Consider the following 112,821-nt stretch of genomic DNA (forward strand, 5'->3'; position numbering starts at 1 on the left):
ACAGGCCGGTGCTCGAGGCGGCGACCGCGCCGAACCGGCCCCGCAGCTCGGCTTCGTCGACCTGGAAGAGGCGGGCGAGAACCGTCGTGTCCGGAACCGCCGACCGGGGACCCATCGCCTCGACGTCCCAGACCGACCGGCCGTGGCCCGGGCGGTCCAGCAGGTAGGTGGGGTGCCCGGCGCCGACGAACAGCTCCGCCCAGCCCGGCTGCCCGTCGACGGCCCACAGCCAGTCGGTCGACTGACCGCCGCCGCCGTGGACGAGGACGACGGGCGCGGTCCAGTCGCCTTCGTCGGCGGGCGCTTCCCACCGCACCCAGGCGGACCCGACGGGGCGGTGCAGCTTCGCGTCCCACTCGCCGTCCAGGAAGAAGCCTCCGCGGCGCCGTCGCGTCGGTTCCGCGCCGCGGTGTGGTGGCCGCCGGTGCGCCGGCTGCGCGCTCGTCATGACCGCGGGGCGGCGCGGCGCAGCCGGAGCGGGACGTGCTCGTGCCCGAACGCCTGGTAGTTGGTGGCCGTGCGGGGCTCCCCCGCGCTCTCCACGCTCTCGATCCGCTCGGCCATGCTCCGCAGCAACGTCGTGGCTTCGAGCCGGGCGACGAGGTTGCCCGCGCAGGTGTGCAGCCCGAACCCGAAGGACAGGTGCCCGTGGGGCATCTCGCGGTCGATGACGAACCGGTCGGGGTCGTCGAACTCGCGCGGATCGCGGGAGGCGCCCAGCCACATCATGAGGATCTTGGCGCCGGCGGGGATCCGGTGGCCGGCGACCGTGGCACCACCGGGTGCCCAGCGGCCCCCGAACCGGTTCGGGGGGTAGAACCGGATCGACTCCTCCCAGGCCGGCGCCACCAGATCGGGCCGTTCGCGCAGTTTGCGCCATTCGCCCGGGTGGTCGCCGAACGCGCGGAACATGGACGCGATCCCGGACGTCGAGGTGTCGAAGCCGGCGGCGAACACCGTCTTGACGAGGTCGCGGGCCTCCTGTTCGCTGATCCGGCCCTCGTCGGCCATCGCGTACAGCTGGGCGCCGAGACCGCCCTCGGCCAGCGATTCCCGGCCGATGTTCCGTTCGACCCAGGCGACGGCCTCCGCCCCCGCGGCGAGCTTGCGCTCGCGCAGTTCGCTCGGCGGCCCGAAGGCGTTCAAGCCCGCGCTGCCGAACTTGAGGAGCAGCTCCCGCCCGTCCTCGGGCATGCCGATGACGTCCGGGAAGACCTTGAGCACGTAGGCGACCGCGAGGTCCCGGTAGCCGTCGACGTCGACGACGTCCCCGTCGAGCACCCGGTCCAGGAGCGCGCCGGCCTCCTTGCGGAAGTACTCCTCCAGCCACGGGAGGTTCCGGGGCCCGAGCACGTCCATGATGGCCGACTTGGTGCGGGTGTGCGCCGGAGGCTCCTCGAACAGGACGATCCGCGGCCGGAACGCGGAGTCCTCGTAGAACGGGCGGTCGGTCGAGGAGAACGTCCGCCAGTCCCGGAGCCCCTTGCGGATCTCGGTGAAGCGGGTCACGGCGTAGTAGTCGTGCTCGGCGATGTGGACGACCGGGCCGAGCTCGCGGACCGCGCCGTCCGCGGCGAACGGGTCCTGCAGGCTCTCCAGTGCGAACGGATCGATGGCGGTGCTCGGGATCGGTCGGGTGGGCGGGGGAACGGAAGTCATCGGGTCTCTCTTCGGGTCGCGAATGGACGGAGTTCGGTCAGCTCCCGGCTACCCGGCTGCCCGGCACGACACCGTTCTCGACCCAGTCGAGCCGGCGGCGCAGCGCGGCCACCGCCCGGTCGTGGTGCGGCAGCACGAAGAACTCGCGGTCGCGGATCGCCCGGGACACCAGCAGGGCCACGTCCTCGGCGGGCAGGCCCTCGGCGCTCTGCCGGGCGCGGAAGTCCTCCATGAAGGCGCGTCGCTCGGCATCTTCGTCGATCGGCACGCCGGCGGGCGCGTTGCGCTCGGCGTCGATCATCCGCGACCGGACGGGTCCCGGTGCCAGCAGGTGGACGTGCACCGCGCTGCCGCAGGAGCGGAGCTCGATCTCGAGACACTCGGCGAGGCCGAGAACGGCCATCTTCGAGGCGCAGTACGGTGTCATGAACGGGGTTCCCGACGCGAAGCCGGCCAAGGACCCCGTGATGACCAGGTCTCCGCCGCCGAACCGCTCGAGCAGCGGAACCGCGACGCGGGCGGTGGTGAGGACGCCGAAGTAGTTCACCTCCATCACCCACCGCCACGCTTCCGTGGCGACGTCGAGGAACCGGCCGCCCGTCTCGACTCCCGCGTTCGCGCACACGACGTCCACGCGCCCGAAGGCGCGGACCGCTTCTTCGCACAGCGCAACGACATCGTCGTGGCGGGTCACGTCGGCGCGCACGCCGATGACGCCCGCGTCCTGGAACTGCCGGACGGCGATGTCGAGGGCCCCGCTTTCGACGTCGCCGATGACGACCTTCATCCCTTCGGACACGAACTGGCGCGCCATGGCCAGCCCGATACCGCTGGCGCCGCCGGTCACGACGGCGACCCGGTGCCCCTCTTCGTTCATCGCCCCTCCTGAGCCGCGAACGCCGGGGTTTCCAGCGACCGCGGGAACATGAGCCGGGCGCGGACCGCCTGCTCGTCGTCGGTGAGCTTCCGGACCCGGGCCCACGCCGCGGCTCCGTCCGGCGTCGCGGTGGAGCCGAAGATGAACTTCTTGTTCGCCGACGCAGTCGGCGACACCAGCTCTTTGAACACGCGACGACGTTCGTGGGCGTAGCGGTCGAGCACCCAGTCGTCCGAGCGCCCGTGGACGACCGAGCCCAGGGCGTCGACGAGGAGGTAGGTGTCGAACAGCCCGCTGGTCAGCCCGAGGCCCCCGGTGGGGTTGGTGGCGTGGGCCGCGTCGCCGGCGAGCAGGACCCGGTTCGACCGGAAGGCGGGAGCGCAGCGCTGGTGCATCTTGTACGTGCTGTACGCCTGCAGCTTCCGCCGGTCCTCTTTGGGCAGCAGCGTGTCGAAGAAGCAGCGCATCCGGTGTTCGACGCTCTCGGGTGACTCCGCGACCGGATCGCTGTAGGTGTAGCGCCAGAGCCCGGCGTCACCGGAATTGTCGATCTTGACGATGATCGCGCCGTACTGTTCGTCGACGACGAAGGTGGTCTGGTCGAATCCTTCTTCCTCAAACGGGTAGTGGACGTCGGTCGCCACGAAGCGCTCCGGCCACGTGAAGCCGTCGAAGGGCATGCCCAGCAGGTTCCGCACGCCGCTGCTCGCGCCGTCGGCGCCGATCACCCACGCGGCGGTGTGGCGTTCGGGCGAGCCGTCCGGGAGCAGCGCGGTCACCACCACCCGGTCGCCGGCGTCCCGCAGCCCGACGACGTTGCGGCTCCAGCGCACGTCCACGGGTAGTGAGTCCCGTTGGATGACATCGAGCACGACGTCGACGAGCCGGTCTTGGGCGAGGTGCAGGTTGTACGGGTGCGCGACCGTCCCTTCGAGGGTGGACAGCCCGTACCGGACGCGCTCGCCGGTGCTCCAGTTCAGGAAGCAATAGTCCTTCTTCTTGAAGCCGACTTCGACGGCGGGGGCGAGGATGCCGAGCCGGTCCAGCCCCTCGAGGGTGGCCCAGTGGTAGACCACCGCTCGCGGTGCCCGGGCCACGTCGGCGTTCCGTTCGAGCACAGTCACGGGAATGCCCTGCCGGGCGAGTCCGAGCGCGTTCAGCATCCCGACCGGACCACCGCCGACGATGACCACGGGCCGAATCTTGCCTGCGCTGTCGTGTTCCACGATGAGCTCCTGCCTCTGGCGTTCTCAGGCGTCGATGACCAGTCCCGCGCCGATTCCGCGCGAGCAGCAGATCATCATCGTTTCGGTGGCGGCTCGTTCGTCCTCGGTGAGGATCGAGTCGCGGTGGTCGACCGAGCCGGCGAGCACCGCGGTTTCGCAGGTGCCGCAAGTCCCCTCCCGGCACGAGGAGATGACGGGGATGCCGCGTTCTTCCATCACCTCGAGGATCGACTTGTCCGCCGGCACCTCCAGTTCGATCCCGGAGCGGTCCAGCGTGACCTGGAAGGCCTGTCTTTCGGCCGCGGACGCCTCGGTGGCGATCGGGGCGAAGCGCTCGACGTGCAGGACGCCGCGGGCACGGTCCCCCAGCCGTGCCGCCAAGGCGTCGAGCAGCCCGTGGGGACCGCAGGCGTAGACCAGTTCCCCGTCGGCCGGATCCGGCAGGACCGCGGCCAGGTCGGGCACGCCGAAGACGTCGTCGGGGCGCACCAGGACGCGGCCGGGGAAGCGCGCCGCGAGCTCGCCGGCCCAGGCCATCGAAGCGGCGGTGCGCCCGAAGTACGCGAGCGTCCACGGCACCGCGGCCTGCTCGGCGCTCTCGATCATCGGCACCAGCGGCGTGATCCCGATGCCACCCGCGACGAAGCGGTAGGCGGCCGCCGGGTGGAAGACGAAGTTGTTGCGCGGTCCGGTGCAGGTGAGGACATCACCGGCGCGCAGTTCGTCGTGGACGTAGGCCGATCCCCCGCGTCCGTCGGGTTCGCGCAGGACCGCGACGCGGTAGCAGCCGGTGTCGGCCGGGTCCGAGGTCAGCGAATACTGGCGCACCAGGCCGTTGGGCAGGTGGAAGTCCAGGTGGGCGCCCGGCTCCCACGGCCGCAGGGCTCCGCCGGCCGGGTCGACCAGCACGAGCTCGGCGACACCCGCGGCCGGCGTCCGGATCGAGCCGACCTCGACCTGGAACGACGACCCGTTCTTGCCGGTGTCAGGGGACATGACCCGCTCCCTCGAAATGGACGTCTTCGGTGGCTTCTCGCCGATCCGCGTGCACCTCAAGGAAGCTAGGCGGGCCGACGGGCACCGTGGTCCGACTCACGCGGGCCCGGATCGACCCATAGCTTTCGCGTATAGTCACTTGATGGAACTTCGGCAGATGCGATACTTCGTCGAGATCGTCCGGCACGGCTCGATCTCGGCGGCGGCGAAGACGCTGCACATGAGCCAGCCGCCGCTCAGCGCGACGCTCGCGTCTCTGGAGAACGAGCTCGGCGTCCGGCTGCTCGAACGCACCGGCCGCGGCGTCGTCGCCACCGAGGCCGGGCAGCTGCTCATGGAGCGCGGGGAGCAGATCGTCCGCGAATCCGATCAGCTGACCGCGGAACTCAAGAAGCACGGCGTCGGCGTGCTCGGCTCGCTGCGGCTCGTCGCGTACATGCCGTACGTCCAGACCCTGCTGCCGCGGATGCTGACCGCCTACCGCCAGGTGGCGCCCTCGGTCGACATCCAGATCCTCGACCTGCGCCCCGAGGAAGCGCTCGCGGGACTCGAACGCGGCACGGTCGACGTCGCGCTGATCACGACCAGCAACCGTGACCTCAGCGCGCACCTCAACCGGGCCGCGGTGAGCATGCAACCGCTGACCGAGATCGACCTGGTGGCGGTCCTGCCACCGCGCGGCACCTGGCCCCAGGCGATGACGTGGGCCGACCTGGCCCGGCACCCGGTGTTCGCACCGCCGATCTCGTCACGCTTCCCCGGCCTCGGGAACCTGGTGCTGTCCGAGCTCGCGCAGCATTCGGAGGTACGGCCCGACATCCGGACCGTCAACCAGCACCAGGCGGTGTGGGCGCAGGTGTCCGCAGGAATGGGCGTCGCGGTGAGTGTTCGCGCGCCGACCAGCATCACCGCCGGCTGTCCCGTGACGATCCGCCCGCTCGCGGAAGGACAGCGCACGCTGACCATGGAGCTCGTCTGGCCGAAACAGCGCCAGCTTCCCGAGTCCGTCTCCCGCTTCCTCACGGTGGCCCGGAACCTCCACGACCTCCGTACCGATCCGGAGCAAGGATGAGCGTCTACGACCAGGGTCACCGGGTGACCGACCATGCCCCGGAGCGGCACCCGCACGTTCACCTCACCCCGGCCGTTCTTGCGCGGCTCGCCGTGTGCCACCCCTGGACGAAGCCGGTGACGGTCGCCGGCGGATCTCCGCGACGTCGCGGTTCGCGCCGTCGATCACACGGGGACATCGTCCCGCCGCTCCCCGCAAACGGAAGTCTCCCGCTACTAGACGACCGGTCCAATAGAGTGTTACGGTGACGCCATGCCCGCTTCCAAGATGGACACTCGCCAGGTCATCCTGGACACCGCGCGGCGGATCGTGCTGGCCAAGGGGTACGCCGCGGTCGGCATCACCGAGGTGCTGAGTGCGGCCGGCGTGCCGAAGGGGTCGTTCTACCACTGGTTCGAGTCGAAGGACGCCTTCGGCGAGGCGATGATGAAGAGCTACTTCGACGACTACTTCGCAACCATGGACCGCATCGCCGCCCAAGCGGAGAAGAGCGCGGCCGAGCACGTGATGGAGTACTGGCAGTACTTCTACGACACGCAGGCCGCGGACCACTGCCAGGGCGGATGCCTGGTCGTCAAGCTGGGCGCCGAAATCGCGGACCTGTCGGACGCGATGCGGGCCACGACGAAGTCGGGGACCGCGGCGATCGTCGACCGGCTGGAGAAGATGATCGCCGACGGCGTCGCGGACGGGTCCCTCTCCGTCGACGACACCCCCCGCGCGACGGCCGAGGCCCTCTACGACATGTGGCTCGGCGCCAGCATGATCGCGAAGATCCACGGCCACCCGCGGCAGCTCGACCGCGCGATGGCGGTCACGCGCCGGACCCTGCACGTCTGACCACCACGCTCGCCCGCGACACACCGGGCTCAAGCACCGTACTAGTAGACCGGTCTAACGAGGAGAAGACACATGTCCACCGATTTCATCTGGTCCGACGCGACCGAACTCGCCGAATCGATCCGCACCGGGAAAGTGTCCTCGGTCGAGGTGGTGCAGGCGCACCTCGACCGGATCGACGCCACCAATCCGAAGATCAACGCCATCGTCACCCTGGCGGAAGGCGCCCTCGAAGCCGCGAAGGCGGCGGATGAGGTGCTCGCGTCGGGCGCGCGGGTGGGGCCCCTGCACGGCGTGCCCTTCACGGTCAAAGACTCGTTCGACACCGCCGGGGTGCTCACCCAGCGGGGTTCGCCGATCTTCGCGGGGCGCGTTCCGGACACGGACGCCACGGCGGTGGCGCGCCTGAAGCGCGCCGGCGGGGTTCTCCTGGCGAAGACCAACCTGCCGGAGTTCTCCTACGCCGTCGATTCGGACAACCTCCTGACGGGCGAAACGAACAACCCCTGGGATCTCGGCCGCACGGCCGGCGGCTCGAGCGGCGGGGAGTCCGGGGCGATCGCGGCCGGGATGTCGCCGCTCGGCCTCGGCAGCGACCTGGCCATCTCGGTGCGCGGACCGGCCGCCAACACCGGCATCGCGGCCCTCAAGCCGACGCACGGGCGCATCCCGATGACGGGCGCCTGGCCGCGCGAGCCGCGCCGCGACTGGCACGCCGGCCCGATGGCCCGCACCGTCCGCGACCTCGCGCTGGCCTACTCGTTCCTCGCCGGTCCGGACGGCGCCGACGGCTTCTCCTCCACCGTCCCGGCCGCGTTCGACGCCGGCCTGGGCGCGTCGCCGGCCCGGCCCGTCCGCGTCGGCTGGCTGGTCGACTCCGGCCTCGGCCCGGTCGACAGCGAGGTGGCAGCGACCGTCGCAGCGGCCGCCGAAGCACTGCAGGGTGCCGGAGTTCACGTGGAAGCCGTGCGCATCCCGGCGCTCGAGCGCGACAACCCGCTCGAGTTGTTCACCCTGCAGCACGTCATGGAGGTGAAGCCGTCCTACGCGGCGGCCACCGCGGGTCACGAGGACCAGATGTACGTGGCCTCGAAGTACATGCGCGACGCACCCGAAACGTCGATGACGGACTATGTGCGGGCTGAGCAGGGCATCGAGCGGCTCCGGGATGGTTTCGCGGCGTACTTCCGCCAGTACGACGCGCTGCTGCTGCCGGTGACCACAGTCCCCGCGCACGAGCACGGGACCACGGAGCTCACCCTCGAAGGCCGGACACTGAGCATCTTCCACGTGATGTCGGCGACCGTCCCGTTCAACCTGACCGGGCTCCCCGCCCTCTCCCTGCCGTTCGGGACGACCGCCACCGGCCTGCCGATCGGCGTGCAGCTGGCGGCCGGCTGGCACGCGGAGTCGACCATCCTGCACCTCGCCGCGCTGCTGGAGACACTCAGCCCGGTCCGCGACCGGCATCCCGTCCTCTGACGGCCAAGAGGGCACGGTGCGCGGAACCACAGGTTCGAGGTCTCGGCCGGGCTCGGCGGCCGTACCTCCGCCCCGCGCCTCAGCCGTTGTGCCAGCGCCCTCCCACTTCGCGGACCAGTGCTCCCACCACCGGTCTGTCCACAGTGGATCCAAAGAGAACTTCCATGACCGAGAACCCCGGCTTCACCACGTTCGGGGACGTGGAGATCGCTCGCGTCCCCGAATGGCAGGGCAACCTGTTCACCCGCGGCGACTTCCTGCCCGAGTCCGATCGGCAGGACCGGGAGGCGCAGCGAGCGTGGCTGAGACCTGACTTCTGGGCCCCGGAGCCGGAAGATGCCTGGCTGCTTCGCAAAGCTCCCTCATCCGCAGTGCCGGCCGGACGATCCTGCTCGACGCCGGCATCGGCAACCACAAGGCCGGACGCGGCGCGCCGCCGTTCAACGGGCTGGACACGACCTACCTGGACGACGAGCACTGGCGTCCCACTTTCCCGAAAGGCGACTAACCTGCTGTCCAAGGCCGACTTCACCCAGCTGGCCGACCTCGCGAAGACCGGCGCGCCGGACCCCTTCGGGTTCGCGACCGCGTTCCTGGACAGCATCGCCGCCGGCCCGGGGCACTCGCCTGGGGCCTGCGTTCTGACCCTCATGTCGCACGGTCAGAACGCGACCTGAGCGGCCGACAACGCCGCACCGGTGTTCGGGGCCCACTTCCCCGGCGCCCGCGTGGCCGGCAGCAGCATCGCCGGCAACGCGTTCCGCATCGGCTCCTGGACGACACTCTGACCCTTGCGCTCACGCCAGGGCCCCCTCACAGCACCCAGGGGCAGCACCGCGCCCATTTGACAGGTATGTCGTACGACATAGTATGAGGTGTGTCGGCCCGACCTGAATCGGCGCTCCGGCAGCGGTGCCCACTCAGGACCGTGGGCGGGACCGAGCCTCCCGCCCACGCAACCGTGGCCGGAAAGGCCGCCAGGCAATGACCGGGAAGCTCCTCAGCCCCCGGCCTCGTCACCAGCAAGGAGATTCGTCATGTCATCCGTGCTCATCACCGGCGCGTCCAAAGGCATCGGCCGCGCCATCGCCGTCGAACTGGCGGGGCGGGGCCACCGGGTCGTCGCGACCGCCCGGCAGCCGGAAATGCTGGCCGACCTGCCCGTCGACCAGCGGCTGCGGCTGGATGTGACCGACCAGGACAGCGTCGACCGAGCCCTGGGGGACGCCGGGGAGATCGATGTCTTGGTCAGCAACGCCGGCGCGACCGTGCGCGCGCCGCTCGAGAGCGTCCCGCTCGCCGAGATCGAAAGCCTCTTCCAGCTCAACACCCTCGGCGCGCTGCGAGTGGCGCAGGGCGTGCTCCCGCAAATGCGGGAACGGGGCGCGGGACGGCTGGTGTTCGTCTCCAGCGTCCAAGGCCGGGTGGTACTACCCATCATCGCCCCCTACGGAGCGAGCAAGTGGGCATTGGAAGCCATCGCCGAGGGGCTGGCCCTGGAGGTGGGCCACTTCGGCGTTCGGGTCAGCCTCGTCCAGCCCGGCGCGGTGGCCACCGACGGCGCCGCCGGGGCCAAGTCCTTCTTCGCCGACGACGACCCCTACCTTCCTTTGCTCCAGCAGCTCGGCGTCCTCCGCGGCGAGGTGATCACCCCGGAGGAGGTCGCCACCGCGGTGGCCGACACGATCGAGCGCCCCGATCCGCCGTTGCGCGTGCCCGTCGGCGCGCCGGCCGAGCAGCTGCTGAAGGCCCGCAAGGAAGCTCCCGAAGACGCGCCGTTCCTGCCGGCCGAACTCGACTGGTAACGGCATGGACACCACTGTTTCCCCCATTGCGCTCGTGCTGGGCGGCGGCGGCCCCGCCGGTGTCGCGTGGACGTCGGCCCTGCTGCACGGGCTGATCTCCCACGGACTGCCGGTGGCCGAATCCGATGAGGTGCTGGGCACCTCGGCCGGGTCGGTCGTCGGCGCCTGGCTCACGATGCGGCCCGACGACCTCCCGGCCCTGCCCCAGCGGATGCTCGACCGGGCCAGGTGGCACGCGCACAACGCCGAATCCGGTTACGGCGACCGGGATCTGCTGCGTCGCGTCGTGGCCGGATCCACTCGGGACACCGAGTCCGCCCGGAACATCGCCCAGGCGGCGATCGCGGCGATCCCGCCGATATCGGCGGAACGAGCTGAGACGCTGTGGCGCGCGACCCTGCCCGAGGGGCCATGGCCGGATCGGCTCAAAGTGACATCGGTGAACGCCGGAACCGGGGCGGCCAAGGCGTGGTCGGCGGCCGACGGCGTCTCGCTCGCCGCCGCGGTGGCGTGCTCCACCGCGGCGCCCGGCGCCGCGCCGCCGGTCACGCTGGCAAGCTCGGTCTGGGTCGACGGCGCCGTCCGGTCCGGCACGAATGCCGACCTGGTCCGCGGCATCGGCTCCGCCACCCGTGGCCGGGTGCTCGTGCTCGCTCCCCTGCCGAACGACCACCTCAGCCGCGAAGAGATCACCCTCGTCGAGTCCGGCCACCGCGTCACCGTGATCACCGCGGAGCCGTTCTACGAGACGATCGCGGACCTGATGAACCCCCGATTCGTCGACATCGCCGCAGCTGCCGGGGCGAAGCAGGCACGCGCTGTCGCGGCGGACCTCGGTAGGTGGTGGAGCGACTGATAGTATGTAAGTCGACATACATGTAATGGAGAGGTTCGGTAGCCATGGGTGCGCGCTCGGACGCCAAGTCGAAGATGGTGCAAGCGGCCAAGCAGCTCATGCGCGAACGCGGGTTGCACGCGACGGCGTTTTCCGACGTGCTCAAGCTCAGTGGTGCCCCCCGCGGCTCGGTCTACTTCCATTTTCCCGGCGGCAAGACCCAGCTGGCAACGGAAGCGGCCGAGGCCCACGCCCATGAGCAGGTCGAGATCATCGATCGCGCGGCCGCGCAGGCGAACTCGGCGGCCGAACTGGTCGAACGCTACGTCGACCTCGGCCGGGACGGCATGGTGGCCAGCGGGTACTCGCGGGGCTGCGCGATCGCACCCCTCGTGACCGAAGGCGCGACACAGGAGTCGGCGGAAATCGGCGAGACCGGCCGGCGGACGTTCTCGGAGATGATCGACCGGCTCGCGTTCCACTTCATCAGCTTCGGCGTCGAACACGCGGCAGCGCGCGCTCTCTCCGACGCGGTGGTCGCGGGCGTCGAGGGCGCGATGATCACCTCGCGGGCCCGCCGCAGCACCGCTCCTTACGACGCGCTCAAGGCCGCGCTGGTCAGCTACGCGGCGACTTCGTCACGCTCGCCTCGAGCCGCGCGATGACGGCCGGACGCCGTTTCGGGACCGCCGCCAACTGAGGGCGAAGTCCCGCAACGAATCCAGTTCAGCCGTCAGCTCGGGGCTCTCCGGGGCAGCGCGGGCGATGGTCAGAGTCCCCAGCACCGCAGCGGTCAGCACGTTGGCCGCCATCGACGGATCCGGCGCCGCTTCACCCAGCCCGCGGGCTCGTTCGGCGACAGCCAGGAAACCTTCCCTGAGCTGCTCTCGATACCGCCGGGTCGCCGCCACCACGTGCTCGTCGACGGGCGCGGTCATCGCGGTGGTGGCCATGCACCCGAATCGGCCCTGGTCGCTGTCCAGCACGGTCTTCAACCTCGCCAGCGTCTCCAGCACGTCCTCGTGCCCGCGGACGCCGTCGACGAGCGGATCCAGGACCGCAGCCATCCGGCGCAGGTAGTCGTCCATCGCCGCGCGGTAGATCTCCACCTTCGTGCCGAAGGTGTTGTACAGGCTGGAGGTCGACAGCCCGCTCGCCGCCGCCATCTGCTGCTGGGTGACCCGGTCGAACCCGGTTTGCCAGAACAGCTTCATCAACCGGGTGAGCGCCTCCGCCCGGTCGAAGCCGAGGGGCCGGCCGGATCGCGCGGTTTCGGTTTCCGAGGTCACCGGCTCAGTCTCGCCCTCGGCCGGGCCCGGGATCAACTCGGGCCGCGGCGGGAGTTCACGCGATGGCGCGGCGTGCATGTCGCAGCAGCGCCTCCAAGGCGCGATCGACGTCGTTCTCGTCGGTGGCCCAGTCGGACACGGAGATCCGCATGAGACGCTCGCCGCGGTAGGTGGTGCCGGTGAAGAAGGCCGTGCCTTCGGCGCGGACTCCGGCCATGACGGCGTCGGCCAGCCGGCCGTTGTCCCCGTCGGGACTCAGCCAGCGCACCAGCACCTGGTTCGACACGACGTCGTTGACGATCTCGGCGTATCCGCTTTTCCGCAGGCCGTCGGCGAAGCGGCGAGCCAGGCCGGTCGTGCGCTCGACGAGGTCGACGACGCCGTCGCGGCCGAGGGAGCGAAGGGTCGCGTAGACCTGGACGCCGCGGGCCCGCCGGGAGAAGTCCGGGCCCCAGTCCAGCGGGTCGCGGGCGCCGGTGTCCTGTTCGAGGTAGGCGGCCTGAACGCTCATCGCCGCCCGGTGGGCCGCGGCGTTCGCGCAGATCGCGATGCCGCAGTCGTAGGCGACGTTGAGCAGCTTGTGCCCGTCGGTGGACCAGGAGTCCAAGCGGTCGAGCCCGGCGACCTTCCCGGCCATCGCCGGCGTGGCAGCGGCCAGCAGCATCACGGCGCCGTCGACGTGGACCCAGGTCGGGTTGCCGGCCGCGCGGTGCGCCTCGGCAATGTCGGCTACCGCGGTGAAGTCGTCGAAGGAGCCGGTGTTCACGTTGCCGCATTCCACGACCACGATCGTGGGACCGTGGATGCCGGACAGCACGTCCTCGAGCAGGTCCGGTCGCATTCGGTCTTCGTCGTCGCAAGGCACGCTGACGAGTGCCTGCTCGCCGAGGCCGAGAAACCGCAACGCGCGCAGGACCGTGACGTGGACACCGGTCTTGACCACCACGGTCAGCGGCGGCGACCCGGCCAGACCGCGGGCCTCGACGTCCCAGCCGACCTGCCGCAGCAGTTCGTGGCGAGCCGCGGCCAGGCAGGTGAAGGTGGCCATCTGGCCGCCGGTGACGAATCCCACCGAGCACTGCGGCGGCAGGCCCGCCAAGTCGACGAACCAGCGCGCCGCGAGCTCCTCCGCAACCGCCACTCCCGGTGTCGCGGCGAACATCGGCGAGTTCTGGTCCCACGCCGAGACGAGGAGTTCCGCGCCGAGCGCGGCCGGGTGCAGACCGCCCACTACGAAGCCGAAGTAGCGGCCACCGGCCTGTGCGGTGACGTAGGGCCGCAGATCTCGCGCCAGGTCGTCGACGACGTGTGCCGGATCCACGCCGGCTGCTGCCGGCGGACAGTCGAGCGCGGCGAGGATCGCGCCGTGATCCGCTGCTTCGGGGAGTACCGGCCGTTCGGGGAGCGAGTTCAGATACTCCAACGCCGCTGTGGATGCCGTGTCCAGCACCGACTTCCACTCGATGTCCCGCATGCTGCTCTCCACTGTTCGCCGTGCGCCGCGACATGCCGGCTTGACGAACTGATTCTGAGTCGGTCAACTCAGAATGTCAACCACGTTCGACAAGGAGTCGGTCCGCCGACTCGAAGCCCGAACCGGCTCGATGCGTCTCCAGTACCGGAATGAGGCCGCCGCATTCCCGGCAGCCCCTCGTCGTCGAGCAAGCCGCCGTCACGGTCGTGACGCAGGGTGCGCTTCACTCCGCCCGGCGAGTAGTGCGCGTCACACCAGGCCATCATGGCGTGCACGATCGGCCCCAGCTCGACGCTCTTGCCCTCACCGACGACTTACAAAGGTGCGAGCCAGCGAGCAGTTGCGATCCGCGTAGGTACTGGAGGGCCACATCACGAGCCCAACCCGGTAGTTCAGTCATTGAACTCGATGGTGTACAGTCCAGTTCAGTGAACGAACTTCGCGGCGGGGCCGAATTGGCCATGAAGGGAACCCTGGTCGATGCCAGGGCCTTGACTTGAAATGACCTTGCAAAATCCGGCCGGACGGCCACGGAAGACGTTCCGACACGAGAGGCGACGCGATGGCTGAGGACGACCGGCTTTTCCTGGTCACGGGGGCGACAGGCCGGACTGGCGGCGGCACGGCCCGGCTGCTGCTGGAGCGCGGCCACCGGGTTCGCGCGCTCGTGCACCGCGACGACGAACGCTCCCGCCGGCTGGCTGCTGCCGGTGCCGAGATCGCCGTGGGTGACCTGCACGATCTCGACGCCGTGACCGCGGCCATGCGCGACGTCACCAGCGCCTACTTGTGCCACCCGATCTCGCCGGGCCTGGTGGAGGCGACCGTCTACTTCGCACAAGCAGCCGTCGAGGCGGGGGTCAGGTCGGCGGTGAACATGTCGCAGATCTCCGCTCGCCGCGACGCGGGCAGCCACGCCGCCCGGCAGCACTGGCTGTGCGAACGGCTGCTGGACCGCACCGGCCTGCTCACCGCGCACATCCGGCCGACCTTCTTCGCCGAATGGCTCACGCTGTGGTGGGAGCGCCGCGACGGCGAGGGGTACCTGCGGCTGCCATTCGGCGAGGGCCGCCACGCCCCGGTCGCCTCGGCCGACCAGTCCCGCGTGATCGCCGCCCTGCTGCTCGACCCCGAGCCACACGACCGCGCCGTCTACACGCTGCACGGCCCGGTCGAGCAGAACCACCACGACATCGCGCGGGCCATGTCCGGCACGTTGGGCATCCCGGTCCACTACGAGCCGATCACCGTCGAGCAGTTCGCCGCAGCCATGACCGCACGCGGCATGCCGGCCCACCGGGTGCAGCACCTGAGCAACGTCGCCGTGGACTACCAGCACGGTGTCTTCGCGGGCACGAACGACGTCATCGAGCGGATCGGCGGCCGTCCGCCGACGTCCGTCGAGCAGTTCGTGAGCCAGAACAAGGCCGCCTTCGACACCAGCGGGCCCAACTTCGTGCCCGTCGAGAACCACTGAAAGGACATCGATGACCACCGCCGCACCCATCCTCGTCACCGGCGCCACGGGCCGGCACGGCGGCACCGGCGCCTACCTCGTGCGCCGGCTGCGCGAGGAGGGCCATCACGTTCGGGTGCTCGCCCGCACCCACAGCGAGCGCACCACCGCCCTGACCGCGCTCGGCGCCGAGGTTGTCCTCGGCGATCTCCACGACCGGCGCACCATCGTGTCCGCTTTGGACGGTGTGAAGCAGGCGTACCTCACCTACCCGATCGACGCGGGCGTCATCCCCGCCGCGGCGAACTACGCCGCCGCGATCCGCGAAGCCGGCACCTCGCCGCGCACAGTCGTCATGTCCATGGGGCCCGCCCACCCCGGTCACCCCAGCGACCGGGGACAGGACCAGTGGCTCGCCGAGGAGCTGCTGCAGTGGGCAGGACTGGACCTGCTCGTCCTACGCGTCGCCGCCGCGTTCCACGAGAACATCCCGGCGCTGCACCGCCGGTCGATCGACGAGCACGGGGTGATCCGCAACTGCTTCGGCGACGCCGCGGTCGCCTGGATCAACGGCCGCGACGCCGGTGAACTCGCCGTCGCCGCGCTCCTGCACCCCGACCGGTTCACCGGCCCGATCTGCTACCCCACCGGCGCGGAGGAGCTCAGCCACACCGAGATCGCCGCCATCCTCACCGAGGAGCTGCGTCGTCTGGTTCGCTTCGAACCGATCTCGGCGGACCAATGGCGAAGGGAGATCGTCGAACTGTCCACAACGGACTCTGACGGGGTCGTCAACCCCGACATGGCCGGGCACATCGCCGCCGTCGCGCTGCAGGTGAGCCGGCACGGATCGAGCCGGCCGGCAGACGCCGACGCACTGGCCCACCTGATCGGCCGGTCACCGACCTCGTTCCGCGAATACGTCCGCAGCGGTTCCTACGCTCTCTGAAAGAGCCGGCGGCAAGAGCCACAGCGCGGCCGGTTCGAGCAGCCGGTGGGCCTTCTCATGCGTCGCCAGCCGCGTGAACTCTTCCGGTGCCTCCGGCTGTCCAGACAGCTGCAGCAGCACCGCGTACAGACAGACCTCAGCCCACGACATCACCGGCCCGGCGCCCGAAATCCGGGCCGCCCCCTGCGCGGCAGTGGCTGCGGGCGGGTGCGAACGCCACGGGTGGAAGCTGGCCCGCCGCTTGAACGGCGCCGCCGTCCGGAAATGGCGATGCTCGTCAGCGGCCGATCAACGCATCATGCAGATGGTCGTCGAGTCCGGCGACGAAGTCCTCGGCCCGCCAGGGTCGAAGTGCCCGCCGGACAAGTCGAACGCGCTGAGTCGCCACGCGGCCGCCCGTCGTCGATGCCACGTCGATGGCTTCGTGCAGGTCCGCGGCGCACGCCCTCGGGTCACCCAGCCTCAACCGCGCGAGCGCCAGGTCCGAGGTGACGATCCCCCGCTGCACGGCGTCGCGCGACTCCCTCAACGCGTCCAGCGACCGCTCCAGACTGCCGTGGGCGTGGTCGGCGTCGCCCGACAGCTCCTGGTGACCCGGCCGGGTGTGCGGTCCCGTCGGGTCGTTCCGATCGCGCTGCCGTGGCGCGACCAGTTCTAGGACTCGCCCCGCTTGGCGGGGTGGTCTGCGCAGCTGGCACCCACAGCGCGCGTCCGAGAAGTTCGTGGCTCAAGGCGGGAAGCGACCAGGCGCTCCTGCGGGGTCGTCCGGTGGAGTGAGGTAGGCGACGGCGGCGGACACGAGAACCGCACCCGGCGCTACACCTTCCTCATCGGCGAGACAGCGCTGCGCACTTGCCCCGCGTACGTCTACACCGATCAGGTCGAGTACCTGAGGACACTCGCCAACCGCCCGAACGTCACGATCCAGATCGTTCCCTCCGACGCCTGCCCACCCGGCTTCAGTTCGTTCACCGCCTACCAGCAGGACAAGATCACCCTCGCGGTCGCGGTGCGGCACCGCCACGCCACGAGCTACTTCTCCGCCCGCGACACGCTGGGCCGGTACCACCGCACGATGCGCTGGCTGAGCGGTCACGCTCTCGATATCGCCGACGCACTTTCCACCGGCAACCCGGCGACACACCCCGGTGCACACGGCGGGGCGAACGCGGGCGGCCCGCAGCACACGGTCGGATCAGGCTGATCCGACCGGCCCTGGCGGACGTCGCGGCTGCCCGAATCGGTCGTCTCGCCGCTCATGACGGTCCGGCGCCGCCGCGCGATCTCCGTCGAGCCCGCAACGTCCGCTCCTGCGCTGCTTCATCCGCTACGCTGCCCCACAGTGGCTACATTGAGGCTATCGTTGGTCGCCTTGAGTAGTTGACGCAAGCTTGTGCAGGTCGGGAGCGTGGGGAGGCGACACCGGCGTGGTGTTCAACGCGGAAAAAATGCGGCAGCAAGCTACCGCGCTGGACGATGAGCTCGGCCGAGCCCGGTTCACCCGGCAGTCCCGCGACGGCGCCGTGACGGCCGTCGTCAGCGGTCGCGGGCAGCTCGTGGACCTGAAGATCAGCGATCAGGCGATGCGGGGCGCCCACCCTCAGGTAGTGGGGCCCGACGTGGTCGAGGCCGTCACCGCGGCCCGGCGGCAGGCGGCCGCTATCGCGCTCACGAAGGCCCGGGCGGTGTTCGACAAGGACCAGGATTGGCAACCCGAGCCCCTGCCGGGATCCCCCGGGTTCGTCAGCCCGCCCGCGACGACGACGTCGACGAGAGAAGATGTCGAGGAAGAGGACTTCGCGGAGCTCGATTTCCTCACCGACGACGGCTACGAGGACGACGATCGGGGCTCCCGGTGAACTTCGAAGACGAGCTCTACCACCTGGCCCGGGAGATCGACGCCGCGACCGCCGCCGTCGCCACGACCGCGCGCGACGCCGAGCACAGCCCGTCGGAATGGCGTCTGCCGGGTGAGCTGGGAACCGTGACGGTGTCCGGGGCCGGCGAACTGACCGCGGTCACGCTCGACACCACCGAGATGCACCAGTATTCCGCCGCTGCCCTGTCACGAGCTCTGCTCCGGGGCATCCAGGAGGCCGAACACCACGCCGACCGGCGCCGCCGCGACGCGATCGCAGCTGTTGTCACCGACCGGGACCTGTCATGACATTCGACCCCTCCGACATCACGGGCAAGGGCTACCGGGTCTACCCCGAATCCCTGCGCAAAGCCGCCGACGACATCACCGACGCCGCCGGGCTCGTGGCCCACTTCGCGCAGCACGACCTGGCCGGCACTCTGCTCGGTGCCACCGACCTCGGCCTGCCCGGCACCGCCACGGTGCTGATGCCCGGCGTCATCGGAACCGGGACCGTCCAGCAGTACAACCAGGCCGTCGACACCATCCGGGCGATCTCGGCAAAAAACGCCGACACGCTGCAGAAACTGGCCCAAGCCCTGCAGACCGCGGCCAGCTACTACGAACAGCAAGAAGCCGCGGAGTACGAACGGCTCAAGAAGCTCGAAGGCGGCACCCGATGACAACTCCGCCACCCGGGCCACCCACCGACCCCGCCGCGCTGGCCTACCCCAACGACTCCGACGCCACCGTTCGCAAGGCCGCGAACTTCATCGGCGCCCACGGCATCGTCACCCTGCTCGACAAATTGCGGATCTTCGTCGCCGGCGACATCGGCAGGGTCATCCACCTCGCCGAAACCTTCGCCGTCCAGCGCTCCCTCCCCGACGCCGTCGCCCAGCTCAACCAAGCCCAGCTCGATCTGTCCACCGCGTGGCAGGGCGACGCCGCCGAGCAGTTCACCACCTACGTCGGCATGGCCAAACCAGTACTGACCCAGAACCAGACCTCGATGCAGAACCTGACCAAGACGATGTCGTCGATCGCTTCCTCGATCATCGACACCTACAAGAACCTGATCACGGCGATCGGCCGGTGCGCGATCAACATCAGCCAGCTCGGCGGCAAGATCGGCATCGCGATCGCGGAATCCACCGTCCTGCCGCCCCTCGCTCCGATCAAGATCTCTGACATCGCCGACGCCCTCAACACCGCCTTCGCCACCTTCTGGAACGACTGCCTCACACTGCTCACCGGCATGATGACCACCATCGCGAGGCTCGTCGAGAACCAGATCGACCTCAGATCCATCGAAGCCAACTTCACCTCCCTCCCCGACGTCGGGAGCAGCGCCGCCGTCATCGACGACCCCACTCGTTGGCGCGTCAAGCCAGGAGCCAGCCACCCATGACCCACTCCCCCGCCCGTCGCACCATCGTCCTCGCCGCGCTGGCCGCCGGCCTGGCCGCGGGATGCACACCGTCCGCGCCGGCGCAACCGGCCGACCCACCGGTGGACGTCCCGCTCATCCCCGGCGTCGGGCTGGCCGGCGCACCCCGCTTCGCGGCCGATTCGTGCGAGGCGGTCACCGTCGAACAGCTCAACGAGCTCGGCTTCAGCGGCGGCAAACGCAGCCGCGACGGGCAACGCTGCGTGACCGGGTTCGGTCCTGTCGCCACGGTCGAAACCAGCAACCGCGGCAACAGCCTCCGCACCCTCTACCTGGAGCACGCCCGAGGCCACGACACGGGCAACCACTGGGAAACGGTCACCATCAACGCCTATCCCGCGGTCACGGTCTCCATCGACGACAACGTCGCCGGCAAGGAAGACGAAGGCCCGCTCGGCTGCACCTTGGCCCTCGCCGCGGACAACAACACCCTCGTCTACATCACCGCGGCAACCTACGACAAGCCCGAAACCGGCCCGTGGCAACACGATCCTTGCGGCGCGACGAAGAAGATCGCCGAATACGTCATCCAGAACCTCCGAACCTGAGCTTGCGTCAAGGGTCCTCATTGCGGCAGGGCCGATAGCCGTTGCGTTCTTGTCCGGCGCACGCCCATGCTGGGACGGCAACCAGTTCCGGCTCCTGGGTCGAGGTCGCCATGCCTGCAGTGCATCGCACGATCCTCGTCGTCGACATCGAGCGGTACGGCTCGCCGGCGCGATCGGACTCGGACCGGGTCGCGATCCGGGCCGGGCTCTACCGAGCGCTGAAGGAAGCCTTCGCAGAGGCAGCGGTGCCGTGGGCCGAATGCGATCACGCGAACAGCGGCGACGGCGCACTTGTGGCCGTGCCACCCACGGTCCCGAAGAGCGTGTTCGTCGAGTCCCTGCCCCGCGCCGCATGGCGCTCCACGCCGGCGAGGTCCGCTACGACGACCACGGCGTGGTGGGGACCGCCGTCAACCACGTCTTCCGGTTGGTCGACTCACTTGCTTTCCGGTCGATGTTCGCGCGGACGGACGGTGAGCTGGGCCTGGTCGTCTCGTCGCGGTTCTTCGAGGACGTCTTGCAGGACAGTGACAGCGGACTGCCCGAGGCCTACCGGCCGTTGTACTCCGCCGTCGAAGAGACCGAGACGACCGGGTGGGTGCGGCTCTGGGCCGGCCGGGCGACACCCCAGCCGGTTGTCATGGCTCCACCGCGCCAGCTTCCGCCGTCCGGCCGGCATTTCGTGGGGCGGGCCGGAGAACTCCGAGCTTTGGCATCGCGCGGTCGTTTCCTGGTCGTGCCGCCCGTTGTCGCCAGGGGCGGCGCGGCTCTTCCGTCTCCTCGGCGTCCGCCGCGGCCAGGAGGCTGCGCGCGGTGTCGGCCAGCGTTTCCTCGACCGGCCGCGGCCGCCAGCCGAGCACGGTCCTCGCCTTCTCCGTGCGGATGACCGGCACCCGGCCGAGCCGTGCCGCCGCCTCCCGCATGGCCGGGTCGGTTTCCGCCGCGGCGCGCACCTGCTCGGCGGTCAGCTCCGCGGTCGGCAGGTCGTGCCCGTCGACGGTTTCGGCGAGGATGCGGGCCATTTCCAGGAAGCTGATCGACTGCCCGGCCGCGGCGAGGAACCGCTCCCCCGCGGCCCGGGGGTGGGTCATTGCCCGCACGTGCAGGTCGGCGACGTCGCGGACGTCGGCCACGCCGAAGTGCAGCGGTGGCACCACCGGCATCGCCCCGTCGAGCATCGCCCGGACCAGCGCGACCGACGATGACAAGCGCCCGCCCAGGACCGGGCCGAAGATGCCGGCCGGGTTGATCACCGCCAGCTCCGGGCCGCCCGCCGCCCGCACCTGTTCCCAGGCGGCACGTTCGGCGATGACCTTCGAGCGGATGTAGGCGCTGTTGGGGTCGGCGAGATCCGTCCAGTCGGCCTCGGTGTACTCCGCCCGCGGCGTGGCGCTGTAGCCGACCGCGGCGAACGACGACGTCAGCACGACCCGCCGGACACCGGCCTCGCGGGCCGCGGCCAGGACCCGCACGGCGCCGTCGCGGGCCGGGCGGATCACCTCGTCGTCGTTTTCCGGTGCGGCGGGCGGGAACGGGGAGGCGACGTGGAGGACGTAGTCCACGCCTTCGACCGCCGCGGCCCAGCCGTCGTCGGCGCCGAGGTCGGCGACCACCACCTCCGGTTCGCCGGCCGTGGCACGAACCTCGGCTGCGCGGCCGGCATCGCGCACGGTGGTGCGGACGCGGTGGCCGTCGGCCAGCAGCCGGGCGATGGTGTGGCCGCCGAGGTACCCGGTTCCCCCGGTGACCAGTACGAGCGCTCGTTCGTCGTTCATGTAAGTCCTTTGTGGATGGTCAGAATCGGTCTACCAGCGCCAGAAGCCGCGGGACGAGCCGCTGCGCCGCGCCGGTGTCGCCGCGGTCGCGGGCGTCCCAGAGCCGGGCCTTGAGCCGGAGGTACTCCAGCCGCAGCCGCAACCGTTCGATCTCGGCTTCCAGCCGGTCGGCGTGGTGGTCGAACAGGTCACGCTGCTCGGCGGCGGCCGCATCACCCCGGGCCAGCAGGTCGAGGTACTTCCGCAGGTCCTCGACCCGCAACCCGGCCGAACGCAGGCAGCCGAGCGAGTCCAGGACGTCCATCGTCGCCGCGTCGTACCGGCGGTGCCCGCTGCTCGGATCCCGCGGCACCGGGCCGACCAGCCCGATCTGCTCGTAGTAGCGCAACGTCGGCTCGCTGAGCCCGCTGCGCCGGGACGCCTCGAGGATCGTCAACCACACCTGCCCGACTCCGGTCGCCATGGGAGCAAGCATGCAGAACCTCAAGCACTTGAAGTCAACGCGAACGGCCGGTGGGCCGGATCACACCCGATCGTGGGCCGCCGCTCAGCGGCCGGTCAGGGTGCGGACCACCAGTTCCGCCGAGGCCCCGGCTCCCAGCGTCGTTCCGGCGTAGCGGACGTCGGCGGCCAGCGTGCCGGGCGGGGGGTCGTCGCGGACCGTGAGCCACACCGTCACCATCAGGAGCCAGCGGACCACCAGGTAGACGAACAGCAGCACGCCGACGAGCGTGCCGAACGCCGCGACCGCCGGCGAGCGGCCCAGCAGGTGCAGGTACAGCCCGCCCGCCTGCTGGAGCGCGGCCAGCCCGACGGCGGCGGCGCCGGCCGGGCGCAGCGTCGAACGCAGCGGCAGCGCACTGCGCGGCAGGCGGGCCAGGCACCAGGCGATGACCAGCCAGTTCGCCGCGAGGCCGAGCAGCAGTGAGCCCGCGACGAGGACGAACTTCGCGAACCCGCCGGTCAGCCCGGTCAGGCCGAGCAGCCACGTCCCGGCCGCGCCGGTGAGCGCCGCCAGCCCGAACGAGACGGCCATCGCGAGGCCGACCCCGATGAGTGCCAGGACGTCCGCGGCGATCCCGCGCAGCAGCGGCCGGGCGGTCCGCTCCTGCCCGAGCATCGCGGTGACGGCGTCGCGGACGTTGCTGATCCAGCTCCAGCCGGAGTAGGCGGCGACGGTCAGCGCGAGCAGCCCGATCCGCCCGCGTTCCCCGACGACGGTGTGCACGACGTCGTTGACCCGCCCGGCGATCTCGGGCGGCAGCGCGCCGTCGATGACGCGGTCGAGCTCGGTCGCCAGCAGCTGGTCGCCGGCCAGCACGAACCCGGCCACCGAGACGGCGACCATGACCAGCGGCACCAGCGCGAGCAGGCTGAAGAAGGTGACCGCGGCGGCGTAGTGGTCGCCGTCGCGTTCGCGGTACCGGGCGAGCGTCGCCCCGACCCGCCGCAGCGGTTTCCTCACGACGCCTTCGCCCACCGGCCGACCCTCTCATCCGCACGTGTCCCCCGCAGTCCGGACCCGGTGGGCGGGGGATCGTCACGCGTCAGCCCGGGACGACCGTGCCGCGCACCTCCCCGAAGCCGATCCGCGTGCCGCCCGGCCCCGGGGCCGTCGCGCTGATCGCGACCTCGTCGCCGTCCTCCAGGAACGTGCGGGTCCGACCGTCCGGGAGGTCGAGCGGTTCCCGGCCGCCCCAGGACAGTTCCAGGAACGAGCCGCGCTGGTCGCGGTCCGGGCCGGTGACGGTGCCGGAGGCGAACAGGTCGCCGGTGCGCAGGCCCGCGCCGTTGACGGTCAGGTGCGCGAGCTGCTGGGGCGCCGTCCAGTACTGCGTCGCGAACGGCGGGCTGGACACGAGGTGGCCGTTGAGCCGGACCTCGATCGCCAGGTCGAGGCCCCATTTTTCGGTGGTGCGCAGGTACTCGAGCGGCTCCGGGTCCTGCGGCGGGCCGTCGACGCGCGCGTGGTCGAGCGCGGCGAGGGGGACGATCCACGGCGACACCGACGTCGCGAACGACTTGCCGAGGAACGGGCCCAGCGGCTGGGACTCCCACGCCTGGATGTCGCGGGCCGACCAGTCGTTGACCAGGCAGACGCCGAAGACGTGGTCGGCGAAGTCCGCGGTGGACACCCGCGTGCCCGGGACGCCGACGACGAAACCGACTTCCGCCTCGATGTCCAGCCGTTGCGAGGGGCCGAAGGAGGGAGCGTCGGCGGTGCGCGGTTTGCGTTGCCCGTGCGGGCGGACGACGGGGGTGCCGGACGCGACGACCGTGCCCGCCCGGCCGTGGTAGGCGATGGGCAGGTGCTTCCAGTTCGGCGGCAGCTCGGCGGCGTCGGGCCGGAAGATCCGGCCGGCGTTGAGGGCGTGCTGTTCGCTGGAGTAGAAGTCGACGTAGTCGGCGACCTCGAAGGCGAGGTGCGTGGTGACTTCGGTCAGCGGGTGCAGGTGCGGGCGGAGCTGGTCGGCGTAGCGGGGTTCGGTGAGCCAGTTCCGGAGGGTTTCGCGGACCTCCCGCCAGGTGTCCGGCCCGGCGGCGAGGAGGGGGTTGAGGACCCCGGCGGTGAGCAGCGGGGCGAAGGGGGCGGCGGTTTCTTCGGCTGCGGCGGTCAGGTCCAGGACGTGGTCGCCGAGGGGAACGCCGATGCGCCGCTCGAGCGCGCCGGCGATGGAGAAGGCGCCGTAGGGCAGGTTTTCCAGGCCGAAGGGGGTGTCGTCGGCGAGGTCGAGCCAGGTCAAGGGAGCTCCTCGGGGTCGAATGTCCGCAATGGACGGTGGCCGGCCGGGTGCGGGCGGCGCCCGGGGTGGGGCGGCGCCGGTATGGGGCGGCGCCGGTGCGAGGCGGCACCAGTGCGGGGCGGCGCTGGTGAAGCCGCGCATTGCCGGCGGGCCGGGCGCCGCCCACGGGGCCGGGCGCCGCCCACGGAGCCGGGCGCCGCCCACGGGACCGGGCGCCGCCCACGGGACCGGGCGCCGCCCACGGAGCCGGGCGCCGCCCACGGGACCGGGCGCCGCCCACGGGACCGGGCGCCGCCCACGGGACCGGGCGCCGCCCGCAAGGCCGGCCGAGGCACCCGCGCCGCCGGCCGGCCAGGTCGCCGACCGGCCCCGGCGGCTGGGTGGAACCAGCTCCCCCGCCGCCGGGCCCGGCCGGCTTCACTTCGCGCGCGCCGCCACCCACTCGGACACCACGTCCGCCAGGACCGGGAGCGGGACCGTTCCGCTGCCCAGCACCGTGTCGTGGAACTCGCGGATGTCGAACCGATCGCCCAGCGCCCCCTCCGCCTCCGCGCGCAGCCGCTCGATCTCCAACCGGCCCACCATGTACCCGAGCGCCTGGCCCGGGTGGCCCGCGTACCGGTCGATCTCCGCCTCGATCTCGATGCGGGCCATCGGCGTGTTCTCGACCAGGTAGTCCACCGCCCGCTGCCGGCTCCAGCCCAGCGCGTGCAGGCCCGTGTCGACCACCAGCCGCGCCGCGCGCATCGAATCCTGCGTCAGCAAGCCGAAGCGGGACACGTCGTCCGAGTACAGCCCCATCTCGTCGGCCAGCCGCTCCGCGTACAGCCCCCAGCCCTCGGCGTACGCGTTGAACATGCCGATCCGGCGCAGCAGCGGGACTCCCGTCAGCTGCTGCGCCAGGCTGAGCTGGAAGTGGTGCCCCGGCACGGCTTCGTGGAACGCCACCGACTCCCCCAGCGTCCGCTGCCGCTGGTCGGCCTCGTGCGTGTTCGCGTAGTACGTGCCCGGGCGGGAACCGTCCAGCGACGCGTCGATGTAGTACGCGATCGAGCCGCTCTCCGCCTCGGCGGGCGGCACCGGCGCCACCTCGCACTTCTGCTCCGGAACGCGCAGGAACCACTGCGGGGCGACGGCTTCCGCGCGCGCGATCGTCGCCCGCGCCGCGTCCAGCAGCTCGTCGCCGTCGCGCCAGCGCAATGCCGGGTCCGTGCGGATCCGCTCGAAGATCTCCGCGAGGTCCGTGGTGCCGAACACCTTCGACCCCAGCTCGCGGTACTCCTCCGCCAGCTGCTCGATGATCGCCAGCCCGGTGTCGTGCAGGTCCTGGGCCGTGCGCTCGGTCGTCGTCTCCGCGCGGATCAGCGCCGCGTAGCGCTCCGGGCCGCCCGGCAGGTCGCCGATGCCCGGCGAGGTCTCCGGCCGCGAAACCGGGACGACCTCGTCGGCCAGGAAGTCGCGGTAGCGCGCGTACGCGGGCCGCACGACCTCGTCGAGCAACCGGTCGCGCTCGGCCTCGAGGCCGTGGACCGGCACCTTCAGCGGGTCGCCCTCCGGCGCCGCGAGGTACCGCTCGACGTAGCCGATGCCGATGCGCGCCAGGAACTCCGGCGGCGTCAGGCCTTCGCCGAGCGCAGCCCGCTGCCGCTCGATCAGCTGGTCCAGGTACGTGCCGACCGCGCCGAGCCGGCTCAGGTAGCCGCGGGCCTTGGTCTCGTCGTCGAGCACCGTCTGCGGCAGCATCATCAGCAGTTCCAGCGCCGGCGCGGCCAGCCCGTCGCTCACCGCGAGGTCCGCGCGGCCCGAGTCCAGCGTGTCGATCAGCGTGCGGGCCTGCCAGACCACGACATCCCGGGTGACACGCTCGGCCGGCGGCAGCTCGCCGAGCGCCTCGGCCCGCGCGATCAGCGCCGCGAACCCGGCGCGTTGCCGGGCGGCCGCCTCGGCGGACTGGTCGGCGAGCTTGTCGTGCGCGCCGGGCAGGCCGTAGAGCGACGGCAGCAGCGGCTGCGCCTCGAACATCAGCTCCAGGCACTCGTCGGCCAGCCGGTCGGCGGTGTCGCCCTGGGCCGCGACCCAGTCCGTGACGACCTTCGCCAGCGCCGAGAGCGGCAGCATGCCGTGGCCCAGCACGACCTCGTGGAACGCGCGGATGTCGAAGCCGTCGCCGAGCGCCTCCTCGGCCTCGGTCCGCAGCCGCTGGATCTCCAGGCGCCCCACCATGTACCCGAGGGCCTGGGCCGGCCAGCCGGCGTACCGGTCGATCTCGGCCTCGATCTCCAGCCGCGCCATCGGCGTGTTGTCGACGAGGTAGTCGATCGCCCGCTGCCGGCTCCAGCCCAGCGCGTGCAGGCCGGTGTCGACGACGAGCCGGCCCGCGCGCATCGAGTCCTGCGTCAGCATGCCCAGGCGCGCCACGTCGTCGGAGTAGAGGCCCATCTCGTCGGCGAGCCGCTCCGCGTACAACCCCCAGCCTTCGGCGTAGGCGTTGAACATGCCGATCCGCCGCAGCAGCGGCAGGTCCGTCAGCTCCTGGGCCAGGCTGAGCTGGAAGTGGTGCCCCGGCACGGCTTCGTGGAACGCGATCGCCTCGCTGGTGAACCGCGGGCGCTTGCCGGCCTCGTACGTGTTGGCGTAGTAGGTCCCCGGCCGCGTCCCGTCGAGCGACGGCTGGAGGTAGTACGCGATCGTGCCGCTCGCCGCGTCGGCCTCGGGCACCGGTGCGACCTCGCACTTCTCCGCCGGGATGCTCGAGAACCACCGCGGTGCCACGGCTTCCGCGCGCGCGATGGCGTCGCGGGCCGCGGCCAGCAGCTCTTCGCCGTCACGCCAGCGCAACGCCGGATCGGTGCGCAGCCGTTCGAAGATCTCGGGGAGCTCGCTGGTGCCGAACACCTTCTGCCCCAGCTCGCGGTACTCGTCCGCGAGCTTCGCGATCAGCGCCAGCCCGGTGTCGTGCAGGTCCTGGGCCGTGCGCTCGGTCGTCGTCTCCGCGCGGATCAGCGCGGCGTACCGCTCCGCGCCGCCCGGCACGTGGCCGATGCCGGGCGCGGTGTCGGGCCGGCCGGCCGGCTCGACCTCGGTGCGCAGGAAGTCCCGGTAGCGGGCGTAAGCCGGGTGGACGACCTCGGCGAGCAGCCGGTCGCGCTCGGCTTCGAAGCCCTCGACGTCCGCGGTCGTGCCCACCTTCAGCGGGTCGGACTCCGGCGCCGCCAGGTAGCGGTCGATGTACTCGACGCCGACGCGGGCCAGGTAGGCCGCCGGCACGAGCCCGTCGGCCAGGCTTTCGCGCTGCCGCTCGGTCAGCTGCTCCAGGAACGTCGCGCTCGCGGCGAGCCGGGCCAGGTAGCCGCGGGCCTTCTTCTCGTCGTCCAGCTTGTAGTACGGCAGGTACAGCAGCAGGCCCAGCGCGGGCGCGGTCAGCCCGTCGCTGACCGCGATGTCGGCGCTGCGGGCACCGAGCCGGTCGGCCTCGACCTCGGCGGCCGCGACGACGACCTCGCGCGTCACGGCCTCTTCCGCCGTCAGCCCGTCCGCGGGCAGCGCGCGGGCACGGGCGGCGAGCTCCCGGTAGGCGGTGCGGTACTTCTCCTGCGCCGCCCGGCTCTGGTCGGCGAGCCGGTCGTGGTCGCCGGGCAGCCCGAAGACCGACGGGAACAACGGCTCGTGCTCGAAGGTCAGCTCGACCAGCTCGGCGGCCAGGCCGTTCGCCGTGTCGCCGTGGCCGGCCACCCAGTCGTCGACAGCGGAGGCGAGCGCCGACAGCGGCAGCGCACCCCCGGCGAGCACCAGGTCGTGGAACGCGCGGATGTCGAACCGCGAGCCGAGCCGCTCCTCGGCGCGGGCGCGGATCCGCTGGATCTCCAGCCGCCCCACCATGTACGCCAGGGCCTGGCCGGGCCACGCGATGTACCGGTCGGTCTCCGCCTCGATCTCCACCCGGGCCATCGGCGTGTGCTCGGCGAGGTAGTCGACGGCCTGCTGCCGGCTCCAGCCCAGGGCGTGCAGGCCGGTGTCGACGACCAGCCGGCCGGCCCGCATCGAGTCGGCGGTCAGCATGCCCAGCCGCGCGACGTCGTCGGAGTACAGCCCCATCTCCTCGGCGAGGCGCTCGCTGTAGAGGCCCCAGCCCTCGGTGTAGGCGGTGAAGGTGCCGATGCGGCGCAGCAGCGGCAGGTCGGTCAAGCCGGTCGCGACGCTCAGCTGGAAGTGGTGCCCCGGCACGGCTTCGTGGAACGCGACCGACTCGGCGGAGTGCCGGAACCGCTCGGTGGCCTCATAGGTGTTCGCGAAGTAGATGCCCGGGCGGGAGCCGTCGGCGGCCGGGCGCAGGTAGTACGCCGGGGGCGCGCCGGGCGCGGCTTCCTCCGGCACCGCTTCGACCTGGCACGGCTGCGACGGCACGGTCCCGAACCACTTCGGGGCCTCGGCGGTCGCGCGGGCGACGGCGGTGCGCGCGGTGTCGAGCAGCTCCTCGGCGTCCCGCCAGCGCAGCGCGGGGTCGGTCCGCAGGCGCCGGAAGATCTCCGCCAGGTCGTCGGTGCCGAACACCCGCTGCCCCAGCTCGCGGTACTCGGCGGCCAGCGAGTCGATGATGTCGAGCCCGGTCCGGTGCAGCTCCTCCGGCGTCCGGTCGGTGGTCGTGTGCACCTTCGCCAGGCGCGCGTACGCCTCGTCGCCACCCGGCAGCCACTTCAGGCCGGGCTGCTCGGCGGGGCGGCCGTGCGGCTGGACGTCGGTGACGAGGAACTCGCGGTACTCGGCGAAGGCCGGGCGGACGACGTCGGCGAGCAGCTCGTCGCGGCGGCGCTCGAACTCCTCGTCCGGGGCCGGCTGGCGGCGCAGCGGATCGGTGGCGGGGTCGGCGAGGTAGCGGTCGAGGTGCGCGACCGCGGCCTCGACCAGGTGCGCCACCGGGGTGCGCCCGGCGGCGATCCCCTCGGCGTGGCGCCGGGCGGCCTGGCGCAGGTACGCCGGGATGGCGGCGAGCCGGCCGAGCTGGGCCTCGGCGGTGTCGCCCGCCGAGACGGTCGCCATCGGCAGCGCCATCAGCAGCGACGCCGCGGGCGCGACCATGACGTCGGTGACCGTGAACTCCGTCATCCGGCTGTCGATCGTGGCGATGCGGTCTTCCGCCGTCGCGATGAGGACTTCGCGCGTGACGCGGTCCTCGGCCGACAGCTCCCCGGCGTCCAGCGCGCGGGCCCGCTCGGCGAACGCCGCGAGCGTGGCCCGGTGCGCCTGTTCGGCTTCGGCGGACAGGTCCGGCAGGCCGGGCTCAGCCGGGCGAATGCCCAGTAGGGCGGGCGTCAGCGGATCGGCGGCGAACAGCGCTTCGACGAACTCCTCGGCGAGTTCGGTGACCGCGGTCATGGGCAGGACCCCCAGCTTTCGGTGTTGTGCTCCTCAGCCGACCCTAACGGAGATCACCGACAAGAACGGTGAGCCGCCGGGCGGGACCGGCGGCGGCGCGGGTGGATCGGCGAGGTGGCTATGCCGGGCGCGGGCGGCGTGAGCACATCGGCGAAGCAGCCACCGCCGGGGACGGCCGGCGCGGGCAGATCGGCAAGGCGGTCCCGCCGGGCCCGGCCGGCGCAGGCGGGCGCGGGGCGGCGCAGCCGGGCAGGCCGGCGCGGGTGGATCGGCGAGGTGGCTATGCCGGGCACGGGCGGCGCAAGCGCACCGGCGAAGCAGCCACCGCCAGGATCTGCCCGCGCGGGCAGATCGGCAAGGCGGACCTGCCGGGCGCGGGCGGCGCAGGCGGATCAGCAAGGCCGCGCCGACGGGCAGGCCGGTGCGAGTGGCGCGGGTGGATCGGCGAGGTGGCCCTGCCAGGCACGGGCGGCGCAAGCACATCGGCGAACCAGCCACCGCCGGGCACGGCCAGTGCAGGTGGGTGCGGGCGGCGCAGGTGGATCGGCAAGGCGGCGACCCCGGGCGGGGCCGGCGCGGGCGGATCGGTGAGGCGGTAGCGTTCAGCGGGTGGCCGTGACCGATCCCGTGGACATCCGCCTGCTCGCCGCGCTCGCCGAACTCGGCAAGATCGCGGTGCACGAGCTGGCGGCCAAGGTCGGCATGGATCCCCGCGAGGTCGCCTACCGGCTGGTGGCGCTGTCCGGCAGCGGGCTGCCGCTGCTCGTCGGCGTCGAAAGCGATCCGCAGGGGTTGCGCGCGGCGATCGCGGGCGCGCCGCCGTCTTGGGCGAACCGGCCGCCGCAGCAGTTCGCGCCGCCGTCGCACCCGGTGCCCCAGCAGCCCGCCCCGCCGATGCCGCCCGGCCCGGGTCCGCAGGGCGTGCCGTCGGGGCCGTACAACGTGCAGGGCGCACCCTCCGGCCCGTACACCGTCCAGGGTGCGCCTTCGGGGCCGTACAACGTCCAGGGCTCGCCGTCCGGGCGGTACCCGGGCCCGCCGCCGCGCCCCCAGTTCGCCCCGCCGCCTGTCCCGGTCGACCCCGTCGTGAGCACGTGGGGCCTGCCGCAGACGGCGTCGTGGGCCCGCGGCGACGAGCCGGCCCGCCCGGCCGGCACCGGCAAGCGGGGCAAGCTCGGCGAGGTCATGGAGACCCAGGGCCTGGAGGGCGAGCAGCTGTCGGTGCAGCTGCTCGAGGTCCAGGACCCGGCGGACTACCTGTTCGGCGCCGCGGGCTACCGACTGGAGGCGGGTGAACGCGCGGTCGTCGTGCACACCGAGATCACCAACCGCGGGGCGGTCCCGTTCGCGTCCCTGCCGGACAACTACCTCGAGCTGCTCGCCACCGACGGCACCGCGATCGGCAAGGCGCCGGTGTCGCTGACGTCCCGGCCGCCGCACAAGATCGGCGTCAAGCCGGGCGAAACCCTGGGCGGCCACACGGTGTACGTCCTCCCGGACGCCACGCGGGTGGTCTCGGTCCGCTGGAGCCCGCGGCCGGAGCCGGACGAGCGCACGCTGACCTGGTCGATCGAGGACTAGTAGCTTTCGTCGCGCAGGATTTCGAGGGCCTTCGCCAGGTCGTCCGGGTACTCGGACTCGAACTCGACCCAGCGGCCGTCCGCCGGGTGCGCGAACGCCAGGGTCTTCGCGTGCAGCCACTGGCGGCTCAGGCCGAGGTGCCGCGCCAGGACCGGGTCCGCCCCGTACGTCAGGTCGCCGACGCAGGGGTGGCGCAGCGCCGAGAAGTGGACGCGGATCTGGTGCGTCCGCCCGGTTTCCAGCTTGATGTGCGCCAGCGACGCCGCCCGGAACGCCTCGACGACCTCGTAGTGCGTGACGCTCGGGCGGCCGCCCTGGACGACCGCGAACTTGTAGTCGTGGCGCGGGTGGCGGTCGATCGGGGCGTCGATCGTGCCGCGCGTCGGGTCGGGGTGGCCCTGGACGATCGCGTGGTAGCCCTTGTCGACCGTGCGTTCCTTGAACGCGCGCTTCAGCACCGTGTACGCGTGCTCGCTCTTGGCCACGACCATCACGCCGGTGGTGCCCGCGTCGAGCCGGTGCACGACACCCTGGCGCTCGGCCGCCCCCGACGTCGCGATGCGCAGGCCGGCCGCGGCGAGCCCGCCGACGACCGTCGGTCCGGTCCAGCCCGGGCTCGGGTGCACGGCGACGCCGACCGGCTTCGAGATCACGACGATGTCGTCGTCGTCGTGGAGGATCTTCATGCCCTCGACCGGCTCGGCGACGACCTCGACGGGGTTCGCCGGCTCCGGCAGGGTGATCTCCAGGAGGCCGCCGCCGGACAGCCGGTCGGACTTGCCCGCGGGACGGCCGTCGAGCAGCACGTCCCCCGCTTCGGCCAGCTCCGCGACGACCGTGCGGGAGAGCCCGAGCAGCTTGGCGAGGCCGGCGTCGACCCGCATCCCGTCGAGCCCGTCGGGCACCGGGAGCATCCGCGAGCTCACGCCTGCTCCTCCTGCGTCTTCCCGGCCTTCTTCTTGTCCTTGGTCGACGTGCCGTCGTAGTCCTTGCCCAGCAGCGAAAGCAGCACGATCAGCGCGCCGCCGACGCAGATCGCCGAGTCGGCGATGTTGAAGATCGCGAAGCCCTTGCCGTTCGGGGCGAACGCCGAGATGAAGTCGACGACGTGGCCCTGCAGCCCGCCGGGCGCGCGGAAGATGCGGTCGGTGAGGTTGCCGGTGGCGCCGGCGAGCACCAGGCCGAGGCCGATGGCCCAGCCGATCGAGCGCAGCCGCCGCGACAGCCAGACGATCGCGATGACGACGGCGAGGGCGACCAGCGCGAGCACCCACGTCATGCCGGTGGCCATCGAGAACGCGGCACCCGGGTTGCGGATCACCTGCAGGTAGACGAGCCCGCCGAGGATCCGGACCGGCTCCTTGCCCTCGAGGTTGGCGGCGACCAGGTTCTTCGTGACCAGGTCGATCGCCCAGAACACGACGGCGACGGCGAACACCCAGCCCACGCGGCGCTTCGGAAGCGGCTTGGCCGGCTCTTCCGGCGTCTCCTGCACGGTCTCGGGCAGCGCCTCGGCGGCGACCGCGTCGGATTCGGTGTCGGGTTCGGAGTGGCTGGGCTCGGTGCTCACCCCGCCATTCTCCACGGTGCTGGTCAGGCCGTGTCGGCGGCGGTGACCGGCCCGCGCAGGAGCACGACGAAGGCGGCCGCGAACAGCAGGGCCGCCGCCACCAGCGCACCGGCCAGCGGCGTCGGGAAAACCACCGTGACCAGGGCGAACACCGCCGTGACGGCGACCAGGAACCAGCTGCGCTCGTACGCGGCGAGCACCAGCAGGCCGAGCGCGGCCAGCAGCGCGCCGCGCACGTCCCCGGGCAGCCGCAGCTCGAGCGCGCCGACCAGGTCGAGCAGCGGAACGGCCGCCAGCGCGCCCAGGGTGCCGAGGACGAACCGGACGGGCCGCGGCGGCGTCCCGGCCCGGCGCAGCGACACCCAGTACCAGCCGGCCACGGCGAGCACCACGCAGGCGAGGCCGGCGAGCCAGCCGAGCCGCGCCGAAGGGACCACGCCGACCGCGGTGGCCGTCACCGAGAGCTGTTCGACGGCGAGGCCGGTGCCCCCGAGCCCGCCGGTGCCGAGGTGCGTCACGAACCCGCCCTCGATCGGGGCGTCTTCCGGCAGCAGCTCGGCCGCCACCAGCACCAGCAGGGCGAACCCCAGTGCCGCCAACGGGAACCAGGACCGCCGCGAACTCCCCATCACGGCAGGCTATCGGGTGCCGGGCGCAGCAGGACCGCGAACGCCGCGGTCAGCAGGACGACCGCCGAGCCCAGGACTCCCACCACGTCCGCCGAGAGCACCACCGCGATCACCGCGAACCCCGCCGCGGCGAGCAGGACGAGCTTGCTGCGTTCGTACGCGGCGAGCACCAGCAGGCCGAGGGTGGCCAGCAGCGGGCCGCGCAGCCCGTCGCCGAGGCGGAACTGCCACGACCCGACCAGGTCGAGCAGCGGAACGGCGAGGAGCGCGCCGATCGTCCCGAGCACGAACCAGCCGGTGCGAACGGGCCGCAGCGCGACCGCGTACCAGACCGCCGTGCCGAGCAGCACCACGCCGAGCGCGACCAGCCAGACCGGGCCGGCGGGCAGGCCCGCACCCGGCGCGTAGAAGGGGTCCTGCGTGAAGAACTGCCCGCGGCCGATGTCGGCGGTCGCGCGGAGGTTCTCCTGGCTCATCGGGAGCGAAACAATGTTCACGAACTCGCCCTCGGCCGGGCTGCGGCGCGACAGCAGCCGCACCGCCACCATGCCGATCTGTGTCAGCCCGAGCAGTGCCAACGGGAACCAGAAACGCCGCCCTCTCCCCATCGGGCCAGGTTAGCGCTCAGCAGAACGGCGGCAGCTCACGCGGGTCGGCGACCGGGGCCCAGCGGCCGTCCACCTTCGCGTACTCCCAGCGGGCTCCGCGCGCGACGATCTGGCGCAGCGCCCGCACCACGCGGTCGACGTGCTCCTCGGTGCTGCCCAGACCGAGGCTGACGCGGATCGCCTGCTGCCCCTCGCCGCCGGTGACGCCGATGAGGCGCTTGGCCGCGATGTGGGCGCAGAAGGCGCCGTCGCGGACGCCGATGCCGTACTCGGCCGACAGCACCGCGGCGACCCAGCCGGGGTCGAAGCCGTCGAGGGCGAAGCTGACCGTGCCGACGCGGTCGACCGGCGCGTCGAACAGCCGCAGCTCGGCGCAGCCCGGGATGCCTTCGAGTCCCTTGCGCAGCCGGGTGAGCAGGGCCTGCTCGTGGTCTTCGACCGCGGCCCAGTTGCCGCCGAGGGTTTCGCACGCGACGCCGAGCGCGTACACGCCGACGGTGTTGGGCGAGCCGGCTTCGTGGCGCTCGGGGCCGGTGTTCCAGACGACGGCGTCCTCGGTGACGAGCTTGGTCGCGCCACCGCCGGCGAGGTACGGCCGGGCGGCGCGCAGCCAGTCGGCGCGGCCGATCAGCGCGCCCGCACCGAAGGGCGCGTAGAGCTTGTGACCGGACAGGGCGACGTAGTCGACGTCCAGTTCCTTGATCGAGATCCGGCGGTGCGGCGCCAGCTGGGCGGCGTCGAGCGCGATGCGGGCGCCGTGCTTTCGCGCCACAGCGGCGATTTCGGCGACGGGGAGCAGCTCACCGGTCACATTGGACGCTCCGGTGACGACGACCAACCGCGGTCCCTGCGGGGCATCCGCGAGCGCTTCGTCCACAGCGGACACTGCCGCGAGGCGGGTGCGCGGGGTCGGGATGCGCCGGACGTTCGGGCCCTGCCACGGCAGCAGCGCGGCGTGGTGCTCGGTGTCGAAGACGACCACCGTGGTGTGCCGGGGCAGGCTGCGGGCCAGCAGGTTGAAGGAGTCGGTGGTGTTGCGGGTGAAGACGACGGTGTCGGTCCGGCGGGCGTCGACGAAGCGGCGCAGGATGTCGCGGGTGCGCTCGTAGAGCTTCGTGGAGACCTGGGACGCGAAGCCGGCGCCGCGGTGGACGCTGGCGTACCAGGGGAGGAATTCGTCGACTTTGGCGCGGACGGCGTCGAGACAGGGGGCGCTCGCGGCGTGGTCGAGGTTGGCGTAGCCGATGGTTTCGCCGGTGACGAGCGGGACGCGGAGGGCGGCGCCGGCGACGGCCGGGATGGCTTGCGGGACAAGGGTTTCCGCGGTCGCGGCGGCGGCCGGCGTGGTTCCGGCAGCAACGCGGGCAGGCGTGCCGGCTTCGGCTTGGGCGGCCGGAGCGAGCGTGGCGGCTTCGGCCGGAGTGGTGGTCGTGCTGGTGCGGTCGATGGCGAGAGTCATCGGTGCCTCCTCGGCGGTCCGGGGGACCCCGGCGAGGGGCCCGCGCTTGCCCGTCGCACGGCGCGACCGGCCCGGTCTTCACCCGGGGCACCCCACCGCGGTAGGAGGGTTGCCGGCCAGCAAGCCGGGGCTTCGCGCTGGCACTCATGACCTGAGCCCGAAGGTAACCGAGAACGCGGCCGGCGGCCAACCCCCGCCTCACATTCTGAGACGCCGCTCACACACCGTGAACACTCAGAGCTTTGCGCGGAAGTGCCCCGGGAGCTGCGTGACGGCGTTGTCCGCGAGGTGCGTCGCGGTGCCCGTGTACTGCTCGGTTCCCGCGGTGAAGTGCCAGCCGCCGATGGTCTTGCCGTCGACGGGTTCGGCGGCCCCGCTCCCGGTCCAGAGCGTGAAGTGCACGTGGGCGCCGGTGCTGCTGCCGCCGCACGGGAGCGCGTTGCCGGTCGAGCCGAGGACGGCCCCGGCCTCGACGTGCTCACCGTCGGTGACGTCGATGCCTTCCAGGTGGTAGTAGCCGGTCCGCCAGCCGCCGGCGTGGTCGATGGTCACCCAGTCCCCGCCGGCGCAGTGCTGAAGGTGGACGGTCCCGGCCAACGCCGCGCGGACGGTCCGGTCGGCCGGGCTGAAGTCGATGGCGTTCTTGACGCCGGTGCCGCCGTCGTCGGAGTGGATGCCGGCGGAGTAGACCTGCTGGCCGGCCTTGAACGGCAGGGCGAGCGTGGGGAACGGAGCGACGTCGGCGGTCGCGGCCGGCGCGCCGAGCAGGCCGAGGACCGCGGTCAGCACGGCGGCGACAGCCGTCCTGCGAACGTGCAGAATTGTCACTGTACGTACCCCTTTGGCTTAGCACTCACCCATTCGAACTAACCGGATCGGGCGCAGAGTAGGCCAAAGGTTGGATTATTGGGAAGATTCCGGACGCGGAAGATCACCCTGACGGGAAAAGATCACCAGGCCGGCGCGGAGAGCGGACAGAGACCGGACAACGCGCCGCTCAGGCGGCGCGCGAAGGTGAGTTCCCGCGCCGGTGCGCCGGCTTGGCGGAACGGCTTAGCACTTTGACGGGCGGTCGCGCGCTCGAAAGACCGGCTCAGCGCCTGGATGGGGTCGCGCAACCGAAACCGGCCGGCGTGCCAGCCGGTCCGCCGCCGATTCGTCCGATCGGTCACGCCCCGGCCACGACCACGAACGGGGTTACCGCCCCGACTCGCCCCGCCAGCGGGCCAGCCGCCCCGCCCGGTCCACCGCTCGCAACCGGCGCTCGACCGCGTCGCGGACCTCGGCCGTCGTCACCACCAGGAGCTGGTCGTTCTCCTGCAGCCGGCTCGTCTTCTGCGGGGTGAAGCCCGCCCCCTCGCGGACCACCAGGCTGACCGTCGCCCCCGTCGGCAGGCGGAGCTCCGACAAGTAGACGCCGTGCAGCTTGGAGCCCGGCTGGATGCGGACCTGCAGCAGCTCCGCGCCCAGCTCGTCCAGCGGCGCGGAGTCGACCTCGACCTCGTGCGCCTCGGACTTCTTCGCCAGCCCCAGCTTGCGGCCGAGGGGGCCGAGCGTCGCGCCCTGGACCAGCGTCAGCACGATGACCAGCACGAACACCGCGTCCACCAGCCGTTGCGCGCCCGGCAGCCCCTGGGACAGCGGGATCATCGCCAGCACGATCGGCACCGCGCCGCGCAGCCCCGCCCACGACAGGAACGCCTGCTCCCGCCACGGCAGCCGGAACGGCAGCACCGAGAGCACCACCGAGATCGGCCGGGCCAGCAGCAGCACGACCGCGCCCGCGACCAGGCCCGGCACCAGCGTCTCGAACAGCCGGCTCGGCGACGCGAACAGCCCGAGCAGCACGAACAGCCCGATCTGCGCCAGCCAGCCGAGGCCCTCGGCGAACGACAGCGTGTCCGACCGGTGCGGCAGCCGCGAATTGCCCAGCACCAGCGCGGCGACGTACGTCGCGAGCAGCCCGGACGCGTGCGCCAGCTGACCGGACGAGTACGCCACCACGCAGACCGCGACCGTCGCGAGCGGGTAGAGGCCGGTCGCCGGCAGCGCGGCCCTCCGCAGCGCGAGCCCGCCGAGCCAGCCGAACGCGAGCCCGATCGCCAGGCCCGCGCCCAGTTCGTAGACCACCAGCAGCGGCAGGGTCCAGTCCACAGTGGTGCCTTCGGCCAGCACGACGACCGCGATGTACGCCGGCGCGTCGTTGATGCCGGACTCCAGCTCCAGCGCCCCGACCAGGCGTTTGCCGATCCCCGCGGTGCGCAGGACCGAGAACACCGCCGCCGCGTCGGTCGAGGCGAGCACCGCGCCCCACAGCAGGGCGAACCGCCAGTCGAGGCCGAGCAGGAGGTGCAGGGCGGCCCCGGTGACCGCGACGCTGACCACGACGGCCACTGTGGACAGTACGATTCCCAGGCCCAGTGCGGGTTTCACGGCCGACCAGCGCGTGGTCAACCCGCCTTCGGCGAGGATCATGACGAGCGCCGCCAGGCCGAGGGACTGGGTCAGCTCGGGGTTGTCGAACCGGATGCCGAAGCCGGCTTCGCCGAGCACCACGCCGATCCCGAGGTACAGCAGCAGCGACGGCAGGCCGAGCCGGATGGAGACGCGCACCGCGAGCACGGACGCGAGCAGCACGACGCCGCCGACGCCGAGCAACACGGGGAGCTGGTCCATGCCGCCTCCCTCCGAGTGCCGTGGGCACTCAGAATAGTGAAGCGGGCGGGTTAACTCGTTCGTGTACCGCTAGCCCGAGTCGGACACTGGGTGTGTTATTGACCCGGCCAAAAGCAGGCCGCCCCCGAGCGGCACGCGATCGTGGCTCGAAACTCTTCGGCCGTGGCTGTGGCCGGGTCAATGACCAGCGGCGCAGTAAGGCCTGCTGAGTACCTCGAGATCGACACCGAGCGCCGCGAACGGCTTGACGGCACTCGGCTGCACCTTGACGGCGCGGTGGCCGTCGCGGCCGACCCAGCCCGCCTCGACCGCCCGGTCGAGCAGCGCCGCGGGCAGCGCGCCGGCCAGGTGGTCGCGGCGCTCCGTCCAATCCAGACAGTCGCGCAGCAGTGGCCGGCGCCCGGCGGCGAGCGGCACGCCGAGCCCGGCCAGGACCTCGCGCCCGCGGCCGGTCAGCGTCAGTCCGTCGGCGGTGTCGACCAGGCCGGTGGCGAGCATGCCGTCGCGGACGGCGACGCCGAGCACGCCGGCGAGGTGGTCGTAGCAGGTGCGCGCGAAGCCGAGCCGCTTTACCCGCAGCGACGACTTCAGGCCGGTCACGGGTCGGTGCTCGGCGTGCTGGGCCAGGTGCTCGATCAGCTCGGCGACGCGCGGGTCGGCGATCCGGACGTAGCTCGCGCGGCCCTGCTTGACCCGGACGACGAACCCGGCGTCGACCAGCCGGGTGACGTGCTCGCTGGCCGTGGAGAGCGCGATCCCGGCCGCTTTGCCCAGCTCGCCGACGGTCCAGGCCCGGCTGTCGAGCAGCGCGAGGCACATGGTGGCCCGGCTCGGGTCGGCGAGCACCGCGGCGACCTCGGCGAGGGCGATCGTCTCCATGCCCCCACGCTACGACGGCGGCACTTCGCCCGCGGCCGAACCGACGCGGAGCTTTCACGTGAAAGCTGCCACCAGGGGGCGGAGCTTTCACGTGAAAGCTCCGCCTTGGCCGAGGAGACGGGGGTCAGATCCCCTTCAGGAACTTCGCCGCGAGGGTGACCGCCGGGCCCGAGTCGTTCGAGTTCTCCAGGAGCACCGCGAACGCCACGTTCCCGCGGTACCCGACGAACCAGCCCGTGGCGTTCGAGCCGTCGCCGAACTGGGCGGTGCCCGTCTTGCCGTAGACCTCGCCCGCGCCCCCGGCGCCGCGGCCGGTCCCGCTGGTCACGACGGCCCGCATCATCTTCCGCACCTGCCCGAGCACCGCCGCGGGCGGCGGCGAGTAACCCTTGACGACCGTCGTGTCGAGGTCGTGCCACAGGCGCGGCGTGATGGCCTTGCCGGACGCGACCGTCGCCGCCATCACCGCTCCCCCGAGGCAGCTGGCCTGGATCCGGCCCTGGCCGAACCCGTCCTCGACCTGCTCGTCCTTGCTCTCCGCCGGCTCGACCTTGCCCAGTTCGGTGTCGATCCCCGGGATCTCGTAGTCGGCGTTGAGACCCAGCTCGTTCGCGGCCTTCACCAGCCCGTCGGCCGGGAGGTCGAGCGCCAGCTGCCCGAACGTCGTGTTGCAGGACCGCGCGAACGCCGTCTGCAGATTGGTCGCGCCCAGCTCGAAGCCCTCGTTCTTGACCGTCCGCGTCCCGACCGTCGCGACGCCGGGGCAGTCGACCGGCGACTGCGCGTTGAGCCCGCTCTGCTGGACCGCCGCGACCGAAGTCGCGATCTTGAACGACGAACCGGGCTCGTACAGGCCGTGCAGCGCCTTCGGGTCCTTCCCGGCGGCCGAGTTCTGCGCGACTGCCAGGATGTCGCCTGAGCCCGTGTCGAGCGCGACCATCATCGCCGAGCCCTTGAAGCTGTCGACCGCGGCCTGCGCGGAGTTCTGCGCGGTCAGGCTCAGGCTCGACGTCAGCGCCTTCGCCTCGCCTTCGGCCTTCCCGAACAGCGTCTCCACGCTCTTCCCGCTCGTGTCGACGCGCTGGACGGCGAAGCCGCTCCCGCTCGCCGCCGTGACCTGCCCGCCGAGCGCCGACCGCAGCAGCGGCGCCGGGTCGCCGTCGACCACGCGCAGGCCGCCGGCGCCGTTGATCAGCAGCGGCTTGCCGTCCCGGTCGGCGACCGCCGTCGTGTCCTGCACCGCCGTGCTGACCACCAGCCGCTGTCCCGCCTCCAGCTTCGGGTGCAGGAGAGTCGGCGCCCAGTGCACGAGCCACTTGCCGTCCGCCTGGGCCAGCTCGAACGGCACGTCGTAGGTCCAGTTCCCCGGCTTCAGCGCCCACGACATGCTGAACGTCCCGCCGGTCCGCTTGGCCCCGGCCGGGGTCGGCTGCAGGACGGTCAGCTTGGCGACGACCGACCTCGGGCTCAGCGTGTTCCGCGCGTCCCGCAGGGCCACCGCGGCCGCGGGTGCGGCGTCGGTCAGCTTGGCCGCCGCGTCCGGGTTGTTCTCGGCCACGTCCTGCAGGTACTCGGTGATCGCCGCGTGCGGGTCGATCGCCCCGGGGCTCTCGACGCTGGTGGCCCCGGCTTCCGCTTCGGGCGTCGAACCGCCGTTCAGCACGAAGAACGCCGCCACCACGACCACGACCACCAGCAGCGCGCCGCCGATCAGGACGCCACGTCTCGCAGCAGGACTCATTTCCGCGATCCTCTCCCCCAAGGAACGCCACCGCCGTGGGTGACCGGCCGATCTTACCGGTCACCCACGGCAGTCCGTCAGGCTTTCGCGACCGAAACCGTCACCTTCGTGCCATCGCCGACCGTGCCGGCGGAGCCGTCGGCGACCGCGTCGTACGTCACCGACGTCGCCAGGGTCTCCGACGCGAGGAACTTCTCGTGCGTCCGGGCCGCCTCGACGACGTCGGAAGGCGCGTCCACGGTCAGCGCGATCCGGTCGGCGACGTCGAGCCCGGCGTCGCGGCGGGCCTGTTGCACGACCCGGATCAGGTCGCGGACCAGGCCTTCGGCCGCCAGTTCCGGCGTCACCTCGGTGTCGATGAGGACCAGCCCGGAGCCGCCGGGCAGTTCGGCCGCCGCGCCGCCGCCCTTGGCGACCAGCCGGCGCTCGAACTCGCCTTCGCGCAGCGTGATGCCCGCCGCGACGACGGCGCCGCCCTGGAACGACCAGTCGCCCGCCTTGACGGCCTTGATCACGGTCTGGACGTCCTTGCCCAGGCGCGGGCCGGCCGCGCGGGCGTTGACCGCGACCTCGAACCCGCCGTGCGCGGCGACGTCGGTGGTCAGCTCGACCGCCTTGACGTTCACCTCGTCCCGCAGGATGTCGGCGAACGGCGTCAGCGAAGAAGCGTCCTCGGCCGCCACGACCAGCGACGACAGCGGCAGCCGCACGCGCAGCTTGTTCGCCTTGCGCAGCGACAGCGCCGAGGACGCCACCTGCCGCACCCGGTCCATCGCGGTGACGAGCGCCGCGTCCGCGGGCAGGTCGTTCGCGTTCGGCCAGTCGGCCAGGTGCACCGAGCGGCCGCCGGTGAGGCCGCGCCAGACGACCTCGGTGGTGAGCGGCAGCAGCGGCGCCGTCACCCGCGAAGTCACCTCCAGCACGGTGTGCAGCGTGTCGATGGCGTCCTGGTCGCCCGCCCAGAAGCGGTCGCGCGAGCGGCGGACGTACCAGTTCGTGAGGACCTCGAGGAAGTCCCGCACGGTCTGGCACGCGCCGGCGACGTCGTAGTGGTCCATCGCGTACTCGACGTCGGTGACGAGCTCGTGCGTCTTCGCCAGGACGTACCGGTCGAGCACGTTCGGCGAATCCGTGCGCCACTTGCCTTCCACGCCTTCGGCGTTGGCGTACAGCGCGAGGAAGTAGTACGAGTTCCACAGCGGCAGCACGGCCTGGCGGACGGCGTCGCGGATGCCCTTGTCGGTGACGACCAGGTTGCCGCCGCGCAGGATCGGGCTCGCCATCAGGTACCAGCGCATGGCGTCGGAGCCGTCGCGCTCGAAGACCTCGTTGACGTCCGGGTAGTTGCGCAGCGACTTGGACATCTTCGCGCCGTCCGAGCCGAGCACGATGCCGTGCGACACGCAGGTGCGGAACGCGGGCCGGTCGAACAGCGCCGTCGCGAGCACGTGCAGCAGGTAGAACCAGCCGCGCGTCTGCCCGATGTACTCGACGATGAAGTCGCTCGGGTAGTGGTGCTCGAACCACTCGGCGTTCTCGAACGGGTAGTGCACCTGGGCGTACGGCATCGAGCCGGAGTCGAACCAGACGTCGAGGACGTCCGGCACGCGGCGCATGGTGGACTTGCCGGTCGGGTCGTCCGGGTTCGGCCGGGTCAGCTCGTCGATGTAGGGCCGGTGCAGGTTGTCCAGCCGCACGCCGAAGTCCGCCTCCAGCTCGTCGAGCGAGCCGTAGACGTCGGTGCGCGGGTGCTCGGGGTCGTCGGACTGCCACACCGGGATCGGCGTGCCGAAGTAGCGGTTGCGGGAGATCGACCAGTCGATGGCGTTCTCCAGCCACTTCCCGAACTGGCCGTCCTTGACGTTCTCCGGGTACCAGGTGATCTGCTGGTTGAGCTCGACCATCCGGTCCTTGAACTGCGTCACCGCGACGAACCACGACGAGACCGCGCGGTAGATCAGCGGGTTGCGGCAGCGCCAGCAGTGCGGGTAGCTGTGGTCGTAGGTCTCGTGGCGCAGCAGCACGGCGCCCTGCTGCCCGGCCGATCCCGTGCCGTTCTTGAGGTCCCGCACGATGTTCGGGTTGGCGTCGAAGACCTGCTGGCCCTCGTAGTCCGGCACTGTCGCGTCGAACTTGCCGTGCGCGTCGACCGGCGTGACCGGCGGGATGCCGGCGGCGTCGGTGACGACCTTGTCGTCGGCACCGTAGGCCGGGGCGATGTGGACGATCCCGGTGCCGTCGTCGGTGGTGACGTAGTCGGCGGCCAGCACCTGGTGCGCGTTCTCGGTGCCGGTGAAGTACGGGAACGGCGGGGCGTAGCGGGTGCCGAGCAGCTGCGAACCGGTGTAGCGCGCGACGACCGTCGGCTCTTCGCCGAGTTCACGCGCGTACGCGGCGACGCGCGCTTCGGCGAGCAGGAACCGCTTGCCAGGCTGGCTTTCGCTCTCGACGACGACGTAGTCCACCTCGGGGTGCACCGCGGTCGCGAGGTTCGACGGCAGCGTCCACGGCGTCGTCGTCCAGATCAGCAGGTAGGTGCCGTCGAGATCGTTCTCGTTGCCCTGCAACCGGAAACCGACCGTGACGGCCGGGTCCTGCCGGTTGCGGTAGACGTCGGCGTCCATGCCCAGCTCGTGGTTGGACAGCGGCGTCGCGTCACGCCAGCAGTACGGCAGGACGCGGTAGCCCTCGTAGACGAGTCCCTTGTCCCACAGGCGTTTGAACGCCCACAGCACCGACTCCATGTACGTGACGTCGAGGGTCTTGTAGTCGTTGTCGAAGTCGACCCAGCGCGCCTGGCGGGTGACGTAGTCGCGCCACTCGTCGGTGTAGCGGAGGACGGACTCCTGCGAAGCCGCGTTGAACTTCGCGATGCCCATCTCTTCGATCTCGGACGTCTCGGTGATGCCGAGCTGGCGCATCGCCTCGAGCTCCGCGGGCAGGCCGTGGGTGTCCCAGCCGAAGCGGCGCTCGACCTTGCGGCCCTTCATGGTCTGGTAACGCGGCACCAGGTCCTTGACGTACCCGGTGAGCAGGTGGCCGTAGTGCGGGAGGCCGTTGGCGAAGGGCGGGCCGTCGTAGAAGACGTACTCGTTGTCGCCGTGCTCGCCGGCCGGGCGCGTGTCGATGGTCGCCTGGAACGTCCGGTCCGTCTCCCAGTAGGCGAGGACCTGCTTCTCCAGCGCGGGGAAGGACGGCTGCGACGGAACGCCCGCGCCGTCGTCCAGTTGGGCCTGGGGGTACATCCCGGTGCTCCTCGGTTCGTCGCTCTCGTACGGACGACCGGTTCCCGGTCACCCACACGGGGACGAAACGCCTGGCGGCGCACCGCGGTACCACCCCGCTTGCCTGCTCGCACAGGCCGCTTCGTTGACGGCTGTCACGGGCCGCACCCGTCCGGTTCTACTGAGAGCGGTGAAGCTCGGTTCTTCCGGAGGCTCCCCGGTGATGGCCGGATCGACGCCTTGCTGATACCAGGTTAACCGGCCCGCGCAACCGGGTTGTCACGAGGGGCACGTACGCCGGTCAGCGTCACGCCGATCGCGACGAGCCACAACACGGCGGCGATCAGGCCGGCCACGTGGAGGTCTTCGGCGCCGAGCACCGCCACGCCGAGCGCGCCGCCGGCCTGGCGGGCGGTGTTGTTGATGCCGCTCGCGACGCCGGCGCGTCCGGGCGGGATGCCGGCGACGGCGGCCGTCACGACCGCCGTCGTCAGCAGGCCCATCCCCACGCCGAGCCCGAGCAGCGTCGGCAGGAGGTCCGCGTAGCCGCTGCTTCCGTTGAGCCGCAGCAGGTTCAGCATGCCGAGCGCGCCGAGGGCCAGCCCGGCGACCATCGGCGGCCGCGGCCCGAAGCGGCCGGCCAGCCGGCCCGCGACCGGCGCCAGCACCGACAGCGGGAGGAACAGCGGCAGCACTTCGAGCCCGGCTTCGAGTGGCCCGGCGTGCCGGACGCCCTGCAGGTACAGCGTCAGCACGAGGATGGCGCCGATGCCGGCGAAGTTCATCGCCGCCGCGACGAAGTTCGCCGCCGCCGTCCGCCGGGCGACGTCCAGGGGCAGCATCGGGTGCGCCGAGCGGTGTTCGACGACCAGGAACGCGGCCAGCAGGACCACTGCCACCAGCCCGGCGACCAGGCTCCCGCCGATGACCGCGTAGACCCCGGCGCCGAGCGCGGGCGCGGCCGTCGCGATGCCGCCGACGTCGACCCGCCCGGGCCCGCGGTCGCCGCGCGGCACGAGCCGCCGGGTCGCGAGGGCGGCCACCAGCACGATGGGGACGTTGAGCCAGAACACCGGCCGCCAGCCGGCCGCGGCGACGACCGCGCCACCCAGCACCGGGCCCGCCGAGAGCGCCAGCGCCGACACCCCGGCCCAGATCCCGAGGGCCCGGGCGCGCTCGGCGCGTCCCGGGTAGGCGTTCGTGATCACCGCGAGGGTGCCGGGCAGCAGCAACGCGGCACCCAGGCCCTGCCCGGCGCGCGCGGCGACGAGCCACGGCGCGGTGCCGGCGACCCCGCACGCGGCCGACGCGGCGCCGAAGAGCGCGAAGCCCGCGAGGACGACCCGGCGGTGGCCGAAGACGTCACCGAGCGCGCCGCCGGTGAGCAGCAGCGCGGCCAGGACGACCGCGTAGCCGTCGACCACCCACTGCAGCGCGGCGAGGCCCGCGCCCAGGTCGGTGCCGATGCTGGGCAGGGCGACGTTGACGACCGTGACGTCGAGCTGCACCAGGAACATCCCGGCGCACATGGTGAACAGGAGCATGTCCCCAGTGGACCGCGCGGACGCTTCCGTCGCGGTGGAAGTGTGCCGGGGGCATCCTGGAGGCATGGAAGGCGACGCCGACATCGCCCGCACCGCGGCGCTGTTCGCGGACCCGGCGCGGGTCCGCGTGCTGCTGGCGCTGGCCGACGGCCGCGCGCTGGCCGCGTCCGTGCTGGCGGCCGAGGCCCGGCTGTCCGCGCCGGGCGTCAGCGCGCACCTGGCGAAGCTGCGGGACGCGGGGCTGGTCGTCGCGGAGAAGTCGGGCCGGCACCGGTTCTACCGGCTGGCCGGCCCGGACACCGCGGAGCTGATGGAGACGCTGGCGCGGTTCTCGCCGGCACAACCGGTGTCGTCGCTGCGCGAAGGAACGCGGGCGGAGGCGTTGCGGACGGCCCGGACGTGCTACGACCACCTGGCGGGCCGGCTCGGGGTGGCGGTGACGTCGGCGTTGCTCGATCGGGGCGCGCTGTCCGGCGCATCGGACACGCGACGGCGACCGGGCGACCGGATTTCGGCTCCGCTGCGCGAACACCCGTACACGCTGGGTCCGGCGGCGGGCGCGGTGTTCGGTGAGCTGGGCGTGGACCTGGACGCCGTGGCGGCGGGACGCCGGCCGCTGCTGAAGTTCTGCCTGGACTGGAGCGAGCAGCGTCACCACCTGGCGGGCGCGCTGGGCGCGGCGGTCGCGACGCGGTTCGTGGAGGCGGGCTGGGTGCGCCGGCGTGGGCAGGCGCACCGCGCGGTGCGGCTGACGCCGGAAGGAGCGCGGGCGCTGGCGACCACCTGGGCTTGGACGACCTCGCCGCTTAGCGGTGCGCGGCCACCAGGGTGGCGTCGGGGCTGCAGCGGTCGCACGGGGTGAAGCCGAGCTGGCGGGCTTCGCCGACGCCGATCGGGATCGTGTCGCGGCTGCCCAGCCAGATGCAGGTTCTCAGGTGGTAGCGCGGGTGTTCGTCGACCACGACGACCTCGTCCTCGAGGTCGGCCAGGACGGCGATGTCGGCCGCCGTCGTCTCTTCTTCGCCCGGCTCACCCTCGGTGCCGGACTCGGCTTCGGCTTCGGCTGGTTCTTCTTCGGCCGAAGCCGGCTCGGGCTCTGGCTCGGGTTCGGGCGTGTCGGCCGGGTCGCCGAGGTCGCCGGCCGCCGGGATGAGGACGGTCTGCTCTTCCTCGGCCGGTTTCTCCGCTGGTTCGGCCGCGGCCGGTTCAGGTTCATCGGCGGGAGCCGGCTCGGCCTCGGCTTCGGGTTCGGCCGAAGCCGGAGCGGGCGCGGTGGACCGGCGACGGCGGCGCAGCCAGTCGGCGACCAGGATCAGCCCCGCGAGCACCGAGAGGCCGATGGAAACCCAGGCCCACAGCGAGGACGCGGTGATGAGCGCGGTGACGAGCAACCCCAGAGCCGCCAGTACCAGGACCAGCACGATGTAAAGCACGCTGAATTACAGCACGAACGGGGCAAGATCGTCCGCCGACCCGCCCACGTGCGGTATGGGATCGACTCCGAACCGTGGCCTGCCCCGCCGACCGGGTCGGCGGGGCAGGCTCGGGATCGGAACTCAGCCGGCTTCGGCCCGCGGGCCGAACGAGTAGCCCTGGCCGCCGCTCGAGGAACCGGACGACTGCCCGGAGTTCGAGGACGCCGACGCGGGGGCCGCGGAACCGCGGTCGTCGAGCTCGCGCAGCTGGGACTCGAGGAACCCGCGCAGTCGCGTGCGGTACTCCCGCTCGATCGTGCGCAGCTCTTCGATCTTCTTGCCCAGCCCGCCCTTCTCGGCGTTGAGGCTGTTCATCGTCTCGGTGTACTTCCGCTGCGACTCGCGCTCGAGCGTCGTCGCCTTGTCGCGCGCCTGGCGCTCCAGCGTCTCGGCCCGGGTCCGCGCGTCGTTCAGCATCGTGTCGACGCGCGTGCGCGCCTCGTTGACCATCGAGTCGGACTTCGCCCGGGCGTCCGAGAGCAGCTGCTCGGACTTGGTGCGGGCCTCGGCCAGCATCCCGTCGGACTCGGTCTTCGCCTCGGCGGTCAGCCGGTCGGCCATCTCCTGGGCCAGGCCCAGGACCTTGGCGGCCTGCACGTTCGGCTCGGCGCTGTCGCCGACCATCGAGTGCGCCTGGGTCTGCTCCATGGCGGACTGCGGTGGCGGCACCGGCGCGAGGCGCCGGGACGGCTCTTCGCGCATCGGGGGCGCGCCGACGTTCGCCTTGGCGTTCTCGAGCTCGCCACGAGTCGACTCGAGCTCGGCGTCGAGCTGCTCCATCTGCTGGCGCAGCTCGTTGTTGTCCTCGATCAAGCGGGCCAGCTCGGTCTCCACCAGGTCGAGGAACGCGTCCACCTCGTCCTCGTTGTAGCCCCTCTTGCCGATGGGCGGCTTGCTGAACGCGACGTTGTGCACGTCAGCGGGGGTCAACGACATCAGATCACCTCACGCACTCCATGGCCTGCAGGTCCCTCCAAGTTCTTCCCCGATCAACTTGGAGTCGCCAGTTGCATCGCGAAGAACACAACCAGCAGCAGAACCATAATCGACAAGTCCAGTCCCACGCCGCCGATTCGAACCATCGGAATGATTCGTCTGAACAGGCGAACCGGCGGGTCCGTCACTGTGTAGATGGTCTCGAGCGTCACCGCAACCCCCCCGGCCGGATGCCACTCACGCGCGAAGGTCCGGACGAGTTCGATCACGATCCGCGCCGTCAGCAGCAGCCAGAAGGCGAACAGCACGTACCAGACGACCAGCCACACAGCTTCCACATACCTACTCTAACCATGCGCCTCCGCAGAAGACGCTGCCTGAGGGGGTCGACGCCGGATCGGGTCGACAAAATCACGTCTGCTTGCGCTCAGCGGTAACCGCGACTTCAGCCGCGCAGGAATAATCCGCCCTCGGCAATCCGCCGACGGTCTTCGGCGGTGACGTCCACATCGGGCGGTGAGAGAAGGAACACCTTGTTGGTGACCTTGTCCATCGACCCGCGGAGGGCGAACGCCAGCCCGGCGGCGAAGTCGACGAGCCGCTTGGCGTCCGCGTTCTCCATCTCGGTGAGGTTGATGATCACCGGGATGCCCTCGCGGTAGTGCTCGCCGATCGCCCGCGCCTCGACGTAGCTCGTCGGGTGCAGCGTCGTGATCCGGCTCAGCGGGTCACGCAGCGGCGGCCGGACAGGCTCGGTGACCGGGCGCAGGCGCGCCACGGGCTCCGGCTGCCGGTCGATCGCGAGGGCGCCGTGAACAGCAGGCTCGGCGGCGGCCACTGAGCGTGACCGGCTGCGGCTGACGGGCTCGTCGTACGTGTCGTCGACGTCGCGGTACCGTGAGCGGGACGACCGCGGCGCCGGCTCCTCGTAGGAGTCGTAGTCGTCGTCGTAACCGCGCCGGTAGTCGTCCCCGTCGTCGTAGCCGTCGTCGTCCGCGGGCACCATCCCGAAGTAGGCCTTCAGCTTCTGCAGCGCGCTCATGCCTCTCCCTAGCCCTAGCCGCTCCCGCACCGACTCATGTTCCACGCCGTCAGTGCCCCGTACGGCCGACCACTAAACGTGACCGCGTACAGGCTCCCTACGGCGAGGCTAAACCGCGTCCACCGAGCAACGCGGTTCCGACACGCACACAGGTCGAGCCGTGCGTGATCGCCTGCTCGAGATCATGGCTCATCCCGGCGGAGACTTCTGCGGCATTCGGGTGATCTTTACGGAGGCCCTCACCGGCGCGAGCGAGCCGTTCGAAGGCCGCCGCGGGGTCGGCGCCGAGCGGTGCGACGGCCATCAGGCCACGTAGCCGCAGTTCACCCGTGTGAGTGACAAGCTCGGCGAGCGCGCCCAGCTCGTCGAGCGGGCAGCCGCCGCGTTCCGGGTCGTCGTCGAGGCTGGCCTGGATCAGCACGTCGAGGGGTTCGTCACGTATCTGCGCGTCCCGAGCCGCACGCACCGCCTTCGCGAGCGCGTCGGCGAGCCGGGCCGAATCGAGGGACTGCACTTCGTGTGCCCACCCGACGACGGACCGTGCCTTGTTGCGCTGCAGCCGGCCGACCATGTGCCAGCGCAGCCCGGGGACCTCGGCGGCTTTCGGGGCGGCCTCCTGGTCGCGGTTCTCGCCGACGTCGGTGACGCCGAGTTCGGCGAGCAACGCGGCGTCGGACGCCGGGAAGGTCTTGGTGATCGCGATCAGCTTGACCTCGTCCCGGGCGCGCCCGGCGGCCCGGCAGGCGGCGGCGATCCGGGCTTCGACCTCGGCGAGGTTCGCGGCCAGCTCGGCCTTCCGGCCCGCGGTCATGCCTCGACCCAGGTGATCCCGGCGATCCGCCCGGTCGTGCCGTCGCGGCGGTAGCTGAAGAGCGTCTTGTCCTCGTTGGTGCACCGCGGGTCGACGCCGATCTTGCCGACGCCGAGGTCGGCGAGCTGCCGCCAGAGCCCGGCGCGCAGGTCGAGGCCGGGCGTGCCCTGGCGGGTCTTGCAGGCGCTGCCCGGGACGTGCTTCTCGACGTCGGCGGCCATGTCGGCGGGGACTTCGTAGCAGTCACCGCAGATGGCCGGGCCGAGCAGCGCTTCGATCCGGCCGGCCTCGGCACCCGCCTCTTCCATGGCCTTGACGGCGGCCGGGACGACGCCGACACGCGTGCCGACCCGCCCGGCGTGCACCGCCGAGACCACCCCGGCCTCGGCGTCGGCGAGCAGGATGGGGACGCAGTCGGCGACGAGCACCACGAGCGCCACGCCCGGGGTCGCGGTCACCAGGGCGTCGGTCGCCTCGGCGGCTTTCGTTTCCGAACCGTCCACTGTGGTCGCCGTGCGGCCGTGGACCTGTTCCATCCAGGCCAGCTTGTCCTCGGCCAGCCCCAGCTCGGCCGCGAGCCGCTTGCGGTTGGCGAAGACGTTCCCTTCGTCGTCACCGACGTGGTCACCCAGGTTGAAGGTGTCGTAGGGCGGCCGGGACGCGCCACCCGCTCTGGTCGTGACCACTCGCCGAACCCGCACGAATCCTCCTGAACGTCACTGAAGGCCACCGCCCACGACTCTAGTTCGCGGGCGGTGGCCTTCGGTGTGGTGGCTGCTAGCGCCGCATGAACGGCGGGACGTCGACCTCGTCGTCCGACGGGTCGTCGTGCACCGGCATCGCGCGGCCCGGCAGGCTGCCCTGGGTGGCGTTGGACCCCAGCGGCGAGTAGCCGCGCGAACCGCCGCCGGGCTGCGGGAGCCCGCCGGTGTTCTGGCCGGACGCCGACGGCAGCGGCGAGTGCGACCGCGGCGGCGCGACCGGGTAGCCGGAGCTGCCCGCCGGCGGTACCGGGGTCGCGCCCGACGGCGGGGTCGGCGGGTTCGAGACCTGGCCGGCCGAGGCCGACGCCGTCGTCCCCGACGTCCGGGAGCCGAACGCCGGCGGGTCGAGCTTCTTGTGGGTCGGCGCGCCCGCGTCGAAGCCGGCCGCGATCACCGTGACGCGGACCTCGTCGCCGAGGGAGTCGTCGATGATCGTGCCGAAGATGATGTTGGCGTCCGGGTGCGCGGACTCCTGCACCAGCGAGGCGGCCTCGTTGATCTCGAACAGGCCCAGGTCGGAGCCGCCCGCGATGGACAGCAGCGCGCCGTGCGCCCCGTCCATCGACGCCTCCAGCAGCGGCGAGTTGATCGCCTTCTCCGCCGCCTGGATGGCCCGGCCTTCTCCCCTGGCCGACCCGATGCCCATCAGCGCGGAGCCCGCGCCGGACATGACGCTCTTCACGTCGGCGAAGTCGAGGTTGATCAGGCCCGGGGTGGTGATCAGGTCGGTGATGCCCTGGACACCGGACAGCAGCACCTCGTCCGCGGAGCGGAACGCGTCCATCAGGGACACGCCGATGTCGCCGAGCTGCAGCAGCCGGTCGTTCGGGATCACGATCAGCGTGTCGCACTCGTTGCGCAGCTGCTGGATGCCGTCTTCGGCCTGCTTGCCGCGGCGCTTGCCCTCGAAGGTGAACGGGCGCGTCACGACGCCGATGGTCAGCGCGCCCAGCTTGCGGGCGATCTGCGCCACGACCGGGGCGCCACCGGTGCCGGTGCCGCCGCCTTCGCCGGCCGTCACGAACACCATGTCGGCGCCCTTGATGACCTCTTCGATCTCTTCGCGGTGGTCCTCGGCGGCCTTCTGGCCGACCTCGGGGGCGGCGCCCGCGCCGAGGCCCCGGGTGAGTTCGCGGCCGATGTCGAGCTTGACGTCGGCGTCGGACATGAGCAGTGCCTGGGCGTCGGTGTTCACCGCGATGAACTCGACACCCTTGAGGCCGACCTCGATCATGCGGTTCACGGCGTTCACGCCGCCACCGCCGATGCCGACCACCTTGATCACCGCAAGGTAGTTGTGCGGGGGCGTCATCGAAGTCCGCCTTCCTGATCGTTGTGCCCGTACAGCCCGCCGGCCGGGTGATCAACTCTCGACCTCAACCCCAGATCGAGAGTTATGTCAACTTGCCGACGTTAGGCAGGACGGTAGGCACCAGGCACGCTCTAATCCAGTAGGCACGCCGTGTGTCGCAAAGGTGTTTTGCCACAACACGTTCGAGCGCGCAAGAGCGAGGAGCCGCGAACACCGCCCCGGCCCGATCTGCTATAGCGGGTGAGTTCAGGCCGGTGCGGGCATGCTCATGAGCACGTCGGTGGGTGCCCCGCTGGGCGAACCGCCGGCCTGTTCGACGCTCACCGCGAGGTGGTCGGCGTTCCCGATCCCCTGGGCCACGACCAGGCCGCCGTCGTCGGACGCGGCGATCACCCCGGCCGACTTCGGCGGGGCGGTGCCGGTGATCAGCCAGGCCTCGTAGACCTTCCCGCCCGGCTGCGCCGGCAGCCCGGCGTCCATCACCATCACGCGGTCCAGGGACTTCGACAGGATGACCGTCACCCCGCCGCCGCCGGGGGCCTCGCCGTGCGCGGTCTTCGCGTCCGGCGCGGCGAGCAGCGCCGCCACCGGCTCGTAGCGGTCCCGTGCCTGGTCGAGCCGGCTTTGCGCGGACTGCAGCTCCTGCTGCTGCGTGAGCGCGATGCCGCCGAAGACGCCGCCGGCGGCGAGCCCGACGACGGCCGCCGCGGCCGCCACGACCACCGCCCAGCGCGGCGCCCGCGCCGAGCGGCGCGACCGCTCGTGCGCGCCGGGGCGCGTGCGCGGGGGCAGCTGGCGGGTGGCGTGCATGGCCGCCATGACGCGGTCCTTGAACTCCGGCGGCGGGTCCTCGGCCATCGCCGAGCCGAGCCGGGCCGCGGTCGCGCGCAGCTCGGCGACCTCCTGGGCGCAGGAGTCGCACTGCTCCAGGTGGCGAGCGAACTCCGCGCGCTCGACGTCGTTGACCGCGTCGAGGGCGAAGGCGCCGGCCAGGGTGTGCATTTCGGGCGTGCTCAAGCGGTCACCCCCAGGCAGTCCCGCAGGCGGATCAGCCCGTCCCGCAGCCGCGTCTTGATGGTTCCCTGCGGCGTCGACAGCACTTCGGCCACCTCGCGATACGTATAGCCCTGGTAGTAGGCGAGCAGCACGGACTCGCGCTGCAGATCGGTCAGGAAGGACAGGCACCGGCGCACCTGGGAGCGTTCGAGCCGGGCGGTGACGGACTCGGCGACCTCGTCGAACGGGCGGCCGCGGGCGGCTTCGAAAGTCGCCTTCTGCTCGCGCTCGGTGCTGGCGCGCGCCGAGCGGACGCGGTCGACCGCGCGGCGGTGCGCCAGGGTCATCGCCCAGTTCAGCGCCGAGCCCTTGTCGGGGGCGTACCGCGTCGCGGTGCGCCACAGCTCGACGAGCACCTCCTGGGCGACCTCTTCGGACTGCGCCGCATCGCGCACGATCCGCCGGACGAGCCCGAAGATCGGCCCGGCGAGCTGGTCGTAGAGCAGCTCGAAGGCCCGCTCGTCGCCCTTCGCGACGCGCACCATGAGCTCTTCGGCCGTCGGCCCCGCCGGCACTTCGGCGGGCACCGGCGCGACAGGGCGCGGGCGAGCCTGCTCATCCATGCAGCTGTCCTCCGGCGGTCTGCGGGGTGCGCGGCACGACCGCGGCCTTGCGCAGCCACAACGCGACGCCGTGGCGGCGGATCAGCGCGGACACCCGCTGCGGGAGCAGCGGCCGGGCCAGGACGAGCCGGGCCAGCCACCGCGGGTTCACCGGGCGGCGAACTCCCCGCAGCGTAGCGACCAACGGCGTCGAGTTCCCGCGGCGCAACGCCACCGTGAGGTCGAGCAACGCTTCCGGGTGGGGCAGGCGCATCCGGTACTCGCCGTCCAGCTCCTGGAACGGCGAGACGTAGAACTCCTTGGCCGCGCGGGCGAGGCCGGCTTCGTCGGGCCGCAGCAGGTAGGCGTGCCGGCCGCCGTAGGTGTTGTGCACCTCGGCGACGACGCACTCCAGGCGGCCGTCCGGGTCGTGGCACCAGTAGACGCTGATCGGGTTGAACACGTACCCGAGCACGCGCGCCGCGGCGAGCATGACGACCTTCCCGCCGCCCAGGTCGACACCGCGCTCGGCCAGCCATCCGTCCAGCTTCTCCCGGATCCCGCGCGGATCGCCCGCGACGAAGTGGTCGCGGGCGTCGAACCCGGCGAACGGCCGCAGCCACCACGGCAGCCGCGGCAGGTCGTCGAGATCGACGCGCCACAGGTACACGCGGTGCGCGAAGGCGTGCGGCGGGTCGATCCGCCGCACGTGCGCGACCGTGGCGTCGTAGAGCGCGTTCGTCACCAGGTGACTCCCAGGCTTTCGGCGGCGCGGGCCCCCGACGAGCAGCCGTCTTCGTGGAAGCCCCAGCCGTGGTAGGCACCGGCGTAGGCGAGCACGCCGTCGTTGAGCTCGGGCAGCCGTCGTTGCGCCGCAACGGATTCCGGCGTGTAGACGGGGTGTTCGTACTCCATCCGCGCGACGAGGTGCTCCTTTTCGGGGCCGTCGCCGGGGTTGAGCGTGACGACGTACCCGGTCGGCTCGTCGAGGCGCATCAGGCGGTTCATGTCGTAGCTGACCTGGACCGCCCCGGTCGGCGCGCCGCAGACGGGCGCGCGGTAGTTCCACCCGGCGCGCGCGTCGGCCAGCGAGGGCAGCACGCTCGTGTCGGTGTGCAGCCAGGCTTCGTTGGCCGAGTAGCGGAACGCGCCGAGCACCTCGCGCTCGGCTTCGGTCGGGTTGGCCAGCAGGGACAGGGCCTGGTCGGCGTGCGTGGCGACGACGACCCGGTCGACCCGGTGCGGCGTGTCGGCGTCGTCGCGGACCTCGACGCCGCCCGCGGTCCGCAGCACCGAGCGCACCGGCGTCGACAGGTGGACGGCGGTGAGCTGCTTGGCCGCGCGTTCGACGTATTCGCGGGACCCGCCGGTGACCGTCCGCCAGGCCGGCGAGTTCTTGACGCTGAGCATGCCGTGGTTGCGCAGGAACTCGAACAGGTACCGCGCCGGGTAGCGGAGGGTGTCGCTGCGGTCGGCCGACCAGACCGTCGAGACCAGCGGCAGCATGAAGTGGTCGACGAAGTAGCGCGTGTAGCCGCCGATGGCGAGGAACGCGCCGAGCGTGACGTCGCCGGCGTCGTTCGCCGCCAGCAGCCGTTTCGCGTGCCGGTGGAACCGCTTGACCTCGGCGAGCATCCGCAGGTAGCGGGGCCGCGCGAGGTTGCCGCGCTGGGCGAACAGCCCGGCCAGGCCCTTCGCGCCGGCGTACTGCAGGCCGCAGCCGTCGCACCGGATGCTCATCGACATCTCGGTGTCGCGCGTCCGCACGCCGAGCTCGGCGAACAGCCGCAGCAGCGTCGGGTAGGTGCGCTCGTTGTGGACGATGAAGCCGGAGTCCACGCCGATCGTGCCGCCGTGCGAACTCGGCACGTCGTGCGTGTGCGCGTGCCCGCCGAGGCGGTCGTCCGCCTCGAAGAGCAGCACCTCGTACTTGCGCTGCAGCAGGTATGCCGCCGTCAGCCCGGCCACCCCGCTGCCGATGACGGCGATGCGTTCTCCCGTGATCTCCACACCGGTCCTTCGCGGCCGCCCCGCGTTCGGATTGGATCGGGGTCGAACCAATCCACGCCGCCGCGGAGAGCGAATCCCGGACATGCCGAACAGCACCGCGCACCGCCTCGCCTCGTTCGCCGAAAAACTCCTCGGCGGGCAGCTCCCCGTCGGCCTGCGGACCTGGGACGGAACCCGCGTGGGCCCAGTGGACGCGCCCACCGTCGTCCTGCGCAACCGCCGTGCTCTGCGCCGCCTCCTCTACGCGCCGGGTGAGCTGGGTCTCGCCCGCGCCTACGTCACCGGTGACCTCGACGTCGAGGGAGATCTGGCGGACGGCTTCCGCCGGATCTGGGCCCTCACCCGCTCGGGGGAGCTGAAGCGGGCGAAATTCGGCCCGCGCGAATGGGCCGAAGCCGTCCGGCTCGCCGCCGCGCTGGGCGTGGTCGGGCCGCCGCCGAAGCCGCCCGCCGAGGAGGCCCGGCTGACCGGCAAGCTGCACAGCCTGCTGCGCGACAAGTCCGCCATCGCGCACCACTACGACCTGAGCAACGCCTTCTACCAGCTGCTCATGGACGAGTCGATGGCCTACTCGAGCGCGTACTTCACCTCCGAGTCGCAAAGCCTCGAGCAGGCGCAGCACGACAAGCTCGAGATGATCTGCCGCAAGCTGGGCCTGCGCCCGGGGATGCGGCTGCTGGACATCGGCTGCGGCTGGGGCTCGCTGCTGGTCCACGCGGCCAAGCACCACGGCGTGCACGCCGTCGGCATCACGCTCTCGGCCGAGCAGCTGCAGCACATCCGCGCCCGGCTGGCCCAGCACGACCTCGAAGACCGCGTCGAGGTGCGCCGCCAGGACTACCGCGAGCTGCCCGACGCGCCGTTCGACGCGGTCGCGTCCATCGAGATGGGCGAGCACGTCGGCGAGGTCAACTACCCGGCGTACGCGGCGACGCTGCACAAGATGGTGAAGCCCGGCGGCCGGGTTTTGATCCAACAGATGTCCCGCGGGAACGTCGCCCCCGGCGGCGGCGCGTTCATCGAGCGGTACATCGCCCCCGACATGACCATGCGGCCGGTGGGCCGGACCGTCGACCACCTGGAGACCGCCGGCCTGGAGGTCCGGGACGTGCACGCGATGCGCGAGCACTACGTCTGGACGGTCCGGGCCTGGGCCGACACCCTGGAGGAGAACTGGGCCGACGTCGTCGCGCTCATCGGCGAGACCGGCGCGCGGGTCTGGCGGCTCTACCTGGTCGGTGGGGCACTGGCGTTCGAGGAGAACCGGATGGGCGTGGACCAGATCCTTTCCGTACGCCCCGACGAGCACGGCCGGTCCGGCATGCCGGCGACGCGGGAGTGGTGCTGATGCCGCAGCTGCTCGTCACGGCCGCCGTCACGCTCGTGGCGGTGGTCGTGACCTTCGGGATCGCGCGGGCGCGCAAGCGCTACGACACGATCGACACGTTCTGGGGGCTCGGGTTCGCGATCGTCGCGGTCACCGCGTTCCCCTTCGGCGACGGCCCGCTTTCGCTGCGGCTCGTGGTGGTGCTCCTGACGGTCGTCTGGGGTGTCCGGCTCTCGGCGCACCTGCACCTGCGCAACCACAAGCTGCCCGAGGACCCGCGGTACGCGCGGATGGGTTACGGGCCGCTCAAGATGTTCGTGCGCATCTACCTGTTCCAGGCCGTGGTGCTGTACTTCGTCTCCCTCCCGGTGCAGTTCGCGGTGGACGGCACGGGCATCGGCGTCCTGGGCTGGCTGGGCGTGGTCGTGTGGGCGGTCGGCTTCGCCTTCGAAACGGTCGGCGACGAGCAGTTGCGCCGGTTCAAGGCCGACCCGGCGTCGAAGGGGAAGGTGCTCGACACGGGCTTGTGGCGCTACACGCGGCACCCGAACTACTTCGGCGACGCGTGCGTGTGGTGGGGCCTCTACCTGCTGGCGTGCTCGACGTGGCCGGGCGCGGCGACGATCCTCTCCCCCGTGGCGATGACGTTCACCCTGGCCCGCGGGACGGGAAAACCCATGCTGGAGAAGGGAATGGCGCGCACGCGCCCGGCGTACGCGCACTACGTCGAGCGCACCAGCGGGTTCTTCCCGTTACCGCCGAAGAAGGTCACTCCCCGGTGAGCCCGTCGGTGAGCTCGCGCAGCACGTCGAGGTGGCCGACGTGCCGCGCGGTCTCCTCGATCATGTGCGTGAGGACCCAGCGGACGTTGAAGGTCTCGTCCTTGTGCGTGACCTCGTCGTCGAAGCCGTGGGCGGCGATGATTTCGCGGCTGCGGGCGCACTGCTTCTCGTAGTCGGCGAGCAGCTGGTCGACCGTGGTCCCGGGCGGGACCCGGAACTCGGCGTCCGGGTCCTGCTCGAGCTTCTCCTCCCAGGTGTCTTCTTCGCCGTCGATGACCACGGCGAACCAGAACCCCTCGTTGAGCGTCAGGTGCGCGACCAGGCCGGCGACGGTCGTGAGTTCGCTGGGCAGGTGCGCCCGGCGGGCTTGCTCTTCGGTGAGCCCGCCGGCCTTCCACGCGACGGTGGCGCGGTGGTGGTCCAGCAGGCCGGTCAGGATTTCACGCTCGCTGCCGGTGAGCGGAGCCTGCGGGCGGTCGGGTCTGGTCATGCCCGGGACTCTGCCAGAGGGGTCCGACAGTTCCGGATACCTTGCGCACGATGTAATCGTGGGCTAGGTTAGTCGTCGTGCCGGATGAGTTCCTGTTGGACGAGCAAGCCTGCTTCGCGCTGTACGCGGCGTCGCGCGCGGTGACGGACACGTACCGTCCCCTGCTCGGCGAGCTGGGGCTCACCTACCCGCAGTACCTCGTGCTGCTGGTGCTGTGGGAGTCCGACGCCCGGCCGGTCAAGGAGATCGGCGAGGCGCTGCACCTGGACTACGGCACGCTTTCCCCGCTGCTCAAGCGGCTCGAGGCCAACGGGCTGGTCACCCGGGCGCGCCTGCCCGAGGACGAACGCACGGTGGTGGTCAGCTTGACCGAGGAGGGCCGTTCGACGCGCACCCGCGCGGCGGGCGTCCCGTCGGCGATCGGCTGCGCACTGGGCCTCGACGACGCTGCCCGGCGAGAACTGATAGCGACCCTGAGGCGGCTGACGGCGTCGGCCGCCGCCTACACACCTGGAGGCTCTGATGCCCAGCCGTGACGCGACCACCCACTGGGTCGGCGGACTGCAGAAGGGGAAGGGCGAGGTCACGCTGGACTCGTCCAACGCCGGCACGTTCAGCGTGTCGTTCCCGACCCGAGCGGGCAACCCGGACGGCCAGACGAGCCCCGAGGAGCTCATCGCGGCGGCGCACTCGTCGTGCCTGGCGATGAACCTGTCGGGCGTACTGGAGGGCGCTTCGCTGACCGCGGACTCGATCGACGTGAGCGCGGAGGTGACCCTGGGCCCGGCATCCGGCGGCGGCTTCGAGATCAGCGGCATCGCGATCACGCTGCGGGCGTCGATCGAGGGCGTGACGGCGGAGCAGTTCGCGGAGTACGCGGAGACGGCGGAAAAGACGTGCCCGGTGTCGAAGGCCCTGGCGGGCACGACGATCACCATGGACGCTGCTCTCAACTGAGGTTCTTTTTAGCGGCCCCCTCGGGTTTCCCGAGGGGGCCGTTTCACTTGACGAATTTCGCCAAGTGCTTCGCCACCCAGGAACGCCCGAATTCCGCGAGCACGGTGCCGGACCAGCGTCCGACGATCCGGATGTCGGTCCACAGGGTCATCTTCGAACCGGCGAGAGTGCCGTGGCTGACGTGAACGGTGGACGCGCCTTCGGTCCAGCAGAAGACAAAGTGGGCGTACATGTACTCCCAGGTTCTGCGGCCTGAGCGGTCGATTGCTTCCACCGGACCCTCGGAGGGATACGGTGCGCGGTAGAAGGTCTGCGTCCGGTTGCCGAAGGCGACATCTTCGGGCACGAATCCGGGGCGCAGGAGTGGGTCAGTCTTCGACAATGGTGATCGTGCCGGTGCCATCGCAGCTTCCGCAGCCCTTTCCCTTGCAGTCGCCGCAAGTGCGAGTGATGTTTTCCACTGATCGAAAATAAAACCAGCGAATGTCGGACGCCAGAGCTACTCGCGATTGCGCATCAATTCGCTACTGGCCGCCGGACTGCTGCTCTCCGAGGAAGCCGTCCGCGATCAACCGAAGGAAGTCGACCGCCTCGTCACCCCGGTAAGCCTGAGCACGAAAGGCTTCGAACAGCTCGATGTGGTAGGCGACGTCCTGCGGATCGCGCAACGCCACGGTGCCGGAGAACAATTCGATCGTCACCAATCGCTCGTCGTGGACGACGAAGATGTTCAGCGGAGACGCCAAGACTTCGGCAGCCTGGGGAACGACGGAGATGTTGACGTTCTCCCGTTCGGCCATCGCGAGGAGGTTGGCCGCCTGGCCGACCATCACCGGAAGCGGCGCCCGCCGCCAGCGGACCGCCTGCTCGGTCAAGACGAACTCGAACCGCCGGTCGACGTCGTCGAGCACCCGTTGCGAGGCCAACCGGGCTTCGACCATCTTGCCGACATCACGACCTGGCCGCCCCTTTGTCGTGGAGGTCAATACGTGGCGTGCGTAGTCCGGCGTCTGGAGCAGACCGCTCGGAATGGCGGGCAGGAACTGCCGCACCCATCGCGACGACTCGTGCAGCGCCTTGATCTCGAGCTGGCCACGCCAAAGTCCGGTGCGCGCCATGGACCGCCACGACGTGTAGCCGACGTTCGCGACACGAGCGAGGGCCACGAGCTTTTCGGCGGCATCACGAGGAACGGACAGAGCCGCGACGATCTGCTCGACATCGATCACCGAGGCGAGCACCTTGCCTGTCTCGATGCGGCTGATCTTCGCTTGGCTCATCGCGCACCGGGCGGCCAGCCTTTCGCCCGAAAGACCAGCGGCCCGACGCAACTCCCGAAGCGTCTCCGCCAGCGTCGCGCGCTGCTCATCCTGCCGACCCGGCTCCAGCATCCCACTCGCCAAACGGCACCCCATGGCTGATGGCCAAGTCTCGCCAGCCGCGGTACTTCCGCAGATCGGGATCCTCCACCAGCTCGGCGCCGGCAAAAGTTCCATCGGATTGATAATCGAGGTGCACGACCGTCGTGTCGTCGAAGAGCCAGAAATCCTGAGCCGGCAATCCCCAGTCCTGCTCCGTGACATCGACCATCCGGTAGTCCTCACCGGCGGCCACGTTTCCCGGGATGCTCCAGGCACGTTGATACCGCAGGTAGTCCGTCAACGGATGACGGATCAGTTTGGCGCGCTGGACGCACCGCCCGGATGCGACGATCGCCGCTATCCGCCCACGCCATGCGGCGTTGTGCTCAGCGGGTTTTCTTCCGCCGGCCAGGAACAGCTCGATGTTCGCCTGCTCGGACGGCATCGAGTAGCTCTGTCGCACCTCCAAGCGGAACGCCGACGCGGTGAACTCGTCGAAGTACTTCTGCCCCCACTCAGCGCCCAAGCGCACGCAATGCCTCCTCGACCAGGTCGACCGACAACTCGACAGCCTGTTCACCCGGCCCGAAGGCCAGCCCGTCGGCGGTCAGCACCGCATCGCCTTGCAGTACGAGCGTATCGCGGTCCGACAGGTAGACGTTCGGACACGTCCCGTCGTCGCACGTCCCGGCGAGCTTCCTGAGCTTCATGCGATCACGGTAGCCAGCACGCTGAGTATGAACAAGGTCACTCAGTGTTCAGTCGCGTGTTCGCATAACCCCGCGTCAGGAGGCTGTCGCCTTGGCTCGATATGTCGACTTCTTCGCCTGGTTTCCGCAGATCTCCATCGAACACCACCGCCGCGTCCCCGGTCTCGACGTGTCCAAGAACAGCGCCCCGCACCGCGAGCCCGCGCACCGGCGCACTCGCGCCAGCTCCGGTGACGTCACCAGCTCCAACGCGTCCCGCGCCAAGAGGGCCAGCATCGCCTCCGCGGGATCCGCCGCCTGCCAACGGAGTGCGCCCGCGGTGGTCAACGATGGCGCCGGTACCGGCAGCGCCGCGAAGCGGTTCAGCCGACGGCGCACCGCCTCTCGCACTTCACCGGTGAGCAGCTCGTGAATCGCCTCCCGCAATGCCTGCGCGTCGCTCGCCGACTCGGGTTTCACCTGCGTCGTGAACGGGCCCAGCTGGTCGATCCACGCTCCCCACGCCTCCGCGTCGGGTAGCTCGTCCGTCTCCGAAGGTGTCCCCCGGTAGCGCAATGTGCGGATGAAGTCGAGGCACATGCGGCCTGCGCCGGAGCGGAATCGGTCCGTCATACGGGTCACAGTACGCCGGAACCGGTTTGACTGGTACCGTCGGGAACCGATCAAACCGGTTCCAGGGGGTAACGATGACCGAGACCGAGCAGAAAGCCCCGCCCGGATGGCTCGTGCTGCTGCTGGCCGTCTCTTGTGGACTGACCGTCGCGAACCTCTACTACGCCCAGCCGCTGCTCGCGGAGCTGCGGCACACCTTCGGGATCGGCGAGGCCGCCGCCGGCGGGGTCGTCACCGCCACGCAGATCGGTTACGCCGCCGGGATGCTGCTGCTCGTCCCGCTCGGTGACCGGATGGAAAACCGCGGGCTCGTCGCGACGCTGCTCGCCGTCGCCTGCGCCGGCCTCGTCGTCACCGGGGTCGCGCCCGGGTTCGCCGTGCTGCTGATCGCCTCGCTGGTCGTCGGGGCGGCGTCGGTCGTCGTGCAGATCCTCATCCCGTTCGCCGCCGACATCTCCCCCGACGCCATCCGCGGCCGGATCGTCGGGCGCGTCGTCAGCGGGCTGCTCTTCGGCATCCTGCTCTCCCGCGTCGTCGCCAGCCTGCTGGCCGAGGTGACCGGCTGGCGCGTGGTGTTCCTGATCTCGGCGGCCGCGATGGCCGCGCTCGCCGTCGTCCTGCGGTTCATCCTGCCGGCCCGGGCGCCCAAAACGGACGTCCACTATGGACAGCTGTTGCGCTCGACCTTCGCCATGGCGCGGAAGTACCCGGCGCTGCGGCACCGCGCGCTGTACCAGTCGGCGATGTTCGGGGCGTTCAGCGCGTTCTGGACGACGATCGCGTTCGTGCTGACGGCACCCCCCTTCAACTACACCCAGCTCGGCGTCGGGCTCTTCGCGCTGGCGGGCGCGGCCGGCGCCCTGATCGCACCCCTGGCCGGGCGCTGGTCCGACCACGGCCACGGCCGGCGGCTCACCGCGGGCGCGTTCGTGCTGTGCGCGGCGGCGTTCGCACTGGCCGGCTTCGGCGCGCACAGCGTCGTGCTGCTGGCGATCGCGGCGATCGCGGTGGACATGGCGGTCCAGGCGACGCTGGTGACCGGCCAGCACGTGATCTACCAGCTGGACCCGTCGGCCCGCGCCCGCGTCAACAGCGTCTACCTGGGCACGTTCTTCATCGGCGGCGCGATCGGCTCACAGGCGGGCTCGATCGCCTACCACCTGGGAGGGTGGACGGCGGTGGTCGTCTTCGCGGGCGTGCTTCCGCTGCTCGGGTTGGCCGGCATGACCCGCACCCGGGTCTGACCCGTGTACTCGAAGATGGCGTCCCACCTGGAGACCGAGCGGTTGACCCTGCGCCCGTGGGCCGATTCGGACGCCGCCGACCTCCGCGCGCTGCACGCAGAATCGCCCTGCTGCCGATCGTGCGCCGCGCCGAAGGCGACTTCATCGGTTACTGCGGCCTGATCATCGGCCGGTCGACGCTCGACGAACCGGAGATCGCGTACGAGCTGTTCCGGCGCGCGCACGGCCGAGGCTACGCCACCGAAGCGGCCGACGCGGTGCTCGGCGCGGCGGAAGCGACCGGGCGGAACCGGCTCTGGGCGACCGTCGGCGCCGGTAACACCGCATCGTTCCGCGTCCTCGAGAAGCTGGGCTTCGTACGGGATCACGTGTCCGCGGAGGACAGCGGCGAAATCGTGTGGCTCACCCGCATCTTGCGCAGCTAAGCGAACACCGTCCGATTGGCCTCGACCCACTCCGCGTACGTAGTTCCCTTGCGCCCCAACAACTCCTCGATCACACCCGTCGGCACCTGCGGGTGGCGCAGCGTCTCCTCGAAACCGTCGAGCAACCAGTCGACCGCCTGCTCCGGGACGCCGTACCCGATCCACTGCGCGCGTTGTTCGGCGCGACTCAGCTCGCGGAAGCGGATTTCCTTCCCCAGCACCGATCCCAGCGTCGCGACCTGTCCGCGCAGGCTGATCGCTTCCGGTCCACTGAGGACGTACGTCGCCCCGATGTGGCCGTCCGAAACCAGCACTTGGGCCGCGACCGCCGCGATGTCGCCGAGGTCGATCGGGGTCTGGGTCGCGTCGCCGTAGGCCGTCGCCACCTCGCCCGCGCGGACCATGTCCGCCCAGTCGAGCGTGTTGTTCATGAAGACGCCGGGGCGCAGGAACGTCCAGTCGAACCCCGCCTCCCGGACGGCGGCCTCCACCGCGCCGTACTCGTTGCCGCTGGAGCCTTCGTGACCGTCACCGACGCTGCTCCCCGACAGCGCGACGACCCGGTTGACGCCGGCCTCGGTGGCCAGTTCGCAGAACCGCCGGACGGTCCGCGCCATGGGCGCCAGGTAGACCGCCGAGACGCCCTCGAGGGGCAGCGTCAAGGGCCGCGCCAGCGACCCGACGACCACCTCGGCCTCCGGCGGCAGCCGAGCGCGCGAGGGATCGACGGTCAGCGCCCGCACGGGCGCGCCCGACGCCAGCAGTTCGTCAACCACCAGCCGTCCCACGTTGCCGGTCGCGCCGGTCACCAGGATCGTCATGACGCCCTCCTCATTGTCGTATGCCGTACGAGATCGTACGGCATACGACAATGCGACCGCATCCCCGTTTCGGATACGGTTGCCGTCCGCCAGGTGGGACGAGAAGGTGCATGGCTCTTGGGTGAGCGCAAGGACGTCTGGAAAAGGCTGGAGCAGGCGAAGCCGACAGGCTTGGAACGCCTCTCGATCGCCGCTTCGCCGGTATTCGCGCCAGGCGATCTCGAGTGGGACCGGTTCACCGTCGTGACGGGCAACCACGGTGCCGGCAAGTCCTACCTCTTGAGGACGTTGACGGCTGCCTTTCCGGAACGTCCGAAGCTGAAACCGACCGGGCCGCCGTACGAGGTCGATTCTCTACGCGCCGAGGCGATGACCGGCCGTTACGTCCTGCACCACCGCGCGAGGGGGGCGACCACTTGGGAGGCCGACCTCGGCAAACCGTCCGAGGAACGGCTCAGCGGCTCCGTCTTGACGCAGGAAAGCCCCCTGCCCTTCGGCGAGTACCTGGACGCCGGCTCGGCCTTCGAAACCGACTACTACTGGGCGTTCGACTCCAGTTCCTACTTCGACGAGGAGACGAAGAAGCACCTCACGGAAGGCCCGTTTCCTTTCTCCGCCGAAGAAGCACGTGCGCTGCGCGCCATCACCGGCCGCCACTACGATGAACTCCGTTGGTACAGCTTCCAAGCCGAGGAAGGTCTCTTCGTACCGCTACCGGAGGGCGTGATCGACGGGCAAGTAGTCACGGCAGCCCGGATGAGCCGCGGCGAGCTGTGGGTCCACTTCCTGCTGTACCACCTGCGCCGGGCTCCCGCCGGCAGCACTATCGTCATAGACGAACCCGAGACCTACCTCTCGCCGATCGGGCACGTTGCTCTCATCGACGAATTGGCCCGCCGTACGTTGGCTCACGGCGTTCAGACGATCATCGCCACGCACTCGACTGCCATGATCTCGCGCGTCCCTCCGGCGATGCTGCGCGTGCTCACGCCGGGTCCGGACGGAACCAGGGTGATCCGTCCGGTGAGCACCGGGGCGGCGCTCCACACCGTGGGACACCGGATTCCGGTCAGTGGCGTGATCTTCGTGGAGGACGAGGTAGCGAAGCGGATGGTGACCGCGGCCTTGGCGCGACTCGATCGCACGCTGGCCGAGCAGGTCGACGTCGTCGCCGCGAAAGGCGCCGGCGAAGCGCTGGCAGGAGCGCGCGTGTTGAACCGATCGCGGACACTGCGGGTCTGCGCGCTGCTCGACGGCGACCAACGGGGAAACCTCGGTACCGGCCACGACTTCCCGGTGGCCGTCCTGCCGGGCGAATCGCCCGACGACGAGCTGCTCCGGCGCGTGCGAGCCGACCCTCGCGCGCTGGCCGAACTGCTGGACCAGTGCGTCGACGACGTCGTCCTGTCGCTGGACAGAGCGCGCTTCGTCCCGCACCAGTTCTGGTGGACCGGTGCGGCGCGGCTGCTCGGCGTCGACGAAGACGTGCTGATCGGCCACGTCGTCCGGATCTGGTTGCGCGACAGCGAAGTTCAGCAGGAGCTGCGGCTTGTGTTCGCGGACCTCCGCGAGCGGTGGAGCCGGGCGATCCGGCTCAGGAAGTGATGGTCGGCAGCTCGGGCGCCGCGACGTCGTAGACCTTGCCCTCCTGGGTCAGCAGCGCCGCCAGGACCTTCGCCTTCCGGTCCGTCTGCTCCGCCGTTCCCCAGCGGACGATCTTCCCGCTCGACAACGTGAACTCCACGCTCGCCGGGGTCTTCGCCGTCGCCGTGGTGACCTGCTTCAGCAGCTGCTCCGGGATCACCCCGAGCACCGCCGTCACCGCGCGCGTCACCGGGTCGTCCGCCGAGACCTTGGGCAGACGCAGCTCCGGCAGCCCCGCGGGCCGCGACGGCACCGTCTTGAACACCACCCCGCCGCCGTCGACCAGGTGGACTCCGTCGCCGCCCGGGCCGCTGTCGAAGAACGCGATCGCCGTGCGCTCGGTCACCGTGATCTCGACCGTGCTCGGCCACGAGCGCGACACCTCGACCGTCGCGATGCCCGGCATCGCCGCCACGCGGTCGCGGATCTCGTCCGTGCTCAACCGCAGCATCGGCTTGTCCAGCGGGACCGCCGCCACCGCGCGGATCTGGTCCGCCGTCACCGTCCGGGAGCCGCTGACCGAGACGTCCTGGGCCCCGAGCATCGAGCTGAAGAACAGCAGGTACACCAACGCGATCACGGTCAGCAGCGACAGCAGCGCCACCCACCGGCGCCGGATCTCCACCCGCCGGTTCGGCCGGTTGCGCGGCGCCGAACGGGCGACCCGGGTCCGGCGGCGCTCCTCCTCGGAGCGCCGCCCCCGGCGTTCGCGGGCCAGGGTGGCGCGATCCGGTGCCTCCTCCGCCGAGGAGGAGGGCGGACGGCGGCGTTCCCTGGTCGGACTCATGGGCTCAGCGCTTGTCCAGCTCGGCGAGGATCTCCGGCCCCAGCTGCGTCACGTCCCCGGCGCCCATGGTGACGACGAGGTCGCCCGCCTGAGCGAGGCTCGCCACCAGCGGAGCGGCCACGTCGAACGCCGGCTCGTAGCGCACCGACGCCGTCACCTGGTCCGCGATCAACGCGCCCGTGACGCCCGGCTCCGGCTCCTCACGAGCCCCGTAGACGTCCAGCACCACGACCTCGTCCGCCAGCGACAACGCCGCCGCGAACTCGGCGGAGAACATCTTCGTCCGCGAGTACAGGTGCGGCTGGAACACGACGACGACCCGGCCGGACCCGGCCGCCGTCCGCACCGCGCGCAGCTGCGCGGCCACCTCGGTCGGGTGGTGGGCGTAGTCGTCGTAGACGCGGACGTCGCCCGCCCGCCCCTTGAACTCGAAGCGACGCCGGACGCCGCCGAACGCCGCGAGCCCGTCCGCGAGCTCGGCAGCCGGCGCGCCCAGCTCGATCCCGGCCAGCAGCGCCGCCACGGCGTTGAGCGCCATGTGCTCACCCGGCACCGCGACCCGCACCGACAGCTCGGAGCCGTCGAGCAGGAGCCGCACGACGCCGCCGTCGGGCGCCGGGGTGTAGTCCAGGATCCGGGCGTCCGTCGCCGTGCGCCCGTAGCGACGGACCCGGACGCCCAGCTCCGCGGCCTGCGACCCCAGCTCGTCCGCCGCCGCGTCGTCAGCGCAGACGATCAGCAGCCCGCCCGGCACGATCCGGCCGACGAACTCGGTGAACACCTTCGTGTACGCCTCGGCCGTGCCGTGGTGGTCCAGGTGGTCCGGCTCGACGTTCGTCACGACCGCGACCGACGGCGAATACGTCAGGAACGAGCCGTCGCTCTCGTCGGCCTCGGCGACGAAGATGCCGCCCTCACCGTGGTGGGCGTTGGCGCCGGACTCGTTCAAGTCGCCGCCGATGGCGAACGACGGGTCGAGCCGGCAGTGCTGCAGCGCCACCGTGAGCATCGACGTCGTCGACGTTTTGCCGTGCGTACCCGCGATGCAGGCGACGCGGTGGCCTTCCATCAGCCCGGCCAGCGCCTGCGCCCGGTGCAGCACCGGGATCCCCGCCTCACGTGCCGCGACCAGCTCCGGGTTGGTCTCCTTGATCGCCGTCGAGACGACCACCGCGGACGGCGGCTGCGAAAGGGCGGAGATGTTCGAAGCGGCCTGGCCGACGAACAGCTCGGCGCCCTGGGCCCGCAGCGAGAGCAGCGCGCGCGACTCCTTGGCGTCCGAACCCGATACGAAAGCCCCACGCGCCAGCAGGATCCGCGCGATGCCGGACATGCCGGCGCCGCCGATCCCGATCAGGTGCGCCCGGCGCAGCTCCTCAGGCAACTCAAGCACCGGCGGCCTCCAAGACGATGCGGGCGAGGGTCTCGTCGGCCTCGCGGTGGCCCATGCCGACCGCCGCCGCGCCCATCTTCGCGACGCGGTCGGCGTCGGTGACCAGCGGGACGACCAGCTCGGCGACCTTGGCCGGGGAGAGGTCGGGGTCGGCGACCATCAGCGCCGCCCCGGCGTCGACGGCCGGACGCGCGTTGGTGGCCTGCTCGCCGTTGCCGATCGGCAGCGGCACGAACACCGCGGGCAGCCCGACCGAGGTCGCCTCGGCGACCGTCATCGCGCCCGAGCGGCAGATCGCGACGTCAGCGGCTGCGTAGGCGAGGTCCATCCGCTCCAGGTACGGCACCGGCACGTACGCCGGGCGGCCCGGGAACTCCTGCACGACCAGGGTGTTCTTCGGGCCGTGCGCGTGCAGCACGCCGACACCCGCGTCGGCCAGGTCCTTGGCCGCGCCGGACACGGCGGCGTTGATCGACTGCGCGCCCTGCGAACCGCCGAACACCAGCAGCGTCGGCGCGTCCGGGTCGAGCCCGAAGTGCGCGCGGGCCTCGGCGCGCAGCGCGGCGCGGTCGAGCGACGTGATCGACCGGCGCAGCGGGATCCCGACGACCTCGGCCTTCGGCAGCGGCGTCCCCGGGACGGCGACCGCGACGCGGCGCGCGAACCGCGCACCCACCTTGTTCGCCAGGCCCGGCGACTGGTTGGCCTCGTGCACGACGATCGGGACGCGCCCGCGCGCGGCCAGGTAGGCGGGCAGGGCGACGTAGCCGCCGAAGCCGACGACGACGTCCGCGCCGACCCGGTCGAGCACCTCGCGGGTCTTGCGGACCGAGTCGCGGACCTTCAGCGGCAGCCGCAGCAGCTCCGGTGTCGGCTTGCGGGGCAGCGGCACCGGCGGGATCAGCTCCAGCTCGTAGCCGCGGGCCGGGACGAGCTTGTTCTCCAGGCCGCGCTCGGTGCCCAGCGCCACGACCGTCGCGTCCGGGCGCAGCCGCTTGACGGCGTCGGCCAGGGCGAGGGCGGGTTCGATGTGTCCTGCGGTGCCACCTCCGGCGACCACGACCACGGGCGCCTTGCCCGCGGCCGACCGCTCGGTTCCCTTGACGGGCTTACTCACCAATGACCTCTCCGGTTCGCGGTACTCCGGGTACCACGGCTCGCTGTTGTCCGCGCGGCCCCGCCGCGAGACGTGGCCGTGCTCGTCCGTGCCGCGCTGCGGCGCACCGGTTCGCGGACCGACCTGCGTCGTTCCTGCGCCGGGGCGGGCCGCGCCGCACGGGGCGCGGGCCTGGCCGCCTTCGCCCCGCCGCGGCCCGCTCCCTTGCGGGAGGAGGGCGGGCGGTACGGGTCGGGCGCGGGCAGCCGCAGCAGGCGTCCGAATTTACCCGGCCCCTGTGTGCGCAGCGCGGCCACCGCCTCCGGTTCGTGCCGGGCGGCGTTCGCGAGCACGCCCATGATGAGCATGGTGATCACCAGCGAGGTGCCGCCGTAGGAGATCAGCGGCAGCGTGACACCGGTGACCGGCAGCAGGCCGACGACGTAGCCGATGTTGATGCCGGCCTGCGCCACCAGGAACACCGTGAGCGTGCCGGAGACGATCCGGATCCACGGGTCGATGTTGCGGGTGGCGATCCGCAGGCCCACGATCGCGACCCCGGCGAAGAGGGCGAGCACGACGACGCAGCCGATCAGCCCGAGCTCTTCGCCGATCAGGGCGAAGATGAAGTCGTTCTGCACGTTCGGCAGGTAGTTCCAGCTCGCGGCGCCCTGGCCGAGGCCCTTGCCGAGCAGGCCGCCGTCGGCCAGCGCGAGCTTGGCCTGGTTGGCCTGGAAGCCCCCGGCGCTGACGTCGGCGTCCGGCGAGAGGAACGACATGACCCGGTCGAGCCGGTAGGGCGCGATGACGGCGAGCACGAGCACGCCGGCCAGGCCGCCCGCGAGGATCACGCCGAACAGCCGTTTCGGCGCGCCGGCGAACCACAGCAGCGCGAGCAGGACGACCGCGAGGGTGACCGTGCCGCCGAGGTCCGGCTGCAGCATGACCAGGGCGAACATCAGCAGCGCGATCGGCACGACCGGCACCAGCAGGTGCCGCCACTGGTGGATCACGTTGTACTTGATCACCAGGATGTGGGCGCCCCAGAAGGCCAGCGCGACCTTCGCGGCCTCGACCGGCTGGAACGTGAAGTCGCCGAGCTTGAACCAGCCCTGCGAGCCGTTGACCGTCGAGCCGAGCGGGGTCAGCACGAGCACCAGCAGGCCGAGGCAGATCACCGTCGCGGTGGCCGACATCGCGCGGATCCGCTCCAGCTTGACCCGCAGGCCCAGCCAGAAGACGACCGCGCCGATGGCGACGAACACCAGGTGCTTGACGAACAGCGAGTACACGCCGCTGCCGGTCTTCGGGTTGTAGGACGCGACCGACGACGCCGAGAGCACCATGACGGCGCCGATCACGGTGAGCACGCCGGTGAGGGCGAGCACGAGGTGGAACGACGCGAGCGGGCGCGAGAGCCACGCGGTCAGCGCGGTCCGGAAGGCGACGAACCCGCTTTCCTTGCGCTCGCGGCGCGGCCGCTTCGGCGGTGTCTTGGGCTTAGGCTCAGTGACCGTCACTCGGCTCCCCCGCTGCGTCGTCGCGGAGGACGTGCACCGCCGCGGCGAACGCGTCGCCGCGCTCGCCGTAGTTGCGGAACATGTCCAACGACGCCGCGGCGGGTGCCAGCAGCACCACGTCACCTGGCCGGGCCATCGCGCTGGCCGCACTCACCGCCGCAGTCATGGGTTCATCGTCACCCGGACGGAGGCTGTTCACCGGGACATCCGGCGCGTGTCGCGCGACCGCGGCGGCGATCACGGGTGAATCGACGCCGAGTAGCACAACCCCGCGCAGGCGGCCGGCGATACTGCTCACCAGTTCCTCGACCGAAGCGCCCTTGAGCTGGCCGCCGGCGATCCACACGATCGACTCGTGCGCCCGCAGCGACCCGGCGGCCGCGTGCGGGTTGGTCGCCTTCGAGTCGTTGACGTACCGGACGCCGGCGACCTCGGCCACCTCGACGGCCCGGTGCGGGGCCGGCTGGTACTCGCGCAGGCCCTTCAGGACGGCCTCCGGCGAGACGCCGTGCGCGCGGGCCAGCGCGGCCGCGGCCAGGGCGTTCGAGACGTTGTGCGGGCCCGCCGGGCGGACGTCCGAGAGCGTGGCGAGCGCCTCGGCGCTGGTCGCCGGATCGGCGACGAAAGCGCGGTCGACCAGCAGGTCTTCGACGATCCCCAGTTCGCCGGCCCGCGGGGTGTCGAGCTGGAAGCCGATGCGGCGGGCGCTCTCCGGCGCGTGCGCTTCGGCGATGCGCGTGGACCACTCGTCGTCGGCGTTGTGCACCGCGACCTTGGCGCGCGTGTAGACGCGCCCCTTCGCGGCCGCGTACTCGTCCATCGAGCCGTGCCAGTCGATGTGGTCTTCGGCCAGGTTGAGCACGACGGCGGCGTCCGGGGCGAGGGTCGAGGACCAGTGCAGCTGGAAGCTCGACAGCTCGACGGCCAGCACGTCGTAGCCCGCCCGGACCGCGTCGAGGGCCGCGTAGCCGATGTTCCCGCAGGCCACGGCGTTGGAGCCGGCCGCCTTGAGGATCGACTCGAGCATGCCGACGGTGGTCGTCTTGCCGTTGGTGCCGGTCACCACGAGCCAGGACGGCGGGTGCTCGCGCAGCCGCCCGACCCGCCAGGCCAGCTCGACGTCGCCGATCACCTCGACGCCGGCCTCGGCCGCGGCCACCAGCAGCGGCGACGTCGGCCGCCAGCCGGGGCTGGTGACGACGAGGACGACGTCTTCCGGGGGTTCGCTCAGGCCCGGCACCAGCTCAGCACCGAGGCCGTCCAGCTCGGCCAGGCGCTCGGCGTTGCCGTCGGTGACCGTGACGCGCGCGCCGAGGTCGACCAGCACGGGCACGATCGACTTGCCGGTGACCCCGGCACCCGCGACGAGAACGTGACGACCGGAGATCTCCAACGTCAGCCTCCGAAGCCCAGCTGCTCGCTGTAGAACAGCCCCAGGCCGAACATGCAGCAGATCGCCGAAAGCAACCAGAACCGGATGATGACCGTGGTTTCCGCCCACCCGGCGAGCTCGAAGTGGTGGTGGAACGGGGCCATCCGGAACAGCCTTCGCCGGGTTGTCCGGAACACCGCGATCTGCGCGACCACCGAGATCATCTCGACCATGAACAGGCCGCCGATGACGATGGCGAGCAGCTCGGTGCGGGTGGTCATCGACAGCCCGGCGACCAGGCCGCCGAGGGCCAGCGAGCCGGTGTCGCCCATGAAGATCTTCGCCGGGGCCGCGTTCCACCAGAGGAACCCGACGCAGGCGCCGGTGGCCGCCGCGGCGACCACCGCGAGGTCGAGCGGGTCGCGGACGTCGTAGCAGGCCGGCGCCGGGCCGTTGGCGCAGTTCAGCCGCTCCTGCCAGAACGCGATGACGACGTAGGTCGCCAGCACCATCGCCGCCGAGCCGCCGGCCAGGCCGTCGAGACCGTCGGTGAAGTTCACCGCGTTCGACCAGCCGGAGATCACGATGTAGCAGAAGATCACGAAGAACACCGCGGGGAACGTGATCAGCGCGAGGTCGCGGACGTAGGAGAGGCTCTCCGACGCCGGCGTGATGCCGCGCGAGTCCGCGAAGTTCAGGGCCAGCACCGCGAACGCGACCGTGACGACCAGCTGGCCGACCAGCTTCGCGGTCTTGTTCAGGCCCAGGTTGCGCTGCTTGCGGATCTTGATGAAGTCGTCGAGGAACCCGACGACGCCCAGGCCCACCGCGAGCATCAGCACGAGCAGCCCGGAGGCCGTCGGCGCGCCGCTGCGGGAGTTGAACATCCAGTTGATCAAGTGCGCGGCGAAGTACCCGATGACCATCGCGATGATGATCGCGACACCACCCATGGTCGGGGTACCGCGCTTGGACTTGTGTCCCTGCGGGCCTTCTTCGCGGATCTCCTGGCCGAAGCCCTGCCGGGAGAAGACCCGGATCAGGTAGGGCGTCAGCATGATGGAGACCAGCAGGCCCGCCGCGGCCGCGATCAGGATGCTGATCACGCGTCACCACCGTTCGAGCGATTCTCGGAGTTGTCGGTTTCCCGGGGTTCGAGCAGAGCTTCGGCGACCCGCCAGAGGCCGGCGGCCTTGGAGGCCTTGACCAGCACCACGTCCCCGGGGCGGAGCTGATCATGCAGCAGGGCGATCGCGGCCTCGACGTCGGGTACCAGTGCCGACTCCTCGCCCCAGGAACCCTCCTGGTGCGCGCCCTGGTGCATGGCCGCCGCCTCGGGGCCGATCACGACGAGCTTGGCGATGTTGAGCCGGACGACCAGGCGGCCGATCTCGTCGTGCGCGGTGATCGCGTCCGCGCCGAGCTCGCCCATCACGCCGAGCACGGCCCAGGACCGGCGGCCCGAATCCCGCGTCATCGCCGCGAGGGCCTTCAGGCCGGCCCGCATCGACTCGGGGTTGGCGTTGAAGGAGTCGTTGAGGATCGTGACGCCGTCTTCGCGGGTGACGACCTCCATGCGCCGCGCCGAGCGCCGCTGGACGGCCGACAGCCGCTCCGCGACCTCGTTCGGCGACGAGCCCAGTTCCAGGGCGATCGCGGCGGCCGCGAGCGCGTTGCTCACGTGGTGCTCGCCGTGCAGCGGGAGCGTCACGTCCGCCTCGCCGACCGGGGTGACCAGCCGGAACGACGCGCGAGCCTGGTCGTCGAGCGTGATGTTCTCGGCCCGGACCTGCGCGGACGCGCTTTCGCCGAAGAACACCACACGGGCCTTCGTGCGGCTCGCCATGGCCGCGACCAGCGGGTCGTCGAGGTTGAGCACCGCGACGCCGTCCTCGGGCAGGGCCTCGACCAGCTCGCCCTTGGTCTTCGCGATGCCTTCGCGGGAGCCGAACTCGCCGACGTGCGCGCTGCCGACGTTGAGCACCGCGCCGATCCGCGGCGGGGCGATCTCGGCGAGGTGGGCGATGTGCCCGGGCCCGCGCGCGGACAGCTCCAGCACCAGGTGGCGGGTCTCGGCGTCGGCGCGCAACGCCGTCCAGGGGTGGCCCAGCTCGTTGTTGAACGACCCGGGCGGCGCGACCGTCGGGCCCAGCGGCTCCAGCAGCTGCGCGATCAGGTCCTTGGTCGAGGTCTTGCCGGACGAGCCGGTGACGCCCACGACCGTCAGGTTGCCCTCGGCCAGGCGCTGGACGACGAACCGGGCGAGCTTGGCCAGCGCGGCCAGCACGGCGGCGCCGGAGCCGTCCTTGTCGCCGGTCAGCGCGACCGACCGCTCGTGGGCCTCGCCCGCGGCGAGCGGCGGCACGACGATCGCGGGCGCGTCGACCTCGCGGGCGGCCAGCACGGCCACGGCGCCGGCTTCGACGGCCTGCGCGGCGAAGTCGTGGCCGTCGACCTTCTCCCCCGGCAGGGCGACGAACAGGCCGCCGGGCGTGAGCTTCCGGGTGTCGAACTCCACGCTGCCGGTCACCTGGGTGCCCGGGTCCGCGTGGTGCAGCCGGCCGCCGACGACGTCGGCGATCTCGGCCAGGCTGAGCACGATCACACACTCACCTCGAGTTTGTTGCGGATGGCCGCGGCCAGCTCGTCGCGGTCGGAGAACGGGTGCACGACGCCGCCGGCCTCCTGGCCGGACTCGTGGCCCTTGCCGGCGAGGAAGACGATGTCGCCCGGCCCGGCCAGCGCGACGGCGTGCTCGATGGCCTCGCGGCGGTCGCCGATTTCGACGACCTCGCCGCCCTCGGCGGGCCCGACCGCGCGGGCGCCGGCCAGCATCGCGGCGCGGATCGCCGCGGGGTCTTCGGAACGCGGGTTGTCGTCGGTGACGATCAGGACGTCGCTGCGCCTTGCCGCCGCCTCGCCCATCATCGGGCGCTTGGCGGTGTCGCGGTCCCCGCCGCAGCCGAGGACGGTGATGATCCGGCCCTCGGCCCGCGCCCGCAGCGCGTCCAGGCCCTGGGCGACCGCGGCCGGCTTGTGGGCGTAGTCGACGACGGCGGTGAACTCCTGGCCGACGTAGACCCGCTCCATCCGGCCCGGCACCTGCACCTCGGCGAGCCCGGTGACGATGTGCTCCAGGGCGATGCCCGCGCTGCCGAGGATCGCGGCGGCGAGCACGGCGTTGGCGACGTTGAACTCCCCGGGCAGCGGGATCCGGGCGGGCGAGCTGAGCCCGTCCGGGCCGTGCAGCGTGAAGGTCTGCTCGCCGTGCGGGGTGGCCTCGATGTCGGTGGCCTTCCAGGCGGCCTCGGTGCCCGGGTCGGTGGTGACGGTGATCGTCTGCGGCGTCAGCAGGGCCTGGCCCCACGCGCTGTCGACCACCACGACCTCGCTGGTCGAGCGGCCGTCGAACAGCAGGGACTTCGCGGCGAAGTACTCCTGCATGTCCTTGTGGAAGTCCAGGTGGTCCTGGGAGAGGTTGGTGAACGCGCCGACCGCAAACCGGGTGCCGTTGACCCGGCCCAGCGCGAGCGCGTGGCTGGAGACCTCCATCGGCACGTGCGTGACGCCGCGTTCGAGCATCACCGCGAGCAGCGCCTGCAGGTCCGGCGCCTCCGGGGTGGTGAACCCGCTGACCAGCCGTTCGCCGGCGATCCGGGTCTCGACCGTGCCGATCAGGCCGGTGGTCAGGCCCGCGGCCTGCAGCCCGGCGTCGACCAGGTAGGACGTCGTGGTCTTGCCGGACGTGCCGGTGACGCCGAGGACGGCCAGCCGTAGCGACGGCTCGCCGTAGATCCAGGCGGCGATCTCGCCGAGGGCGGCGCGCGGGTCGGCGTGCACGAGGATCGGGACGCCGGCGTCCCGCAGCGCGGGCCGTTCCGCGCCTTCGGCGTCGGTCAGCACCGCGACGGCCCCGGCCGCGACCGCCTGGTCGCTGAAGTCGGCGCCGTGCGCGCGGGCGCCGGGCAGGGCGGCGAAGAGGTCGCCGGGCAGCACGTGCTGGGCCCGCAGGGTGGTGCCGGTGACGCTGAGGTCGGCGGCGTCGGGGCTCTCGGCGATGAGGCGGGCGTCCGCCCTGGCGAGCAGCGTCGCCAGCGGGACCGGGTCGATGCGCGCCGGGCGCGGCGGCGCGGGGACCGCTTTCACCGGGCTTTCCGGCACCTGGGAACTGGACGAGGACACGGACACGGCCAAGAGGCTACCGGCGGCCGTCCGGAGGCCCGTCACGCGGTACGGCGATTGCGCGCGGCTGAGGCACATGTGCTAGACGGCGTCGTGCACCTCGTTGCGCCGCAACGCTTTCTCCGGCCGTTCGGACCGATGTGGACGCTGGCACGCGAAAAGCCCCCTCACGCAGGTGAGGGGGCCTTCACGCACTGTGCTTATTGCACGATGAGCGGAACTTCCGGCGACGGGCCGTCCGACAACGGGATCTGGTACCGCTGCGTCAGGTACGACGCGATCGTGTGGAACAGCGGCGCGGCGGAGTGGCCCACCGGCAGCGTCGTGTCCGGCGCGTCCAGCCGGATCCCGACCACGAACCGCGGGTGGTCGGCGGGCAGGATGCCGGCGAAGGTGATGTTGTAGAGGTGGTCGCTGTAGGCCTTCGTCCGCGGGTCGACCTGCTGGCCGGTGCCCGTCTTGCCGGAGATCTGGTAGCCCTCGACCGCCGCCGTCGGCGCCGTGCCCTTCTGCAGGCCCTTGCCGTTCTGGGCGACCGCGCGCATCATGTCGCGCACCGTCTTAGCCGTCTGCGGGCTGACCACCTGGACCTGCTTCGGCGCCGGCTCCGGCACGGTCGTGCCGTCCGGGTTCACCTTCGCCTTGACGATCCGGGGTTCGACGCGCAGGCCGTCGTTCGCGATCGCCTGGTACATCCCGGCCATCTGCAGCACGGTCATCGACAGGCCCTGCCCGATCGGCAGGTTGCCGAACGTCGTCGCCGACCACTGGCTGCGCGCCGGCACGACCCCCGCGCTCTCGCCGGGCAGGCCGACGCCAGTGCGCTGGCCGAGCCCGAACTTCTTGAGCAGGTCGGCGTAGCGCTCCTCGCCGATCTTCTGCGCCAGCAGCAGCGTCCCGATGTTGGACGACTTGGCGAAGATCCCGGCGGTCGTGAACTCCTGGGTGCCGTGCGTCCAGGCGTCGTGCACGGTCTTGTCGGCCACCTGCAGCGCGCCGGGCACCTGGACCGTCGACTCGGGGGTCGCGATGCCGTAGTCGATCGCCCCGGTGGCGGTGACGACCTTGTTGACCGACCCCGGTTCGAACGGCGTGGTGACGGCCGGGTTGTTGAGGTCGTCGGGGGTCCACGTGCTCTGGTCGTTGGGGTCGAACGTCGTGTCGTTGGCCAGTGCGTAGACCTCGCTGGTCTTGGCGTCGAGGACGACCGCCTGCCCGCCCTTGGCGTGCGACTGCCGGACGTAGTCCGACAGCTGCCGCTGCACCTCGTACTGCAGGTCGGAGTCGATGGTCAGCTCGAGGTCCGACCCCGGCACGGCGGCCTGGACGTCGCGCTCGGTGCCCGGGATGACGACGTTGTCGCTGCCGTTCTTCGTGTTGACCAGCATCCGGCCCGGCGTGCCCGCCAGGTCGTTGTCGCGCACGAGTTCCAGCCCGACCAGGCCGTGCAAGTTGTGCTTGGAGACGTCCGGGTCGTCGGAGCGCCAGTTCGCGGCACCGACGATGTTGGACGCCAGGCTGCCGCCCGGGTATTCGCGCAGCGCGCGCTTCTCGACCGCGATCCACGGGTAGTTCTTGACGATGTCGGCGGCGACCGACGGCTCGACGTTGTGTTCCACGTAGGTGAACGACGCCGGCTTGTGGAAGAGGTCGAGCAGCTGCTGCTCGGTGAGCTGGTTCGGCACCTTCGCGGCGATGTACTTCGCGGCCGCCGCGGTCTCGTTGTCGAACGTCTTCTTCGTACCGGGGTTCTTCGTGGCGAAGTCGTCCATGCTCTTGTGGAGCGCCTTGAGGTTCACCGACAGCGAGCGCACCTCGACGCTGAACGCCAGCTTGGCGCCGCTGCGGTCCACAATGGACCCGCGCTGGGCCGGGATGTCGATGGTCTGGGCGCGCTGGCGTTCGGCCGCGGCCGACAGCGCCGCGGCGTCGAACCACTGCACCTGCACCAGTTTCACGCCCGCGACGAGCAGCACGGCGACCAGGATCAGGCGCACGGCGGAAAACCGGCTGCGGTTGCCGCCGTTGCCCCGCCGCGCGGCTGCGCTGCGCGTCCCCGCGGCGTAGGTCCGCCGCGAGCTGCCCGTGGCGCGCGCGCGGGCCTGTCCCCGGCCGGAAGCCATCACTGGCCGGCCCCCGGCTGGACGGGCGGCTGCTCGTCGGCGGGCACGGCGGGCTGGTCGCCCTCGATCGGGGCGCCCTGCTGCGACTGCGTGCCCGCGGCGGGCGCGGCGGGCGGCGCGACCGGCGCCGCCGGCGTGTCCGCCTTGGCCTTCTTGGGCTCGCCGACGAGCGAGGTCTTCCCGTCCGGGCCGACGACGATGCGCGCGGGGTCGCCACCGGGCACCATGCCCAGCTGCTGGGCGGCTGGGGCCAGCGACGCGGGCGACTCGGCCTTCGCGACGTCGCGCTGCAGCTGTTCCTTCGTCTCGGCCAGGTTCGCGTTCGTGGTGCGCAGCTGCTCGAGCCGGTAGGAGTCGGCGATCGCCTGCGTGGTCAGCCACAGCGTGGTCGCCACGCCGGCGGCCAGCAGCGCCATCATCAGCAGCACGAACGACGCGCGCGACTTCGGCAGGCGCAGCTTGAACGTCGGCTTCGGCTCCGCCGGCTCGGCCTTCGGCCGCGGCCGCGGCTCGCGTTCCTTCAGCAGGTCGGCCCGCTGGGCGCGGCGCGCGTAGGCGCGCTCGGCCGCGGACGTGCGGCCCCGCGAGCCACGGCGCGGCGCGGCCTTGCCCGGCTGGGTGGTCTGCGGGTCCGGCTCGACGGTGGTCGAGGTGCGGGCGGCCTCGCTGCGGCCCCGCGTCGCCGGCGCGGCCGGGCGGCGGGACTTCGCGGGAGCGGTCATCGCGGCTCTCCGATCCTCTCTGCGGCCCGCAGCCGCACCGAGGCGGCGCGCGGGTTCCGTTCGATCTCCTCTTCGCCGGCCTTCTCGGCGCCCCGGGTCAGGAGCTTCAGCTCCGGTCCGTGTCCCGGCAGTTCGACCGGGAGTCCCTCCGGGGTGCGGGACTTCGCGAGCTCGGCCAGCGCCTGCTTGACCAGCCGGTCTTCCAGGGACTGGTAGGACTCGACGACGATCCGCCCGCCCGTTTTCAGCGCCCCCAGCGCGGCCGGCATGGCGCGGCGCAGCACCTCCAGCTCGCCGTTGACCTCGATCCGCAGCGCCTGGAAGGTGCGCTTGGCCGGGTGGCCGCCGGTGCGGCGGGTGGCGGCCGGGACAGCGTCGTAGAGCAGCTCGACCAGGCGCCCGCTCGTGGTGAACGGCTCCTCCTCGCGGGCTTTCACGACGGACTTGACGATCCGCTGCGCGAAGCGTTCTTCGCCGTAGTCGCGCAGGATGCGGATCAGCTCGCCGGGCGCGTAGGTGTTGAGGACGTCGGCGGCGGTGAACCCGGTCGTCGGGTCCATCCGCATGTCGAGCGGCGAGTCCTTCGAGTAGGCGAAGCCGCGCTCGGCGCGGTCCAGCTGCATCGAGGAGACGCCGAGGTCGAACAGGATGCCGTCGGCTTTGGCGATGCCCAGCCCGTCGAGGGCTTCGGGGAGTCCGTCGTAGACGGTGTGCACGAAGTCGACGCGGTCGCCGTGGCGGGCGAGGCGCTCACCGGACTTCTCCAGCGCGGCGGGATCGCGGTCCAGGGCGACGAGGTGCAGCCGCGGGAAGGCGTCGAGGAGGGCGTCGGAGTGCCCGCCGAGGCCGACGGTCGCGTCCACGAGGACGCCGTCGCGGTCGGCGAACACGGGAGTGAACAGCTCGACGATCCGGTCGAGCAGCACCGGGACGTGCTCGGGTGCCGTCATGTTCCCTCCCCCTTTCTCGCCTGGGCGGCCCGGGGGAAATATGGCGGATGCCGTCAGGTCCCTGTCCGCCCGCTGCCGACCTGGTACCGGGGAAGGTGCACCAGGGCTGTTGAGCGGACAGAGGCCTCACGGCATCCGGGTGGGCTTCCCCCGTGGCGCGGGCGGCGAACCCCTCGTCCCCCGACGACGACGGTGCACCGCGTCCGCGCGTCTAGAAGACGCCCGGCAGTACTTCCTCTCGAGCCTTCGCGTAGCTGTCTTCGTGTTCCTCCAGGTAGCCCTGCCACGCTTGGGCGTCCCAGATCTCCAGCCTGGTGATCGCCCCGATCACCACGCACTCCTTGCTGAGCCCCGCGTAGCGGCGGAGCTCGGGCGCGATGCTGATGCGCCCCTGGCCGTCCGGCCGTTGCTCGTCCGTGCCCGCGAACAGGTAGCGCTGGTAGGCCCGAACCGCCTCGTTGGTGAACGGGGCCTCGGCGACCTTGCGCGCCATCTGCTCGAACTCGGCGCGGGGGAAGACGAAGAGGCAGTGGTCCTGCCCCTTGGTAAGCATCAGCCCACCCGCCAAGGCGTCACGGAACTTCGCGGGCAGCGCGAGCCGCCCTTTGTCGTCCAGCTTCGGGGTGTGGGTGCCGAGGAACACGGCCTCCACCTCCCTACCGCACCCGGTGGCGAACCACCGTCCACGGCTCCAGGGCTTCCCTTCCGCCCCACTGGCCACCACCGTACCCCACTTTTCACCACAGTCAACGCGGGAAACCGGCGGCTCACTCCGTCGTGTGTTCCGTTTGCGCAGGTCAGCCGGGTGGGGGTAGGTGGGGGGTGGTGTGGGGGACGGTGGCCAAGATCCCCCGTGCCGGGGGCCGGAGCAACCTCAGCTGTATGCCAGACGTCCGCATAACGGCCGCGAAAGAACCCGGGGGCCGGGGTGTGGGGTTCAGTGGGCCCCCGGGTGGGGCTTGGTGGGGACCCGGGTGGGGGCCGGTGGGGCTGCGGAGTAACCCAGCCCAAACGTCATGAACGAGTCGTTCACCGCACCAGACGCCATGAAAGAGTCGTTCATGTCGTCGGGCGAGGCGTCGGGTTATCCACAGGGCGGTCGACATCACCCCAAGTAGTCCACAGATCACGGAAAAGGCTGGTTCCGCGACACCCGGCCAGTCACGATCGAGGCGTGACCAGAGGATCTTGGAAACGCGACGCCGAGGCGATCTTCGCCGCAAGCCGCCGAGGCGTGATCACTGTGGCGCACCTGGAATCCTTGGGCGTTCCGCCGGGAACCAGCTACCGGCGGTGCCTTCCAGGTGGGCCGTGGCAGCGGCTCTTGCCGGGGGTGGTGCTGCTGCGCACCGGCGACCCGACGCGGCGACAGCTGGTCGAAGGTGCCCTGCTCCACTGCGGCGACCACGCGGTCGTGACCGGGCTGGAGTCGTGCCGCAGGCAAGGCCTCAAGCGCGAAGCCCGGCCCGGCGAACCCGTCCACGTCCTCCTCCCCCTGCACCTGAAGACCACCAGCAATGGCTATGTGGTGGTCGAGCGGACGAAACGGATGCCCGCCCCTGTCCGGGCGGAGGGCCTTCCGCTGGCCCCGGTCGCCCGAGCCGTTCTGGATGCGTGCCGGAGGATGCGCGAACGACCACCGATCCGCGCCCTCCTCGCCGAGGCAGTACAACAGTTGGGCGCGGAGCCGGCCGAACTGTTCGCGGAACTGGAGAGCGGCAGCAAGCGTGGAACCGCGCTGCCTCGCGCGGCGCTGCTCGAGATCGCGTCCGGCGCCAGGTCGGCGGCCGAGGCCGAAGCCATGGGCGTTTGGCGCCGCACCGGGCTCCCGGAGCCGGTCTGGAACTTCCCGCTCCACGACGAGCGGGGCCGGCACATCGCCACACCCGACGCCTGGTGGGACGACGTGGCTTTGGCCTGGGAGATCGACTCCTACGAATTCCACTTCGGGCAGCCCGGCTACGCGTCGACTCTCGCCCGGAACAACCGCTACGCCGCGGCCGGGGTCGCCCTGGTCCAGACGGTTCCGAGCCGCCTCCGCACCGCACCCCGTGCGGTCACCGAAGAACTTGTGCTGGCTTACCAAGCCGCCGCTGCCCGTCCACGCCCGCCGGTAGTCCTGTCCGGACGTCATAAACGACTCGTTCATGGCCTCTGACGACATGAACGAGTCGTTCATGACGTACTGCAGCCGGGGTCAATCCTCCGGGGTCACCAAAGCCGCGATGCGCCCGGCCAACCGCGCGCTGTCCACCGGGCTCACGTTCACCCACTCCTGCCCACCCCGCCCGGCCGTCTTGGTCGCGCAGTAAGCCCCCACATCCGTGTCGAACCACGTCAACCCACCAACCCGCGAAACCCGCCCCGAAGCCTCCCGCCGAGAAACACTGAACTGCCCCGCCGCGTAGACCGGCCGCGCCTGGATCGCCGCCACCTCCTGCAGCTGCACCGAAGCACCCGAAGAATCCGTCAACGCCGAAGCCGCCAAGTTGACCCCGTACCCCGGCCCGGCCGTCAACTCCGGCAACACGTCCACGATCGCCGAACAAAGCTCGCCCGGGCCGATCGAATCCAGCGAGATCGTCTGCTCAGGCTGGGTCGCCAGCACGCCCCGGCGACCCCGGACCGCCGTCACCGCGCGGAACGGCAACGACGCCGTCATGTCCGCCAGCGCTTCGCACGCCACGTACACCTCGCCGCCCGCGAGGACCGCCAAGCGCGCCGACAACGCCGGCTCAAGAGAAGACCCGTCGTACAACCCGCGGCCGGCCAGGTTCTCGTACACCTTCTTCCGGACCTCGGCGCGCTCCTCCTCCGTCTCGCCGACGCTGCGCACCGTCAGCGGTTCCGGCGGGCGGTCGTGACCGAGGTCGGTCCAGAGGATGTCGAACGCCGACGCGGAAACGCGGATCAAGCCGGCCCCAGTGTCGGCGGCTCCTCGAAGTCCGCGGCCGGCACGTGGCCGCGCAACGCCGCGTCGCGGGTCCGCATCACGTCGATCGCCTTCTGGCGCGCCGCTTCCGCCTCGGCTCGACGGGCCGCCATCTCGTCGGCCAGCCCGGCCAGGACCAGCACGTTCCCGGACGACGCCGCGTCGCGGATCATCGACGCCGGGTCGTAGGCCACCGGCGGGGGCATGTCGGCCCGGGCCCGCGCGGCCGCGTCCGCCTGCGCGCCGACCGCGCTGCCCACCGACGCCGAGACCGCGGCCGAATGGGACAGCCACCCCGCGGCCCGGCCCAGCGCCGCGCGCGCCGCGTCACCCGCCGGGCCGCGCCAGTTCTCCTCCGAGGACGCGACCAGCGCGGCGAGGTCGGCGGTCGACTCGTGCAGCCGTTTCGCCAGGCCGTCCCAGCGCGCGCCCGCCTCGCCCGCGGCGACCGGGTCGTTGTCCCGCTCGACCTCGGCGGCCATGGCCTCGTGGCTGTAGGACTCGTACCGCGCGGTCGGAACGGGGGGTTCGGGCACGGCGCACCTCTCTCAGGGCAGCTTCGGTTCGACCAGCCCGGCCACCGTGCCCGCGCGGCGGCACGCGAGCGGGGTGTCCGAGAAGCCGGTGTTGCTGACGTCGATCTGGACGCTGGCCGCGTCGCCCACGCCGAGCAGGACGGCGCAGGTGCCGTCGGCGGCCTTCTTGTCCGCCACCTGCAGCGCCGGGTGCGCGCCGACCTTGGTCTTCGTGGCCGTCTTCTTCGCGACTTCGAGGTCGGCCAGGCCGTCGGTGTCGCTGAGGCTCACCGTGACGCCGAAGGTGCCGGGCACGCTCCAGTCGCACGCGCGGACGCCGGCGATGTCCTTCGGCTTGCCGATGACGCCGATCCCGGCGGTCGAGCGGTCCTGCGGGGACAGCAGCGCGCACGGGTCGATCGCGGCGAGGCCCGTCCAGGCCACGGGCGGGGGCTCGGCGGAAGCGGAAGCCGAAGCGGAAGTGTGCCCGGCGGTGGCCGGCCGGGCGGGTTGCTGCCCGCACGCGGCGAGCAGGAGCAGCAGCGCGGGCGCCACCCACCACCCGCGCGGCCCGGCCTTCTTCTCGTGCACCCGGTCAGCCACCCGTGCAGTCCACCCCGTCGGCCGCCTGCTCGTCGGCGTGCTGGTACTTCGCCAGCGCCTGGCCGATCCGGTGCTTCAACGTCTCGAGCTCCTTGCCGAACGCCGTCAGCTGCTGGACGGCCGACCCCTTGCCGCCGATGCCGTACTCGGCCATGAACTTGCCGATCTCCCCCGCGTACCCGCCGCCGAGCGGCACCGTCCGGCCGAGCACCTTGGCCTCGCGCACCATTTCGCCGACGAGGTCCTGCAGCTGGCCGAGCTTCGAGTAGGCATCCGTGGCCAGCTCGGGCGCGACCGCGAAACCGCGCAGGTCGAACGGGGGCTGCGTCCGCACGTCGCTCATGAGCGGTTACGCCTCTCTGTAGCCGGGCGAACTCGTATCGGAGCATAGAACAGAGCGGGGTGTCAGCGGGAGCGCCCAGAATCGGGTGACAACACACCCGTTCGGGGTATCGTCCCTGCTTGCGCAGTGTCATCGACCGTCGTGCCGGGCGTGTTCCCCGGGGCTTCCCGGGGTTCCGCCCCCAGGTTCGCCCGGGTTTGACACACTGGATGGAAGGCTGGTCGCTGCGCGCGGACAGCAGCGATGGGGGCCGTTCGGCCCGGCGGTGCGCACAGTGCGCGCGGCCATGCGCCACCAGGAGGTCGAGTGACGTCGAGAATCCAGTCTGCGGCGCCCGGATCGGGCGAGCAGGCATCCGGGCGGCCGCCTTACCCGGCGGAGTCCACGGGCAACGGCCGGGCCCACGGCCGCCCCGCCAGAGTGTCGCTGGACGAACTGCACGAGACCGCGCGGCGGATCGCCGCCAACGTCGAGCGGGTCCTCGTCGGCAAGCCCGACGTCATCCGGATCGCGCTGGTCACGCTGCTCGCCGAAGGCCACCTCCTGGTGGAGGACGTACCCGGCGTCGGCAAGACGTCGCTGGCCAAGGCGCTCGCCCGGTCGATCGACTGCACGGTCAGCCGCATCCAGTTCACGCCGGACCTGCTGCCCAGCGACGTCACCGGCGTCTCCATCTACAACCGCCAGTCCGGCGGGTTCGAGTTCCGCCCCGGCCCGGTGTTCGCGAACATCGTGGTGGGCGACGAGATCAACCGCGCTTCGCCGAAGACGCAGTCGGCGCTGCTGGAGTGCATGGAAGAGCACCAGGTCACCGTCGACACCTCGACCTACCACCTCGAAGAGCCGTTCATGGTCATCGCGACCCAGAACCCGATCGAGATGGAAGGCACCTACGCCCTCCCCGAGGCCCAGCGCGACCGGTTCACCGCGCGGGTCTCCATCGGCTACCCCGACCAGCAGGCCGAGCTGGCCATGGTCGACGAGCACGCCGGGCACAACCCCCTCGACGACCTGCAGCCGGTTTCCGACGGCGAGACCGTGCACCGGCTGATCGAGACCGTCCGCGGCGTGCACATCGCGCCGGAGGTCCGCCGCTACGCCGTCGACGTCGTCGCGGCCACCCGCCAGGTCCCGGAGATCCGGCTCGGCGCGTCCCCGCGCGCGACGCTGCACCTGGTCCGCGCGGCGCGGGCGCAGGCGGCGCTGTCCGGGCGCGACTACGTCGTGCCGGACGACCTGCACACGGTCGCGGTGCCGGTGCTCGCGCACCGCCTGGTGCTGACCACCGAGGCCCACGCGGCGCGCCGGTCGGCGACCGACGTCGTGCGGGCGGTGCTGCACCGGGTGCCGGTGCCGCAGGGCTCCCGGCCCCAGTAGAACCGCCGGCGAAGGGGAGAACAACGACGTGCTGCGTGCCCTGTCCGGCCTGACCACCCGCGGCCGCTGCCTGCTGGCCGCGGGGCTCGCGGCCGCGGTGTGCTCGTTCGTGCTCAACGAACGCGACCTGCTGCGGGTCGCCGTCTTCGTGGTGGCGCTGCCGCTGCTGGTCGCCGTGTTCATCTCGGCGACGCGGCTGCGCATCGGCGCCACCCGCGCGCTGCACCCGCAGCGCGTCGCGGTCGGCGGCGCCGGCGAGGTGCAGCTGGAGCTGTGGCGCAGCGGGCGGCTGCCGGCCGGTGAGATCCTCCTCGAAGACGGCGTGCCGTACGCGCTGGGCTCGCGGCCGCGGTTCGTCGTCGAACGGCTCCCCCACGACCGGAAGGTCGCGCTGCGCTACCCGCTGCAGCCGGTGCTGCGCGGGATCCAGCAGGTCGGGCCGCTGCGCGCGACCATCACCGACCCGTTCGGGCTGTGCGAGTTCGAACGCGAACTGATCGGGCACTCGCGGCTGGTCGTCGTGCCCCGGGTGGTGCCGCTGTGGGGCCTGCCGAGCGGCGCGGGCATCGGCGTCGGCGACGACGGCACGGTTCGGCTGCACGCCGGGCAGGGCGAGGCCGACGTGATCGTCCGCCAGTACCGCCAGGGCGACGACCTGCGCAAGGTCCACTGGCGCTCGACCGCGCGCCGCGACGAGATCATGGTCCGCGTCGAGGAACGCCCGTGGCGCGGCGGCACGACGGTGCTGCTCGACCACCGCGCGGCCGCCCACCACGGCAGCGGCCCGGCCGCGAGCCTGGAGTGGGCGGTGTCGTTCGCGGCGTCGGCGGCGGTGCACCTGCGCCGGTCCGGGCACCGCGTCCGGCTGGTGAGCGAGCACGGCGCGACGCTCGCGGACACCCCGGGCGAAGGCGGCGACCACTACGACAACGTGGTGCTCGACGCGCTGGCGGCGCTGCAGCCGGCGCACCAGCGCGACATCACGCTGGCCGGCGACCCGGGCGAAGGGCAGGAGCTGATCGCGGTGCTCGGCACGGTCAGCACGGAGGCGGTGCACGAGCTGGCGCAGTTCCGCCCGCGCGGGATCCGGAGCCTCGCGGTCCTGCTGGACACGCCGACGTGGTCGGCGGGGGTGAGCGCCCCGGAGCAGCGAGCGGCGGCGACGGAGGATTCGGCGGCACTGCTGCGCGCGGCCGGCTGGGGTGTGGTGATCGCGGGACCGGGATCACCGATGCCGCAGGTGTGGGCGGAGCTGTGCCGAAGCGGCGCCCGCCGCGGCACGCTGATCGGCGGCCCGCGATGAGCGCGGCCGGGTCTGCCGGGCGGGGCGCTGCGGTGCCGGCCGCCGCTTCGGCTTCACGGCAACCGCAGCCGGCTCGGCCCGCCGGGCAGAGAACTGCGGCGCCGGCCGTCACTTCGGCTTCACGGCAACCGCCGCCGGCTCGGCCCGCCGGCCAGGGAACTGCGGCGCCAGCCACCGCCTCGGCTTCACGGCAACCGCAGCCGGCTCGGCCCGCCGGCCGGGGCGCTGCGGTGCCAGCCACCGCCTCGCACCACTACGACCTCGCCTCCTACTCCCCGATCGGCGGTTCGCGATGAGCACCAGCGCCCCGTCGCGGCCGGCTGCCAAGCGGCCCTCCTCCCAGCATCCCCTCTCCGCCTGGCGCGGCAGCCTGCTCGCGCCCGCCGCCGCCGGGGTCGCCACCCTCTGCGCCGCCACCTCCGTCACCTCCGTCGTCTCCGGGCTCGCCTGGTTCGGCTACCTCTTCGTCGCCGTGCTGCTGATCGCCGCCACCGGGCTCGCGTTGCGGTCGCTGCAGGTGCCGACCGTGCTCGTCGGCCTCGGCCAGCTCGTCGTCCTGCTCTTCCTCATCACCGGCGCGTTCACCACGCACGGGATCCTGCAGGTCATCCCCGGCCCGGAAGCGTTCGGCGAGATCGGCAACACGCTTTCGGCCGCCGCCGAGCAGATCCGCGTCGGGCTGCCGCCGGTCGAGGGCAGCCAGCCCATCCTCTGTCTCGTCACGATCCTGATCGGCCTGGTCGCGGTCCTCGTCGACACGCTGACCGTCGCCGCCGCCGCGCCCGCCGCCACCGGGCTCGTCCTGCTCTGCGTCTACGCCGTGCCGGCCGCGCTCTCCGAGGAAATGCTGCCGTGGTGGACGTTCCTGCTCGGCGGGGCCGCGTTCGCCGGCCTGCTCGCGGTCGACGGCAACCACCGGCACCGGCGCTGGCGGACCCGGGAAGCGCCCGGGCGCAGCGGCAAGCCGGGCGTGCTGTCCGCGCCGGTCGCGGTCGTCGCCGCGGCGATCGTGCTCGGCCTGTTCGGCGGCGCGATCACGTGGGTCGGCACGGTCGGGCGGATCCCGTTCGGCAACGGCGGTGACGGCCTGGGAGCCGGTTCCGGCGGCTTCGGCATCCAGCCGTTCACCGAGCTGCGCGGCATGCTCGACCAGGGCGCCAACCGCGAGCTGTTCAAGGTCCGCGGCCTCGGCACCGACCGGCGGCTGCTGCGCGCGATGACGCTGGACACCTACTACCCCAACAAGGGCTGGGGCCTGCACGACGAAGGCCGTTCGCAGCAGGGCGTCCCGGTCGGGCCGCAGCTGCCGGCCGCACCGGGCGACGACGGCAGTGGCGCCGCGCGCCGGATCGACGTCGAGCCGGCGAGCTGGCGCGACAACTGGCTGCCGGTGTACGGCGCGCCGCGGGTGATCGACGGCGCCGCCGGCGGCTACCTCTACGACCAGGTCAGCGGCACGGTCTTCACCACGCGCAGCGAGGTTCCGCCCGCGTACACCGAATACGCGTCGCTGAAGGAGCCCACGGCCCAGGAGCTGCGCGTGACCCCGCGCGTCGACGACCTGCCGCCGCGCTACACGCAACTCGAGCGCGTCGACGACCGCGTCCGCGCGAAGACACAGCAGCTCATCGCCAACGAGTCCAACGACTTCGACCGCGCGTCGGCGATCTGGCGGTACTTCACGGCGCAGAACGGGTTCGTCTACGACACGAAGACCGCGCCGGCCAACGACTCCGACGCGCTCGCCGACTTCATCCTCAACGGCAAGCGCGGGTTCTGCGAGCAGTTCGCGTCGGCGATGGCCGTGATGCTGCGGGTGGCGGGCATCCCGTCGCGGGTGGCGATCGGGTTCACGCCGGGCGTGCAGGTCAACGACTACCTGTCGATCACCACCCAGGACGCGCACGCGTGGGTCGAGGCGTACTTCGGCGGCAAGGGCTGGGTGACGTTCGACCCGACGCCGCTGTCGGACGGGCGCGGCATCACCCCGTCGTACCTGCAGGCCGGCACCCCGGACGGCAACCAGCCCGACGACACGCAGGTGGCGCCGAGCACGGTCCAGTCGAGCGCGGCACCGACCGGCGCGCCCCGCGACACCGAGCAGAACCAGCAGGCGCAGGGTCCGCAGAACACCGACGAGAGCACGCCGACGCTGGTGTGGGTGCTCGTGGGCGTGCTGGTCGTGCTCGCGTTGCTGGCGACGGTCCTGGTGGTCGCCGGCGGGCGCCGCAGACGGCCGGACCGCGAACCCGCGGCGACCGGGCTCGGGGCGGTGCTCAAGAACTGGCTGCCGTTGATCGCGGCCGCGTTGTGGGTGGCGGTGCTGGGCGTGCTGACCTATTTGGTCGCCTGGTGGTTCAGCCTGATCGTGGTGCTGCTGCTGGCGGGCCTGCTGGGTCCGTCGGTCGCGCGAGACGTCGGGCGTCGTCGCCGGTTGCAGGAGATCGTCGCGCAGCGCCCTGGCGCGGCCGACGCGGCGTGGTTCGAGCTGCGGGCCGAGTGCGCGGACCGCGGGTTGCCGATCCCGCCGAGCGACACGGTCCGCGTGGCGGGTCAGAAGCTGGCGGCGAAGCACCACCTGGACGACGAGGGCCGCGACGGCCTCCGCACGGTGATCGGCGTGGTCGAGAAGTCCTGGTACGGCGAGGACGGCGAGCCCGACGCGACGCTGCCGTCGGCGTTCGACCACCTGCGGCGGAGCCTGCACCGGAACGCGCCGCTGTCCTGGAAGGGGCGGCTGTTCCCGAAGTCCCTGTTCCGCGGCCGCGACTGACCCCCCGGCCGGGGGTCACCCGTTGTCACCGCGGGTGGGGCTCGCCACTTGAGCACACAAGAAGATCCGCGTCCCGGCCGGGACGCGGATCTCTTTGGTCTTGCGGCGCTACTGCTCCTCGAAGCGCTGGCGGAAGCGCTCTTCCATCCGCTGGGTGAAGGAGCTGCGACGGCCCGCTTGCTTGCCTCCGCCGCGGGCGCCCGATCCACCACCCTTGCCGTCCCCGTCGGCGCCGTGCCGAATCGATGTGACGGCCAACATGACCCCGAAGAACATCACGAGGAACCCGAGCACGCTGATCAGCGGGATGTCGGCCACCCGGAACTGCGGCACCACCACGCCCAGCACCAGCAGGGCCACGCCCACTACGAACAGGGCGATGCCCTGAATACGCCGTCGGCGAGCGGGGCGACGCAACCGGGTGCCACGCACCGTGGATGCGAACTTGGGGTCCTCGGCATAGAGCTCGCGCTCGATTTGATCGAGCAGCCGCTGCTCATGCTCGGAGAGTGGCATCTTTCCTCCTCCGGCACAGCTGTCGCGGGCGCCGGGCCGCGCAACGTCCTGGACCCAACAGCCAACCCCAGGCGGGGTGGCACTGTCCAGGATACGAGGCCCGCGCCCGGACGACTACCCGATCCCGCATCCAGAAGGGATCGAATTGGGCTAAATCCTTCCGGATCGGGGTTGCGGACGGTCACGATCGCGGGTTGTGACCGGTTGACGGGGTGAACGGCGATGTGGGGGACGGCCGGCGGAGGTGGAGATCACCCGCTGTGCACGGCTCGAGGTGGGATCGGTGTGAGGCGCGGTGGTTGCGGGCGGCGGGGCAGGCCCACTTGCCGGCCGGGTGCGGGCGACGGGGCGACCGCGCTCGCTGCGGCCCACGGGGCCAGCGGCCTACCGAGCTGTTGCGGGCGACGGGGCAGGCCACTTGCCGAACCGGGCGCGGGCGACGGGGCGACCGCGCTCGCTGCGGCCCGCGGGAGCCAGCGGCCTGCCGAGCTGTTGCGGGCGACGGGATGCGCCGCGCGCGAACCGTGGGCAGGCCGCTTGCCGTGCTAGCTGCGGGCAGCGGGGCGCACCGCACGCCGGCCGCGGGCGGGCCGCTCGCCGCGCCGGGTGCGGGCAGCGGGGTGAACCGCCCACCGGCCACAAAGCCCTCACGCCGGCGGACATCCGAAACCCCGATTCACCCCTCCCGAGGCCCAAGCAGCGAAGCCGGCCGCACCGCCGCGGACCCGAACTTCGACCGGGCCACATCCGCCGCCACCTCCGCATCCCTCCACCGGGGCGCCGGGGACTCGAACACCAGCTGCTCCCCCGCCTCCCCCGTGTCGAGCCCCTCCACGCGCACGCCGATCAACCGCACCGCTCCCGTCGGTGCGTGCTCCGTGAGCAACGCCACCGCCACCGCGTGGATCTCACGCGCCACGTCCGTCGCCGATACCAGCGTCCGGGCCCGCGTGATCGTCCGGAAGTCCGCGAACCGCACCTTGATCGAGACCGTCCGCCCGCGGATCCCGCGCGCCCGCAACGTCGCCCCCACTCGCTCCGACAGCCGCAGCAGCTCGAGCCCCAAAGCACCGCGGTCGTGGCGGTCGACGTCGAACGTGTGCTCCGCGCCGATCGACTTCTCCGGTGAGTCCACCACCACCGCGCGCTCGTCCACTCCGTGCGCCAGCCGGTACAGGTGCTCTCCCACCGCCACGCCCAACGACTTCTTCAGCCGCTCCGGTGGGAACGCCGCGACGTCGGCGATCGTGTCCAGGCCCAGCCGGCGCAGGCTCTCCTCCGTGCGCGCGCCCACTCCCCACAGCGCCGACACCGGCAGCGGGTGCAGGAACGCCAGCGTTTCCGCCGCCGGGACCACCACCACGCCGTCCGGCTTCGCCATCCCCGACGCCAGCTTCGCGATGAACTTCACCTTCGCCACCCCGACCGAGCACGTGATCCCGTGCTCCGCCGCCACCCGCGAGCGGATCAGCGCGGCCAGCGACGCCGGTGTCGCCCCCAGGCGCCGCAACGCGCCGCTGACGTCCAGGAACGCCTCGTCCAGGCTCAACGGCTCGACCAGCGGCGTCAGCTCCCGGAAGATCCCCATCACGCCGCGGGAGACCTCGCTGTAGAGCCCACCCGTCGGCGGAATGTTGATCAGGTGCGGGCACAGCCGCTTCGCCGTCGAGAACGGCATCGCCGAGCGCACGCCGAACTTGCGCGCCGGGTAGTTGGCCGCCGCCACGACCGCGCGCGGCCCGCCGCCGGACACGACCACCGGCTTGTCCGCCAGCTCGGGCCGGGTGCGCAGCTCGACCGACACGAAGAACGCGTCCATGTCGACGTGCAGCATCCCGCACCCGGTGTCGTCCGGTGGCGGTTCGCCCGCCCGGACCTGGAACCGGGCCATCCCGCCCGGCAACTCAGCATTTCGCCCCACCTCGAGGACGCTACCGGGCACCACCGACAGTTTCGGATCACGCGCGAGCGCGACGGCCGAAACCCGCCGGAAGAGGTCAGGCGAGCCGCGCGACCGCGTGCAGGCGGCCCGCGATGTCCCGCAGCGCCGGCGAGCCCGCCGCCACCTTTTCGAACTCCGCGAGCTCGTCCTCGCGGACGTCGCCGCCGACCAGGTCGGCGATCACCCGGTCGCCCTGCAGCAGCGTGACCTCCAGGCCGGCCGCCTCCAGGTCGGCACGCAGCCCGACCGCCGAATACCGGCGCAGGACCGTGTCGCCCGCGACGACGCCGTCCGCGCTCTCGAGCAGCTGCTTCGCCTCGCCGACCCGGCCGGCCAGCGCGCGGTTCAGCACCGCCGCGTGCCGGTTCGCGACCAGCACCGACACCGCGCCGCCCGGGGCGACCGCCGTGGCCAGCGCGGTGAGCACCGCGGCCGGGTCGTCGACGATCTCCAGCAGGCCGTGCGCGAGCACCAGGTCGGCCGAGCCGGCCTCGACGTGCCGGCCGAGCGCGTCGGAGTCGTCCGCGACGACCGTGATCAGCTCGGAGACGCCCTCCTCGCCGGCGCGCCGCTGCAGCGTCGCGAGGGCGTTCGGGCTCGGCTCGACGACGGTCACCCGGCAGCCCGCCGCCGCGAACGGCACCGCCCAGCCGCCGCTGCCACCACCGACGTCGACGACGCGGGGGTGCTCGGCGCCCCGGGCGCGGGCGGCCTCGATCTCGGCCTCGAGCACCCGGCGGACGGCGCCCGAACCCCGGGCGGCCACGGTCTCCGTCTTCATGCCGCACAGGGTAGTGCCCGCCCCCGGCCGCCTCCCGGGCTCCTCCCTTCGAGTGAACGCCCCTTGCCCGGCGGCGCCCCTCGCGCACACCCGTAGGCTGGAGAACGTGCACACGGTCGCCGTACTCAGCCTCAAGGGAGGCGTCGGCAAGACGACGGTCGCTCTCGGTATCGCGTCCGCCGCCCTGCGTAGGGGCACGCGGACGCTGGTCGTGGACCTCGACCCGCAGGGCAACGCCACGACCTCGCTCGACCCGCCGTACACCGACGCGACCCTCGCCGACGTGCTGGAAACCCCCACCCGCGAGATGCTCGAACGCGCGATCGCGCCGAGCGTCTGGAGCGAGGACGTCGACGTCCTGGTCGGCGCCGAAGAGCTGGAACTGCTCAACGACCCCGACGCCGACCCCGAACGCCTCGCGAACTTCTCCCGCGCGCTCGACGAGCTGCACCGCGAGCCGCTGCGCGAAACACCGTACGAGCTGGTGATCCTGGACTGCCCGCCGTCGCTGGGCCGGCTGACGAAGTCCGCGCTGGTCGGCGCGGACAGCGCGCTCATCGTCACCGAGCCGACGATCTACGCCGTCGCCGGCGCGCACCGGGCCCTCGAAGCGATCGAGAAGATCCGCAAGGAGCTCAACCCGGACCTGCGCCCGATCGGCGTCCTGGTCAACAAGCTGCGCGTGCGGTCCTACGAGCACCAGTTCCGGATCGCCGAGCTGCGCGAGAACTTCGGCTCCCTGGTGATGCCGACGGCGATCACCGACCGGCTCGCGATCCAGCAGGCCCAGGGCGCGTGCAGCCCGATCCACGAGTGGCACTCGCCGGGTGCGCAGGAGATCGCGCTGACGTTCAACATGGTGCTGGCGAAGATCCTGCGCTCCAACCGGGCGGGCCGCCACCGCGTCGCCGGCGAGGAACCCGAAGGTCCCGACTGGCCCGAAGGCCCGGCACCGGAGACTCCGGAGGCTCCCGCCGAGGTGTCCGAATCCGCGGGGTGAGCCGTGCCCGAAGGTGACACCGTCTACCTCGTCGGAAAGCGCTTCGACCGGGCACTGGCGGGGAAAACGTTGCTGCGTGGCGAGTTCCGCGTGCCGCAACTGGCCACAGTGGACCTCGCCGGACGCGAGGTGCTCGGCGTCGGGACGGTCGGCAAGCACCTGTTCACCCGCTTCTCCGGCGACCTGACGCTGCACTCGCACCTGATGATGGACGGCATGTGGGACGTCTACCCGGCGGGCGCGAAGTGGCGCCGGCCCGGGCACCACGCCCGCGTGATCTTCACCGCCGCGGACACCCAGGTGATCGGCTTCCGCGTGCACGACCTCAAACTCGTGGCCACGCCGAAGGAAACCGACCTCGTCGCCCACCTCGGGCCGGACCTGTTGGATCCACAGTGGACCGAAGCGCACGCGGCCCAGGCGATCGCGAACTTCACCGCCAAGCCGGAGCGCGAACTCGGACTGGCCCTGCTCGACCAGCGCGTGATGGCCGGGGTCGGGAACCTCTACAAGTGCGAAATCGCTTTCCTGCTCGGCGTCACGCCGTGGACGCCGGTGTCCGAAGTGGACGCCGGCCGCACGGTCGCGCTCGCCCGGAAGTTGCTGCTGGCCAACGCCCGCTCCGGCCGGTTCGACCAGAGCACGACCGGCCACCTCGACCGCAACCGCAAGAACTGGGTCTACGAGCGGACCCGCCAGGGCTGCTTCCGCTGCGGCGGCAAGCTCCTGGTGCGCACGCAGGGCCACGACGTCCAGCGGCGGCCGACGTGGTTCTGCCCGAAGGACCAGCACGGGCCCTACCCGCAGCAGTAAGCTGAGCTCGTGACGACGTTCAAGCTCCCGCTTTACGGGGCCGACACCGAACGCGGCGACCTCGCTCCCTGAGCCGCGCGCGCTTCCCGTCACCCATTTCCGGAAACCCAGGGAGCTCAGTCATGCCCGGAATCGCCGGGCAGGCCTTGCGCGCCTTCGCGCACGCCCTGCCCAAGGTCGAACTGCACGTCCACCTCGTCGGCTCGGCGAGCCTGCCGACCGTCCTCGAACTGGCCCGGCGGCGCCCGTCCGCCGGCGTCCCCACCGACGAGCGCGAGCTCGCGGAGTTCTTCACCTTCCGCGACTTCGCCCACTTCCTCACCGTCTACCTGGCGGTCACCTCGCTCGTGCGCGACCGCCGCGACATCCACACGCTGGTGGCCGGCCTGGCCGCCGATCTGGCCGCGCAGAACTGCCGCTACGCCGAAGTCACCGTCACGCCGTACAACCACCTGCTCGACGGCGTGCCCGGCGACGACCTGCTGGCCGGCCTGGAAACCGGCCGGGCCCGCGCCGCCGAACTCGGCGTCGAACTGGCCTGGTGCTTCGACATTCCCGGCGAAAAGGGCGTCAAGGCCGGGCAGGAGACGCTCGTGTTCGCGCTGCGCGAACGCCCCGGCGGGCTGGTGTCGTTCGGCTTGGGCGGTCCCGAACTCGGCGTCGGCCGAGCGCGGTTCGCGCCGTTCTTCACGCGGGCCAGGGAAGCCGGGCTGCACAGCGTCCCGCACGCCGGCGAAACCACCGGCCCGGCCACGATCTGGTCCGCGGTGCACGACCTCGGCGCCGAGCGGATCGGCCACGGCACCAGCTGCGCCGCGGACCCCGCCCTGCTGGAACACCTTGCGGCACACCGGATCCCGCTCGAGGTGTGTCCGACGTCGAACGTGCGCACCGGGCAGGTGCCCAGCGTCGCCGCGCACCCCGTGCGGCGGATGCTCGACCACGGCGTCGTCGTCACGCTCAACACCGACGACCCGCCGATGTTCGGCGCCACGCTCACCGGCGAGTACGTCGCCGTCGCCGAGACGCTGGGGCTGACCGCGGCCGAACTGGTGCGGCTGGCGGAGAACGCCGTCGACGCGTCCTTCCTCGACGAGCGGCGGAAAGCGGTCCTGCGGACCGAGATCACAGAAATGACGTTGCCGGACACCGGGATCTTCGCCTAGCGTGGCAGTACACAAGAGAGGAGGTGGTCCTAAGTTGTATTCCAACAGGACTTGTGAGGTGGCTGTCCGCTAGCGGATGGCACGTGGAGGACTTTGAGCAGCGTTACAGCTGAGCCACCTTCTGGCTCATCGCCTGCTCCACGTGATGCCTGATAGCGAATACCAGGCAGTCACCGTGCCCCCGGGGTTTCCGAGCACCAGTCCGGCTCGGGCTCGAACGTTTGACGGCGTTCGAGAGACACCCCGGGGGTTCCTTCATGCGCTCATTTGTGCAGGTCAGGCCGCCGAGCGTGGGCGAACGACCGTCCGGCGATCCGACCGCGGGATTCGACGATCCCGTTGCGCTGTTCCGTCCCGTTGACGACTGTCACTCGCTAGCCTGGAGCCATGCTCAGGCCCGACTACCCGATCACCACGGATCGGCTGCTCCTGCGCCCGTTCACGCCCGACGACCTCGACGCGCTGAACTCCTTCCAGTCCCGCGCCGACGTCGCGCGTTACCTCTATTGGGGCCCGCGCAGCCGCGCCGAATCGGCCGCCGCGCTCGCGAAACGGGTGCACAGCTCGACGTTGACCAAGGAAGGACAGCTCCTCGCCGTCGCGGTGGAGCTGGCCTCGACCGGGCAGCTGATCGGCGACCTCAACCTCGAGTGGCTCAGCAGCGAGCACCGGCAGGGCGAGATCGGGTTCGTCTTCCACCCGGACCACCACGGCAAGGGGCTGGCCGCCGAGGCGGCGACCGAACTCCTGCGCCTCGGCTTCGAAGACCTGGGGCTGCACCGCATCATCGGCCGGTGCGACGGCCGCAACGAAGCCTCCGCCGCGCTGATGGAACGCCTCGGGATGCGCCGCGAAGCGCACCTGAAGGAGAACGAGATCGTCAAGGGCGAGTGGACCGACGAGCTCATCTACGCGATGCTCGAGGACGAGTGGAAAGACCGCGACTAGTGGTCGCGTTCACGCCGAGGCGGGCGCTCCGGTAGCGGTCCGCCGGGTGTTTGGCAGCATGGGGGCGTGTTCTTCGACAAGATCGTCCGCCCGGCGCTGTACCGGCTGTCCTACCACGACCCCGAGCTGGTGCACGAGCGCACGGTCCGCGTCCTGGCCCGGCTCGGCAAGTTCGCGCCCCGCGGCGCCTTCCGCGTCGACGACCCGGTGACCGTGCTGGGCCTGCGGTTCCCCAACCGCGTCGGCCTGGCCGCCGGGATGGACAAGAACGGGCGCGCGCTGCCCGCGTGGGCCGCGCTCGGCTTCGGGTTCGTCGAGGTCGGCACCGTGACGCGGCTGGCGCAGCCGGGCAACCCGAAGCCGCGGCTGTTCAGCCTCCCCGCCAGCGACGCCGTCATCAACCGCATGGGCTTCAACAACGACGGCGCCGAAGCGCTCGCCGCCAAGCTCGCGCGCGACGGGAAACCCGGCGTGCCGCTCGGGGTCAGCATCGGCAAGTCGAAGGTCACGCCGCTCGACGAGGCCGTCGAGGACTACCGCTTCTCCCTGCGCGCGCTCTACCCGTACGCCGACTACTTCGCGATCAACGTCAGCTCGCCCAACACGCCGGGGCTGCGGCAGCTGCAGGACCGCGCCGCCCTCGCCGAGCTGCTCGGCGAGCTGCGCAAGACGTCCGCCGAACTCGCCGGCGAAGGCACTCCCACGCCGGTGCTCGTCAAGGTCGCGCCGGACCTGACCGACGACGCCCTCGCCGAGCTCCTGGAGGTCGCGGTCGAGCACGGCGTCGCCGGGATCATCGCCACCAACACCACGCTGTCGCGCGAGGGCATCGCGCCGTCGGAAAGCAGCCTGGCCGGACAGGGGGGAGGCCTGTCCGGCCGGCCGCTCACCGCCCGCGCGGCCGAGGTCGTGCGGTTCGTGCACGACCACACCGGCGGGAGCCTGCCGATCATCGGCGTCGGCGGGATCATGGGGCCCGGCGACGCCGTCCGGCTGGTGGACGCCGGGGCGTCGCTCGTGCAGCTCTACACCGGGTTCGCGCTGCACGGCCCGGGCCTGGTGCGCCGGGTCAGCCGGGGCCTCGCAGCCCGGCCGTCGAGGTGAACCGGACGTACCCGCGCCAGGACTCGTAGCGGTCCAGACCGGGTCCCTCGGCCGTCAGGCACCGGACGGCCAGGGGTGCGGTGCCGTCGTCCAGCACGACCCGGTCGAGCACGAAAGGCTCCTTCAGCGTGGCGGCGAACCGCTCGAACGCGGCCGGGGACAGGCGCCAGCGTTCGCCGTCGAGGGTGGTGGCGCCTTCGAGGACGCCCGGCTGCGGTGGTTCGGTGTCCAGGAGCACCATCCGGTAGCCCTCGGTGGTCCGGACCGGTCCGGTGAACCGGGCGCCGAGCGCGGTGAGCTCGGCGTTGAGCGGCTGGCCGCGCAGGTGCGCGCCGAACACGACGACTTCCTCGCCGGGTTCCGGGTAGGGCGTCATGGGCTCGTCGGTGCAGACCGTCGCGAGGTCCAGCCCGATCTGGTCCTCGAACGCCCGGGTCAGGAACGTGACGCCGAAGGGGCGCTTGTCCCCCGGCAGCACCGGGACGGTGACCGCGGCCAGGTCGAGGAGGTTCGCGAACGCCGTGCAGGCGGCCAGGCGGTGCTGCACGCCGGCCGGGTCGGCCAGGGCTTCGACCAGGTCCGGGTGGTCGGGCACGGTGGGCAGCAGGAGCGCGTCCTCGAAGTCCTGCTCGCCGAGGACGATCGGGGTCAGCACGGCGCCGGCCGCTGTCAGCCGCTTCACGACGCCCTCGAACGCCGTCGCCGCGGCGGCGCTCAGGGGCAGGTTCTCCGGGTAGGCGATGCGCGGGTGCTCGCCGGCGCCGAGGCGGACGTCGGCGGGCCACGTGCGCGTCGAGGAGACGCCGTCCGGGCCCGTCATCAGGGCGAGCGCGCGACGGGCGGCGACCAGGCCGGTCGCGTACACGGAGACGGCTTCGGCGGAGCGGACGCCGGTCATCGGCAGCAGCCCGCGGGTCGGCCGGAGCGCGGCGACGGCGTTCAGCGCGGCCGGGACGGGACCCGCCGTGCTCAGCGCGAGGTCGACGATCCCGAGCGCGACGGCGACCGCCGCGCCGCGGCCGCCGGCCTTGGTGCGGTCCCAGGCCGAGGCCACGGTCGCGGCGCCGGTCTTGCCGAGCACGACGGCCCCGGCCCCGGTGAGCCGCGAGACGATCGTGGCACTGGCTTCCGGGACCGAGCGGCCGGACGGCTGCCCGGCGACGTCGATCAGCTCCGGCACGGCGAAGACGGTGCCCGCGAGCGGCAGGTCCTCCCCCGCCTTGACGCGCTCGTCGACGGCCTTCGCGTCGACGAGGACGTCTTCGACGGCGCGGAGGGTGGACCAGAGGTCGGGACGGTCGGCTTCGGTGATGCGCTCGAAAGCCGCGATGACGCGCTGGGAGGCGGTGGGCGGGACGGTGGGGACGGGGTCCGGATCCGGCGGGAGCGTGTTCACGGTGCGTCCTTTCCTCGGCGGTCGAGAAAGTCCACTGTGTACGGTCGGCGCCGCCGAACCTCAGTCCACGGCGAGCCTCCCGACGAGTGACACCTCTACCTGCATGACGGAAACGTTAGCTGGCTTACGTTTCCGTCGCGATCAGTTTCCGATTACGTGCGGGTTTCGGAGCCGGGAGGTGAACAGGGCGAGACGCCGGGGTGAAACGCACGATCACGCACGCCGGGTGACGGAGAACCGGTTCGCCCGGTCGGCGGCACCCGAACGGCCGAGTTTGAAACCTCAAGCGGCGCAACGAAGGCCCGATTCGGGTGATCGGCGCCGGTTTCGGTCAGGAAAGCTCGCGCAACGCCATCGCGAGGCCCGCGAGGCGGTCGGTGGCGTCGGTGAGGGCCTGTTTGGACGTGACGAGACCGTCGCTCGAGGCGGCGACCGTGTGGCCGGCCGCGGCGACGAGGCCGCGGAAGCCCTCGAGGCCGTCGTCGAGCTGTTCGCGGAGCTTGCCGACCGCGGCGTCCAAAGCCGCCTGCTCGCGGGCCGGCGCGGAGTTGCGGCCGCGTTCGATCGCCTGGATGCGACCGGCGAGACCACGCAGGGCGGCCGCGGCTTCGGTCGCGGTCTGGCGGGCATCCGCGACGGACACTTCGGACACCGGCGCCGTGCCCACCGAGGACGGTACCGAGAGCTGGCGCAACAGCTCGGCCAGCGACGCTTCGCACTCCGCGAGCCGTTCCATCGGCTCGCGCGCGACGGACCCGGCGGGCGGCAACGGCGGCGGGCCCACCGGGGCGGAGGGAAGCGGGGTCTTCTTGAGTTCGCGGAGCTTGAGTCCGCTTCGGACGCCGAACGTGCCGAAGACGACGGCGCCGGCGAACGCCATGATCGCCTGCGGCATCATCGGGGCGCCGGTGGCGCTCATCCAGCCCAGCCCGGCCGCCACAGCGAGGACGCCGCACAGGATCGTCAGCAGGATCCACAGGGTCATCGCCCGCGACGTCCGGCGCTTGCGGCGTTCCAGCTTCGCGGCCGGGTGGTTCCAGCGGTCCCACTTGGCGCGCGCTTCGGCGAACGCGGGCACCTGGTTGGCCATCGACGACCAGCCGGCCGTCATGTCCGGGCGGCGCACCGGCGGCCGCTGCAGCGGGTTCGGCCGGGGCCGCGGGGGTGCGGGCTTCCCGCCGGCCTGCTCGGCCGGCGGGAAGTACTTCTGCACCTTCTGGAGCTTCTCCTGGGCGCGCACGGCGTAGTCGGGCAGCTTCTCGATGTGCTTCTCCAGCTTCGCACCGAACTCGCTGAAGTCGCGTCGCCTGCCCTGCTGCCCCATGCTCGCCCCCTTCGAACGGCTACCGGCGTCAGGCCGGGTTCTTGCCCTGCTCGGCCTGCACGCGCGCCTGGATCTCGCGCTGGATGTCGGCCGAGCTGCTGGCCGGCGCCTGGGCCGTCTTGCCGCCGTCGGTCACCTGGGCGACCGAGTCACCGTGCATCGACGCGCGGATCTGCTGCAGCCGCGACTGACCGGCCAGCTGCGTCGTGGAGGCCTGGACCTCCATCATGCGCCCCTGGACCGAGTTCTGCGCCAGCTCGGCCGAGCCCAGCGCCGTGGTGTAGCGCTTCTCGATCTTGTCGCGGACCTCTTCCAGCGACGGCGTGTTGCCCGGCGCGGCCAGCTGGCTCATCTGGTTCAGCGAAGCGGAGACCTGCTCCTGCATCTTCGCCTGCTCCAGCTGCGAGAGCAGCTTCGTGCGCTCGGCCAGCTTCTGCTGCAGCATCTGCGAGTTGCGCTCCACGGCCTTCTTCGCCTGGGCCGCGGCCTGCAGCGACTGGTCGTGCAGCGTCTTCAGGTCCTCGATGTTCTGCTCGGCCGTGACGAGCTGCGTCGCGAAGCTCTCCGCGGCGTTCTCGAACTCGGTGGCCTTCTGCTCGTCACCCTTGCTGCGGGCTTCGTCCGCGAGGACGAGGGCCTGCCGGGTCGAGGCCTGCAGCTTCTCGACGTCGCCGAGCTGCCGGTTGAGCTTCATCTCCAGCTGCCGCTGGTTGCCGATCACGGAGGCGGCCTGCTGCGTCAGCGCCTGGTGGTTGCGCTGCGCCTCCTCGATGGCCTGCTGGATCTGTACCTTCGGGTCGGCGTGTTCGTCGATCTTCGACGAGAACGCCGCCATCATGTACTTCCAGAACTTCACGAACGGGTTGGCCATCTCCTCCGCCTGCCTTCTTGCGTCCCACGGGCCTAGGTACTCGGGGTGTGGGGCGTCGCTCCCCTGCATGTGCAACGCACCGACCCCGGCGTTGGGTTCCATCGTGTCAGGTCGGCCACGTCCGTTCCAGGCGACCCGGCGGAATTCAGGGATCGCCCTGATCACCCCGAGTAGGCAACGCGAACGGCCCCGGGCGGGTTGCCCGGGGCCGTCGTCGTGTCCGACCTGTGATTATGCGGCGATGGTCGAGGCCAGCTTGGGCTGCCCGATCGTCGTCCGCAACGTCGTGTTCATCCTCGGCGGCGGGGAAACCCGCAGGTCGGCGAGGTCGTTCCCGATCAGCTCGGACATCAGGCGGCCGCCCTCGATGCCGGCTTCGGCGCCCCTCTTCTCCCGGGGTGCGCCCTCCACGATCCGCTCGTCGACCGGTGCGACCTCGACGTTGTCGAGGGCCGAAACGTCCGCCGCCACGTTGTGCAGCAGCTCGCCGAGCGGAAGGTCCAGGGCCTGGCAGATGGACGCGAGCAGCTCGCTCGACGCCTCCTTCTGGCCCCGTTCCACCTCGGAGAGGTAGCCGAGGCTGACCCTGGCGGCGCGGGAGATGTCGCGCAGCGTACGACGCTGGTTGGTGCGGGCATGACGGAGCCGATCACCGATCGCCTCACGCAACAGCACGGTCATCACGCGCCTCCCTTCCGTACAAGTACTCCCTACGTTACCCAGAGCGGTGCCCTGAGCGCAGGAGTTGACGTGCCCGTACGCCAAGGGCGAACGCCCGTTTCACGCCAGATGTTCCCCGAGCAGGGCAAACGCGGCCTGGACCGATCGGGTCCTGATCAAGTCGCGATCGCCGCTCAAGGCCAGGGTACGGACTGTACGTGTTCCCAGCCCGGCCAGCCCGACGTGCACGGTGCCCGGCGCGACGCCGTCCTGGGGCGACGGCCCGGCCACGCCGGTGAGGCCCAGGCCCCAGGTTGCCCTGCAGCGGTCGCGCGCGCCCTCGGCGAGCTGCGCGGCGACCTCGGGGTGGACGGCGCCGTGCTCGGCCAGCAGGTCCGCGTCGACGCCGGCCAGCGCGGTCTTCAGCTCCGTGGCGTAGACGACCAGGCCGCCGCGCAGGACCGCGCTCGCGCCCGGCACGGTCGCGAGGGTCGCGCAGACGAGCCCGGCGGTCAGCGACTCGGCCGCGGCGACGGTCTCGCCCCGCGCGGTCAGGGCGGCGACCAGGGCGGCGGCGGGCGGCTCGGGCGCCACCCTCAGCTCCCGGTGACCCGGCGCCCGGCCGCGCGCAGCCGCACGGCCCGGACCAGGTAGTCGACGCCCGTCACCACGGTCAGCACCAGGGCCAGGCCCATCAGCGCCCAGCGGACCGGGTCCGCCCCCGCGGGCAGCGGCAGCAGGTACGCCACGATCGCGGCGATCTGCGCCATCGTCTTGGCCTTGCCACCACGGCTGGCCGGGATCACGCCGTGGCGGATCACCCAGAAGCGCAGCAGCGTCACGCCGATCTCGCGGACGGCGATGACGATCGTCACCCACCAGCCCAGCTCGCCGAGGATGCTCAGCCCCACCAGCGCGGCGCCGGTCAGCGCCTTGTCCGCGATCGGGTCGGCGATCTTGCCGAAGTCGGTGATCAGGCCGTACTTGCGGGCCACCCAGCCGTCGAGCTGGTCGGTGAAGGAGGCGACGGCGAACAGGCCGGTGGCGATCGCGCGCCAGGTCGTGTCGTGGCCGTCGCCGGTGAACAGCGCGATGACGAACAGCGGCACCAGGACCAGCCGCGAAAGCGTCAGCAGGTTGGCCAGGTTCAGGGTCGGGACCGGGGTCGCCACCGGGACCTGGGCGGGGCCGTCGTGGGCCGTGCCCTCGTCGGCGGCGTCGCTGGGGAGCGCACTCACCGGTCGGCGTCCGGTACCGCGCGGACGATCAGGTCCACGCCCGCCGAGTCCACGACCTCGCACCGCAGGAAGTCACCCACCTGGGTCTTCTCCGGCGCGTCGAGGATGATGCACTCGCCGTCGACCTCCGGCGCCTGGTGCGCGGCGCGGCCGGTGACCTCGCCGTCGTCGTCCAGCTCGACCAGGACGTCGACGACCGTGCCGATCCGGTCTTCGGCGCGCTGCGCGGTCAGCTCCTCGACCAGCGCGGAGATCCGCGTGACGCGCTTCGCGACCTCGTCGGCGTCCAGCTTGCCGTCGAAGGTCTCGGCCTCGGTGCCGTCCTCGTCGGAGTAGCCGAAGACGCCCACCGCGTCCAGGCGCGCGCCGGTCAGGAAGCGTTCCAGCTCGCTCAGGTCGTGCTCGGTCTCGCCGGGGAAGCCGACGATCACGTTGGTGCGGATGCCCGCCTCGGGCGCGTACTCGCGGATCTGCTCGCACAGCGCCAGGAACGAGTCGGTGGAGCCGAACCGGCGCATCCGGCGCAGCACCTGCTCGCTGGAGTGCTGGAAGGACAGGTCGAAGTACTCGGCGACCCCCGGCGTGGTCGCGATGGCCTTGACCAGCTGCGGGCGCGTCTCGGCCGGCTGCAGGTAGGAGACGCGGACGCGGTCGATGCCGTCGATCTCCGCCAGGCGCGGCAGCAGCCGCTCCAGCGCGGTGGCGCCGTCGCGGCCGAAGTCCTTGCCGTAGGACGTCGAGTTCTCGCTGACCAGGAACAGTTCCTTGACGCCGTGCTCGGCCAGCCACATCGCCTCGGCGACGACCTCGTCGGGCTGCCGCGAGACGAACGAGCCGCGGAACGACGGGATCGCGCAGAACGAGCAGCGCCGGTCGCAGCCGGAGGCAATCTTCAGCGCGGCGACCGGCGAGTCGTCGAGGCGCGTGCGCAGCACCCGCGGGCCCCAGCCGTGCTGCGCGTGGCCCGGGACCTCGACGTTCTCCGCGGCGGCGGGCCGCTGGACCGGGCTGATCGGCAGCAGCTTGCGCCGGTCGCCGGGGGTGTGCGAGGCGACCTTGCGGCCCGCGACGACGTCGTCGAGCCGGTCGGAAAGCTCGGCGTAGTGGTCGAAGCCCAGCACGGCGTCGGCTTCGGGGAGGCTGTCGGCGAGCTCGTGGCCGTAGCGCTCGGCCATGCAGCCGACCGCGACGACCTTCTTGCCCGTGTCCGAGGCCGCCAGCAGCGTGTCGACGGAGTCCTTCTTGGCCGACTCGACGAAGCCGCAGGTGTTGACCACCACGACGTCTGAGTCCTCGGGATCGGCCGCCAGCTCCCAGCCGCCGGCCGCCAGCCGGCCCGCCAGCTCCTCCGAGTCGACCTCGTTGCGGGCGCAGCCCAGGGTCAGCAGGGAGACGCGTCGGGTGGCGGCAGGGTCAACGGCAGGAGAAGGCACGACGTTCAGGGTAGCCGCCGGTCCCGGGCCGGTTGACGACGGCGTAGCCCGGTAGTGTCGGCGCCCGCGCCCGGCGGTGTGGCAATGTTGACGATCGTGCCGTCCGCCTCCCCCGCCGTCCGCCGCGCGCGGATCGCCGACGTCCGCAAGATCAAGGCCCTGGTCGACTCCGACGCCGGCCGTGTCCTCCTGGAGAAGGACCTGGTCACGCTGTACGAAGCGGTCCAGGAGTTCTGGGTCGCCGAGGTGGACGGCGAGGTCGCCGGCGCGGCCGCGCTGCACGTGCTCTGGGAGGACATCGCCGAGCTGCGGACCGTGGTGGTCGACAAGGCCGTGCGCGGCCAGGGCGTCGGGCGGGTGCTCGTCGCGCGGCTGGTCGAGGAGGCCCGTGAGCTGGGTCTCAAGCGGCTGTTCGTGCTGACCTTCGAGACGAGCTTCTTCCAGGGCCACGGCTTCGTGGAGATCCAGGGCACCCCGGTGTCGCACGAGGTGTACGAGGAGATGCGGCGCTCGCACGACACCGGTGTCGCGGAGTTCCTCGACCTCCCCTACGTCAAGCCGAACACCCTGGGCAACTCCCGGATGCTGCTCGAGCTCTGAGTACCCCTGTTCACCGCCCGTTCCCCCTTAACCTTCTTTCGGGCGGTGACGCACGCCACCTCGGTGTCCCAGGATGATCAGGTCAATTTCCCACCTGATCAGCAAGGAACGCACAAGATGCGCACGACTCTGCGGAACCTGGGGGCCACCATCGCGGTGGCCGCGACTGTCGGCGGAGGCGCCCTGCTGGGCGCCGGCACGGCGGCGGCGGTCGACATCCCGACCGTGACCGACCAGTACCTCTTCAGCACCTCGCTCTCGAGCTTCGAGACGATCCGGGGCCAGGCACCCTACAACGGCCAGCTCGACTGGTCGTCCGACGGCTGCTCGTGGGCCCCGGACAACCCGTTCGGCTGGAAGTTCCTCCCGGGCTGCCACCGGCACGACTTCGGGTACCGCAACTACAAGAAGCAGGGCCGCTTCACCGAGGCGAACCGGTTGAAGATCGACGACAACCTGTACTCGGACCTGAAGAGCGTGTGCGGCTCGAACGTGGCCTGCAAGGGCGCGGCGTGGACGTACTACCAGGCGGTCCGCAAGTTCGGCGGCTGAGCCTCAGCTGACCCGGATCGTGGCCTCCTGGCCGTCTTCGCTCACCGACACCAGCTCGACCCGGCTGGCGGCGAACGAGGTCGCCTGGGGGCCGGTCCGGGGTCCGCTGTGCAGCTCGGCCGTGGTGCTTTCCCCGCGGCCGGGCTCGCTCAGCAGGAACGCGAGCGTCGCCTCGCCCTGCCAGATGCACGTCATGTTCGGCCGGCACCGCGAGTCGGAGACCACGCGCAGGTAGCGGACCGCCAGGTCCTTCCCCTGGATCGCGGCCTCCTGCCCGACGTGCAGGGTGACGTCGCCCCGCGGGGCGGTGCTGACGGTCGAGGGCGACGACGGCCGCGCCGGGGCGGCCTGCTGGGCGGCCGCCGTGCTCCCGGCGCCCACCGCGACGACGGCGATGGCGAACAGTCCGGCTGCGAAGCGCTGTAGGTCCACGTGCTCAGGACGGAACGGGGGCGGCGGCGGGTTGCACTATTCGTCGTCCGAGTCCGCCGGCGACGGGTCGCCGCCGCGGATCAGGTACAGGACCGAGTCCAGCTCCTCGGGCTTGATCAGCACGTCACGGGCCTTCGAGCCCTCCGACGGGCCGACGATCCCCCGGCTCTCCAGCAGGTCCATCAGGCGCCCCGCCTTGGCGAACCCGACCCGCAGCTTGCGCTGCAGCATCGACGTCGAGCCGAACTGGGACGTCACGATCAGCTCGGCCGCCTGCAGCAGGACGTCCAGGTCGTCCCCGATGTCCGGGTCGATCTCCTTCTTCTCGCCGGCCTTCTGCGCGGTGACGCCGTCCTGGTAGTCCGGTTGCGCCTGCTCCTTGGCGTAGTTGACGACGGCGGAGATCTCCTCGTCGCCGACGAACGCGCCCTGGATTCGGACCGGCTTGCCGGCACCCATCGGCAGGTAGAGCGCGTCGCCCATGCCGATGAGCTTCTCCGCGCCCGGCTGGTCGAGGATGACCCGCGAGTCCGTCAGCGACGACGTCGCGAAGGCCAGCCGCGAGGGCACGTTGGTCTTGATCAGGCCGGTGACGACGTCGACCGACGGCCGCTGCGTCGCCAGGACCAGGTGGATGCCCGCCGCGCGCGCCTTCTGGGTGATCCGGACGATCGCGTCCTCGACGTCGCGCGGGGCGGTCATCATCAGGTCGGCGAGCTCGTCGACGATCGCCATGATGTACGGGTACGGCCGGTACTCGCGCTCCGAGCCCGGCGGCGCGGTGATCTCGCCGGACTTCACCTTCTTGTTGTAGTCGTCGATGTGCCGGACCTTGTTGACCTGCATGTCCTGGTAGCGCTGCTCCATCTCCTCCACCAGCCAGGCCAGCGCGGCGGCGGCCTTCTTCGGCTGGGTGATGATGGGCGTGATCAGGTGCGGGATGCCCTCGTAGGGCGTCAGCTCGACCATCTTCGGGTCGATCAGGATCATCCGGCACTCGTCCGGCGTCGAGCGCGCGAGCAGCGACACCAGCATCGAGTTGACGAAGCTGGACTTACCGGAACCGGTGGAGCCCGCGACCAGCAGGTGCGGCATCTTCGTCAGGTTCGCGGTGACGAAGTGGCCCTCGATGTCCTTGCCGAGGCCGATCACCATCGGGTGGTTGTCCTTGACCGTGGACGGCGCCCGCAGGACGTCACCCAGGCGGACCATCTCGCGGTCGGAGTTCGGCACCTCGATGCCCACCGCGGACTTGCCCGGGATCGGCGCCAGCAGCCGGACGTTGTCGGTCGCGACGGCGTACGCGATGTTCTTGGTCAGCGCGGTGATCTTCTCGACCTTCACGCCCGGGCCGAGCTCGACCTCGTAGCGCGTGACCGTGGGGCCGCGGGTGAAGCCGGTGACCTGCGCGTCGATGCTGAACTGCTCCAGCACGCCGGTGATCGCCTCGATCATGGCGTCGTTGGCCTTGCTGCGGGACTTCGGCGCGTCGCCGAGCTTCAGCAGGTCGGGCGGCGGGAGCTGGTAGTCGCCCTCGACGGTCCGGGTGACCGCCAGCGGCGGCTCGGGGGCCTTCTTCGGCTTCTTTTCGACGACCTCCGGCGCGGGCTTGGCCTTGGGCGGCTTGATCGGGGTCGGCACCTCGGCCAGGGCGGCGTCGATGTCGAGCTGCTCGGGGTTGGCGTCGCTGGCCTGACGGCGGCGCGACGGCTTGCGCAGGCGGGCGGCCTTCGGGTCGGCGTCGGTGACGGCGTCTTCGTCGGTGGCGAAGCCGGACTTCTGCTGCTCGGCCTCGGCGAGTTCTTCTTCGTCGAGGCCCCAGTTGCGCAGTCGCGTCGGGATCTCGCGGACGGGGGTGCCGGTGAAGACGAGCACGCCGAAGACGAGCGCGAGGATCAGGAGCGGGACGGCGACCCAGGTCGTGACGCCCATGGTGAGCAGGCCGCCGGAGAAGGCGCCGATGATGCCGCCGGCGTACATGCGGCCGTCGTTGGTGGCCGGGAGCGCGGTGAAGATGTGCAGCATCCCGAGCACCGACAGGACGACCATGATCGTCCCGATGACCATCCGCGGCCGGGTTTCCGGGTGCGGCTCGGACCGCATGAGCGCGACGGCGACGACCACGAGGACCAGGGGCAGCGTGACGGCTCCGGCGCCGAGGACGCTCCGGGTGGCGATCTCGACCCCGGCCCCGATCGGGCCGGCGGCCCGCCACCAGACCCCGACGGCCGCGATGATGGCCAGGGCGATCAGGCCCAGGGCCACGCCGTCGCGGCGGTGTTCGGGTTCGAGTTCGCGGGTGCGGCCGACCGTGCGGGCCAGGGTGCCGATGCCCTTGGCCAGGAGGTTCCAGGTGCCGCGGACGCCTTTGCCGAAGATCCCGGGCGTTTTGCGGCGGGCTCGGGGGGCTGGTTTGCGGGCGGCTGGACGGGACTTCGCGGGTGTGCGCGGCTTACGCGCCGCTGCTCCCTTCGCGCCGCTACTCGTGCTTCGCTTCCTCGTCGCCGACCCAGCCATGCCTTTTACGGTAACCGGCCGTCGGCGTTCGTCCCATGCGCCACTCTCGGCTCAGGGTGAACTTCTGCCTCACAGTGGGCTTAAGCGGCCATCCGGGTGAGCCGGGCGGCGGAGTGACCGGTCGTTCCGGCTTTGGAAAGACCGGTCGTTCTCCCGCCGGAACGACTGGTCGTTCCGGAACCGGAAAGATCGATCGTTCTAACGGCGGAAAGATCGATCGTTCTCTACCGCTCGACGGGACGCCTCAACCGATTCGGCGAGTGCGCATTCGGGTGAAATCGGCGTCTGCCATGCTCTGCCCCATGGTCGCGCTGCACTCCGACAACACCTCCCGCCGGGCCCCCGCCATCTGGCGGACCATGCTGAACATCGACCGCGGGCTGGTGAACCTGGTCGGCCGGCTGACCATCACCGGGCGCATCCCCGCCCAGCTGCGCGGCAAGCCCCTGCTGATGACGGCCAACCACATCGGCGTCTTCGACGCGTTCGTGCTGATGGCGGCGTGCAAGCGGATCGGCATCAACCCGCGGTTCATGCTGGCCGGCGGCATCCTGGACGCCCCGGTCATCGGCCCCGCGCTGCGGGTCAGCGGCCACCTGCGCGTCGACCGCAAGCACGCCGGGACCGCCGTCGGGCAGTTCGCCGAGGCCGTCGAGGCGCTCAAGACCACCCGTGAGCCGATCATCGTCTACCCCGAGGGCCGGATCAGCCACGATCCCGGCCTCTGGCCCGAACGCGGCAAGACCGGCGCGGCCCGGCTGGCGCTCGCGTCCGGCGTGCCCGTGATCCCGATCAGCCAGTGGGGCGCGCACGAGGCCGTCTACTGGGGCACCGAGACCGTCAACGGCCCCGCCGACCTCGTTCCGCTCGCCCGCTCCGGGCTCAGCGCTCCCCTGCGCCGGCCGAAGTTCCGGGTGCACTTCGGCGATCCCGTCGACCTGTCGGACGTCGAGCCGGAGCGCCCCGGCGCCGGCGTGCGCGCGCACGCGAAGATCATGCAGGCGATCGCGGACGGTCTCGTCCCGCTGCGCGCGGGCGAGCTGGACCGCCCCCGGTTCCACGACCCGACGCGCCCGACGGACACGGTCAGCCCGTGGAAGCCGAAGCCCGGATCCTGACCCTGGTTCCGCGCGTCGGCTAAACCCTTCTCCCACGGCGGGCGTGAGTGCTGCGTTCTCGTCGGTGACGCAGAGGGGCAGGGTTCCATGCGAAGGATCGCGAAGGCCACGGGTTCGGTTCTGGCCGTGCTCGGCATCGTGCTGACCACCGGGGCCGTCACGGCGGTACCGGCGAGCGCCGCGGTGTCGTGCTCGGGGACGAAGACCTACGACAGCAGCAGTGGCACCCTCGGCTTGGGCGAGCTGACGATCTACTACAACAGCTCCGACGGCGGGACCAACAGCGCCTGCTTCTACCACCGCGGCGCCAGTTACGGCGTGGCCGCGGAGACCTACGTGAAGATCCAGCGCTGCGTGGAAACCAGTGGCGAAGGCCAGCCGTGCACTCCGGACCGCTCGTCGACCCCGGACACCGGCATCTACAAGTACTACGCGGGCCCGAAGGGAGTCACGGGCACGGCGAACCGCTGCGTGGCCGCCATCGGCTGGGTCTTCTGGCACGAGGAGTACGCCGTGATCGACAGCGGCCGGCAGGGCTGCTGAAAACCCCCGTCCGGATCCTGAGACCCGCGCGCGGCTCCCCTAGAGTCGGTGGGCGTGAGCACACGGATACTCGTCGTCTACTACAGCTCGACCGGGAACACCGCCGCCCTCGCCGAGTCGCTCGCCGCGGGTGCGCGCGAGACCGGGGCCGAGGTGCGGGTGCGGACCGTGCCGGAGACCGTCCCCGCCGACGCCATCGCGAAGAACCCGCGCTGGCAGGCGTGGATCGATTCGGGGCCGCACCACGAGCTCGCCACCCTCGACGACCTCCAGTGGGCGGACGGGCTCGCCGTCGGCAGCCCGACCCGCTTCGGCGGCCCGGCGGCGCAACTCAAGTCCTATTTGGACAGCACGGGTGGCTTGTGGGCCCAGGGAAAGCTCGCCGACAAGGTCGCGACGTCGTTCACGACGGCGTCCACCCGGCACGGCGGTCTCGAGTCGACGCTGCTGGCGATCAACAACGTCTTCTACCACTGGGGAGCGATCGTCGTCCCGCTCGGCTACACCGATCCGCACCTGATGGAGTCCGGCAACCCGTACGGCGGCTCGTTCGTCTCCCGCAAGTCCGCGGCGCCGGACGACCTCGCGCTCGGCGCGCTGCGCGTCCAGGGGCGCCGGCTCGCGACGATCACCACGCACGTCGCGACCGGGCTCAAGCAGTCCGAATAACCGGAAAAAGGGCTTTGGCAGTGACGCGGTGGGCCCTACAGTCGCGGTGGTGACCACCGAGCTGCCCGTCCTCGCGCCACCCCGGGTGGCCCACCGCGGCCGCGGGACGACCCTCGTCCTGCTCGCCGCGCTGTTCTTCAGCACGTCGGGCACGCTGGGCAAGTCCGCGATGTCCGCCGGGTTCAGCCCGGAGCAGGTGGCCTCGATGCGGATCGGCGTCGCCGGGCTCGTGCTGCTCGCCGGGGTGGCGCTGATCGCGCCGCGCAAGCTGCGGGTGCGCCGGGCCGAGCTGCCGGTGCTGGGCGGCTACGGCCTGCTCGGCGTCGCCGGGGTGCAGCTGCTCTACTTCGTCGCCGCGGGCCGGATCCCGGTCGGCATCGCGATCCTGCTGGAGTTCGTCTCGCCGGTGCTCATCGCGCTGTGGGTGCGGTTCGTGCGGCGGCACCGGCTGCCGCGGTCGGTGTGGGGCGGCATCGCGCTGGCCATGCTCGGGCTGTCGCTGGTCGCGCAGGTCTGGCAGGGCGTCACGCTGAACGGCCTCGGGCTGCTCGCCGGTTTCGGCGCGGCCCTGTGTTCGGCCGGGTACTTCCTGCTCGGCGAGCGCGCGGTGGCCGACATCGACCCGTTGGGCCTGGTCACGTGGGGCATGGTGATCGGCGCGGTGCTGGTCGGCGTCGTCGCGCCGCCGTGGACGTGGCCGCTGGAGCTGCTGGGCACGGACGTCGCGTTCGGCCCGTGGCAGCCGCCGGTGTGGCTGCTGCTGGTTCTGCTGGTGTTGGTGGCGACGGTGTTCGCCTACGTCTTCGGGATCTCGTCGCTGCGGCACCTGCCGGCGTCGGTCGCGAGCGTGATCGGCCTGGTCGAGCCGGTGATCGTCACCGTGACGGCGTGGGCGCTGCTCGGCGAGGAGCTCACGTGGCTGCAGCTGCTCGGCTCGGCGATCCTGCTGGGCGGGGCGTACCTGGTGCAGCGGAAGTCGGAAATCCTGACGAGCTGAGTTCTTCACGGGATGGCGCCGGAATGCGACAATCCCCCACCATGACGACGTCGGGGCTGCGGCCCGAACTCCGGCAGCGGCACGTCCGGATGATCGCCCTCGGCGGCATCATCGGCGCGAGCCTGTTCATCGGCAGCGGCGCGGTGATCCACACGGTGGGCCCGGCGGCGGTGCTGTCCTACGCGCTGGGCGGGCTGCTGGTCGTGCTCGTGATGCGCATGCTCGGCGAGATGGCGACGGCCGCGCCGGCGCTCGGCTCGTTCATGGAGT

Annotated in this window: 110 protein-coding genes and 1 riboswitch (2 of these 111 cut by a window edge); of the genes, 40 read left to right on the forward strand and 70 right to left on the reverse strand. The window is 71.7% G+C overall.

Features of this window, described 5'->3' with window-relative positions; all coding sequences use genetic code 11:
• The 5 genes in view from BLV96_RS26760 to BLV96_RS26780 are tightly spaced (at most 37 nt apart) and all read right to left on the reverse strand, a layout consistent with a single transcriptional unit that may run on beyond the window.
• On the reverse strand, positions 1-448 hold the 5' end (the start) of the coding sequence (locus BLV96_RS26760) for an alpha/beta fold hydrolase (protein ID WP_086673770.1). It extends 482 nt beyond the left edge of the window; only the first 448 of its 930 coding nucleotides appear in the window; it begins with the start codon at positions 446-448; its stop codon lies off the left edge, out of view.
• Positions 445-1,659 (reverse strand): cytochrome P450, encoded by a 1,215-nt coding sequence (locus BLV96_RS26765; RefSeq protein WP_091389557.1) that lies wholly within the window; start codon positions 1,657-1,659, stop codon positions 445-447. Before BLV96_RS26765 ends, BLV96_RS26760 begins: the two co-directional genes overlap by 4 nt.
• 37 nt (positions 1,660-1,696) lie before the next feature.
• Positions 1,697-2,536, reverse strand: coding sequence for an SDR family NAD(P)-dependent oxidoreductase (locus BLV96_RS26770; RefSeq protein WP_086681219.1), 840 nt, complete (start codon positions 2,534-2,536; stop codon positions 1,697-1,699).
• Positions 2,533-3,762 (reverse strand): FAD-dependent oxidoreductase, encoded by a 1,230-nt coding sequence (locus BLV96_RS26775; RefSeq protein WP_208608328.1) that lies wholly within the window; start codon positions 3,760-3,762, stop codon positions 2,533-2,535. Before BLV96_RS26775 ends, BLV96_RS26770 begins: the two co-directional genes overlap by 4 nt.
• Positions 3,763-3,786: 24 nt before the next feature.
• Positions 3,787-4,758 carry a PDR/VanB family oxidoreductase gene (locus BLV96_RS26780; protein WP_086681221.1) on the reverse strand — a complete coding sequence of 324 codons (972 nt, stop codon included), beginning with the start codon at positions 4,756-4,758 and terminating at the stop codon, positions 3,787-3,789.
• Positions 4,759-4,900: 142 nt separating this feature from the next.
• On the opposite strand from BLV96_RS26780, the gene BLV96_RS26785 reads away from it, so the two are divergent.
• From BLV96_RS26785 to BLV96_RS26815, 7 genes are all read left to right on the forward strand, one after another.
• Positions 4,901-5,830, forward strand: a complete 930-nt coding sequence (locus tag BLV96_RS26785) for a LysR family transcriptional regulator (protein WP_158104213.1) — start codon at positions 4,901-4,903, stop codon at positions 5,828-5,830.
• Between the two features lie 252 nt (positions 5,831-6,082).
• Positions 6,083-6,670 (forward strand): TetR/AcrR family transcriptional regulator, encoded by a 588-nt coding sequence (locus tag BLV96_RS26790; RefSeq protein ID WP_086681225.1) that lies wholly within the window; start codon positions 6,083-6,085, stop codon positions 6,668-6,670.
• A 72-nt stretch (positions 6,671-6,742) separates the two neighbouring features.
• Positions 6,743-8,152, forward strand: a complete 1,410-nt coding sequence (locus BLV96_RS26795) for an amidase (protein ID WP_086681228.1) — start codon at positions 6,743-6,745, stop codon at positions 8,150-8,152.
• 164 nt (positions 8,153-8,316) lie between these two features.
• On the forward strand, positions 8,317-8,829 hold the full coding sequence (locus BLV96_RS26800) for a hypothetical protein (protein ID WP_086681231.1): 513 nt from the start codon (positions 8,317-8,319) through the stop codon (positions 8,827-8,829).
• Between the two features lie 360 nt (positions 8,830-9,189).
• On the forward strand, positions 9,190-9,957 hold the full coding sequence (locus BLV96_RS26805; protein WP_086681232.1) for an SDR family oxidoreductase: 768 nt from the start codon (positions 9,190-9,192) through the stop codon (positions 9,955-9,957).
• Between the two features lie 4 nt (positions 9,958-9,961).
• Entirely contained in the window at positions 9,962-10,813 is an 852-nt protein-coding gene (locus BLV96_RS26810) for a patatin-like phospholipase family protein (protein WP_086681234.1), read from the forward strand.
• 44 nt (positions 10,814-10,857) lie between these two features.
• Positions 10,858-11,457: a TetR/AcrR family transcriptional regulator gene (locus BLV96_RS26815; protein ID WP_086681236.1), complete on the forward strand. Its 600-nt coding sequence runs from the start codon at positions 10,858-10,860 to the stop codon at positions 11,455-11,457.
• Here BLV96_RS26815 and BLV96_RS26820 read toward each other — a convergent pair.
• Both BLV96_RS26820 and BLV96_RS26825 read right to left on the reverse strand, forming a co-directional pair.
• Positions 11,431-12,081 carry a TetR/AcrR family transcriptional regulator gene (locus tag BLV96_RS26820; RefSeq protein ID WP_158104214.1) on the reverse strand — a complete coding sequence of 217 codons (651 nt, stop codon included), beginning with the start codon at positions 12,079-12,081 and terminating at the stop codon, positions 11,431-11,433. The genes BLV96_RS26815 and BLV96_RS26820 overlap by 27 nt on opposite strands.
• A 55-nt stretch (positions 12,082-12,136) precedes the next feature.
• Positions 12,137-13,555 carry a pyridoxal phosphate-dependent decarboxylase family protein gene (locus BLV96_RS26825; RefSeq protein WP_086681240.1) on the reverse strand — a complete coding sequence of 473 codons (1,419 nt, stop codon included), beginning with the start codon at positions 13,553-13,555 and terminating at the stop codon, positions 12,137-12,139.
• Between the two features lie 562 nt (positions 13,556-14,117).
• Between BLV96_RS26825 and BLV96_RS26830 the strand changes: the two genes are divergently transcribed.
• Positions 14,118-15,032, forward strand: a complete 915-nt coding sequence (locus BLV96_RS26830; protein ID WP_086681242.1) for an NmrA family NAD(P)-binding protein — start codon at positions 14,118-14,120, stop codon at positions 15,030-15,032.
• Between the two features lie 10 nt (positions 15,033-15,042).
• Complete coding sequence (locus BLV96_RS26835) at positions 15,043-15,960, forward strand: NmrA family NAD(P)-binding protein (RefSeq protein WP_091389561.1); 918 nt, start codon at positions 15,043-15,045, stop codon at positions 15,958-15,960.
• Positions 15,961-16,237: 277 nt separating this feature from the next.
• On the opposite strand, the gene BLV96_RS26840 is transcribed toward BLV96_RS26835, so the two are convergent.
• The gene (locus BLV96_RS26840) at positions 16,238-16,468 is read right to left on the reverse strand and encodes a hypothetical protein (RefSeq protein ID WP_143051027.1); all 231 of its coding nucleotides are present in this window, start codon (positions 16,466-16,468) and stop codon (positions 16,238-16,240) included.
• Positions 16,469-16,630: 162 nt separating this feature from the next.
• Here BLV96_RS26840 and BLV96_RS26845 point away from each other — a divergent pair, with 162 nt between their 5' ends.
• The 6 genes from BLV96_RS26845 to BLV96_RS26870 all read left to right on the forward strand — a co-directional run bounded on the left by BLV96_RS26845 (position 16,631) and on the right by BLV96_RS26870 (position 19,816).
• A complete protein-coding gene (locus tag BLV96_RS26845) occupies positions 16,631-17,164 on the forward strand; it encodes a Scr1 family TA system antitoxin-like transcriptional regulator (RefSeq protein ID WP_086682471.1) in 534 nt (177 codons plus the stop codon).
• Positions 17,165-17,408: 244 nt separating this feature from the next.
• Positions 17,409-17,819: a YbaB/EbfC family nucleoid-associated protein gene (locus tag BLV96_RS26850; RefSeq protein WP_086682498.1), complete on the forward strand. Its 411-nt coding sequence runs from the start codon at positions 17,409-17,411 to the stop codon at positions 17,817-17,819.
• Positions 17,816-18,127, forward strand: a complete 312-nt coding sequence (locus BLV96_RS26855; protein ID WP_086682474.1) for a hypothetical protein — start codon at positions 17,816-17,818, stop codon at positions 18,125-18,127. Before BLV96_RS26850 ends, BLV96_RS26855 begins: the two co-directional genes overlap by 4 nt.
• A complete protein-coding gene (locus BLV96_RS26860; RefSeq protein WP_086682477.1) occupies positions 18,124-18,501 on the forward strand; it encodes a hypothetical protein in 378 nt (125 codons plus the stop codon). The genes BLV96_RS26855 and BLV96_RS26860 overlap by 4 nt, the downstream gene beginning before the upstream one ends.
• Entirely contained in the window at positions 18,498-19,229 is a 732-nt protein-coding gene (locus BLV96_RS26865; RefSeq protein ID WP_086682480.1) for a WXG100 family type VII secretion target, read from the forward strand. Before BLV96_RS26860 ends, BLV96_RS26865 begins: the two co-directional genes overlap by 4 nt.
• Positions 19,226-19,816, forward strand: a complete 591-nt coding sequence (locus tag BLV96_RS26870) for a DUF3558 family protein (RefSeq protein WP_086682483.1) — start codon at positions 19,226-19,228, stop codon at positions 19,814-19,816. The genes BLV96_RS26865 and BLV96_RS26870 overlap by 4 nt, the downstream gene beginning before the upstream one ends.
• 638 nt (positions 19,817-20,454) lie before the next feature.
• On the opposite strand, the gene BLV96_RS26875 is transcribed toward BLV96_RS26870, so the two are convergent.
• The 5 genes from BLV96_RS26875 to BLV96_RS26895 form a co-directional block, all read right to left on the reverse strand.
• Entirely contained in the window at positions 20,455-21,591 is a 1,137-nt protein-coding gene (locus tag BLV96_RS26875; RefSeq protein ID WP_086682486.1) for an SDR family oxidoreductase, read from the reverse strand.
• 19 nt (positions 21,592-21,610) lie between these two features.
• Positions 21,611-22,054, reverse strand: a complete 444-nt coding sequence (locus tag BLV96_RS26880; protein ID WP_086682489.1) for a MerR family transcriptional regulator — start codon at positions 22,052-22,054, stop codon at positions 21,611-21,613.
• An 84-nt stretch (positions 22,055-22,138) separates the two neighbouring features.
• On the reverse strand, positions 22,139-23,056 hold the full coding sequence (locus BLV96_RS26885) for a YhjD/YihY/BrkB family envelope integrity protein (RefSeq protein WP_158104221.1): 918 nt from the start codon (positions 23,054-23,056) through the stop codon (positions 22,139-22,141).
• A gap of 82 nt (positions 23,057-23,138) precedes the next feature.
• Positions 23,139-24,335 (reverse strand): fumarylacetoacetase, encoded by a 1,197-nt coding sequence (gene fahA / locus BLV96_RS26890; RefSeq protein ID WP_244180496.1) that lies wholly within the window; start codon positions 24,333-24,335, stop codon positions 23,139-23,141.
• Between the two features lie 417 nt (positions 24,336-24,752).
• Positions 24,753-29,708, reverse strand: a complete 4,956-nt coding sequence (locus tag BLV96_RS26895) for a DUF885 domain-containing protein (RefSeq protein ID WP_143051028.1) — start codon at positions 29,706-29,708, stop codon at positions 24,753-24,755.
• Between the two features lie 609 nt (positions 29,709-30,317).
• Between BLV96_RS26895 and BLV96_RS26900 the strand changes: the two genes are divergently transcribed.
• Entirely contained in the window at positions 30,318-31,289 is a 972-nt protein-coding gene (locus tag BLV96_RS26900; protein WP_086670175.1) for an AsnC family protein, read from the forward strand.
• Here BLV96_RS26900 and BLV96_RS26905 read toward each other — a convergent pair.
• The 11 genes from BLV96_RS26905 to BLV96_RS26955 all read right to left on the reverse strand — a co-directional run bounded on the left by BLV96_RS26905 (position 31,286) and on the right by BLV96_RS26955 (position 45,619).
• Positions 31,286-32,215, reverse strand: coding sequence for an RluA family pseudouridine synthase (locus BLV96_RS26905; protein WP_086670177.1), 930 nt, complete (start codon positions 32,213-32,215; stop codon positions 31,286-31,288). The genes BLV96_RS26900 and BLV96_RS26905 overlap by 4 nt on opposite strands.
• Positions 32,212-32,859 (reverse strand): signal peptidase II, encoded by a 648-nt coding sequence (gene lspA / locus BLV96_RS26910; protein WP_086670180.1) that lies wholly within the window; start codon positions 32,857-32,859, stop codon positions 32,212-32,214. Before lspA ends, BLV96_RS26905 begins: the two co-directional genes overlap by 4 nt.
• A 23-nt stretch (positions 32,860-32,882) precedes the next feature.
• Positions 32,883-33,488, reverse strand: a complete 606-nt coding sequence (locus tag BLV96_RS26915) for a hypothetical protein (protein WP_086670182.1) — start codon at positions 33,486-33,488, stop codon at positions 32,883-32,885.
• A complete protein-coding gene (locus BLV96_RS50335; protein WP_208608329.1) occupies positions 33,488-34,096 on the reverse strand; it encodes a hypothetical protein in 609 nt (202 codons plus the stop codon). Before BLV96_RS50335 ends, BLV96_RS26915 begins: the two co-directional genes overlap by 1 nt.
• 16 nt (positions 34,097-34,112) lie before the next feature.
• The gene (locus BLV96_RS26925; RefSeq protein WP_244180498.1) at positions 34,113-35,555 is read right to left on the reverse strand and encodes an aminotransferase class V-fold PLP-dependent enzyme; all 1,443 of its coding nucleotides are present in this window, start codon (positions 35,553-35,555) and stop codon (positions 34,113-34,115) included.
• Positions 35,556-35,592: 37 nt separating this feature from the next.
• A riboswitch (SAM riboswitch) is annotated at positions 35,593-35,707 on the reverse strand.
• An 82-nt stretch (positions 35,708-35,789) separates the two neighbouring features.
• Positions 35,790-36,383: a M23 family metallopeptidase gene (locus BLV96_RS26930; protein ID WP_086670185.1), complete on the reverse strand. Its 594-nt coding sequence runs from the start codon at positions 36,381-36,383 to the stop codon at positions 35,790-35,792.
• A gap of 369 nt (positions 36,384-36,752) precedes the next feature.
• Positions 36,753-38,231, reverse strand: a complete 1,479-nt coding sequence (locus tag BLV96_RS26935) for a potassium/proton antiporter (RefSeq protein WP_086670187.1) — start codon at positions 38,229-38,231, stop codon at positions 36,753-36,755.
• A 177-nt stretch (positions 38,232-38,408) separates the two neighbouring features.
• Positions 38,409-39,110 carry an ArsR/SmtB family transcription factor gene (locus tag BLV96_RS26940; protein WP_086670189.1) on the reverse strand — a complete coding sequence of 234 codons (702 nt, stop codon included), beginning with the start codon at positions 39,108-39,110 and terminating at the stop codon, positions 38,409-38,411.
• A gap of 124 nt (positions 39,111-39,234) precedes the next feature.
• Entirely contained in the window at positions 39,235-40,851 is a 1,617-nt protein-coding gene (locus BLV96_RS26945; protein WP_086670191.1) for a penicillin-binding transpeptidase domain-containing protein, read from the reverse strand.
• Positions 40,852-40,928: 77 nt separating this feature from the next.
• Positions 40,929-44,096 carry an isoleucine--tRNA ligase gene (gene ileS, locus BLV96_RS26950; RefSeq protein WP_086670193.1) on the reverse strand — a complete coding sequence of 1,056 codons (3,168 nt, stop codon included), beginning with the start codon at positions 44,094-44,096 and terminating at the stop codon, positions 40,929-40,931.
• Positions 44,097-44,329: 233 nt separating this feature from the next.
• Complete coding sequence (locus tag BLV96_RS26955; RefSeq protein WP_086670195.1) at positions 44,330-45,619, reverse strand: MFS transporter; 1,290 nt, start codon at positions 45,617-45,619, stop codon at positions 44,330-44,332.
• A 64-nt stretch (positions 45,620-45,683) separates the two neighbouring features.
• Here BLV96_RS26955 and BLV96_RS26960 point away from each other — a divergent pair, with 64 nt between their 5' ends.
• Complete coding sequence (locus tag BLV96_RS26960; protein ID WP_167379745.1) at positions 45,684-46,481, forward strand: ArsR/SmtB family transcription factor; 798 nt, start codon at positions 45,684-45,686, stop codon at positions 46,479-46,481.
• Here BLV96_RS26960 and BLV96_RS26965 read toward each other — a convergent pair.
• From BLV96_RS26965 to BLV96_RS27015, 11 genes are all read right to left on the reverse strand, one after another.
• Positions 46,426-47,052 (reverse strand): hypothetical protein, encoded by a 627-nt coding sequence (locus tag BLV96_RS26965; RefSeq protein ID WP_086670197.1) that lies wholly within the window; start codon positions 47,050-47,052, stop codon positions 46,426-46,428. The two genes, BLV96_RS26960 and BLV96_RS26965, sit on opposite strands and share 56 nt — an antisense overlap.
• A 123-nt stretch (positions 47,053-47,175) precedes the next feature.
• Positions 47,176-48,030, reverse strand: coding sequence for a DivIVA-like cell division protein Wag31 (gene wag31 / locus BLV96_RS26970; protein WP_086670198.1), 855 nt, complete (start codon positions 48,028-48,030; stop codon positions 47,176-47,178).
• 53 nt (positions 48,031-48,083) lie between these two features.
• Positions 48,084-48,359, reverse strand: coding sequence for a YggT family protein (locus tag BLV96_RS26975; protein WP_072477845.1), 276 nt, complete (start codon positions 48,357-48,359; stop codon positions 48,084-48,086).
• Positions 48,360-48,475: 116 nt separating this feature from the next.
• The gene (locus BLV96_RS26980; protein ID WP_086670200.1) at positions 48,476-49,072 is read right to left on the reverse strand and encodes a cell division protein SepF; all 597 of its coding nucleotides are present in this window, start codon (positions 49,070-49,072) and stop codon (positions 48,476-48,478) included.
• Positions 49,073-49,169: 97 nt separating this feature from the next.
• Positions 49,170-49,883 carry a YggS family pyridoxal phosphate-dependent enzyme gene (locus BLV96_RS26985; RefSeq protein ID WP_086670202.1) on the reverse strand — a complete coding sequence of 238 codons (714 nt, stop codon included), beginning with the start codon at positions 49,881-49,883 and terminating at the stop codon, positions 49,170-49,172.
• Positions 49,880-50,584, reverse strand: a complete 705-nt coding sequence (gene pgeF, locus BLV96_RS26990) for a peptidoglycan editing factor PgeF (RefSeq protein WP_086670204.1) — start codon at positions 50,582-50,584, stop codon at positions 49,880-49,882. Before pgeF ends, BLV96_RS26985 begins: the two co-directional genes overlap by 4 nt.
• A gap of 76 nt (positions 50,585-50,660) precedes the next feature.
• The gene (gene ftsZ / locus BLV96_RS26995; protein ID WP_086670206.1) at positions 50,661-51,959 is read right to left on the reverse strand and encodes a cell division protein FtsZ; all 1,299 of its coding nucleotides are present in this window, start codon (positions 51,957-51,959) and stop codon (positions 50,661-50,663) included.
• Positions 51,960-52,205: 246 nt separating this feature from the next.
• Entirely contained in the window at positions 52,206-52,976 is a 771-nt protein-coding gene (locus BLV96_RS27000) for an anti-sigma factor (RefSeq protein ID WP_244180500.1), read from the reverse strand.
• Positions 52,973-53,578, reverse strand: coding sequence for an ECF RNA polymerase sigma factor SigK (sigK, locus tag BLV96_RS27005; protein ID WP_086670210.1), 606 nt, complete (start codon positions 53,576-53,578; stop codon positions 52,973-52,975). The genes BLV96_RS27000 and sigK overlap by 4 nt, the downstream gene beginning before the upstream one ends.
• On the reverse strand, positions 53,571-54,305 hold the full coding sequence (locus BLV96_RS27010; protein ID WP_086670261.1) for a DUF1365 domain-containing protein: 735 nt from the start codon (positions 54,303-54,305) through the stop codon (positions 53,571-53,573). Before BLV96_RS27010 ends, sigK begins: the two co-directional genes overlap by 8 nt.
• Positions 54,299-55,567 (reverse strand): NAD(P)/FAD-dependent oxidoreductase, encoded by a 1,269-nt coding sequence (locus BLV96_RS27015; protein WP_086670212.1) that lies wholly within the window; start codon positions 55,565-55,567, stop codon positions 54,299-54,301. Before BLV96_RS27015 ends, BLV96_RS27010 begins: the two co-directional genes overlap by 7 nt.
• An 82-nt stretch (positions 55,568-55,649) precedes the next feature.
• Here BLV96_RS27015 and BLV96_RS27020 point away from each other — a divergent pair, with 82 nt between their 5' ends.
• Both BLV96_RS27020 and BLV96_RS27025 read left to right on the forward strand, forming a co-directional pair.
• On the forward strand, positions 55,650-56,915 hold the full coding sequence (locus BLV96_RS27020) for an SAM-dependent methyltransferase (protein ID WP_086670214.1): 1,266 nt from the start codon (positions 55,650-55,652) through the stop codon (positions 56,913-56,915).
• The gene (locus BLV96_RS27025; protein ID WP_208608330.1) at positions 56,915-57,676 is read left to right on the forward strand and encodes a DUF1295 domain-containing protein; all 762 of its coding nucleotides are present in this window, start codon (positions 56,915-56,917) and stop codon (positions 57,674-57,676) included. The genes BLV96_RS27020 and BLV96_RS27025 overlap by 1 nt, the downstream gene beginning before the upstream one ends.
• Here the strand turns inward: BLV96_RS27025 and BLV96_RS27030 are convergent.
• Positions 57,663-58,166: a DinB family protein gene (locus tag BLV96_RS27030; RefSeq protein WP_086670216.1), complete on the reverse strand. Its 504-nt coding sequence runs from the start codon at positions 58,164-58,166 to the stop codon at positions 57,663-57,665. The genes BLV96_RS27025 and BLV96_RS27030 overlap by 14 nt on opposite strands.
• Positions 58,167-58,243: 77 nt before the next feature.
• Here BLV96_RS27030 and BLV96_RS27035 point away from each other — a divergent pair, with 77 nt between their 5' ends.
• Both BLV96_RS27035 and BLV96_RS27040 read left to right on the forward strand, forming a co-directional pair.
• On the forward strand, positions 58,244-58,702 hold the full coding sequence (locus BLV96_RS27035) for a MarR family winged helix-turn-helix transcriptional regulator (protein WP_086670218.1): 459 nt from the start codon (positions 58,244-58,246) through the stop codon (positions 58,700-58,702).
• Positions 58,689-59,123, forward strand: a complete 435-nt coding sequence (locus BLV96_RS27040) for an OsmC family peroxiredoxin (RefSeq protein WP_086670220.1) — start codon at positions 58,689-58,691, stop codon at positions 59,121-59,123. Before BLV96_RS27035 ends, BLV96_RS27040 begins: the two co-directional genes overlap by 14 nt.
• 43 nt (positions 59,124-59,166) lie before the next feature.
• On the opposite strand, the gene BLV96_RS50810 is transcribed toward BLV96_RS27040, so the two are convergent.
• From BLV96_RS50810 to BLV96_RS27065, 5 genes are all read right to left on the reverse strand, one after another.
• Positions 59,167-59,469: a hypothetical protein gene (locus BLV96_RS50810; protein ID WP_244180503.1), complete on the reverse strand. Its 303-nt coding sequence runs from the start codon at positions 59,467-59,469 to the stop codon at positions 59,167-59,169.
• Between the two features lie 178 nt (positions 59,470-59,647).
• Entirely contained in the window at positions 59,648-60,514 is an 867-nt protein-coding gene (locus BLV96_RS27050; protein WP_086670222.1) for a helix-turn-helix domain-containing protein, read from the reverse strand.
• The gene (locus tag BLV96_RS27055; RefSeq protein ID WP_086670224.1) at positions 60,489-61,016 is read right to left on the reverse strand and encodes a DUF6879 family protein; all 528 of its coding nucleotides are present in this window, start codon (positions 61,014-61,016) and stop codon (positions 60,489-60,491) included. Before BLV96_RS27055 ends, BLV96_RS27050 begins: the two co-directional genes overlap by 26 nt.
• On the reverse strand, positions 61,000-61,194 hold the full coding sequence (locus tag BLV96_RS27060; protein WP_086670226.1) for a hypothetical protein: 195 nt from the start codon (positions 61,192-61,194) through the stop codon (positions 61,000-61,002). Before BLV96_RS27060 ends, BLV96_RS27055 begins: the two co-directional genes overlap by 17 nt.
• A 75-nt stretch (positions 61,195-61,269) precedes the next feature.
• On the reverse strand, positions 61,270-61,806 hold the full coding sequence (locus BLV96_RS27065; protein ID WP_086670228.1) for a CGNR zinc finger domain-containing protein: 537 nt from the start codon (positions 61,804-61,806) through the stop codon (positions 61,270-61,272).
• Between the two features lie 74 nt (positions 61,807-61,880).
• Between BLV96_RS27065 and BLV96_RS27070 the strand changes: the two genes are divergently transcribed.
• Together BLV96_RS27070 and BLV96_RS27075 are read left to right on the forward strand one after the other, a co-directional pair.
• Positions 61,881-63,050, forward strand: coding sequence for an MFS transporter (locus tag BLV96_RS27070; RefSeq protein WP_086670230.1), 1,170 nt, complete (start codon positions 61,881-61,883; stop codon positions 63,048-63,050).
• A gap of 119 nt (positions 63,051-63,169) precedes the next feature.
• Positions 63,170-63,475 (forward strand): GNAT family N-acetyltransferase, encoded by a 306-nt coding sequence (locus BLV96_RS27075; RefSeq protein ID WP_244180505.1) that lies wholly within the window; start codon positions 63,170-63,172, stop codon positions 63,473-63,475.
• Here the strand turns inward: BLV96_RS27075 and BLV96_RS27080 are convergent.
• Positions 63,472-64,296 carry an NAD(P)H-binding protein gene (locus BLV96_RS27080; RefSeq protein WP_086670232.1) on the reverse strand — a complete coding sequence of 275 codons (825 nt, stop codon included), beginning with the start codon at positions 64,294-64,296 and terminating at the stop codon, positions 63,472-63,474. The genes BLV96_RS27075 and BLV96_RS27080 overlap by 4 nt on opposite strands.
• 117 nt (positions 64,297-64,413) lie before the next feature.
• Here BLV96_RS27080 and BLV96_RS27085 point away from each other — a divergent pair, with 117 nt between their 5' ends.
• Entirely contained in the window at positions 64,414-65,901 is a 1,488-nt protein-coding gene (locus BLV96_RS27085; protein ID WP_086670234.1) for an AAA family ATPase, read from the forward strand.
• Here the strand turns inward: BLV96_RS27085 and BLV96_RS27090 are convergent.
• The 12 genes from BLV96_RS27090 to mraZ form a co-directional block, all read right to left on the reverse strand.
• Positions 65,891-66,727: a cell division protein FtsQ/DivIB gene (locus tag BLV96_RS27090; protein ID WP_086670236.1), complete on the reverse strand. Its 837-nt coding sequence runs from the start codon at positions 66,725-66,727 to the stop codon at positions 65,891-65,893. The genes BLV96_RS27085 and BLV96_RS27090 overlap by 11 nt on opposite strands.
• Before the next feature lie 4 nt (positions 66,728-66,731).
• Complete coding sequence (murC, locus tag BLV96_RS27095; RefSeq protein WP_086670238.1) at positions 66,732-68,120, reverse strand: UDP-N-acetylmuramate--L-alanine ligase; 1,389 nt, start codon at positions 68,118-68,120, stop codon at positions 66,732-66,734.
• Positions 68,113-69,237, reverse strand: coding sequence for an undecaprenyldiphospho-muramoylpentapeptide beta-N-acetylglucosaminyltransferase (gene murG, locus BLV96_RS27100; RefSeq protein ID WP_086670240.1), 1,125 nt, complete (start codon positions 69,235-69,237; stop codon positions 68,113-68,115). The genes murC and murG overlap by 8 nt, the downstream gene beginning before the upstream one ends.
• Complete coding sequence (gene ftsW / locus BLV96_RS27105) at positions 69,234-70,736, reverse strand: putative lipid II flippase FtsW (RefSeq protein ID WP_086670242.1); 1,503 nt, start codon at positions 70,734-70,736, stop codon at positions 69,234-69,236. Before ftsW ends, murG begins: the two co-directional genes overlap by 4 nt.
• Entirely contained in the window at positions 70,723-72,129 is a 1,407-nt protein-coding gene (gene murD, locus BLV96_RS27110) for a UDP-N-acetylmuramoyl-L-alanine--D-glutamate ligase (RefSeq protein ID WP_244180507.1), read from the reverse strand. Before murD ends, ftsW begins: the two co-directional genes overlap by 14 nt.
• 2 nt (positions 72,130-72,131) lie before the next feature.
• A complete protein-coding gene (mraY, locus tag BLV96_RS27115) occupies positions 72,132-73,214 on the reverse strand; it encodes a phospho-N-acetylmuramoyl-pentapeptide-transferase (RefSeq protein WP_086670244.1) in 1,083 nt (360 codons plus the stop codon).
• The gene (locus BLV96_RS27120; RefSeq protein ID WP_086670247.1) at positions 73,211-74,713 is read right to left on the reverse strand and encodes a UDP-N-acetylmuramoyl-tripeptide--D-alanyl-D-alanine ligase; all 1,503 of its coding nucleotides are present in this window, start codon (positions 74,711-74,713) and stop codon (positions 73,211-73,213) included. Before BLV96_RS27120 ends, mraY begins: the two co-directional genes overlap by 4 nt.
• On the reverse strand, positions 74,710-76,254 hold the full coding sequence (locus tag BLV96_RS27125) for a UDP-N-acetylmuramoyl-L-alanyl-D-glutamate--2,6-diaminopimelate ligase (protein WP_086670249.1): 1,545 nt from the start codon (positions 76,252-76,254) through the stop codon (positions 74,710-74,712). Before BLV96_RS27125 ends, BLV96_RS27120 begins: the two co-directional genes overlap by 4 nt.
• Before the next feature lie 236 nt (positions 76,255-76,490).
• Positions 76,491-78,413, reverse strand: coding sequence for a peptidoglycan D,D-transpeptidase FtsI family protein (locus BLV96_RS27130; protein WP_167379747.1), 1,923 nt, complete (start codon positions 78,411-78,413; stop codon positions 76,491-76,493).
• Complete coding sequence (gene ftsL / locus BLV96_RS27135) at positions 78,413-79,135, reverse strand: cell division protein FtsL (protein ID WP_086670252.1); 723 nt, start codon at positions 79,133-79,135, stop codon at positions 78,413-78,415. Before ftsL ends, BLV96_RS27130 begins: the two co-directional genes overlap by 1 nt.
• Complete coding sequence (gene rsmH / locus BLV96_RS27140) at positions 79,132-80,085, reverse strand: 16S rRNA (cytosine(1402)-N(4))-methyltransferase RsmH (protein ID WP_086670254.1); 954 nt, start codon at positions 80,083-80,085, stop codon at positions 79,132-79,134. The genes ftsL and rsmH overlap by 4 nt, the downstream gene beginning before the upstream one ends.
• Before the next feature lie 211 nt (positions 80,086-80,296).
• A complete protein-coding gene (mraZ, locus tag BLV96_RS27145) occupies positions 80,297-80,728 on the reverse strand; it encodes a division/cell wall cluster transcriptional repressor MraZ (protein ID WP_086670270.1) in 432 nt (143 codons plus the stop codon).
• A 531-nt stretch (positions 80,729-81,259) separates the two neighbouring features.
• On the opposite strand from mraZ, the gene BLV96_RS27150 reads away from it, so the two are divergent.
• A complete protein-coding gene (locus tag BLV96_RS27150; protein ID WP_167379748.1) occupies positions 81,260-82,243 on the forward strand; it encodes a hypothetical protein in 984 nt (327 codons plus the stop codon).
• 39 nt (positions 82,244-82,282) lie between these two features.
• Here the strand turns inward: BLV96_RS27150 and BLV96_RS27155 are convergent, their stop codons facing one another.
• Genes BLV96_RS27155 through BLV96_RS27170 form a run of 4 tightly spaced genes read right to left on the reverse strand, consistent with a single transcriptional unit; the run spans position 82,283 to position 84,478 of the window.
• A complete protein-coding gene (locus BLV96_RS27155) occupies positions 82,283-82,999 on the reverse strand; it encodes an ESX secretion-associated protein EspG (protein ID WP_086683879.1) in 717 nt (238 codons plus the stop codon).
• Positions 82,996-83,553, reverse strand: a complete 558-nt coding sequence (locus BLV96_RS27160; protein WP_086683882.1) for a PPE domain-containing protein — start codon at positions 83,551-83,553, stop codon at positions 82,996-82,998. Before BLV96_RS27160 ends, BLV96_RS27155 begins: the two co-directional genes overlap by 4 nt.
• Before the next feature lie 12 nt (positions 83,554-83,565).
• A complete protein-coding gene (locus BLV96_RS27165; protein WP_244180509.1) occupies positions 83,566-84,135 on the reverse strand; it encodes a DUF3558 family protein in 570 nt (189 codons plus the stop codon).
• Positions 84,128-84,478, reverse strand: coding sequence for a hypothetical protein (locus BLV96_RS27170; protein WP_086683886.1), 351 nt, complete (start codon positions 84,476-84,478; stop codon positions 84,128-84,130). Before BLV96_RS27170 ends, BLV96_RS27165 begins: the two co-directional genes overlap by 8 nt.
• 306 nt (positions 84,479-84,784) lie before the next feature.
• On the opposite strand from BLV96_RS27170, the gene BLV96_RS27175 reads away from it, so the two are divergent.
• The 3 genes from BLV96_RS27175 (at position 84,785) to BLV96_RS27185 (ending at position 89,931) form a co-directional block, all read left to right on the forward strand.
• Positions 84,785-85,855, forward strand: coding sequence for an AAA family ATPase (locus BLV96_RS27175; RefSeq protein ID WP_208608331.1), 1,071 nt, complete (start codon positions 84,785-84,787; stop codon positions 85,853-85,855).
• 28 nt (positions 85,856-85,883) lie between these two features.
• Entirely contained in the window at positions 85,884-87,158 is a 1,275-nt protein-coding gene (locus tag BLV96_RS27180) for a DUF58 domain-containing protein (protein ID WP_086683892.1), read from the forward strand.
• Positions 87,159-87,450: 292 nt separating this feature from the next.
• The gene (locus BLV96_RS27185; RefSeq protein ID WP_091389566.1) at positions 87,451-89,931 is read left to right on the forward strand and encodes a transglutaminase TgpA family protein; all 2,481 of its coding nucleotides are present in this window, start codon (positions 87,451-87,453) and stop codon (positions 89,929-89,931) included.
• Between the two features lie 108 nt (positions 89,932-90,039).
• Here the strand turns inward: BLV96_RS27185 and BLV96_RS27190 are convergent, their stop codons facing one another.
• The 3 genes from BLV96_RS27190 to BLV96_RS27200 form a co-directional block, all read right to left on the reverse strand.
• Positions 90,040-90,447, reverse strand: a complete 408-nt coding sequence (locus BLV96_RS27190) for a DUF3040 domain-containing protein (RefSeq protein WP_086684241.1) — start codon at positions 90,445-90,447, stop codon at positions 90,040-90,042.
• Positions 90,448-91,123: 676 nt separating this feature from the next.
• Positions 91,124-92,338 (reverse strand): DNA polymerase IV, encoded by a 1,215-nt coding sequence (gene dinB, locus BLV96_RS27195; RefSeq protein WP_086677047.1) that lies wholly within the window; start codon positions 92,336-92,338, stop codon positions 91,124-91,126.
• Positions 92,339-92,444: 106 nt separating this feature from the next.
• Positions 92,445-93,170: a methyltransferase domain-containing protein gene (locus BLV96_RS27200; RefSeq protein WP_086677046.1), complete on the reverse strand. Its 726-nt coding sequence runs from the start codon at positions 93,168-93,170 to the stop codon at positions 92,445-92,447.
• A gap of 106 nt (positions 93,171-93,276) precedes the next feature.
• On the opposite strand from BLV96_RS27200, the gene BLV96_RS27205 reads away from it, so the two are divergent.
• The 5 genes from BLV96_RS27205 (at position 93,277) to BLV96_RS27225 (ending at position 98,201) form a co-directional block, all read left to right on the forward strand.
• On the forward strand, positions 93,277-94,170 hold the full coding sequence (locus tag BLV96_RS27205) for a ParA family protein (RefSeq protein WP_086677045.1): 894 nt from the start codon (positions 93,277-93,279) through the stop codon (positions 94,168-94,170).
• Between the two features lie 3 nt (positions 94,171-94,173).
• Positions 94,174-94,983, forward strand: coding sequence for a DNA-formamidopyrimidine glycosylase family protein (locus BLV96_RS27210; protein WP_086677044.1), 810 nt, complete (start codon positions 94,174-94,176; stop codon positions 94,981-94,983).
• A 122-nt stretch (positions 94,984-95,105) separates the two neighbouring features.
• Positions 95,106-96,149, forward strand: coding sequence for an adenosine deaminase (gene add, locus BLV96_RS27215; RefSeq protein ID WP_086677043.1), 1,044 nt, complete (start codon positions 95,106-95,108; stop codon positions 96,147-96,149).
• A gap of 387 nt (positions 96,150-96,536) precedes the next feature.
• A complete protein-coding gene (locus BLV96_RS27220) occupies positions 96,537-97,097 on the forward strand; it encodes a GNAT family N-acetyltransferase (protein ID WP_086677042.1) in 561 nt (186 codons plus the stop codon).
• A gap of 66 nt (positions 97,098-97,163) precedes the next feature.
• Complete coding sequence (locus BLV96_RS27225) at positions 97,164-98,201, forward strand: quinone-dependent dihydroorotate dehydrogenase (protein WP_086677041.1); 1,038 nt, start codon at positions 97,164-97,166, stop codon at positions 98,199-98,201.
• Here BLV96_RS27225 and BLV96_RS27230 read toward each other — a convergent pair.
• The 7 genes from BLV96_RS27230 to rimO all read right to left on the reverse strand — a co-directional run bounded on the left by BLV96_RS27230 (position 98,167) and on the right by rimO (position 105,123).
• Positions 98,167-99,597 (reverse strand): allophanate hydrolase-related protein, encoded by a 1,431-nt coding sequence (locus tag BLV96_RS27230; protein WP_086677040.1) that lies wholly within the window; start codon positions 99,595-99,597, stop codon positions 98,167-98,169. The genes BLV96_RS27225 and BLV96_RS27230 overlap by 35 nt on opposite strands.
• A gap of 331 nt (positions 99,598-99,928) precedes the next feature.
• Positions 99,929-100,921, reverse strand: coding sequence for a phage shock envelope stress response protein PspM (pspM, locus tag BLV96_RS27235; RefSeq protein WP_086677039.1), 993 nt, complete (start codon positions 100,919-100,921; stop codon positions 99,929-99,931).
• A gap of 28 nt (positions 100,922-100,949) precedes the next feature.
• On the reverse strand, positions 100,950-101,792 hold the full coding sequence (locus BLV96_RS27240) for a PspA/IM30 family protein (RefSeq protein WP_086677038.1): 843 nt from the start codon (positions 101,790-101,792) through the stop codon (positions 100,950-100,952).
• A 231-nt stretch (positions 101,793-102,023) separates the two neighbouring features.
• Positions 102,024-102,473 (reverse strand): helix-turn-helix domain-containing protein, encoded by a 450-nt coding sequence (locus BLV96_RS27245; protein WP_167379749.1) that lies wholly within the window; start codon positions 102,471-102,473, stop codon positions 102,024-102,026.
• Between the two features lie 99 nt (positions 102,474-102,572).
• On the reverse strand, positions 102,573-103,046 hold the full coding sequence (locus BLV96_RS27250; protein ID WP_086677036.1) for a CinA family protein: 474 nt from the start codon (positions 103,044-103,046) through the stop codon (positions 102,573-102,575).
• Positions 103,047-103,048: 2 nt separating this feature from the next.
• The gene (gene pgsA, locus BLV96_RS27255) at positions 103,049-103,690 is read right to left on the reverse strand and encodes a CDP-diacylglycerol--glycerol-3-phosphate 3-phosphatidyltransferase (protein WP_086677035.1); all 642 of its coding nucleotides are present in this window, start codon (positions 103,688-103,690) and stop codon (positions 103,049-103,051) included.
• On the reverse strand, positions 103,687-105,123 hold the full coding sequence (gene rimO, locus BLV96_RS27260; RefSeq protein ID WP_086677034.1) for a 30S ribosomal protein S12 methylthiotransferase RimO: 1,437 nt from the start codon (positions 105,121-105,123) through the stop codon (positions 103,687-103,689). The genes pgsA and rimO overlap by 4 nt, the downstream gene beginning before the upstream one ends.
• An 84-nt stretch (positions 105,124-105,207) precedes the next feature.
• Between rimO and BLV96_RS27265 the strand changes: the two genes are divergently transcribed.
• Both BLV96_RS27265 and BLV96_RS27270 read left to right on the forward strand, forming a co-directional pair.
• On the forward strand, positions 105,208-105,723 hold the full coding sequence (locus tag BLV96_RS27265) for an amino-acid N-acetyltransferase (RefSeq protein WP_208608332.1): 516 nt from the start codon (positions 105,208-105,210) through the stop codon (positions 105,721-105,723).
• A 117-nt stretch (positions 105,724-105,840) separates the two neighbouring features.
• A complete protein-coding gene (locus tag BLV96_RS27270; protein WP_086677033.1) occupies positions 105,841-106,275 on the forward strand; it encodes a phospholipase in 435 nt (144 codons plus the stop codon).
• A 3-nt stretch (positions 106,276-106,278) separates the two neighbouring features.
• On the opposite strand, the gene BLV96_RS27275 is transcribed toward BLV96_RS27270, so the two are convergent.
• Complete coding sequence (locus BLV96_RS27275) at positions 106,279-106,707, reverse strand: hypothetical protein (protein ID WP_244180511.1); 429 nt, start codon at positions 106,705-106,707, stop codon at positions 106,279-106,281.
• A gap of 36 nt (positions 106,708-106,743) precedes the next feature.
• A complete protein-coding gene (locus BLV96_RS27280) occupies positions 106,744-109,224 on the reverse strand; it encodes a DNA translocase FtsK (RefSeq protein ID WP_091389567.1) in 2,481 nt (826 codons plus the stop codon).
• 302 nt (positions 109,225-109,526) lie between these two features.
• Between BLV96_RS27280 and BLV96_RS27285 the strand changes: the two genes are divergently transcribed.
• The 5 genes from BLV96_RS27285 to BLV96_RS27305 all read left to right on the forward strand — a co-directional run.
• Positions 109,527-110,342 carry a lysophospholipid acyltransferase family protein gene (locus BLV96_RS27285; protein WP_167379750.1) on the forward strand — a complete coding sequence of 272 codons (816 nt, stop codon included), beginning with the start codon at positions 109,527-109,529 and terminating at the stop codon, positions 110,340-110,342.
• A gap of 87 nt (positions 110,343-110,429) precedes the next feature.
• Positions 110,430-110,885, forward strand: coding sequence for a hypothetical protein (locus BLV96_RS27290; protein WP_086684218.1), 456 nt, complete (start codon positions 110,430-110,432; stop codon positions 110,883-110,885).
• A 54-nt stretch (positions 110,886-110,939) separates the two neighbouring features.
• Complete coding sequence (wrbA, locus tag BLV96_RS27295) at positions 110,940-111,554, forward strand: NAD(P)H:quinone oxidoreductase (RefSeq protein WP_086684229.1); 615 nt, start codon at positions 110,940-110,942, stop codon at positions 111,552-111,554.
• A gap of 49 nt (positions 111,555-111,603) precedes the next feature.
• Positions 111,604-112,551, forward strand: a complete 948-nt coding sequence (locus tag BLV96_RS27300) for an EamA family transporter (protein ID WP_086684232.1) — start codon at positions 111,604-111,606, stop codon at positions 112,549-112,551.
• Between the two features lie 41 nt (positions 112,552-112,592).
• Positions 112,593-112,821 carry the beginning of an amino acid permease gene (locus BLV96_RS27305; RefSeq protein WP_086684221.1) on the forward strand. The gene runs 1,142 nt beyond the window's last position, so only the first 229 of its 1,371 coding nucleotides appear in the window; the start codon lies at positions 112,593-112,595; the stop codon falls past the right edge of the window.

Origin of the sequence: Amycolatopsis pretoriensis (assembly GCF_900107925.1) — a bacterium.
Classification (GTDB): domain Bacteria; phylum Actinomycetota; class Actinomycetes; order Mycobacteriales; family Pseudonocardiaceae; genus Amycolatopsis; species Amycolatopsis pretoriensis.

What these genes read in the sequence shown, in the direction of transcription:
- rsmH (WP_086670254.1), bottom strand. Translation starts at nt 80,085, where the DNA reads ATGACGGCACCCGAGCACGTCCCGGTGCTGCTCGACCGGATCGTCGAG.
- BLV96_RS27285 (WP_167379750.1), top strand. Translation starts at nt 109,527, where the DNA reads ATGGTCGCGCTGCACTCCGACAACACCTCCCGCCGGGCCCCCGCCATC.
- BLV96_RS26985 (WP_086670202.1), bottom strand. Translation starts at nt 49,883, where the DNA reads ATGACCGCGGGCCGGAAGGCCGAGCTGGCCGCGAACCTCGCCGAGGTC.
- BLV96_RS27190 (WP_086684241.1), bottom strand. Translation starts at nt 90,447, where the DNA reads ATGCCACTCTCCGAGCATGAGCAGCGGCTGCTCGATCAAATCGAGCGC.
- BLV96_RS27060 (WP_086670226.1), bottom strand. Translation starts at nt 61,194, where the DNA reads ATGAAGCTCAGGAAGCTCGCCGGGACGTGCGACGACGGGACGTGTCCG.
- BLV96_RS27090 (WP_086670236.1), bottom strand. Translation starts at nt 66,727, where the DNA reads ATGAGTCCGACCAGGGAACGCCGCCGTCCGCCCTCCTCCTCGGCGGAG.
- BLV96_RS27220 (WP_086677042.1), top strand. Translation starts at nt 96,537, where the DNA reads ATGCTCAGGCCCGACTACCCGATCACCACGGATCGGCTGCTCCTGCGC.
- BLV96_RS26935 (WP_086670187.1), bottom strand. Translation starts at nt 38,231, where the DNA reads ATGGACCAGCTCCCCGTGTTGCTCGGCGTCGGCGGCGTCGTGCTGCTC.
- BLV96_RS26850 (WP_086682498.1), top strand. Translation starts at nt 17,409, where the DNA reads ATGCGGCAGCAAGCTACCGCGCTGGACGATGAGCTCGGCCGAGCCCGG.
- BLV96_RS26860 (WP_086682477.1), top strand. Translation starts at nt 18,124, where the DNA reads ATGACATTCGACCCCTCCGACATCACGGGCAAGGGCTACCGGGTCTAC.
- BLV96_RS27080 (WP_086670232.1), bottom strand. Translation starts at nt 64,296, where the DNA reads ATGACGATCCTGGTGACCGGCGCGACCGGCAACGTGGGACGGCTGGTG.
- BLV96_RS26800 (WP_086681231.1), top strand. Translation starts at nt 8,317, where the DNA reads ATGACCGAGAACCCCGGCTTCACCACGTTCGGGGACGTGGAGATCGCT.
- ileS (WP_086670193.1), bottom strand. Translation starts at nt 44,096, where the DNA reads ATGTACCCCCAGGCCCAACTGGACGACGGCGCGGGCGTTCCGTCGCAG.
- BLV96_RS26770 (WP_086681219.1), bottom strand. Translation starts at nt 2,536, where the DNA reads ATGAACGAAGAGGGGCACCGGGTCGCCGTCGTGACCGGCGGCGCCAGC.
- BLV96_RS27030 (WP_086670216.1), bottom strand. Translation starts at nt 58,166, where the DNA reads ATGACCAGACCCGACCGCCCGCAGGCTCCGCTCACCGGCAGCGAGCGT.
- BLV96_RS27040 (WP_086670220.1), top strand. Translation starts at nt 58,689, where the DNA reads ATGCCCAGCCGTGACGCGACCACCCACTGGGTCGGCGGACTGCAGAAG.
- ftsZ (WP_086670206.1), bottom strand. Translation starts at nt 51,959, where the DNA reads ATGACGCCCCCGCACAACTACCTTGCGGTGATCAAGGTGGTCGGCATC.
- ftsL (WP_086670252.1), bottom strand. Translation starts at nt 79,135, where the DNA reads ATGACCGCTCCCGCGAAGTCCCGCCGCCCGGCCGCGCCGGCGACGCGG.
- wag31 (WP_086670198.1), bottom strand. Translation starts at nt 48,030, where the DNA reads ATGTCGTTGACCCCCGCTGACGTGCACAACGTCGCGTTCAGCAAGCCG.
- pspM (WP_086677039.1), bottom strand. Translation starts at nt 100,921, where the DNA reads ATGGGGCAGCAGGGCAGGCGACGCGACTTCAGCGAGTTCGGTGCGAAG.
- BLV96_RS26915 (WP_086670182.1), bottom strand. Translation starts at nt 33,488, where the DNA reads ATGGGGAGTTCGCGGCGGTCCTGGTTCCCGTTGGCGGCACTGGGGTTC.
- BLV96_RS26960 (WP_167379745.1), top strand. Translation starts at nt 45,684, where the DNA reads ATGGAAGGCGACGCCGACATCGCCCGCACCGCGGCGCTGTTCGCGGAC.
- BLV96_RS27170 (WP_086683886.1), bottom strand. Translation starts at nt 84,478, where the DNA reads ATGAGCGACGTGCGGACGCAGCCCCCGTTCGACCTGCGCGGTTTCGCG.
- BLV96_RS27020 (WP_086670214.1), top strand. Translation starts at nt 55,650, where the DNA reads ATGCCGAACAGCACCGCGCACCGCCTCGCCTCGTTCGCCGAAAAACTC.
- BLV96_RS26945 (WP_086670191.1), bottom strand. Translation starts at nt 40,851, where the DNA reads ATGAGTCCTGCTGCGAGACGTGGCGTCCTGATCGGCGGCGCGCTGCTG.
- BLV96_RS27130 (WP_167379747.1), bottom strand. Translation starts at nt 78,413, where the DNA reads ATGGCTTCCGGCCGGGGACAGGCCCGCGCGCGCGCCACGGGCAGCTCG.
- BLV96_RS27025 (WP_208608330.1), top strand. Translation starts at nt 56,915, where the DNA reads ATGCCGCAGCTGCTCGTCACGGCCGCCGTCACGCTCGTGGCGGTGGTC.
- BLV96_RS26795 (WP_086681228.1), top strand. Translation starts at nt 6,743, where the DNA reads ATGTCCACCGATTTCATCTGGTCCGACGCGACCGAACTCGCCGAATCG.
- BLV96_RS26790 (WP_086681225.1), top strand. Translation starts at nt 6,083, where the DNA reads ATGCCCGCTTCCAAGATGGACACTCGCCAGGTCATCCTGGACACCGCG.
- BLV96_RS50335 (WP_208608329.1), bottom strand. Translation starts at nt 34,096, where the DNA reads ATGGGGAGAGGGCGGCGTTTCTGGTTCCCGTTGGCACTGCTCGGGCTG.
- BLV96_RS26940 (WP_086670189.1), bottom strand. Translation starts at nt 39,110, where the DNA reads ATGGAGACGATCGCCCTCGCCGAGGTCGCCGCGGTGCTCGCCGACCCG.
- sigK (WP_086670210.1), bottom strand. Translation starts at nt 53,578, where the DNA reads ATGGATGAGCAGGCTCGCCCGCGCCCTGTCGCGCCGGTGCCCGCCGAA.
- BLV96_RS26895 (WP_143051028.1), bottom strand. Translation starts at nt 29,708, where the DNA reads ATGACCGCGGTCACCGAACTCGCCGAGGAGTTCGTCGAAGCGCTGTTC.
- BLV96_RS27245 (WP_167379749.1), bottom strand. Translation starts at nt 102,473, where the DNA reads ATGACCGTGCTGTTGCGTGAGGCGATCGGTGATCGGCTCCGTCATGCC.
- BLV96_RS27070 (WP_086670230.1), top strand. Translation starts at nt 61,881, where the DNA reads ATGACCGAGACCGAGCAGAAAGCCCCGCCCGGATGGCTCGTGCTGCTG.
- BLV96_RS27065 (WP_086670228.1), bottom strand. Translation starts at nt 61,806, where the DNA reads ATGACGGACCGATTCCGCTCCGGCGCAGGCCGCATGTGCCTCGACTTC.
- BLV96_RS26880 (WP_086682489.1), bottom strand. Translation starts at nt 22,054, where the DNA reads ATGGCGACCGGAGTCGGGCAGGTGTGGTTGACGATCCTCGAGGCGTCC.
- BLV96_RS27280 (WP_091389567.1), bottom strand. Translation starts at nt 109,224, where the DNA reads ATGGCTGGGTCGGCGACGAGGAAGCGAAGCACGAGTAGCGGCGCGAAG.
- BLV96_RS26765 (WP_091389557.1), bottom strand. Translation starts at nt 1,659, where the DNA reads ATGACTTCCGTTCCCCCGCCCACCCGACCGATCCCGAGCACCGCCATC.
- BLV96_RS26865 (WP_086682480.1), top strand. Translation starts at nt 18,498, where the DNA reads ATGACAACTCCGCCACCCGGGCCACCCACCGACCCCGCCGCGCTGGCC.
- BLV96_RS26810 (WP_086681234.1), top strand. Translation starts at nt 9,962, where the DNA reads ATGGACACCACTGTTTCCCCCATTGCGCTCGTGCTGGGCGGCGGCGGC.
- BLV96_RS26830 (WP_086681242.1), top strand. Translation starts at nt 14,118, where the DNA reads ATGGCTGAGGACGACCGGCTTTTCCTGGTCACGGGGGCGACAGGCCGG.
- BLV96_RS26805 (WP_086681232.1), top strand. Translation starts at nt 9,190, where the DNA reads ATGTCATCCGTGCTCATCACCGGCGCGTCCAAAGGCATCGGCCGCGCC.
- BLV96_RS26870 (WP_086682483.1), top strand. Translation starts at nt 19,226, where the DNA reads ATGACCCACTCCCCCGCCCGTCGCACCATCGTCCTCGCCGCGCTGGCC.
- BLV96_RS26925 (WP_244180498.1), bottom strand. Translation starts at nt 35,555, where the DNA reads ATGACTCTCGCCATCGACCGCACCAGCACGACCACCACTCCGGCCGAA.
- add (WP_086677043.1), top strand. Translation starts at nt 95,106, where the DNA reads ATGCCCGGAATCGCCGGGCAGGCCTTGCGCGCCTTCGCGCACGCCCTG.
- BLV96_RS27290 (WP_086684218.1), top strand. Translation starts at nt 110,430, where the DNA reads ATGCGAAGGATCGCGAAGGCCACGGGTTCGGTTCTGGCCGTGCTCGGC.
- BLV96_RS27200 (WP_086677046.1), bottom strand. Translation starts at nt 93,170, where the DNA reads ATGAAGACGGAGACCGTGGCCGCCCGGGGTTCGGGCGCCGTCCGCCGG.
- BLV96_RS27185 (WP_091389566.1), top strand. Translation starts at nt 87,451, where the DNA reads ATGAGCACCAGCGCCCCGTCGCGGCCGGCTGCCAAGCGGCCCTCCTCC.
- BLV96_RS26980 (WP_086670200.1), bottom strand. Translation starts at nt 49,072, where the DNA reads ATGAGCGCGCTGCAGAAGCTGAAGGCCTACTTCGGGATGGTGCCCGCG.
- dinB (WP_086677047.1), bottom strand. Translation starts at nt 92,338, where the DNA reads ATGGCCCGGTTCCAGGTCCGGGCGGGCGAACCGCCACCGGACGACACC.
- BLV96_RS27050 (WP_086670222.1), bottom strand. Translation starts at nt 60,514, where the DNA reads ATGCTGGAGCCGGGTCGGCAGGATGAGCAGCGCGCGACGCTGGCGGAG.
- BLV96_RS27240 (WP_086677038.1), bottom strand. Translation starts at nt 101,792, where the DNA reads ATGGCCAACCCGTTCGTGAAGTTCTGGAAGTACATGATGGCGGCGTTC.
- BLV96_RS26815 (WP_086681236.1), top strand. Translation starts at nt 10,858, where the DNA reads ATGGGTGCGCGCTCGGACGCCAAGTCGAAGATGGTGCAAGCGGCCAAG.
- BLV96_RS27270 (WP_086677033.1), top strand. Translation starts at nt 105,841, where the DNA reads ATGCGCACGACTCTGCGGAACCTGGGGGCCACCATCGCGGTGGCCGCG.
- BLV96_RS26780 (WP_086681221.1), bottom strand. Translation starts at nt 4,758, where the DNA reads ATGTCCCCTGACACCGGCAAGAACGGGTCGTCGTTCCAGGTCGAGGTC.
- BLV96_RS27265 (WP_208608332.1), top strand. Translation starts at nt 105,208, where the DNA reads ATGTTGACGATCGTGCCGTCCGCCTCCCCCGCCGTCCGCCGCGCGCGG.
- BLV96_RS26785 (WP_158104213.1), top strand. Translation starts at nt 4,901, where the DNA reads ATGGAACTTCGGCAGATGCGATACTTCGTCGAGATCGTCCGGCACGGC.
- BLV96_RS26825 (WP_086681240.1), bottom strand. Translation starts at nt 13,555, where the DNA reads ATGCGGGACATCGAGTGGAAGTCGGTGCTGGACACGGCATCCACAGCG.
- BLV96_RS26955 (WP_086670195.1), bottom strand. Translation starts at nt 45,619, where the DNA reads ATGCTCCTGTTCACCATGTGCGCCGGGATGTTCCTGGTGCAGCTCGAC.
- BLV96_RS26835 (WP_091389561.1), top strand. Translation starts at nt 15,043, where the DNA reads ATGACCACCGCCGCACCCATCCTCGTCACCGGCGCCACGGGCCGGCAC.
- BLV96_RS26875 (WP_086682486.1), bottom strand. Translation starts at nt 21,591, where the DNA reads ATGAACGACGAACGAGCGCTCGTACTGGTCACCGGGGGAACCGGGTAC.